General features: G+C 67.5%; 58 protein-coding genes (1 of these 58 running past the window's edge). 27 read left to right on the plus strand and 31 right to left on the minus strand.

Annotated elements, in window-relative coordinates:
• Window positions 1-318 precede the first annotated feature (318 nt).
• Window positions 319-1,518, minus strand: coding sequence for a glycoside hydrolase family 64 protein (locus AB0P21_RS39810; RefSeq protein WP_363704470.1), 1,200 nt, complete (start codon window positions 1,516-1,518; stop codon window positions 319-321).
• 151 nt (window positions 1,519-1,669) lie between these two features.
• Complete coding sequence (locus AB0P21_RS39815; RefSeq protein WP_363704472.1) at window positions 1,670-1,876, minus strand: hypothetical protein; 207 nt, start codon at window positions 1,874-1,876, stop codon at window positions 1,670-1,672.
• A gap of 240 nt (window positions 1,877-2,116) precedes the next feature.
• Here AB0P21_RS39815 and AB0P21_RS39820 point away from each other — a divergent pair, with 240 nt between their 5' ends.
• The 4 genes from AB0P21_RS39820 (at window position 2,117) to AB0P21_RS39835 (ending at window position 6,611) form a co-directional block, all read left to right on the plus strand.
• Window positions 2,117-3,364 carry a 6-phospho-beta-glucosidase gene (locus AB0P21_RS39820; RefSeq protein ID WP_363704474.1) on the plus strand — a complete coding sequence of 416 codons (1,248 nt, stop codon included), beginning with the start codon at window positions 2,117-2,119 and terminating at the stop codon, window positions 3,362-3,364.
• Window positions 3,361-4,356, plus strand: a complete 996-nt coding sequence (locus tag AB0P21_RS39825) for a BadF/BadG/BcrA/BcrD ATPase family protein (protein ID WP_363704476.1) — start codon at window positions 3,361-3,363, stop codon at window positions 4,354-4,356. Before AB0P21_RS39820 ends, AB0P21_RS39825 begins: the two co-directional genes overlap by 4 nt.
• Before the next feature lie 12 nt (window positions 4,357-4,368).
• Window positions 4,369-6,123 carry an alpha/beta fold hydrolase gene (locus AB0P21_RS39830; RefSeq protein ID WP_363704478.1) on the plus strand — a complete coding sequence of 585 codons (1,755 nt, stop codon included), beginning with the start codon at window positions 4,369-4,371 and terminating at the stop codon, window positions 6,121-6,123.
• A 119-nt stretch (window positions 6,124-6,242) separates the two neighbouring features.
• Complete coding sequence (locus AB0P21_RS39835) at window positions 6,243-6,611, plus strand: hypothetical protein (protein ID WP_363704480.1); 369 nt, start codon at window positions 6,243-6,245, stop codon at window positions 6,609-6,611.
• A gap of 9 nt (window positions 6,612-6,620) precedes the next feature.
• Here the strand turns inward: AB0P21_RS39835 and AB0P21_RS39840 are convergent, their stop codons facing one another.
• Window positions 6,621-7,496 (minus strand): chitinase, encoded by an 876-nt coding sequence (locus tag AB0P21_RS39840; protein ID WP_363704482.1) that lies wholly within the window; start codon window positions 7,494-7,496, stop codon window positions 6,621-6,623.
• 217 nt (window positions 7,497-7,713) lie between these two features.
• On the opposite strand from AB0P21_RS39840, the gene AB0P21_RS39845 reads away from it, so the two are divergent.
• The 3 genes from AB0P21_RS39845 to AB0P21_RS39855 all read left to right on the plus strand — a co-directional run bounded on the left by AB0P21_RS39845 (window position 7,714) and on the right by AB0P21_RS39855 (window position 10,752).
• Complete coding sequence (locus tag AB0P21_RS39845; RefSeq protein WP_363704484.1) at window positions 7,714-9,150, plus strand: amino acid permease; 1,437 nt, start codon at window positions 7,714-7,716, stop codon at window positions 9,148-9,150.
• 114 nt (window positions 9,151-9,264) lie between these two features.
• On the plus strand, window positions 9,265-9,621 hold the full coding sequence (locus tag AB0P21_RS39850; protein WP_363704485.1) for an Lsr2 family protein: 357 nt from the start codon (window positions 9,265-9,267) through the stop codon (window positions 9,619-9,621).
• A 321-nt stretch (window positions 9,622-9,942) separates the two neighbouring features.
• Complete coding sequence (locus tag AB0P21_RS39855; RefSeq protein ID WP_363704487.1) at window positions 9,943-10,752, plus strand: transporter substrate-binding domain-containing protein; 810 nt, start codon at window positions 9,943-9,945, stop codon at window positions 10,750-10,752.
• Here AB0P21_RS39855 and AB0P21_RS39860 read toward each other — a convergent pair whose 3' ends face one another.
• Both AB0P21_RS39860 and AB0P21_RS39865 read right to left on the minus strand, forming a co-directional pair.
• Window positions 10,753-11,982 carry a hypothetical protein gene (locus AB0P21_RS39860; RefSeq protein WP_363704489.1) on the minus strand — a complete coding sequence of 410 codons (1,230 nt, stop codon included), beginning with the start codon at window positions 11,980-11,982 and terminating at the stop codon, window positions 10,753-10,755. It lies immediately after the preceding gene.
• Between the two features lie 65 nt (window positions 11,983-12,047).
• Window positions 12,048-52,448 carry a hypothetical protein gene (locus AB0P21_RS39865; protein ID WP_363704491.1) on the minus strand — a complete coding sequence of 13,467 codons (40,401 nt, stop codon included), beginning with the start codon at window positions 52,446-52,448 and terminating at the stop codon, window positions 12,048-12,050.
• A gap of 205 nt (window positions 52,449-52,653) precedes the next feature.
• Between AB0P21_RS39865 and AB0P21_RS39870 the strand changes: the two genes are divergently transcribed.
• The 3 genes from AB0P21_RS39870 to AB0P21_RS39880 are packed head-to-tail and all read left to right on the plus strand — an operon-like array spanning window position 52,654 to window position 58,792.
• Window positions 52,654-53,199, plus strand: coding sequence for a sigma-70 family RNA polymerase sigma factor (locus tag AB0P21_RS39870; RefSeq protein ID WP_363704493.1), 546 nt, complete (start codon window positions 52,654-52,656; stop codon window positions 53,197-53,199).
• Window positions 53,196-54,260, plus strand: coding sequence for a hypothetical protein (locus AB0P21_RS39875; RefSeq protein WP_363704495.1), 1,065 nt, complete (start codon window positions 53,196-53,198; stop codon window positions 54,258-54,260). Before AB0P21_RS39870 ends, AB0P21_RS39875 begins: the two co-directional genes overlap by 4 nt.
• Window positions 54,251-58,792 carry an FtsK/SpoIIIE domain-containing protein gene (locus AB0P21_RS39880; protein WP_363704497.1) on the plus strand — a complete coding sequence of 1,514 codons (4,542 nt, stop codon included), beginning with the start codon at window positions 54,251-54,253 and terminating at the stop codon, window positions 58,790-58,792. Before AB0P21_RS39875 ends, AB0P21_RS39880 begins: the two co-directional genes overlap by 10 nt.
• 70 nt (window positions 58,793-58,862) lie before the next feature.
• Here the strand turns inward: AB0P21_RS39880 and AB0P21_RS39885 are convergent, their stop codons facing one another.
• A complete protein-coding gene (locus tag AB0P21_RS39885; RefSeq protein ID WP_363704499.1) occupies window positions 58,863-59,177 on the minus strand; it encodes a hypothetical protein in 315 nt (104 codons plus the stop codon).
• A gap of 22 nt (window positions 59,178-59,199) precedes the next feature.
• A complete protein-coding gene (locus AB0P21_RS39890) occupies window positions 59,200-60,135 on the minus strand; it encodes a hypothetical protein (protein WP_363704501.1) in 936 nt (311 codons plus the stop codon).
• A gap of 140 nt (window positions 60,136-60,275) precedes the next feature.
• Between AB0P21_RS39890 and AB0P21_RS39895 the strand changes: the two genes are divergently transcribed.
• The gene (locus tag AB0P21_RS39895; protein WP_363704503.1) at window positions 60,276-62,792 is read left to right on the plus strand and encodes a right-handed parallel beta-helix repeat-containing protein; all 2,517 of its coding nucleotides are present in this window, start codon (window positions 60,276-60,278) and stop codon (window positions 62,790-62,792) included.
• An 89-nt stretch (window positions 62,793-62,881) separates the two neighbouring features.
• Window positions 62,882-63,895, plus strand: coding sequence for a ricin-type beta-trefoil lectin domain protein (locus tag AB0P21_RS39900; RefSeq protein WP_363704505.1), 1,014 nt, complete (start codon window positions 62,882-62,884; stop codon window positions 63,893-63,895).
• Window positions 63,896-63,960: 65 nt separating this feature from the next.
• Here AB0P21_RS39900 and AB0P21_RS39905 read toward each other — a convergent pair whose 3' ends face one another.
• Entirely contained in the window at window positions 63,961-64,341 is a 381-nt protein-coding gene (locus AB0P21_RS39905) for a hypothetical protein (protein WP_363704507.1), read from the minus strand.
• Window positions 64,342-64,604: 263 nt separating this feature from the next.
• Here AB0P21_RS39905 and AB0P21_RS39910 point away from each other — a divergent pair, with 263 nt between their 5' ends.
• On the plus strand, window positions 64,605-64,943 hold the full coding sequence (locus AB0P21_RS39910) for a hypothetical protein (RefSeq protein WP_363704509.1): 339 nt from the start codon (window positions 64,605-64,607) through the stop codon (window positions 64,941-64,943).
• A 251-nt stretch (window positions 64,944-65,194) separates the two neighbouring features.
• Here AB0P21_RS39910 and AB0P21_RS39915 read toward each other — a convergent pair whose 3' ends face one another.
• Both AB0P21_RS39915 and AB0P21_RS39920 read right to left on the minus strand, forming a co-directional pair.
• The gene (locus AB0P21_RS39915) at window positions 65,195-65,971 is read right to left on the minus strand and encodes a neutral zinc metallopeptidase (RefSeq protein ID WP_363704511.1); all 777 of its coding nucleotides are present in this window, start codon (window positions 65,969-65,971) and stop codon (window positions 65,195-65,197) included.
• The gene (locus tag AB0P21_RS39920) at window positions 65,968-66,876 is read right to left on the minus strand and encodes a MurR/RpiR family transcriptional regulator (RefSeq protein WP_363704513.1); all 909 of its coding nucleotides are present in this window, start codon (window positions 66,874-66,876) and stop codon (window positions 65,968-65,970) included. The genes AB0P21_RS39915 and AB0P21_RS39920 overlap by 4 nt, the downstream gene beginning before the upstream one ends.
• 173 nt (window positions 66,877-67,049) lie before the next feature.
• Here AB0P21_RS39920 and AB0P21_RS39925 point away from each other — a divergent pair, with 173 nt between their 5' ends.
• Window positions 67,050-68,021: a glycoside hydrolase family 16 protein gene (locus AB0P21_RS39925; RefSeq protein ID WP_363704515.1), complete on the plus strand. Its 972-nt coding sequence runs from the start codon at window positions 67,050-67,052 to the stop codon at window positions 68,019-68,021.
• A 97-nt stretch (window positions 68,022-68,118) separates the two neighbouring features.
• Here the strand turns inward: AB0P21_RS39925 and AB0P21_RS39930 are convergent, their stop codons facing one another.
• Window positions 68,119-69,423 carry a helix-turn-helix transcriptional regulator gene (locus tag AB0P21_RS39930; protein WP_363704517.1) on the minus strand — a complete coding sequence of 435 codons (1,305 nt, stop codon included), beginning with the start codon at window positions 69,421-69,423 and terminating at the stop codon, window positions 68,119-68,121.
• 491 nt (window positions 69,424-69,914) lie between these two features.
• On the opposite strand from AB0P21_RS39930, the gene AB0P21_RS39935 reads away from it, so the two are divergent.
• A complete protein-coding gene (locus tag AB0P21_RS39935; RefSeq protein ID WP_363704519.1) occupies window positions 69,915-71,213 on the plus strand; it encodes an FAD-binding protein in 1,299 nt (432 codons plus the stop codon).
• 82 nt (window positions 71,214-71,295) lie between these two features.
• Here the strand turns inward: AB0P21_RS39935 and AB0P21_RS39940 are convergent, their stop codons facing one another.
• Window positions 71,296-71,880 carry a flavoprotein gene (locus AB0P21_RS39940; protein ID WP_363704521.1) on the minus strand — a complete coding sequence of 195 codons (585 nt, stop codon included), beginning with the start codon at window positions 71,878-71,880 and terminating at the stop codon, window positions 71,296-71,298.
• Window positions 71,881-71,905: 25 nt separating this feature from the next.
• Window positions 71,906-72,829: a glycoside hydrolase family 16 protein gene (locus tag AB0P21_RS39945; RefSeq protein WP_363704523.1), complete on the minus strand. Its 924-nt coding sequence runs from the start codon at window positions 72,827-72,829 to the stop codon at window positions 71,906-71,908.
• 117 nt (window positions 72,830-72,946) lie between these two features.
• Between AB0P21_RS39945 and AB0P21_RS39950 the strand changes: the two genes are divergently transcribed.
• Complete coding sequence (locus tag AB0P21_RS39950; RefSeq protein ID WP_363704525.1) at window positions 72,947-73,654, plus strand: GntR family transcriptional regulator; 708 nt, start codon at window positions 72,947-72,949, stop codon at window positions 73,652-73,654.
• Between the two features lie 14 nt (window positions 73,655-73,668).
• Here the strand turns inward: AB0P21_RS39950 and AB0P21_RS39955 are convergent, their stop codons facing one another.
• Window positions 73,669-74,715 carry a LacI family DNA-binding transcriptional regulator gene (locus AB0P21_RS39955; RefSeq protein WP_363704527.1) on the minus strand — a complete coding sequence of 349 codons (1,047 nt, stop codon included), beginning with the start codon at window positions 74,713-74,715 and terminating at the stop codon, window positions 73,669-73,671.
• A gap of 372 nt (window positions 74,716-75,087) precedes the next feature.
• On the opposite strand from AB0P21_RS39955, the gene AB0P21_RS39960 reads away from it, so the two are divergent.
• The 7 genes from AB0P21_RS39960 to AB0P21_RS39990 are packed head-to-tail and all read left to right on the plus strand — an operon-like array spanning window position 75,088 to window position 84,203.
• Complete coding sequence (locus tag AB0P21_RS39960) at window positions 75,088-76,509, plus strand: family 2B encapsulin nanocompartment shell protein (RefSeq protein WP_363704529.1); 1,422 nt, start codon at window positions 75,088-75,090, stop codon at window positions 76,507-76,509.
• 5 nt (window positions 76,510-76,514) lie between these two features.
• Complete coding sequence (locus tag AB0P21_RS39965) at window positions 76,515-78,725, plus strand: germacradienol/geosmin synthase (protein WP_363704531.1); 2,211 nt, start codon at window positions 76,515-76,517, stop codon at window positions 78,723-78,725.
• On the plus strand, window positions 78,722-80,107 hold the full coding sequence (locus tag AB0P21_RS39970; protein ID WP_363704533.1) for a family 2B encapsulin nanocompartment shell protein: 1,386 nt from the start codon (window positions 78,722-78,724) through the stop codon (window positions 80,105-80,107). The genes AB0P21_RS39965 and AB0P21_RS39970 overlap by 4 nt, the downstream gene beginning before the upstream one ends.
• Window positions 80,108-80,112: 5 nt before the next feature.
• Window positions 80,113-81,153: a polyprenyl synthetase family protein gene (locus AB0P21_RS39975; RefSeq protein ID WP_363704535.1), complete on the plus strand. Its 1,041-nt coding sequence runs from the start codon at window positions 80,113-80,115 to the stop codon at window positions 81,151-81,153.
• A gap of 34 nt (window positions 81,154-81,187) precedes the next feature.
• Entirely contained in the window at window positions 81,188-82,123 is a 936-nt protein-coding gene (gene ispH / locus AB0P21_RS39980) for a 4-hydroxy-3-methylbut-2-enyl diphosphate reductase (protein ID WP_363704537.1), read from the plus strand.
• Between the two features lie 36 nt (window positions 82,124-82,159).
• Window positions 82,160-82,927 carry a hypothetical protein gene (locus AB0P21_RS39985; RefSeq protein WP_363704539.1) on the plus strand — a complete coding sequence of 256 codons (768 nt, stop codon included), beginning with the start codon at window positions 82,160-82,162 and terminating at the stop codon, window positions 82,925-82,927.
• A 7-nt stretch (window positions 82,928-82,934) separates the two neighbouring features.
• A complete protein-coding gene (locus tag AB0P21_RS39990) occupies window positions 82,935-84,203 on the plus strand; it encodes a hypothetical protein (protein WP_363704541.1) in 1,269 nt (422 codons plus the stop codon).
• Between the two features lie 13 nt (window positions 84,204-84,216).
• Here AB0P21_RS39990 and AB0P21_RS39995 read toward each other — a convergent pair whose 3' ends face one another.
• From AB0P21_RS39995 to AB0P21_RS40005, 3 genes are all read right to left on the minus strand, one after another.
• Window positions 84,217-84,468: a hypothetical protein gene (locus tag AB0P21_RS39995; RefSeq protein WP_363704543.1), complete on the minus strand. Its 252-nt coding sequence runs from the start codon at window positions 84,466-84,468 to the stop codon at window positions 84,217-84,219.
• Between the two features lie 115 nt (window positions 84,469-84,583).
• Complete coding sequence (locus AB0P21_RS40000; RefSeq protein WP_363704545.1) at window positions 84,584-85,024, minus strand: RICIN domain-containing protein; 441 nt, start codon at window positions 85,022-85,024, stop codon at window positions 84,584-84,586.
• Window positions 85,025-85,092: 68 nt separating this feature from the next.
• The gene (locus AB0P21_RS40005) at window positions 85,093-86,589 is read right to left on the minus strand and encodes a class I SAM-dependent methyltransferase (RefSeq protein WP_363704547.1); all 1,497 of its coding nucleotides are present in this window, start codon (window positions 86,587-86,589) and stop codon (window positions 85,093-85,095) included.
• Between the two features lie 382 nt (window positions 86,590-86,971).
• Here AB0P21_RS40005 and AB0P21_RS40010 point away from each other — a divergent pair, with 382 nt between their 5' ends.
• A complete protein-coding gene (locus AB0P21_RS40010; RefSeq protein ID WP_363704550.1) occupies window positions 86,972-87,754 on the plus strand; it encodes a GntR family transcriptional regulator in 783 nt (260 codons plus the stop codon).
• Here the strand turns inward: AB0P21_RS40010 and AB0P21_RS40015 are convergent.
• Window positions 87,747-88,139, minus strand: a complete 393-nt coding sequence (locus AB0P21_RS40015) for a hypothetical protein (protein WP_363704552.1) — start codon at window positions 88,137-88,139, stop codon at window positions 87,747-87,749. The genes AB0P21_RS40010 and AB0P21_RS40015 overlap by 8 nt on opposite strands.
• Complete coding sequence (locus tag AB0P21_RS40020) at window positions 88,136-89,320, minus strand: PLP-dependent aminotransferase family protein (RefSeq protein WP_363704554.1); 1,185 nt, start codon at window positions 89,318-89,320, stop codon at window positions 88,136-88,138. The genes AB0P21_RS40015 and AB0P21_RS40020 overlap by 4 nt, the downstream gene beginning before the upstream one ends.
• A 106-nt stretch (window positions 89,321-89,426) precedes the next feature.
• On the opposite strand from AB0P21_RS40020, the gene AB0P21_RS40025 reads away from it, so the two are divergent.
• Window positions 89,427-89,984 carry a cupin domain-containing protein gene (locus AB0P21_RS40025; protein WP_363704557.1) on the plus strand — a complete coding sequence of 186 codons (558 nt, stop codon included), beginning with the start codon at window positions 89,427-89,429 and terminating at the stop codon, window positions 89,982-89,984.
• 5 nt (window positions 89,985-89,989) lie between these two features.
• On the opposite strand, the gene AB0P21_RS40030 is transcribed toward AB0P21_RS40025, so the two are convergent.
• Window positions 89,990-90,955, minus strand: coding sequence for a TAXI family TRAP transporter solute-binding subunit (locus AB0P21_RS40030; RefSeq protein ID WP_363704559.1), 966 nt, complete (start codon window positions 90,953-90,955; stop codon window positions 89,990-89,992).
• An 89-nt stretch (window positions 90,956-91,044) separates the two neighbouring features.
• Between AB0P21_RS40030 and AB0P21_RS40035 the strand changes: the two genes are divergently transcribed.
• Both AB0P21_RS40035 and AB0P21_RS40040 read left to right on the plus strand, forming a co-directional pair.
• Window positions 91,045-91,827, plus strand: a complete 783-nt coding sequence (locus AB0P21_RS40035) for a methyltransferase (protein ID WP_363704562.1) — start codon at window positions 91,045-91,047, stop codon at window positions 91,825-91,827.
• A 33-nt stretch (window positions 91,828-91,860) separates the two neighbouring features.
• Window positions 91,861-93,186, plus strand: coding sequence for an MFS transporter (locus tag AB0P21_RS40040; RefSeq protein WP_363704564.1), 1,326 nt, complete (start codon window positions 91,861-91,863; stop codon window positions 93,184-93,186).
• 7 nt (window positions 93,187-93,193) lie between these two features.
• Here the strand turns inward: AB0P21_RS40040 and AB0P21_RS40045 are convergent, their stop codons facing one another.
• The 11 genes in view from AB0P21_RS40045 to AB0P21_RS40095 are tightly spaced (each overlapping or abutting the next) and all read right to left on the minus strand, a layout consistent with a single transcriptional unit that may run on beyond the window.
• Window positions 93,194-96,646 (minus strand): condensation domain-containing protein, encoded by a 3,453-nt coding sequence (locus AB0P21_RS40045; RefSeq protein ID WP_363704566.1) that lies wholly within the window; start codon window positions 96,644-96,646, stop codon window positions 93,194-93,196.
• The gene (locus AB0P21_RS40050) at window positions 96,643-98,247 is read right to left on the minus strand and encodes an AMP-binding protein (protein WP_363704568.1); all 1,605 of its coding nucleotides are present in this window, start codon (window positions 98,245-98,247) and stop codon (window positions 96,643-96,645) included. The genes AB0P21_RS40045 and AB0P21_RS40050 overlap by 4 nt, the downstream gene beginning before the upstream one ends.
• Complete coding sequence (locus AB0P21_RS40055; protein WP_363704570.1) at window positions 98,244-99,455, minus strand: cytochrome P450; 1,212 nt, start codon at window positions 99,453-99,455, stop codon at window positions 98,244-98,246. Before AB0P21_RS40055 ends, AB0P21_RS40050 begins: the two co-directional genes overlap by 4 nt.
• The gene (gene asnB, locus AB0P21_RS40060; protein ID WP_363704572.1) at window positions 99,455-101,305 is read right to left on the minus strand and encodes an asparagine synthase (glutamine-hydrolyzing); all 1,851 of its coding nucleotides are present in this window, start codon (window positions 101,303-101,305) and stop codon (window positions 99,455-99,457) included. The genes AB0P21_RS40055 and asnB overlap by 1 nt, the downstream gene beginning before the upstream one ends.
• Window positions 101,305-103,779: a class I SAM-dependent methyltransferase gene (locus AB0P21_RS40065; protein WP_363704575.1), complete on the minus strand. Its 2,475-nt coding sequence runs from the start codon at window positions 103,777-103,779 to the stop codon at window positions 101,305-101,307. Before AB0P21_RS40065 ends, asnB begins: the two co-directional genes overlap by 1 nt.
• Window positions 103,776-104,873, minus strand: coding sequence for a saccharopine dehydrogenase NADP-binding domain-containing protein (locus AB0P21_RS40070; protein ID WP_363704577.1), 1,098 nt, complete (start codon window positions 104,871-104,873; stop codon window positions 103,776-103,778). The genes AB0P21_RS40065 and AB0P21_RS40070 overlap by 4 nt, the downstream gene beginning before the upstream one ends.
• Entirely contained in the window at window positions 104,870-106,612 is a 1,743-nt protein-coding gene (locus AB0P21_RS40075) for an ABC transporter ATP-binding protein (RefSeq protein WP_363704579.1), read from the minus strand. The genes AB0P21_RS40070 and AB0P21_RS40075 overlap by 4 nt, the downstream gene beginning before the upstream one ends.
• Window positions 106,609-108,375, minus strand: coding sequence for an ABC transporter ATP-binding protein (locus AB0P21_RS40080; RefSeq protein ID WP_363704581.1), 1,767 nt, complete (start codon window positions 108,373-108,375; stop codon window positions 106,609-106,611). Before AB0P21_RS40080 ends, AB0P21_RS40075 begins: the two co-directional genes overlap by 4 nt.
• On the minus strand, window positions 108,372-113,135 hold the full coding sequence (locus tag AB0P21_RS40085) for an amino acid adenylation domain-containing protein (protein ID WP_363704583.1): 4,764 nt from the start codon (window positions 113,133-113,135) through the stop codon (window positions 108,372-108,374). Before AB0P21_RS40085 ends, AB0P21_RS40080 begins: the two co-directional genes overlap by 4 nt.
• Window positions 113,132-114,682: an ABC transporter ATP-binding protein gene (locus tag AB0P21_RS40090; protein WP_363704586.1), complete on the minus strand. Its 1,551-nt coding sequence runs from the start codon at window positions 114,680-114,682 to the stop codon at window positions 113,132-113,134. The genes AB0P21_RS40085 and AB0P21_RS40090 overlap by 4 nt, the downstream gene beginning before the upstream one ends.
• On the minus strand, window positions 114,670-115,343 hold the 3' portion of the coding sequence (locus AB0P21_RS40095; protein WP_363704588.1) for an ABC transporter permease subunit. It continues 139 nt past the right edge of the window; the window shows 674 of its 813 coding nt (coding positions 140-813); its start codon lies off the right edge, out of view; it ends in the stop codon at window positions 114,670-114,672. The genes AB0P21_RS40090 and AB0P21_RS40095 overlap by 13 nt, the downstream gene beginning before the upstream one ends.

Here is a 115,343-nt window from a genome sequence, read left to right on the forward strand (position 1 = left end):
CGGCGTCGGATCACCATCAAAACCCAGAACATCCCAATCAACAGGGCGAGTCACGCGAATGCATCCTTAAGAGGTCGAGCGGTCCAGTGAGGGCTTGCCATCCCGACCACTGGCGATACCGGGCAGAAGTTCACCGCCGTCGGCCCGAGGTGGTTTGATCGGGCCGACGGCGCCACGTCGTCAGGTGTGGGTGATCCTGTTCCTCCAGGAAGAAGACGAAATGGTCCTCACCATCCGACGCGGACGGCTCCCGGGCAAAGCGAAATCACAGATCTTGCGGTGTGCTCCTGTGGTCGGGCCGCCGAAGCACCGAGCCGGTCAGTTCATCGGGTCGAGGATCATCGACGCCTGCTGCGGACTGCCGTCGTGAGCCAGCGCCTCCTGATTGGTCACGTCGTCGAAGGCAAAGGCATAAGCCTTGCCGTCAACCATCTGCGCGTGGATCTTGCGGGCGTAGTGGTTGGTGACCACGTCGCGGTAGTAGTTGCTCCGATTGCCGTCCGGCTGATTCGGCGAGGTCAGCAACGTGGAACGGTTGAAGCCGGCGCAGAGAGTGCGAGCGATCGGCCCTCGGACCAGGTCGTTCGGGGCGTCCAACCGACCGGCGCAACCGAAGATACTGGCCGAGTCCGGCTTCTCGAACGAGGTCACGACAGCACCCGCCGAGTTTCGGAAATGCATGACGTTGCCGGACACCTGGCCGTAGTACTTCAGGCCAGGCTGGTTCGCGAACGGGGTCACGCCCAGCGGCTGCTTGCTGTACTTCGACCAGACCCGGTTGACGTAGTCGTCCATCGCGTTCCGGGGCAGCAACCCGGTCTCCACCCCGTACGTCGGCGCCAGCGCACGCAGTACGGTGCCGTCGGGTGCTTTCTGAATCAGGTTCGCCCAGCCACCGGGCTGGCCACGAAGCGCCTTGAAGAAGCTGCTGTAACCGGTGGGTTTCAGGTGACCCGTGACCTGCAGGGACCCGCCCACGGGTTGCACGCCGACGGCATACGGCGCGGAGAACATGTCGACCTGGGTGCTGTTCATCCACAGGCCGGAGTCGTTCAGCGTGTACTCCGACCAGTTGAACAGGATGTTGCGGTTCGGGTCGCCCGGGTTCTGGACCGCAGGCTGGACCAGCCCACCGGTGGTCAGCCTGAACACCAGCTTTCGACCGTAGGAGAAGTAGACCCGCCCGGAGAACTTCGGCATTCTGATCGTGGTCGACCGGCCACTGGCCGGGCCGGCGATCGACGCGTCCGGCGCGGCCGAGGGTGGATTCCCCCCGGCCGGCCAGGCGTGGAAGTTGCCGCTGGCATCTGCCCAACCCTGCCTGCCGGTCCGTAGGTCGGTGCCGAGGTTGTAGAAATAAACGACGTCCCGGCCGGAGTTGTTGGTGATCGTGAGCGGGATGGTGGCAGGGACCGCGGCTGCCGGGGACGGACGGGTGGCGATCTGGCCGGCGGTCAGTCCGGCCGCCACGACGACCGCGGCACAGAGCGCGGCGACGGTCTTCCGATGAATCTGCACGGATTCCTCCTCGAGATGTCCCATGAGAAGGTCCGGCCGGCGGGGGACGGTGAAACAACCGGCCGGATGGAATGTGCACATCGTTCGACCGCGCAGGTTGCCGCGTCAATGGCCTGAGGTGGCGGCTTTCCGACGCCGGCCCGGTATTGTTTCAGGAATCCTTGCTGGAGTGGTTGCCGGTCTCGTCGCGAACAACCGTCAGTGGTTCGTTGGTGACCGCGAGTCCGGTGAACCGGCGCTCCATCGCCGCGGCGTAACGGGCTGCCAGCCCCGGCTCGGCCCGGTAGCTGGCGATCACGTTGTGCCCGAACCAGACGCGGACCAAGCGGTCCTGGGCGTCCTCGCGCGCGTACGACATGGTTGTTCCCTTCTTCTTCGTTGCCTTCTACCAGACCACAACTGACGGCCTTCGGACGCCACGGTGCCTCCACAGTCCCATGCCGGGAGATCGGGCAACAATGCTCAGCAGCTGATTGTTCGGGCAATCACGAACAATCAGTTGACAGCTTTCGCGCGACGGCCGTACGGTCGCTGACAATTCAGTGGGTCTGTCAACAACGAAGTCGTCGGCCACCCTCCTCCGTACCGAGGTGACAGCGTGAAACTCACAGTCGTGGGCGGCGGATCCACCTACACTCCCGAACTCGTCGACGGCTTCGCCAGGCTGCGTGGCGCGTTTCCGATCGACGAACTCGTGCTGGTCGATCCGGCCGTCGAGCGGCTGGAGCTGATCGGTGCGTTCGCCCGCCGGATCTTCGCCCGGCAGGGTCACCCCGGCCGGATCACCACCACCCGGAACCTGACCGAGGCTGTCGACGGCGCGGACGCCGTGCTGCTGCAGATCCGGGTCGGCGGTCAGGCCGCTCGGCACGAGGACGAGACCTGGCCGCTCGACTGCGGATGTGTCGGCCAGGAGACGACCGGTGCCGGCGGCCTGGCCAAGGCGCTGCGCACCGTGCCGGTCGTACTGGACATCGCCGAGCAGGTCCGCCGGGCGAATCCACGGGCCTGGATCATCGACTTCACCAACCCGGTCGGCATCGTCACCCGGGCCCTGCTGTCGGAGGGCCACCGAGCCGTCGGCCTGTGCAATGTGGCGATCGGATTCCAGCGCCGCTTCGCCGGGTACGCCGGCGTCTCCCCGGATCGGCTGACGCTGGATCACTTCGGACTCAACCACCTCACCTGGACCCGCGCGGTCCGGCTGGCCGGCCAGGACATCCTGCCGGAACTGCTTATTGCCCACGGCAACGATCTCGCGACCGATCTGCACCTGCCGGTGGAGGTACTGCGCCGGCTCGGGGTGGTCCCGTCGTACTACCTGCGCTACTTCTACGCTCACGACGAGGTCGTCCGGGAACTGCTGGACAGGCCGTCGCGCGCCGAGGAGGTCACAGCGCTGGAGAAACAACTGATCGACCTGTACGCCGACCCGGCACTTGACGAGAAGCCCGAACTGCTCGAGCAACGCGGTGGAGCGTACTACTCCGAAGCAGCCGTCGCTCTGACGTCCTCTCTGCTGAACGACACCGGCGACGTCCAGGTGGTCAACACCCTCAACAACGGCACCCTGCCGTTCCTCGCCGACGACGCGGTCATCGAGGTCCCGGCCACCATTGACGCGACCGGCGCCACCCCGCTCCCGGTCGCTGCCGTCGATCCTCTGTACGCCGGGCTGATCGCCAACGTGTCGGCCTACGAGCACCTCGCGCTGGACGCAGCCCTTCGAGGCGGCGAGGAACGAGCGTTCCGCGCGTTGCTCGCCCATCCGCTGGTCGCCCAGATCGAGAAGGCCGAGATCCTGACCGGCAAGTTGCTCGCGCACAACCGGCAGTACCTCCCGTGACGGGCGCGCCTCCGGCCGCGGTCCTGGCCATCGACGCCGGCAACAGCAAGACCGACATCGTGATCGTCGCAACTGACGGCCGCGTGCTCGGCAGGGCCCAGGGCGGTGGATTCCATCCACACATCGTCGGTCCGGTCGACGCGGTCGGCGGGCTGGTCCCGCTGGTCGAAGCCGCGGCGGCAGAAGCCGGGCTCCGAACGGACCAGGGTCCGTTGGTCGAGGTGGTGTCCGCCTGCCTCGCCAATGCCGACCTGCTGATCGAGGAGCAGCGGCTCGCGGCAGCTATCGACGATCTCGGCTGGGGACGGTTCGTCGCCGTCGCCAACGACACTTTCGCACTGTTGCGAGCCGGCGTGGACGAGCCGTTGGGGGTTGCCGTCGTCTGTGGCGCCGGGATCAACTGCGTCGGTCTGACGCCTGACGGGCGAACGGCGCGCTTCCCGGCCATCGGAAAGATCTCCGGTGACTGGGGAGGTGGGCTGCAGTTGGCCGACGAAGCGTTCTGGGCCGCGGCCCGGGCCGACGACGGTCGCGGCCGGTCGACGATTCTTGCCAAGACACTGCCCCAGCACTACGGCATGCCGACGATGACCGCTCTGATCGAGGCACTGCACCTGCAGGAGATCGCGATCGAGCGGCGCCTCGAGGCGACCCCCGTTCTTTTCCACGCGGCAACCAAAGGCGACCCGGTCGCGGCGGAACTGATCCGGCGGCAAGCGTCCGAGATCGTCTCGATGGCGGTGGTCGCCCTGCGCCGGCTGGAGCTTCTCGACCAACTCGTTCCGGTTGTTCTCGGCGGCGGTGTCCTCGCCGCGGGCCAGACCGTGTTGCTCGAGGACGTCACCTCGATGCTCGCGGCACTGGCCCCCAGGGCCAGACCGGTCGTCTTCACCGGCGCGCCGGTGATCGGTGCCGCTCTGCTCGGCCTCGATCGTCTCGGCACCCGTCCCGAAGCCCGCAGGACCTCACGGTTCAGCCACAACCTTTTGTGAGGAAGGAAACCGATGTTCCGTCCACCCCTGAGAGCCGCCCTGACCCTGGGTGTCTCGACCGCACTGCTCGCCGGGCCCACCCTGGCCCACTCCGCCCTTCCGGCGGCCGGCGCCGACCCGCTGGCGAAGTACACCGCTCAGCAACTGACGTGGGAGCCCTGCTCGTTCAACTACGGCCAACCGTCCTCGACCCAGTGCGCGTTCCTGACCGTGCCGCGTGACTGGGCGAAGCCGGACAGCGGCAAGGACCTGCGGGTCTACGTGAGCAAAGTGCCCGCGACCGGCCCGAAGGCCTCCTACCTCGGCGTGCTGCTGACCAACCCCGGCGGTCCGGGCGGACAGGGAGCGTCGCTCCCGCAGTCGCTCGCGCAACTCCAACCGAAGCTGAACGCGGCGTACGACGTACTGGGGATGGATCCCCGAGGGACCGGTCAGGAGGGCGGTAGTGACGAGGCCGCTCTCGGCTCGACCTGCAAGGTTCCGCTCGATCGGCTGCCGACCGGCCTGCTGGACGCCCGTGACCGGTCACGGGACAGCATCCGTCAGCATCAGCAGATCCCGCTCGTGGTCGCCCAGGCCTGCCAGAGCGTGGCGGAGGCGCCGTACATCACGACCTGGCAGACCGCTCACGACATGGACCTGTACCGTCAGTTGCTCGGGGCACCGAAGCTCAACTACGTCGGCTACTCCTACGGCACCTGGCTCGGCGCCAAGTACGCGTCGCTGTTCCCGGCGACCACCGGGCGCTTCGTACTCGACTCCAGCGTGAACTGGCAGGGGCGTTTGCAGGCCGACTTCGAGGACTTCCCCCGGATGGGACAACGGCAGACCGACAAGGTCTTCCTGCCCTGGCTGAACCGGGTCTCGCCCGAGACCTTCGGCACCACCGTCGCCTCGGCGAGGAAGGCGATCGAGCTCGGCCGGAAGAACGCGGTCGGGCTGGGAATCAGCCCGGATCAGTACGACACCCTTCTGGTGGGTAACGGCAGCCAGGTCGGCTGGTTCATCGCACTGATCAACCTCACCTTCATCATCGAGCTCGAGCCCGCGGCCCAGCAGCGGTTGAGCTCGTTGCCGGCCGGGTTGCGGCAACTGGCCGACGAGGCCGCGAAGCAACGGCTCGGCGTGCCGCTGGCACAGCTGACCACCGCGACGCTGGTGGCGAAGAACCTCGGCGTGGACCCCACCGACTACGGACTGGTCCCACTCACCCGGTACGCCGTGGCCTGCGGCGACCAGACCACGAAGACGACCCAGTGGTACAAGAACCTGAGCGACAGCCAGGGCCCGCAGTACCCGATCTTCGGCTGGCAGTACGGCCTGACCGAGGTCTGCGGTCCGTGGTCGGACGAACCCCGGCAGGAACTGCCGCTGCTGTCCAAGGCCGCCGCCAGGAACGTACTGGTGGTGCAAGGGGAGTTCGATCCCCAGACGGCGTACGAGCAGGCGATGGCGGCGGTCGACAAGGCACCGAATGTCTCCGTACTGCGGGTCGACGATTCTCCCTTCCACGGGCAGTACGCGATCCAGGGCAATCCCTGTGTCGACGGTGTGGTGAACACCTACCTGCTGTTCGGATCCAAGGTCGCCAACGGACTGTGCCCGTCGATCCCGCTGCCGGGCGAGAAGGAGGTCTTCGCCACCAGGGGTCCGGTGGACGCCTATCTCAAGCAGGGCAAGCATGCGGCGAAGGTCGAGCTGACCACCCGGAACGCCTACCTGGGCCGCGAACTGGCTGACACCATCTCCATGGCCAACAATCCCTGACAATTGGCCCGGGATCTGATTCTTGGTTGTTTGAGGCAACCAAGAATCAGATCCCGGTATTCTTGCTTCGTTCACTGACTGATCAACGTCCCGCTATCTGGGCCCGACATCGTCTCAGCATGTTCACCCACTGGAAGAAGAAGTCCGTCGCCGCCGTCGCGGTGCTCGGAGCCACCCTCGCCCTGACCACCGCGACCGAGGCCTACGCAGGTGGTCAGGTGGTCTGCAACACCCCGGGAGCCGTCAAGATCGTTCGGCTCGACGGCAGCGGGATCTGCCTCGTCGGTAACGACAACGGCGCCGTCTGGGCGGCCGACACCAACCACATCGATCAGATCCGGTACGTCGACAGCGGACGCTGGCGTGGCGAGATCAGCTATCAGGGACCCCGCGGCAAACCGGTCATCGGTTTCCTCGACCCTGGTGCGATCATCGCGTTCGACGGGCAGCCGACGGGTTACATCTTCCGGATCAAACTCAAGCGCTGACCGCGGTGCTCAGCAGGGCAGGTTGCGCCCAGGCGACACTCCCAGAATCTGTGTGAAGGCCAGATAGGTGTTGACCCGGTCTTGCACCGCGGCCGGGTTGACACCGTTACACTCCAGGGCGCCGTTGAGGGTGCGAATCGTCTCGCCGAAGCCCGCGCCGAGCACCATCGCGCGGTGCGGGGTGATGATGCCGCCGGCAATCTGGGTGGTCCAGAACCACAGTGCGGTCCTCCAGCTGATCGCCTCGTTCTCCTCGACCAGCCAGGGATTCACCAGCAGGTTGACTCCCAAGGCGTCGCCGGCCTGCTTGTAGTTGTAGTTCCAGGACAACTGGAGCGGCCCACGGCCGTAGTACGAGGCCGCTCCCGCGGGACAGCCGAACACCAGGGCCGGGTTGCAGTAGTCCGGATAGTTGGACTCGTCGAGTTCCTTGACGAAAGCCAGCCCACTGGTCGCATGGCTCGCGTTGGCCAGGAACGCTGCCACCTCCCGTTTCCGGACCACCGGGTCGCCGGTGGTACCGAACTCCGGGAACGTCCCGAGCACCGAGACCAGACCCTGGTAGCTGAAGAACGGATTCGGGTTGGGGAACATCTGGCCGAACTGCGCCTGGGTGACGACGAATTCGGCAGGCTGGTCGGGGGGGCAGGTGAAAGGATCCCAATACCAGGTGCTGACCACCGGGCTGTACCCCGGATTGTCGTGCTCGGCGATGTACAGCGCGCCGTCCGCGGCGTACCGGACGATGCTGCCGGCCGGATAGAAGTCCCCCTGCACCCAGTCGGGATGGTCACACGTCTGTGCCGACCGGGCGACAGCAGAGTTCGGAATACCGACGAGCAAGCTCGCCAGCGTGAGCAGGACCATCGTCAGCGCACGTTTCACCGGAGGCTCCGATCTTGGAGGAGGATTCACAGCCAGCCTGCTGGCGCACCCGACCGGTGACAACAGTTGACCGGTGAACCCTGCGGCCCCGTACTACGGCCCGCTTGCGGGGCCACCGTAGGAATCGACCGGCCCGTCGCGGTGTCGCGGCGGGCCGGCTGGCACTCGGCCATGGTGACGCTGCTGAGCACAACGCCACCGATCGAGGAGAGTGCCGATGACATCGACCCAACGGTTCCTGCGCCGCAAACCCCTGCAGTCGTTCGACGAACTCGGGGAACCGAGCTCCGGCCTGGTCCGTTCGATCGGTCTGACCCAGCTGACGCTGATGGGCGTCGGCAGCACCATCGGGACCGGGATCTTCTTCGTCCTGTCCCAGGCAGTACCGGTCGCCGGTCCGGCCACCATCGTGTCGTTCGTCATCGCGGGCCTGGTGGCCGCGCTCACCGCGATCTGTTACGCCGAACTGGCCGGCGCGGTTCCCGTCTCCGGTTCGTCCTACTCGTACGCCTACGCGACGCTCGGCGAACTACCGGCCGTCGTCGTCGGCGCCTGCCTGCTGCTCGAGTACGGGGTGTCGAGCGCGGCGGTGGCCGTCGGCTGGTCGCAGTACCTGGACAAGCTGCTGAACAACCTGTTCGGATTCGAACTCCCCGAGCTACTGACCAGAACCCCTGCCCAGGGCGGGATCGTCGATCTGCCCGCGGTGACCCTGGTCGCCCTGTGCGGGTTGCTGCTGATCCGCGGCGCGAGTGAGTCGGCGCGGGTGAACGCCGTGATGGTGGCCGTCAAACTGCTGGTACTGGTCATGTTCGTCGCACTCGCTGCCGGGGGATGGCAGGCGGACCACTTCGCGAACTTCGCTCCCGCCGGAGTCACCGGCGTGATGTCGGCGGCCGGGATCATCTTCTTCTCCTACATCGGTCTCGACGCGGTCTCCACCGCCGGTGAGGAGGTCCGGAATCCGCGCCGCAATCTCCCGTTGGCGATCCTGATCGCGCTCGGTGTGGTGACCACCGTCTACATCGCGGTCGCGGTCGTCGCCATCGGCGCCCAGGAACCGGCCGGCTTCGCCGGGCAGGAGGCCGGGCTGGCCGCGATTCTCGAGCACGTGACCGGCGGGACCTGGCCCGGAACCGTGCTGGCGGCCGGTGCGGTGATCTCGATCTTCAGCGTCACCTTGGTGACGCTGTTCGGCCAGACCCGGATCCTGTTCGCGATGTCGCGCGACGGACTGATTCCGCCGCGCTTCCACCGGGTCCACCCACTGCGCCGTACGCCGGTGCAGAACACGGTCGTCGTCTGCGTCGCGGTCGGACTGCTGGCGGGTCTGTTGCCGATCGATTTCCTGGCCGAGATGACCAGCGTGGGCACTCTGGTGGCCTTCACCGTGGTGGCAATCGGCCTGATCATCCTCCGTCGCACCGCTCCGGAACTTCCGCGATCGTTCCGGGTGCCGTTCTACCCGGTCTCGCCGATCCTCTCGATCGCCGGCTGCCTGTGGATCATCGCCGACCTCCGGCCGGCCACCCTGGCCGTCTTTGTGATCTGGGTCACTGTTGCTGTGGTCGGGTACTTCGGCTACGGCGTACGGAACTCCCGGCTGGAATCAGCACCGGACGAGGCCGGCCAGGATTACGGTCGGCGACAATGATCGGCGGCATCAGTGAATTAATGTACTGAAACATCCAGGAACTCACCCGGCAGATTGCTGCCGCCCGCACGGAGGTGGTACAACTTTCTTTCAAGAGCGAAGGGAGCGAGTTTTATGGGAGAGCGCACCGAGGTCGTCAAGTACGACGATCTCGACGGTACCGACATCCCGGCCGGCAAGGTCGAGACGATTGCCTTCGAGTTCGACGGCAAGGCCTACGAGATCGATCTGAACAAGAAGAACGCAGCCGGTTTCCGCCGCGCGGTCACTCCGTACCTCGAGGCCGCCCGGCCGCGCCGGGTCAGCCGCCCCAAGGGGCACGCGCGCCCGAAGGCCTCCCGGCCACAGCACGAACCCGAGGACACCAAGGCGATCAAGGCCTGGGCCCGCGAGCAGGGCTACGAGGTACAGGACCGCGGCCGAATCCCGAACGAGGTCCGCCGGGCCTACGAGCAGCTCCAGCAGCAGTGATTCCACCGGATTCCGCCCACCGGCAGCCCGACGGCCGATCATCTCTTCGAGAGATGATCGGCCGTTCGTCGTCACTGGCGCAGAATCCAAAAAAGAACCATTGGGCAAACCAATCCGGGAATGGTTTGTTTTCGCATTGCCTGACTGCCTGATCGCTCGGCTTCTGCTTTCGGCCGGATGATTCCCACCGCTTCCGACGAATGGGTTTTGTCCGTCGTCGCCGCCCTGTGGTCGGCCCGTAGCCGTCCTCGCCCCGCTCTGCCGGGCCTGCCAGGCTGATCGCTCGTCGACCAATTCAGGCCGCCGGAAGCGAGGAGCCTGATGCGTTTTCTGTCCACGCTGCGTGCCGGCTGCGGCATCCTGGCGCTGCTGTCCACTCTGCCGGGCTGCGCCTCGTGGCCGTCCGAGGATTTCCCCGTGATCGACTGGGTCAAGATGGTGGTTGCTCCGGGCAAGCTCACGGTCTGCACGCATCTGCCGTTCGCCCCGTTCGAGGCGGTGATCGACGGTCGGACCGTGGGCTTCGACGTCGACCTGGTCAGACTGCTCGCCGCCGATGTGGGGCTCGAGCTCGACGTGGTCGACACCGAGTGGACCCAGATCACCTCCGGCGCGGCTCTGCGGACCAGACGCTGTGATCTGGCCATGGGCGCGATCACGATCACCGCGGAACGGCGCGAGAGGATGACCATGACTGCCCCTTACCTGGACGCCACCCAGGTCCTGCTCGTGGGCTCGGCGTCGCCGTACCGGTCGCTGGCAGACCTCAGCGGGCGATCGATCGGTGTCGAGGCCGGCAGCACCGGCGAGGCGTTCGCCGTCGGCGCCAAACGGTTCGGTCTCGAGGTGATCCCGTTCTCGACCCTGACAGAGCAGCTCACTGCCCTGCGCGCCGGGCTGGTGGAAGCGGTGATCAACGACAACACCGTCCTGTACGGCATCGTGCACAGGTCGACGGACATCCGGCTGGCGGGCGAGTTCAACACCGGCGAACGCTACGCCTTCGGTGCGGCGACGGACGGTGCCGGGCCGCAGTTGGCCCACCACCTGGACGTGGTGCTGACGGCCGCCAGGTCCGACGGCCGCTTCGGCGCCATCCACCGCAAGTGGTTCGGGACCAGCCCGAGCTGACTACTTCTTCGGTCGGCCGGCGTCGCGGGGAGACATCGGGGCCTCATCGGCGATCAGCGCACTGACGACGTCGTCGGCCGACTCCTCAGGCTCGTCTTCCTCAGGCTCGTCTTCCTCAGGCTCGTCTTCCTCAGGCTCAACTGCTTCAGGTTCGACAGGCGGGGCCAACGGTACGTCTTCTGCGTCGGTAGGCGGATCCTGAGGCGCAGGCTGGCCGATACCGAAGCGCTCCGAGACAGCCGCCAACACCTCGTACGCCGCACCGAAGGCCACATTGCCTGCCTGCGCGGCGGTGGACTCCACCGCCCCTTCCGGCGCCCCGGACACGTCGAGCATCGCGATCGCCAACAGCGGAGCCCGCAACGCGGCCTGCAGTTCGGCACGCACCTCCGGCAGATCCTCCGCCGGCACCTCGGTGGTCAGCCCGGTCGACGTCAGCAACGGCTCCGCCAGTACCGCGAACTTACTGGCCGGGCCGGTGACCAGGACCTGGCGCAGCAACTCCTCGGCCTCCAGTCCAGCCGCCATCGCAATGCCCTCGATCAGGATCTGTACCACCGGAGCCGCGGCCGGATAACCGACCGGAAGCTGCACCTCCGCGATCCCCGACGCCACCTCGTCCAGCTTCAGTTCGGCGACGAACTCGCCGAGCTTCAGCGCCGTCCAGGTCGCCACCACTCCGGTCGTCACCAGCCGGACGGCGGGATCGGCCCACATCCGGCTGTCGTCATCGGTCCACGCCTCCGTGGTCAACTGCGCCTGTTGGTGGAACAGCTCCGAGGCCGCGAACTTGTACCGCCGCAGCGCCGCCTCGTCCCGCTCGGCGCCGATCTCGTCGTACATCTCCTTCAACGGGCCCGAGACATGTACCTCGTCCAGCATCAGCGACCTGTCGGGTGTCACCAGCCCGAGCACCACTCCTGGTCCGGGCGGATCGGCGGGCATCGAGAGGACCAGCAGCGACTCCTTCATCCGCAGTACCGACAAGCGGCCGATCTCGTCATCGACCTGGTCGGCGATCTCCCCGATGTCCCAGACCGCCTGGTGGATCAGCGGAATCTGCTCGGCCACCGTCTGGTCCCCGAGGTTCATCTCCGCCACCCGGGCCAGCACGGCCGAGGCCGCCACCCGCCCCTCCTCCCCCGTCAGCCGCGCGGTCGTATCGGCCAGGCCGGCCGGCTCGGTCGGGTCGGCCGGGTCGGTCACGATCGTTTCCTCACTGGTGCTCATCTCGGTTCCTTCCTCGATCTGATGGACTTATCGATATCCTTGCTTCAGGCAACTTCTGGATCTCGTCACGGCCGGCCGGCGATCCGTTCGGTCAGCAGCCCGATGACGAGCCCGGCCAGCAGCGCGACCAGCGGATCGGTCGAGGTCTCGATGGCCGCCAGCAACCCCACCGCCAGGCCGACCGGACCACCGATCAGTCCCGGCACGGTGAGCACGGACAACTGCGTGCCGACCAGCAACCGCCGGCGGATCGCGGCCAGTTCCGCGTCGACGAGCCCGACGATTCGTTCTCCGGTCTGCTTCGATGCCTGGACCAGCCCGTCCGCCTCCCGTGGACGGAAAAGCCCTCCGGTTCCGCCCGGCCCTTCCAGTTGGTCAAGCGCCGACCTGAGCCTGGTTTCGATCGCCCGAAGCACCTCGCGCTCCGCCGGATCCGGCGTCACCTTGTCCACCCCGGCCGACCGGTAGAACAGGTCCGTCACCAACTGCAGCTTGCCGGCCGCGTTCTCCTGGTTCAGCTGCCCGAGCAGATCGTCGAACGACCGGCCAGTTCGCGCCGCCAGGGTGTTCACGATCACCTCGACCGCAGGCCAGAACCGACGGTACGCCGGCGGCACGTTCGCCCGGCCGAGTCCCGGCGCCATCTGCTCAGCGCCGATCCGGTCGATGAAGCGACTCACCACCCGGTACGCCCAGAGCTCGGTCACCCCCTCCTCCAGCGGACGCGCCCCAGGTCCCTGCATCCGGACCGCCGCATTCTCCGGAACGGCCAGATGAGCGAACTCGTGCAGGATCAGCCGCAGCGCCTGCTGAAACTCCTGCAACTCGTCCGGCCGGAACGGCACCAGACCGGCGTACTCGCTGTTGGCGTACATCCGCCGCAACGGATCGACGACGACCTCGTCGTTCAGATAGAGGGTGCCGCCCGGACTGACCACGCCACCGGCCTCGAGACCGGACATCTCGAACACGGTCCGGTTCCAGCGATTGGCCTGCGCTCTGGCCAGATGCTCCGCAGCCTCCGCGGCGTCGGGAATCAACGTGTCCAGCGGGCTCGGCGGTCCACTCTTGCGAGGACTTCCCGAGCCCGGCCGGAAGTCCAGTTCGCCGACGATGCGCCCCGGAGACGGTGTGTTCCGCCTCAGTGGCGGCAGCTCGAGCCTGGTCGGCCGACGGCCTCGCAGTCCTTCGAACCGAGGGTCGAGCGAGTCGCTCGCCGTCCCGGCCTGCGGGTACGCGGGCACGGGTCCGTGAGCCGGAACTGGTGCGGCGACCGTGGCTTGGGCGAGCAGGGGGTCGATCCGCAGCCTGCGAACAATCTGCTCCAACTGGCGTACTGCCGCGGTACCAACCGCTCTGCCCAGCCGCAGGTCGTCGAAGTTCGCGGGAATCAACCGCCCGAACGGAATCCGCACTTGCTGGCTGATCAGCTCTCCGGCCATGGCGTGGAGCTGCGAGGGCACGACGACGGCCAGCCCTGATGCCTCGAGGACAAACTGGCCCACGGCCTGCCACTTCACGGCAAAGCCGTATCGGTTGAGCTCCGTCAGAACGGTGCCGACGTCACGACCGGCCATCGTGGCCAGGTGCCGCGCAAGCACCCGGACCGCTTCGACGGCGCCCCTGTAGACCTCGTTGGTCCGGGCAGTGAGGACCTCAGCGAAGCGGCCGTCAGCGCCGAGGGCGTTGATGAATGCATCGAGATGCTCCACCGCCCAGGCCTCGGTGACCCCTTCCTCGAATCCCCTGGTGTCCGGCGACCAGAACGCCACTTCATCGGCCGCCGAGTCTGGGTGAGCCTCCGCGCTCAGCAGATGCGCGTGCTCGTGCAGAAGCGCCCTCAGTACGGCGCGATACGTCGACGCCACGCCCTGCGGAAGCGCACCACCCCCCGGCCGAAGCGCGGACAACTGGTCCAGGACTGTTCGAATGTCATCGATATCGATCTGAAAGGCGCCGTTCCATCGCATCGTGGCGTACTCGCCGCCGCGCGTCTCCTGCACCGTTCGATTCCATCTGGACCGGCTCCGGCCGAGGACCTCCACGATCCGGGGGATCTCCACCATCATTCGGTCGTAGTCCGACACCGCCGGATCGGCTGGACTGGTCAACCGGTAAACGGTGTCGCCGGGCCGCCGCCGAAGGTGAGCCGCCATCTTCTGGAGAACGTCGAACAGATGCTCACCACGGTACGTCGACCGGCGGGTGAGCTGCACCTCGGTCAGGCCGGCAAGATCGTCGAAGATGGTCAGCAGCCAGTTCACCAGCTGCGCCTGGGCTGCGGAGTACAGGTGTGCGGGGATGGTCTGCGTCAACCCGCTCTCGCGCAGGAACAGTTCGGCGACGGCAGTCGCCTTGAGTTCGGGTGCGGCGTTGTTCACGAAGGCGACCACCTCCGGATACGGCATCCCGCGGAGAGTGCTGATCCCCGCCAGGACCTGGCCAAGGGCCGGCGCGAATCTGCCCTCCAAGCTCTCCTGACCGGCGCCGGTCAGGCCCGGCCGCAACCTGGTCAGGCTGGTTTCAGCGATGAAGTCGTCGAGGTGCAGGGCGGCGAAGACCTCGGCCGTACCGTCGACCACGCCGGCGGCAGCATTCGACAGCACCGGCGGGCTAGCCACCTCGACCTCTTCCCAGCCGACCAGTCTCGAGGCCCGCTCGAGCAGTTTGCTGATCGCGGCGCGGTACTCGATGTCGGACAACCGGCCACCGGCAGAGCTGTCAAACAGTTCCCGCAGTGGACGAACCACCTGGCCGGCATCGACCACCAGCGTGCTGCCACCAATGCCGCCCCCTGGGCGCATCTCCACTCGCAGATTCCAGTTCAGCCGCGGCGCGTTGCTCTTCGCCCGGACGAAGTCCATTGCCCGGAGCAACAGCTGGTCCCAGGAAGCGGGCCACGACACACCGCGGCCAAGCTCGGAGGCCGGATACCAGGCCCAGTGGACGCCATCGGTCTCGCCACTCTTTCCCCGCACCGGAACCACACGCGGCTCGGCACCGCTCAGTGCGTCGACTGCCGAAGCAGCCGGCACCGCGGCCGGACTCCTCAGGAAGTCCACCGAGGCTGTGACCGAAGCCCACGCCCGTTCCGTCAGAGCCATCGCCTGGGCCTCGGACAGCCCGTCCAGTTGCCCGAACGCGGTCCGGATTGGAGTAGTGACCAACACCTGTGCATCTGCCCACAGTTGTCGGGGAACGACGCCGGCCAGCCCTGCCTGCTCGAAGATCTCCGCGGCAAGAACCAGCCATTTGCCTCCGGCACCCTGCGTGTTCAGCCTGTTCAGCAGGCCGGTCGGCTCGACGCCGAACGATCGGCTGAAACCGTCCAGGAGGGCTCGCACCGCGCCGATCTCAGCGGCGTACTGATCGGGCCTGACGCCGACATCCAGATCCGGCATGCGGCTCCGGAGCCCCAACTCACTGACCATCGTGGGCAGAAGATTCTGCGCCCACAGCTCGGTAACGCCCTCTTCCAGAACAACCCCCTCTGGAGTTCCCATGGCCAAAAGATCAGCCGGCGCGCCCGGATCACCGGTCGGCAGCGCGAAATGGGCGAACTCGTGCAGCAGCGTCAGCAACGGCTGGCCGTAAACCCAGCCGGCCGTACGGGCCTGGTTCCGAAGCAGTTGACCGGCTCTCGCCGAGAAGAGCGCGCGCAGTCGCTGCATCACAAAGGTGCCATCGAAGACGAGGGTTCCTTCGTATCCCGCGGTGGAGCCGTCGCCGGACGCTTCCCGCACCAGACCGATCCACGGCAGCGCCGACGCGCCGCTTCTCCGCCGGACGAACAGGGCGACGCGGGGAATCAACGTGGCGAAGCTCGTGACCGGCCCGTCTTCAGGCGTCAACCACCAGTTGGGGTACCTGGTCTCGATAGGCGCGGCGTACCGCCCGGTCGCCGTACTGACCTCGTCGACCCCGGGCAGCAGTTCGACTTGCGGCACCCCGGTGATCGGAGCCAGGGGCGGCAGATTCTGGTCAACCGGCGCCGGCGGCCCGAACGCCCCGCGAGCGGGCAGATGGCGCTCCGGCTGGGGGCCTCGAAGCAGCGCGGTGTAAGTCTCAGCGCGGCCTCCCAGCAGGCGACCGGTGAGCAGACCGGACGGTCCCATGCCTCGTAGTGGGCGAAGTACCGGCCGGGAGCGCAATTGATCGATCTCGGCCAAGGCGTCCCGTGCTGCTCGCCTTCCGAGCGCCGATGCCTGGGCGAAAACGTCGGCACCGCTCAGGCCGTCGATCTGCCGGAAACTCGCCCGAAACTTCACGACGATCCGGGCTACCGCCGCGCCCTGCAGCCGGCCGGGCACCACCCCATCCAGGCCGGACGCGACGAAAAGACGCCGCGCGAGGGTGGGGAACTTGGTGGCGATTCCCTGTCTGCTCAGCTCGGTCAGCACAGTGGCCTCATCGGCGCCCAACGGTCCGCGGAGCTCGTCGATCAGTCCCCCGACGGCGGCAACATGGCGCTGGTACGCAGGAGCAGACCAGCCATGTCGTAGATCCGGAACCAGCTCACCAAGCCGGAGCCGGCCGATGAACTCGTCCAGGTGACGGGCCGCCCAGGCCTCGGTCACACCTTCCTCGAACATTCGCAGATCGGTGATCCAGGCTGCCTCACGATCGGCCTTCTCCGACCACCCGACCGGGACGAGCAGGTGCACGAACTCGTGCAGCAGTGTCCGCAGGGCGGTCCGGTAACGATCCACCGCGGACATCCCGTCGGCCTCGCCCGACAACGCCGGTTCAAGGCCGACGATGCTGCGTAGCGGGCCGATCACCCCGCTCCGACTGAGGTCCAGCGTCCCGCTCCAGCGAGCGACCCCTTCGTCGCCACCGTCGGTTGGCTGGATCCGGCCGTTCCAGGTCTGCAACAGGTCGTCACCCAGCATGTGCCCGACGATCCTGCCTGCCTTGATCAGCAGGACATCGAGGTTCGTGTGGTCGCTGTGCACGCTGCCCCGCACCCCCGCGGAGCCGTAGTCGAAGACCCGGACCTCAGCCTGCTGCCCGTGCTCGTGCTGACCGATCGCCGACAGCGCGGCACTCCGGCCGAGATCCGGCGATCCCGACGAGGAGCCGGCGATCGGAGCGTGCGGACCCGGCGATACTCCGCGGAGCACCCTCGAGAGCAGCGGCGTACCGACAGGATGCCGACGCAGGCGATCGAGAACAGCCAGGCCGTCGCGCAGACTCAGGCGCCCGATCTCCTCCGGGGAGGTCGCGAGGTCGTCCCTGAGTCGGCCGAACGGAGTCTCGACGGCTTTCTGGACCATCGCCTGAGCGACTGGACGCAGCCGGCTTGGGATCCGCTGGTCCAGTCCGTCTGCTTCGAGCATCACTCTGGCCAGGGTCGGCCACTTCTGCGCCGGGCCCCGCCGGTTCAGTTTCGACAACAAGTTCGCCCCGGACCGGCCGGTCAGGTCGGACAGGCCCGTTATCAAGACCTCTACCGCGGTGATCAACCGCGGGTAGGCGGCGTCGATCACGGCGTCCAGTACGCCGGGGAGTCTGGTGTGCAGCCCGAGTTCGGTGATCCACTGGTCGAGGTACCTCATTGCCCAGGCATCAGTGATGCCTTCTTCGATTGCCCAGACCTCCGGCCGCCGGTACGCCGCCTGATCGAGAGTGGCCTGGCGTCCGGGAGAGGTGTGCAGGTGGCCCGCCTCGTGTAGAAACGCGCGAAGTGCCCGCCGGTACTGCACTGTTGCCGGTACGCCGTCGCCGGTGGGCATACCGAGAGGAGAATCCTGCCAGATCCGCCGCAGCAGGTAGGTCATCCTCGGATGAAGTTCGAGCACCCCGCTGCTCCAGTGCGCGGCCCCCGTACCGCTGAGCGAGGTCTGGCGCTGGGCCAACGCCCGATCCCAGATCGACAACTTCGCACCACTCAACCGCATCGCCAAGTCCCCACCCTGGTCCAGGAACTCCTCCAAGTTCGCCGGCGGCGCTGCGGATGCGATCATCACGGGCGGCGCCGGCTCCGACAGCGCACCCGAGCTGAGATCGGGCAGCGAGGGCGAGTGGTCCAGAGCGTGGCTGCTGGTGGACCGGCTAGACGATGCGAGGCTGCCCACCGAGATCGACCCGCTGATACGCGGCCTGGGCGAGGTCACCCGAAGGCGCCCGGCGAGGCCTTGCAGCGCATCGCCGATCCGCAGACCGAGCCGAGCGGAGAAGTACCTGAGCTCCAGCCGCCTGATCTCGGCGAGTGCGTCCTTGAACGCGGTCCGCCCCGCCAAGCCCGCATCCCGCTTCGCGAACGGGCCGGTCAGTTGGTCGACTCGCTCCAGCGGCAGGCTCAGCTTCTGCATCAGGTTCACCCGGACACCAGCCAGCAGATGCGCCGGAATGACCCGTGGCAGACCAGCCACGGCGAGCAACTGGTCAGCCAGTACCGGGAGCTTGCCCTGCATCGTCACCCTGGCAACCCGACGCAGCATCTCATCGCCGCTCAGGCCGGAGTACCTGGCCACTCGGTCGACCAGCGCGGTCGCCGCGGCGACGCGGTTCACGTAGCCCTCCCAGACATCGCCGTGCGCGATCTCCGGATAGAGCTGATGAACACCCAGTTCACGAATGAACTCGTCCAGCCAGCGATTGGCGAACGCGTCGGTGACGCCCTCCTCCAGCACTCTGATCGCGACCGCACCGGCCGGGCCGAGGAGTGCGTGATCGTTGTGCCGCTCGACCGTGTGCAGCATCTCGTGGAACACGTTCTTGAGCGCCGTTCGGTATCTGAAAGCTCCCGACACGAAGAAGTCGAGATCCGGCAGCAGGTGAGGATCGGCCACCAGCAACCGGGACAGAACGTCCACGACGTGGGTGGCGTTGAACTCCAGCGTCCCGTTCGCCAGCATCTGACCCAGGTTGTCGCCACCGGCGAACTCCGCCACCAGGCCGCTCCAGTGCGAAACCTCACCTCCGGTCAGCCTCATGGTCACCCGGTGAGCCCGCAGCACCAGGTCACCGACCGGGCTGCGCGTCCCATCCGGATTTCGCCACACCGAGGATTCGCCGTACTCCGCGGTGAGCAGGTGCGGCTCCGACTCGACCACTCTGGTCGGCCTGGATCCGATGGCCCGCAACTGCGCAGGACCGACCTCAGCCACAGCAGCATCCGGCGTCGGCACATCACCATCAGCTCTTGGCTGGCCGGACACCCAGGCCGCCTGATTGGTCGGGTTGGCTTCGATGGACATCACGGTGGATTCGAGGTTCCGTACGACGAGTTCCCCGACCCCGACGGCCCGAGAGATCGCGATCTCCGCAGGTTCCCGGCGGCCCGCCTGCGCGACGAGAGCTCCGCGCACCTGCCAAGTGATCAGGTCCCGCGCAGCGGCCCGCAACTCCGCCGGGACGCTGTGGTGCAGCCCAGCACCCTCGAAAACCGCCTCGGCAAGTGCCGTCCACTTAGCTGCCACCGATCCTGCGGCGAAGGTCCGGACAACCTCTTTCGAGGATCGTCCTTGCAGTCTTGCCACGTATCCGACCACGGCCCTGACCACCGCGACGAACTCGTGGTACGCATGGACCACCGGATCGCGGAGGCTGTCCCGCAGCTCGGGTCGCCGATCCAACAGTCCTGGCAATCGTCCGGCGAAGTCGGCCAGGTGCTCGGCGGCCGCAAGTTCCGTGACACCCTCCTCCCACTGCTTGGTGCCGGCCACCAGCAAGGCCTCCTCCGAGGTCAACGCACCGACCGGCGACAACTCCTCGGTAAAGTGGATGTGCTCGTGCAGCAAGGCCGACAACACTCGGACATACTCCCGCACGTCTTCGGCGGGTAGCGGACCTGGCCGATTATCCAGCCCGAACAATCCTCGAAGCAGACCGGACATCTTGAAGCCGACGCTCAGAGTGCCGTCCCAGCCGGCGGTCCCCCCAAGGGGGGTCATCATCTCCCGAATCACCCCCGACCAGCGTGACCCGTCGGCGCCGAGCATGTCCACGACAACTCGTTCCGTCGCCAGCATCAACCTGGCGAAGTCACTCATCGGGCGCCCACTGGCTGCCAGTGCTTTCAGGTCCAGGTCCCGGAACAGGTCGACCGAGTCCCAGTCGTGGACGCCGCGAAGCGTCGGCGCCATTCCTTGCAGGTGAGTGAGCGTCTTCAGCAGCAGCTCACCCGTACGGCGGGCTCGGTGACCGACAGTTTGATGAGTCGGTGCAGTCTCCAGATGGCGGAACAACGTCAGGATCCAGGACTCCGCCTGTGCCTTGAGTCGAGGCAGCGCGGACGACGGAACAACGAGGTCGAGACCGCTGGCCTTCAGATAGATCTCTGCCAGAACGCCAATCCTTCCCTCCGGACCAGAGAGGTCGGCAAGCTCTCTCATCATGTCCGGCATCGGCCTCTTGAGCACCTGCGAGGGAAGCCGTAGCAACACCATCAGTGCTGTCACGCCCGAAGCGGCTCGACGATCGAGGACGGCTGTGTGCACTGCCGGGCCGAATCCCCTGATACCGGTACGCCGCACGAACTCGCCGACAAGATTCCAGCCGATGGTGTCGTTCACTGCCCTGTCGAACTGCCGCAGTCCCGGCCTCGCCAGTTCCTCTGCCAGGCGTCCAGGCGTCGACGCACCCATCAGGGGAAGCATTCTCTGCACCAGTTCCACCACCGCGGCCCTGTACTCAAGCTCGCTCACCAGACCGCTCGTCGGCCCCGAACCGTCCGCTGGGTACACGGTCCGCAGAGGCCCGGAGACCCGCTCCGGATCCACTACCAGATGACCGACCTGCAGCCACTCCTGACCGCCGATCCCGGGCCACTCCACCAACTCCCGACTCCAGCCTGACGCCGTGGAGCCGGTCAACTGCTGGAGAACCCACATCCCCCGCAGCACCACGTCGTCAAAGGTCCTCGGTAGTGCTGTCGCCGATTCACGCACCGCCTCCACCGAGAACGTCGTCACCCGCGCCTGGTCGGGAATCCCGGACGACATCGGCGAAGCACTGCTCGAAGGTGCCTGCCGGCTGATCTGCCCCTGACCGAGAATGTCTCTGCGGCCCGCCTGCGGGAGCACCATGTGCTGGTCGCGTGTCAACTCACCGGGGACAACGTCAAGTGTCGTCCGCGGCGGCACCACCCCAGTAGCACCGGTCGCTGGATCGGTGGCCCAGACCAGCCCACTCATCGGCGGTGTCCATCCGGCCGGCAGGAACGGGCTCACTCTCAGCTCGGTGACAATCTGCTCGAGTGCCGCGACAGCTCTGGCTCCTGCACTTCTCGAGTGTGCCTCGGCCAGATCTGCTGCGACCTCAGCAGTACTGAGGTCGGCGAACACCCGATGGATTCGCAGCGCGATCATGTTCTTCGCCTGCTCAGCAAGGCCGGCAGAGACGACCCTGTCCAGACCGGCCGCCACGAAGACCATCTCTCCCAACGCCGGCCAGATCCCGAGATTCGAGAACCCGACCAAGTGAGCCAGGGTCATCTCCGAGGATGTCCCGGCGAGATCCCCGAGATAACGCACCACACTCTGCACGGCAGGCACATAGAGCTGGTAAGGCCGCGGTCCGTCCACCTGCAGGAGTTCTGGCGACCTGTTCGCCGTTCCGGACAGCCGCTCGACCATTCGTCCGCTGAAAGCCTGGTTCCAGGACTCGGTCACACCTTCCATCCACACCGCCGTCGCCCGATCGACGCGGGCCAACTCGGCGGAGCCCTCCGCTGTGCCGGGCCGAGTGAGATGATGGCCGAGCTCGTGCAGCAGGACGCTGAAGGCAACCCGGTAATCTCGAGCAGGCCACCGCAGCGCGTTCGTTCCGGGCGCGACCCACTCGCTGAGCAGGTCCACCACGTGCTCGGCGTTCAGCTCCAGACTTCCGTCCCAGCTCGCGAGGCCGAGCGAGGTCTCCGTTCCCATGGTTGCCCGGAGTTTCAGGTTCCATCGAGACCGTGCACCGTTGCCGAACCTCTCGGTCACCCTCGGAGCCTCGATCATCATCCGGTCGAAAGCACTGAGCGAGCCTGCGGCCAGCCGCGCACCGAAGTCGATCTCCTGGTAGAACACGTCGTTCGGGTACTTTTCGAGATGCTCGACCGTCGATCGCAGCAGGGTGACGAACGACCGGCCCCGGTTGCCCGATCTCACGCCGATTCCGGCCCCCCGCATCGCCGCCAGCCCGTCGAACAAAGCGAGTATCCGGGCGACCAACTGTGCCTTGACAGCGGGCCGTCGGTCGAGCCCGATCCGGTCGAGACCGGTCGCCGTCATGATCTCGTCGGCCAGCACCGAAGGCTTCTCCGCAGCGCCCCGAGCAGCCAGCCGGGTCAGGAACTCCTCGAACGGACGACCGGTGGTGTCCTGCAGAAAATCGAGCAAGCGCCCCAAGCCAGAAGCACCATGCGGGCGGACCCAGGAACTGCCGAAACCAGGCTGACCGGAAGCTGCGAGCCTCAGACCGAGCGCCTCGCTCAGCAGATCGAGCCGCGAGAACACGAACTGGTCCACCACGGCGTCGTCGAGCACTCGCGCCCCCGGGGACTCGAACGCCGTCCGGTTGGCCTCGAGCCGCCCCTCCACCCGGCCCGCCAGCGAGGTCATCACCTGCATCATCTCGATCAGGGCCTGGTCGATCCCGTCGGGTGCGGCACCGGCGACGAGGCCCTCCGGGTGTCCGTCAAGCCACGCCCGCAGCGGCCCGGTGACTCGTTCGGTGTCCAGCACCAGGGTTCGGTCCCATCCCGTCGATCCCGGCTCTCCGACGCCGGGTCGCTCCTCGAGGCGACCGTTCCAGCTACCGGCCGGCGTTCCGGTCGCGGCGTCGGCCCGCGCCATCGCCCATGGCACCAACTCGGCGAACGACGCCGGCCGACCGGCGCCGGCAGTACGGATCAACTCGTCCGAGTAGACCGTCCACCGGACCCCGTCGGTGAGCCCCGTTTCGATCGGTGCCCGCGTCGCGGCCGCGACGGACCACAGATGCGGCGCATCGGGGGCGGTTCTGATCGCAGCCACGATGCCGTCGATCGCCTGAACCGCCAGCACCCCCTGGGCTGCCGAACGCACTTCTGCGTCGTGGGCTGAGGCGGGAATGCCATCGACCTGTACGAAGACCCGCCGCACCGCGCCGGCGATCGCCTTCAGAGCTGGTCCCCGCAGTTGCCCACTGACCACGCCTTCCAGGCCGGCCGCGCGGTGGATCTGGTCGGCCAGCGCCGGCCACAGCTGGGCCGTCGAATGCCCGTTCAGCTTGGCCAGCAGGCCTTCCGGCCCGGCACCACGCAGCCCTGACACGTGGGTGAGGACAGCCTGTACAGCGGGGACCAGGTTCGGATGGGCATTCTCCACCTCGAGACCGCGGAATCTGTCTCCCCAACCGGCAAGACCCGGAAGGCCGTTGATGAACTCGTGGACGTTGGCCACCGACCACGCCTCGCGTAGTCCTTCGTCCAGCGCCCGGGTCGCGGGATCCTGGAAAGCAAGCTCGTCCGCGGCCCGCAGCCCGGGCTGCTGAGTCAGTTGGCGGCTGGTGAGGTGAGCCAGCTCGCTGAAGGCCTGGAAAGCCGGGATCGAAGCGTCTAGGTCCAGTTGCTCACGGGACAACGGATCGAGCTCCACCAACCGGCGCAACGCGTCGAGCGTGTCGCTCGTAAGTTCCAGCGCACCGTCCCAGTGGGCGGAGGACTGCATGGCGGCGACCTCCCGAACGACTCGTGACCAATTGGACGTCGCCCCGCCCGACAGCCCGCCAGCCACCTCCGGAGCTTCCAGCAACCACCGCTCGACGCCGGCAAGTGATCGCGACCCCGCCGGATCGGACAGATCCGTACGCTCGAAGATCAGCGTTTCAGGCTTGCCCCTCCACCGATCGGCCATCGCCGTCACCACTTCGGCCGTCTGCGCGGCCCGCAGCCTGGCTCGATCGGCAACCCCGCGAAGTCCCGGCATGGTGGCCAGGCCGCTGAACAGCTCTGACAGCCGAGCTCTGAACTGATCCTTGATCGGTGCCGGAGCCTGCCGCAGATCCTTCGCGTCAAGGAACAGATCGGTGAGAGCGGGCAGTTTCCAGCTCGCGCTCCGCGTACTCAGCTCGGTCAGCAACTGCTGCCAGGGTTCCCCCGACAGCTGTCCCACCTTCTGCAGCAAGGTCACCACCGCCGTGGACGCGGCCAGGCCGGACGAAGCTCCGATCGCGTCCCGGTGGTCCCGCTCGACCGGCGGCAACCCCAGCCGCCGCGTGAACTCGTCCACCCGCAGCCTGGCCAGCGCATCGTTCACGCCGAGTTCCAGTGTCGCCAGCTCAACCTGGTTCAGGGCAACAGCGTCGCGCCCGGCGCTCAGCGCCGATGCGGCCCTGACCGTGCCCAGTTTCCTCACCAGTTCCAGCACGGCCTCGCTGTAGGCGGCTCGCGCCTCCGGCCCGAAGCTCGCCCCGTCGCCGCCGCCGAACCACTCGTTCAACGGTTGCGCAACCCGTACGGAGTCCAGTTCCACCACACCGCGGAGGTCTCCGACCACAGGACCGGCATCGCTAGGCCGTACCAGCAGTCCGCCGTTCCAAGAGTGCTCGAAACCGTTCAGCTCCTGAAGCAGATAGATGCCATGGACAACCAACTCGTCGAGGGAGCCGACCGGTGGTCCGTGAGGGAAAGCTGCCGGTGCCCCGGTCGCCGGATCGTGGATCTGCCTGATCGAGTGCTCCGCCGTCTCCCCCAGAGCCGGAGCCGGCGTCATCAGTACGTCGCCGTCGGCATCCGTCCACGACTGGTGGGAGCTCGATGTACTACTGCTCACCGCACCCTGCCCGCCGGGCGACAGATCCGCGATCACGCGCTGCAACCCGTCCACCGCTTCCTGACCCACCCTCACGGCCTGCGCCCGCAGATCCGCCGCTGGTGTATCCAGTTCACGGAACGGGCGTTTGACCTGCTCCACCAGCAGTTCCGCGGCGTGCTCCAGCTCTGCTGCGGGCAGTGAATCGGCCAAACCTGTCTGCCGAAGTACCAGCTCACCCAGCGTCCGCCACTTGCTCGCCGCGTCCTGGGCGCTGAGCCGCGACAACAGTTGCCCGTACGCCAGGTCGCCCCACTCCGCGAGGTGACGAACGAGCACCTCGACCGCCGGCAGATGCCGGTCGACGTTTCCCTCGATCCGGCCTCCTCGCAGTACCGGATGCTTGGCCAGCAGCCCCAGCCGTTCCATGAACTCATCGAGATTCTCCAGCGTCCAGGCCATCGTCGTCCCACGATCGAACGCCTTCGTCTCCGGCACCCGCACGGCCAACTCCGCGGCCGACAGATCAGCGATGTCCTGGCTGTGCAGGCGCGCTTGCTCGAACAGGACGACAGCCACCGCCCACCGATGACGAGGAGCGTCCACCGCCATCAACGGCCCGATCGGTGAAGTGATCAACCGGTCCAGCGGCTGCATCACCATCGACGGGGAGAACTCCAATGCGCCGCCCCAGTGAGTCAGGGCCGAGTTGACTCCCTCGGTTTGAAGAAGCTCTCTGGTCCAGTGCGAACGGACGGCGTCGCTGAGATCGAGCGCCGTCGCCGAAGCGTTCAGCAGGAACCGGTCGAGGTCATTCTCCGGCGGCACCGTGATCTGCCGGCTCGAGAATCCGGATGCTCCCGGATGCTCCCGCAGGTAGGCAGCCAACGACCGGACGGTCTTCACGAGTTCGCTGCCGCGAACCGCCGACCGTGACTGCAGGCCGTCCCCCTGCATCAGCGACAAATCGGTCAACCCCTTGGCCAGACGACGCCTCGCTCCCGCAGGCGTGGGTCCGTCCAATAGCCGGCCGGTCATGATCGGCACGCGGCTTGCCGACCGAGAGACAACCAGCTCAGCCAGCACCGAGTCGACGTCGCTGCCGGGCCGCTCGGCAATTGCCCCCAACAAGGACTGAACCGCTGGGGTGTACCTCGGATACACCGGCCTGCGTACACGCCCGATCGGCAGCACATCGGACAGCCCCAGCCGCTCCACGATCTTGGCTAGGTGACGAGCGGCAAAGATCTCCGCGATCCCGTACGTCAGTGCCACCTCGGCCGGCTGCCTGCGCGCGCCTTGTTTGGCCGACGGCCCGCCGAGCAGGTAGGCAACCTGGCGGACCAGCACCTCGAGACCATCCAGATAGGCACCGGCCCTCTCCGAAGTGTCCCATCCTGCCCGAAGTGCCCCGGAGGAGTCGAGCCCCAACCGGATCTTGCCGGTGATCTCCGGCATGGTGTCGACCGGGAAGGCCGCTTCCTCCAACTTCCGGTTCCAGTCACTGGGTGAGCCGCCGATCTGCTCGGTCAGTGCGATCACCCGGATCACCAGTTCGTCGAAGGACCGCGGTATCCCGTGCCCGGCGTACCCGACCGCGCTGAGCGGATACTGCGTCAACCGGATGCCGAGAGCCCCAAGTCTCGTGGTTGCCACGTCAGCCAGAATGCCGGTCAAGGCCTCTTGCGCTCGTAGCTCGTCGGTCAAGCCGGCTATAACGCCCTTGAGCCCATCCACCGCTGCCTGCCCGACCCTGATGGACCGTGCTGCCACGTCATCGGCGGGCTGCCCCAGCCCTCCGAACGGGCCCCTGACCTGCTCGACCAGCAGCTCCAGCGCGCGACCTTGCGTCGGTGGCGTCAAACGACCGGACAGCCCGGACTCCTCCAGCACCAGGTGTGCCAGCACCTGCCAGGTCTCAGTGGCATCGGCCGCGATCAGCCGGCCCAGCACCTCGCCGTACGGCATTCCCCGCATCGACCCGATGAATCGCGCCACCACCGCAACCGCTGGTACGTGCCGAGAGAAGTCGCCGGTGGCCGCGGCCTGGAACAACTGCGGATGCCGCTGCAGAAGGCCTAGGTGATCGATAAACGTGTCAAGGTTCTCCAGCGCCCAAGCCGTTGTCAGTCCCTGATGCCAGGACGCCGTGCCTGGCTCCAGGAGCTCGACCTGTCCTCTCCAGGCCTCGCCTCCACCGCGAGTGAAGAGCCGAGCCTGACCGATCAGGAGTTCCAGCAGCGCGTTCTTGTACTCCGGCGCGTCCGCGATCCGCAGGGAACCAGGGGGCAACTCCGCAAGCCGACGCAGTGGGTCACCGACCAACTCCGGAGACCACTCAAGTGAATTGTCTCCATGAACCGTGACCGATCTGACGCCCGGAGTCTCCTGGACCCCGCCCGACCAGCGCGAGCCGGTACCACCGAGTTCCAGCGCGATCGCCTCGGACTCTGTCACCAGCCGCTCGTACCTCGTACCGGACTCCCGCAGTCCGGCCCGGCCATCGGCGTCACCGAAGGCCAGCTTGCGGTACTCCGCCTCAGGATGTCCGCGCAGCCGACTCGCCAGCGCGCGCGCGGTCCGGAACAACTCCTCGCCCAGCGCCTTCGACCGCACCTCGAGCTGGTCTCCGCCCAATCCCGCGACCTGCTCGAACCCGACCCGCAACCGCGCATCCAGCAGGCTTATCGAATGCTCGGCGGCGGCAGGGGTGATTCCCGCGGACCGAACGAAGTACCGGGCCAGCACCAAGAACCTCAAACCGGCCCGCGTGGTGTGGAAAGTTCTGATGACGGTGCCGGGAGATTCCCCGGTCCACTGCACGATCCCGTCCACGATCGCCTGGACAGCCGGGGTGGATCCGGGGTGGATCACCGTGTCGGCCCATCCCGGGGGAAGCTGCCGAACCAGATCGAAGTTCTCGATCACCCGCTGCAGATAGTGCCTGGACGAGACCTCGGCGAAGCCTCGGCCCAGTGCTGAATCGACCGGATCGTTCACGCGACGATCCCGCGGGTTCACCCAGCCGGCCAACTCGATCCGCAACGCGTCGAGACCTGCCACGAAACCGTCGACGGCCTCTTGCCCGGGGAATCCTGACCACAGATCACCCACCGGGTGGCGTCCGTCGGATTCGACGACCCTCAGCCGCCATTGGCTCAGACTTTTGTCGTTCGCCCTCTCAGTGACCAGGCGGAAGGCCTCGGCGTTCGGTGCACGGCCATGGACTTCGACCAAGGATTCCACCCGTGCACTCAGCAGGTCATAGGCCCACGGCACGCCCGAGTGCGGTGCCGCCGAGGAGCCGCTCGCGGCAGCCGGACCACGGCGAGGGCCGGTCGGCCGCTCCAGCTGCCAGATCAGTCCGACGTCGTCCCGCACAACGGGGACGTCCTGCAGCCCGTCGGCCACGGTGGGATTTCGTCGTACTGCCACGATCGCCGAGTCAAGATTCCGGACGGCCTCCCGCGCCACGTCGACGGCCAACGGCGGCACCTGTTCATTGAACTGGCCATAGTCTTTCAGCTCCTCCAGCCTGTCGAACGGCTCCCTGATCTGACGAGCGATCCAGTCCGCGGTGTCCAGATGCAGGTGCCTTGGAACGATCGCCATCAGCCCGGTGCTGCGTAGTACCAGCTCTCCGATCGCCTCCCACTTGCCGATCTGGTTGTGCGGCAGAAGTCCCGCAAGCACGTCTCGTGGTGTGCTGTGCGCCAGCTCTGCCAGCCGTACGACCAGGGCGCGGACCGGCGCTGTGTACTGCGGGTAATAGTCGAAGGCCGGAACGCCGTGAATAGCCGGGAACCGATCCGGCCCGGGAATCCGGCGCAGGAAGTCGTTTTGGAGTTCCATCGTCCACAACTCTGTGACGCCCTCGTCCAGCGCCGTGTCCGACTGGCCCACTCGCCACGAGCGGGCAGGGTTTCCGGTTCCCAGGAGGTGGGTGTGCTCGTGCAGCAAGGTGAGCAGTTTCGACCGAAAGTGGCTGGCCTCGGCCGCACGGTCCTGCGCGCTGAACAGAGTCAGGTCACGCTCGAACAAAGCGCGCAGCGAGGTGACCACGTCGTTCGGGAGATACAGAACGCCATTACTCCGAACAAAGGCGATGCCTGGTTCGCTGAGCAACTGGTGAATCGTTCCGTTCCACCAGGTACGGTGCGCGCGGGCCAGGTCCTGAGCGACCTGCGCCGACCTGATCATCAGCTCGTCGAAACCCCTGACCGAAGGCAGCAACTCGATGCGCGCGGCCGCGTCGCCATAACTGATCAGCTGGAAGACATCAGCTTCCGGCTCCCTGATGAGCAGTTCGAGGCTCTCCAGAACATCGCCCACGTAGGAGTTTGCGATGCCCACCGCCTTCTCCCCCAAGCCATCACCCTGCTGGACGGCCAGATCGTCGAGAACCAGTCGCAGGTGCTGCTCGAACTGAGTTCGCACCACCGGCAGCCGACCAGGCGGCACCAGCCGCTGCACCCCGCCGACTTCAAGGAAGAGGTCGACCAGAGCCGTGCTCCTTCCCACCGTCGGGGCCGTCACCAGCCCCGACCAGATCTCTCCTACCGGCCGGCCGAGCCGCGGGGCAAGATCCTCCACCAGGTGGACAACAGCCGGTGCGAATCGCGTATGGACGACGGACGGGACCCATGAACTTGCCTGCGGCAACAAGACGTCGAGCTGAAGACGCCGGACGAACTCCGCGCTGTTCGCGCGGACGAACCCCTCGATGACACCGTCCTCCAGGTGAACCATCGAAGGCTCATGAACCACCGCCAGATCCCGCGCGGGCGGACCGACCTCGGCACGCGACAGCCGCGCGATCTGGTGCAGCAAGCCCGCGATCGCATCGAAGTAGACGGAATCAGCCCGCCCCGCGACCAACCACGCCTCAGGATCAAGCATCTCCCGGACCAGCGCGGCCTGCCCCGCATCCACCACCAGCACCCCAGGAACACCACCAGCCCCACCCGGCCGCTCCTCCAACCGGAAGCCCCACTGCAGGTGCATGCCCCCAGCAACCTCATGAACCGCGTTCACCGCCCGAAGCACAAACTGGTCGAAGGTGACCGCCGCCCCCTCCCCAACCTCACGCAGGGACGTTTCCGGATACTCGATCCACCGCACCTCCCCGGTCGTCCCGCGCCGTATCTGCACCGACCACCACCCAGGCAGCGACGGAGCAGACCTGACCGCGGCCACCACGCCGTCAAGAGCCTGAACCGCCAGCAACCCCAAGGTCGACGACAACACCGCAGCATCAGGAACACCCACCGGAATCGCACTCACATCAGCGAACACCCGCCGCACCCCGTCAGCCAGCGCAGCCACCGCATCCGTATGCAACTCCTCTGGCACCACACCCGCCAAACCGGCCCGCCTGAACACCTCCGCCCCCAGCACGTTCCACACCCGAGACGCCGACTGACCATTCAGCAACGACATCACCCGCGCCATCTCCACCGGATCCCCACCACCAAGGTGAGACATCACGGCGCGGACCGCAGGAACAACATTCGGATAGCCGGCCTCCACCCTGACCCCACCGACCGTCGTGGCCCAACCCTCCAGCCCCGGCAACCCCGCCACCAACTTATGCACGAACTCGACCGCCCACGCCTCACGCAAACCCAGCAAGAACGCCGCCGTCGCCGGATCACCACCCGCGATCTCGTCCGCACCGTCCGTCACCGGCCGATCGGACAAGAACCTCGCCTGCCGATGCGCCAACTCCTTGAACCCACCCAGTACCGCAGAAGCAGTAGCCAGAGGCAATGAATTCCGCTGCTCGACAGCGAGTCCGGCAAAGTCCCGCAGACTCCGGCTCAACCTCTCGTCGACCTCCAGCGCGGTGTCCCAATGCGCTGGTGCTCCGTCGGTCACCGCGACCTCACGCAGTACCCGCGACCACTGCGAGGAACCCGCCCCCATCAACTCACGCATCACCTGGTCGACCGCAAGCAGCATCCGGTCGAACTCGATCGCCACCCCGTCCGCCACCCGGCGGTCCAGGTTTGTGACTCTGTACAGCGTGGCATCCGGCCTGGCGGACAGAACACGGCCCATCGCCACCAGTTGGTCCGCCATCTGCCCCGCCCGAACCGACGCCCGAGCCGCGACCGCCTCAGTCCCCGGCATCGACAACAGACCACCGAACAACGTCAAAAGCCACCCACCAAGCCTGGCCTGCGCCACGCTCCGCGCTTCCACCGGCATCGCCCGCAGCGCATCCGTCTCCAGGAACATCCCCGCCAGCGCCCGCACCTTCCCCGCCGGATCGACCAGGCCCAACTCGGCCAACAGCTGATCCCAACTCCTCCCGGACTGGGCTCCGGCCACCTCCAGCAACCTCACCACCGCCCGAGCACCAGCCGTGTTCTCGACCTCCCGAAGAACCTGCCGATCCACCATCGGCAAACCCATCCGGGTCACAAAGCTCCTGATACCTCCGACCGTCAGCGCATCAACCACACCGGACTGCAGCACCATCAAATCCGGCCGAGCCACTCCCGCCGATCCATGCACGAGCGGCAGCAACTCCCGGAAGAATCCGAGCACCGCTCGGCTGTACTCCACATCGTCCAGCACCACACCCAACTCGATCATCCGGCGCAGCGGCCCCGACACCACCAACGAATCCACTGTCACCGTCCTGGGCCCCGCGGCACCTGCCCAGCCACCTCCAGGGCGTTCCACCAGCCGATAGCCCTCACGCGCAACGGAAACGCCCAAGAACTCCTCGACAAACCCAACCCCCCTAGCCGTCAACTCCTCGAACGACCCCGGCCGCCCCACTCCAGCAACAGGAACCACCCCACCTGAGGCCGCCGCGTCTCGCACCTCCGGAACCAGAACCGGAGCCGGCGTCATCACGACATCGACATCAACCGACCCCGCACGCGACACGGGTGACCCCGGACCCCCTACCTCGTCCCACAACTCGCCGACAACCCGCCTGAGACCATCAACCGCAACCTGACCAACCGCCGGCATCTGCCCCTGCGGATCCCGCCCCACCCCAGCCAACCCACCAAACGCATCCGACACCACCGCCACGATCCGCTCCATCGCAGCACCCCTGGCCGGCTTCGGCAGAACCGCCCTCAACCCGGCCCCATCCAGCACCAACCCACCCAGCACCTCCCACTTACCCGCCGGACCACGCGCGTTCAACCGCGCCAACACCTCACCACCCGGCAACCCACCCAACGACTCCACGTACCGAACTACCTCCACCGCCGCCCGGCCATGCCACTCGAACAACCCGCTGACCGCACCTCCCGTCAACTCCGGATGTCCGTCGAGAACCCCCAACTGCGCCATGAACACATCGACGTTCTCCATCGCCCACGCCGCCGACACTCCACGATCGAACGCATCCGTACCCGGCGCCAGCACCGCCACCTCCGCGGCGTCCAGACCGTCCGCCGCGGAACCCAGCAACCGCGCATGCTCGAACAACAAAACCGCCACCGCGCTCCGGCCCGCAGCACTCTGATCGGTCGTGAACTGGCTCGTGCCCGGCCTGCCCAACCAACGAAGGCGACTCATCACCTTGTTCGAGGCCAACTCCAACGAACCCGACCAACGAGTCGACGAAGCGGACACGTCGGGTCCTGGCACGAGTTCCAGGTTCCACCATGACCTGGACGCGCCGCTGAGGTTCAGCGCGATCTCCGGCGCAGCAAGCATCAGCCGGTGGAAGCGCGTGATCTCCCCGTCGGCGTTCCGCGCTTCGGATCCGAAACGCTCGACATGGTTGGTCGGCAGGCCGGCTGTCGTCTCCGACTGAGCAGCAAGCGTCCGGACGAACAGGCCGAGCTGGGTTCCTCGAACTCGCGACCGTGCTTCCAGTTGGTGACCCCGCATCGCGCGCAGATCGAAGAAGTCTCGCAGGAGCGAGGTCGACAGGCTCCGGTGGTGGGCGGCTGAGGCATTGGTCGTGTCAGCGATCTTCTGGGCAAGGAGAAAATGCCTGCGCCCCGGGTCTGCCAGCATCAGATCGATCAGAATCTGGTCCACCCGCTGAGCTGACCATCTTGACAGACTTTCCACCATCCCCTGCACCGCCGGCGTCGCGGCAGGGTACGCGAGCGGGACTGTGATTCCCTCGAAGTGCCGGGCAAGGCCAAGACGCTCCAGAACCCCGTCCAGCTGTTGGACGGCGAACGCTTCGGTCACCGGCCACTCCAGGCCCCGCGTCTTGGACCCAAGGCTGCTGGACGAGACGATCCACCCGTTGCGCATGCTTGCCTCAAGCCCCAGTTGCCCGATGACGACCACCATGCTGGTCAGGAAATTCTTGGCCGTCTTCGGGGTTCGCAGGCTGAACGCCCCGTCGCCGAACCGATTTCGCATCGTCATGAACTGGCGATCGGTGATCGAGATCTGTCCAGCCACCGGCCACCGGACATCTGCGGTCGTGTGCCCGACCACCAGCCGGCGTCCCTGCCAGAGCGACCCGACCCCGGTCATCTCCTTTACCAGATCAACGAGCCGCACCAAAAAGGCATCGAACGACCTCGGCACGCCCGCGCCCGCCTGCGCCAGCGCATCCGCCGGATACACGAACCATTTCGTCCGCGGCCCCGGGCCCACTCCGCTCGACATGCCCTGCAAAGGCGGCACCGGAGCCGGTGAACTCACGGCGCTGTCATCGGACGACACAACGGCAGGCCGCTGCACCTCGTCCAGCAAATCACCCGGATGATCTCTCAGCCGCTCGGCCATACCCCACAGCGTCCCGGCCAGCTCCACCCCCAACGCTTCTGACCGGGCAGCCAGACCAGCACCCGACAAACCCGCGATCTCGTCCAGCCCAGCCGACAACCGGCGTTCGACCTGCGGGAGGGTCCGAGCCACCACCGCCGCCTCGTCCGACCCCACAAACAACCGCGCCAGCGCCTGCACCCTCTCGGTGACAGCAGCCCCGTAGACGGAGCCAAGCACCGCGCCCCGCACCCTCACCGACCTGATGATGGCCTCGACAGCAGGACTGATAGCCGGATGAACAAGCGGAACCGTCCACCCGGTTCCGATCATCCGGTCCAGATCAAGGACCTGCCTGGCCTCGGCCAGGAAAGTCCTCGCCGCTCTCTCCAATATGCCCTGCGTCAGCGCGACAACACCCGGTGACAAGCCGGCCCACCGTTCACTGGCACGATCCTCACCGGCATACCTGCGCACCAGCGATTCCAGACCCGCCCGGAAAGCTTCCGCCGCCTCCGCGGTCCGGAAATCCAGTTCACTCAAGTCGACGGCTTGACCACCGTTGAGCCCGACCCACCCGACCTCTGGTGCGTTGTTGCCCGGACTGATCTCAATCCGAGCGATCTCGCCGCCGGCCCCTCGGCCGAACCGCTCCAGCAGGTCGGCCGCATCCATGACGAACTGCTCGTGGGGCGCGGCCGCGCCGGCCCGCGCTGCTCCGTGTCCCGAGCCGAACGCGGCGATCGCCGTATTGGGCATCGGTGGCGCAAACAGCCTTGGAACAACGCTCGTCGGATTCACCGCCAGCCGCCGGATCAGCCCGGAGCCGGCCCGGATCGCGTTCGATCCGATCTCGGCGGACCACCCGGCTTCGCCGGCCGGGAAACGCACCTTCATCTCCGTCTGCACCAGCACCTTGGCAGCATCGACCAAGTGGCCGGGGTACCGGCTGCCCAGACCGCTGCCGTCGAACAGCAACTCAACCACCGTGGACCACTTCGTGGCGGCGGATTCGCGGTTCAGCAGCATCACGATCTGCGACTCCGAGTACTTCGTCGCCGACTCGATCCCGCGGATCAGTTCCCCGACCGCCGCCCGGTACCGCGGGTAGGCCGCCTCGATCTGAACGGTGTCCAGTCCCCTGATTCTGTGGGCCAGCCCCAAGTCCTTCACGAAGTCGCGAACCAGAGCCTGCGCGCCGATCTCGGTCAGCCCCTCCTCCAGCCCACGCACCGCGGAGTCGGCGGCGGCCGGTCGCACCTCGTTCTCCCAGTCCGTGGCTCGTGGAGTCACCCCATGCAGGAACTCGTGCAACAGGTACGCCGCGCTCTGTAGCAACTCGCCGGGGGTATAACGACCGTCGAAGCCCGGCTCAACCAGGGCGCGCAACGGGTTGGCCGTCCGTTGCCGATCCAGCCACAGCTCGCGCTCCCAGCTGAGGCTGCCGGTTGTACCCTGCGAGGTCTCGGCCAGCCATCCATTCCACTGAACAGTCTCCCCGTCGACCTTCCGACGCGCCACCTCGGCCGCTGTGACCAGCAGACCATCGAAATCCGTCGGCACCGACAACTCGACCGGGTACTGCTCAGGAAGCGCGATCTGTCTCCGCTCGACGATCTGGGGCCCTTGTTTTGCCAACCCCTCTCCCGCCGCGAAGGGCGCCACCACCATCGGCTCGGACTGCCATCCCCGCGGCAACTCGGGATTCACGCGCAGCTCAGCAACGATCTGCTGCAGAGCGGCGGCCGCGCGTTCGCCCTCACTGACGGAATGTGCCCGCACATCCACCCCAGCCGCCTCGAAGCCGGCCAGATCGCCGAACACCGCCCGGACCTCTTGAGCGATCATCTCCTTCGCGGCCGTGGCCAACTCCACCCTGACGACCGAGTGCAGGCCGGCCGCGGTGAAGACCAGATCCCCGAGTGCATGCCATGTGGCGGAGTCGGAGAAGCCGTTCAGGTACGCCAGAATCGAAGCGGCCGACTGCCCCGTCAATCCCTCCAGATGACTCAGCACGGTGGTCACCGCGGGGACGAAAAGCATCTGATCGCCCTGCCAGGGCAGAACGAATGATCCCGGGAAGCGAGACTCCACTCCGGGTAGCAACCTCATGAACTGGGCATTGAAGCTGTGACTCCAGACCTCGTTGAGCCCCTCCGCCCACCCGCGGGTGGCCGGATCGAGGAAGGCGATCTCATCCGCGCCCGTCAGCGCGGTACCGCGGGTCAGCGTGCGTCCTAGCCCCTGCAGCAGCGACTTGAAGGCGGTCAGGTGGAAACCAAGAGCAGTGCCCAAGGCGGCCGGGTCGAGAACGAACCACTGGCGGAGCATTCCCGAGCTGAACTCCGCGTCCAGCTCCAGGCTGCCGTCCCAGTGCGCAGTACTGAGCCGGCCGGTCCCGCGCGTCTCGCCGAGCACCAGGTTCCACCGCGACCAGGCTCCGCCGCTGAGCTGTTCGACGGCCCGCGGCGCCACCAGCATCATCCGATCGAAGTCGGTCAGCGAACCGCTCACGAACCGGGCGGCGAAGTCGGTGTACAGGTAGGCGAACTCGTCCGGCTGTCGAACCAGGAGGTCGGCCGTCGAAAGGAGCATTTCGGCGCTGGCGCGGGCCCGGCCGACCGATCGGGCGGTGAGTCCCGCTCCCTGCATCGCCGCCAGCCCGTCGAACAGGACCACCAGCCGGGATTCCAGTTGCGCGCTGACCATCAGGTGGTGTGCGGCCGGGACAGTCCCGCCCAGGTCGGCGGCCGCCAGGAACTGACCGGCCAGGTAGGCAAGCTTCTCCGCCGGACCTCGTGACACCAGTCCCGCCAGCAGTTCGGCGTACGGACGACCGGCGCGTTCGGCGAGCGTGCTGATCACAACGTCCACGGCCGGCGCGCTTACCCGGTTGAAGAACGCCCACGCGTCATTGCCGAGGCCGTCGATGAGCTCCGGGAGATCCAGCGAAACAGCCAACTGATCGAACTTCGCCATCACCAACAGGTCCGTCGACCCGGTGTCGAGGACCTGCAGCCCCGGCTGCTGGAACGCCGCCCGATCCAGGTCAAGGCGACGCTCAGTCCGGTTCGCCAGTGAAACCATCACCTGCACCAGCTCGATGAATGCCGCGCGGTACTCCTCCGATACGTCGCCTGTCCGGCCGAGGTCCGACGCGAACCGTGCCCGCAGCGGACCGGTGACCCGAGTCGCGTCCAGCACCATGGTCCGGTCCCAGCCACTGGTCCCCGGAACGTCGGCAGTGGCCACTTCTTCGAGGCGGCCGTTCCAGAATCCCTCGGATGCGCCGACGACGTCACGTACGCGAGCCATCAACCGGACGATCAGCTGGTCGAAGGACAACGGTCGCCCGGAACCAGGAGCATTGATCAACTGCTCCGGGTAGACCCGCCAGGGCACCCCGCCGGTCGATCCGGACACGATCGCCGGCCGAACCTGCGCGAGCCGGCTGAGACGCAGGTCGGCGATGACCTCGCTCAGCCCGGCGACCGCCTCCTGCCCGATCCGCTCGGCCCTCGCTCCTGGATCTGGTGTTCTCGTTTCCAACTGCTGGAAAGCATGTTGAACCGGCGCGACCAGGCGTTCCACCACGGACCCCAGCTCGGTCCGGGGCAAGCCGTCCAGACCGAGCTGCCGCAGTACCAGTTCGCCCAGTGTCCGCCATTTACTCGCGGCATCCTGAGCGCTCAGTCGCGCCAGGAGCTCGCCGTACGGCAGGTCGCCCAGCGTTGCGACGTACTTCAGTAGCGCAGCCACGGCCGGCACGTGCGGATCGGGCTCCAGCCCGAGGTCGCTCCCTCGCAGAGCCGGATACTTGTCGAGCAGACCCAGCCGGGCCATGAACTCGTCGATGTTGTCAAGGGTCCAGGCCAGACTGACACCGCGGTCGAACGCCGTTGTCCAAGGCGTTTGAACCGCGAGCTCCGCGGCCTGAAGATCGACAACGTTCGCGCCGCTGTGCAGGCGAGCGTGCTCGAAGAGCAGGACCACCAACGCCAGCCGACGGCGAACTGCGTCTGCTGCCGTCCAGTCCGTGGGTGACGCCTTCAGCAGTGCTTCGAGCGGGTCCAGAACCAGGGTGGGCGACAGCTCCATCGAGCCGTTCCACTGCGTCACTGACGGTCTCATGGCCTCGGTCGAGAGAACCTCTCCGGTCCACTGCGAACGCGCTGCCGGATTGAGCTGTCCGGCGATCCGCGCGGCCTCGGACAGGAAATGCCGGAACTCTACGGTCGGAACGCTCCTCCCACCAGCGAATCCGGAGACTCTTCGATTCCGCTCCGCCCGAGCGAACTCAGCCATCGACCGTACCGTGTCCGCCAATTGGCCGCCACGTGCCGCCGACCGCACCTCGACTCCCTCGCCGGTCAAGCCCGAGAGGTCGGCAAACCCTCGTCTCAGCCGATCGGCCATCTGCAGGGTCGGTGCCTTCGGAAGGTGGCCGGCAAGCAAGCGAGCCAGCGCGGCCAGCAGCTCGTCGGGGCGCTTCCGCGACAAGTCGGTCACGATCATGTCGATTTCCTGTCCGGGCTGCAGCGCAATCCGGTCGAGGACCGCGTCGACGGCTGGCGAGTACTTCGGATGAGCAGCCGCGTGAATCCGCTGTACCGGCAGCTCCGCCGACAAGCCGAGTTGCTCAACGATCGCGGGCAGCCTGCGGGCGGCAAACACCTCCACCAGGCCATGCGTCACTTCAGTCACGCCCGGGGCGCCGAACATCCTGGAAAGATTGCGGTTGTCTCCCGGCGCCGTAATCGGTGGCCATCCCAGCAGGTAGGCGACTTGTCGGACGAGGACCCCGAGGCCGTCCACGAAGGCACGAGCCCCCTCGGGTGTGCGCCAACCGGCCCGCAACGCTCCAGCTGTATTTACCGCGAGCCTGAGTCGCCTGGTCCAGTACGGCAGGACGTTCGCCTCGTGGCCGATTTCCTGCAATTCCAGATTCCACCCGCTACCGGCACCGGCGCTCTGCTCGACCAGCGAAACCACCCGGATCACCAGTTCTTCGAACGACTGCGGCACCCCGGACCCGATGAACCCGACGGCACTGGCCGGGAATTCTGTCACCAGCGCCCCCGATGCCAGCCTGGTGATCGTGACGCCGGACAAGATCGCGTCTAATGACTGCTGGTCGGCCGCCGTTGAACCCCTGCCGATCTGACCGGCGTCGGCGTCAGGGCGTAGCAGTTCCGCGGAAACCTCTCCCCCGCTCAAGACCGGAAACTCGATCTGGCGCCCGGCGAGCAGATCAGGATTCCGGCGTAGCGTTGCAATCGCGGCGTCGAGGTTCCGCACCGCCTGCTCGATCGCTTGGTCTGGTTGCGCGGCGATCAGCCGCTCGAACGGCTCCACCATCTGGAGCGTGATCCATCTCGCGGCAACCGCCTGCAGGTGACCGGGAACCACGTGCGCCAGCCCGCTGCTACGCAGTGCCAGCTCGCCGATCGCCATCCACTTGTACTGGCGCCGGTACTGGAGCAGCTCGGAAAAGACGTCCCGGATCGACCGCCCGTCGAGGGCGGCCAGCCGGCCCACCAGGGTCGTCACCAGCTGGGTGTAGCGCGGATAAGCATCTCTCGTCGGTGCGAAGCGGATCTCCGGGAACCGCGAAGGGCCCGGAATCCGGCGAAGGAACTCGTGCTGGACCTGCCACATCCAGCCTTCGGCGATTCCCTCTTCAAGAGCCTTCATCGCCAGTCCGTTGACCGCCGTGAGCCGATCCAACGCGGCAGTCCCGAGCAGATGTGCGTGCTCGTGCAGCAACGTCAGCAGATCGTCGCGATAACGGTAAGCCGGGTGGTCTTCGTTCGGGAGGCGGCCCGGATCGTTGTCGAGCAGCAGCCGGCGCAGCCTCCCGACTCTTCCGCTGGAAAGGAAGATCGCGCCGGTTGGCCTGGTCGAGGCGAAGTCTCCGAGCAGTCCATGGTGAACCGAGCCCGACCATCGAGTCAGGGTGGCCCCGGCCAGCTGCTGCGCGACGATCGCTGCCTCGATCATCAACCTGTCGAAACCGGTGGCCGACCGCAGCAACTGGTTCCTCGACTCCGGCCCTCCGTAGCTGATCACCTGGAAGACGTCCGCGGTCGGCTCTTCCCGCAGTCGCTCCATCATCGTTCGGATGCGCTCGCCATGCACCCGTCCATTGCTGATCCAGGTTTCTCGATCGACGATCTGCATGACGGCGGCATCGTCGAAAACCGACCGGACGTAGAGCTCGAGTTGCGCCGTGACCACAGGCAAGCGGTCCACCGGCACGAACTGCCGCAGAGCGGAGGTTTCGAGGAAGAGCCGCACCAGCGCCGCGCTCTGGCCCGACGTCGAGGCGGTCACCAGCTCCGCCCAGACTGCCGGTGCGGGCCGGCCGAGGTAGGGGATGACGCTGTCCAGCAGTCCGGTGACGGTCGACGAGAATCGCGGGTGGGCTCCCTCGGGAACCCATGACCTTGCCTCTGGGGCCAGAGAATCGAGGTGCAGACGCTGCACGAAGGCCGGGAAGTTCGCGTGCACGAACCCTTCGAGGATGCCGCTCTCCAGTCCGGCGGCGCCAGGATCGCGCACGGCTGACCATTCCGGTGTCGCACGGAGTCCGGTGTTACGCGACAACCGGGACACCTCGTGCAGCAGGCCTGCGATCGCCCTCAGATAGGCCGACTCGGTGCGCGCGGACAACGACCATGCCTCTTGATCCAGCAGTTCCCGGATTGATGCTGCCTGCTCCGGAGTCACGACCAGCGTCCCGGTGGGGTCGCCTACGGTGGTCGGCCGCTCTTCCAGCCGGAAGTTCCACCGTAGTTCCGTACCGCCGGCAATCTCGTGGGCGGCGTTGATCGCGCGCAGTACGAACTGGTCGAAGTCCGCCGGTACCCCTTCTCCGGCCTCACGCAGCGACGCCGCCGGGTACTCCGTCCACGGCACCCCGTCGATCATGCCGGTGCGGATCCGGGGCAACCACTCGTCCGGCGAGTTCGGGGCGGACCTGATCGCGGCCGCGATGTCATCCAGGGTTCTTACCGCCAGCACTCCTTCGGCCGTCGACCGCGCTCCCGCATTCGGCGCGGTAGCCGGAATCGTACTGACGGCGGCGTAGGTGCCTCGCACTCCATCGGCAAGCGCCGTGATCGCGATCTCGTGCCGGTCCGCTCGCACGACGCCGGACAGACCAGCCTGCCGGAAGGCCAGCGTTCCCATCTCGTGCCACAGCCTGGATGCCCCCTGCCCGTTCAGTCGCGACATCACCGACCGCATGCCGGCCACCGTTCCGCCTCCAAGGTGCGAAACCACTGCACGGACAGCTGGAACGAGGTGCGGGAAGTCAGCCGGTACGTCCAGACGACTGACCACCTCTGCCCAGACTTGCAACCCCGGCAACCTCGACACCAGGTCGTGCACGAAGGCCACGGCCCACGCCTCGCGAAGCCCCGTGAGGAAAGCCCCGGTTGCCGGGTCGCTCATCGCGATCTCATCGGCGCTGTCCAGCGAGAGCCGGTCGGACAAGAGCCGTCCATGATGATGAGCCAGATCCTTGAACCGCTCCAGCACGGCCTCGTCAGTTGCAGTAGGCAACAACAATCGCTGGTCCGCGGCCAGCCCGGCAAAGTCACGCAACGACCGGCCGAGGTCGGCCTCGAACTCCAGCGAGGTATCCCAGTGAGGAGACGACCCGCTGGGGCCGGCCACCTCGCGCAGATTCTTCGACCACTGCGAGAACCCCGCACCGGTCAACTCCTGCATCGCCTCGCCGGCCGCCAGCATCATCCGGTCGAACTCGATCGCCCGACCATGACTCGCTCGCCCCGCAAGATCCGTGATCTTGTACAACTCGGTATCAGGCCGCGCTCCGAGCGCCTCCCGCATCGCCACCAACTGCCTCGCCGCATGACCCGCACGCACCGAGGCCCGGGCCCCAACGGCCTCCAACCCCGGCATCGACAACAACCCACGGAACAACAACACCAGCCAGCCACCGAACGCACCCTGCGCCCGAACCAGCGCTTGCGGCGGCAACGCCCGCAAACCTTCCACCTTCAGGAACATTCCTGCCAGCGCCCGCACCTTCCCCGCCGGATCAGCCAGGCCCAGCTCCAGCAGCAGCCGATCCCAGCTCTTCCCCGATCCCTCCTGAGCCACCGACAGCAACCTCACCACAGCACGTGTGCCCGCGGTCTCCTCGATCTCGCGTAGCAGCGACCGATCCACCATCGGCAGTCCGACACTGTCCGCGAAACTCCTGAGCGACCCGACCGTCAGTGCACCCACCACACCGGACTCCAACAGCAGCAGGTCACTCCGCGACGTCAAGGATCTGCCATGCGCGAACGGCAACAATCCCTGGAAGAACTCGACCAGCGCCCGGTCGTACTCCGCACCTCCGAGCACGGCCGGCGACTCGATCAGCCGACGCAACGGCCCCGCTACCGTCATCGAGTCCACCACTAAGGTCCGCACATCCAGCGCGGCCCCAGCAGCAGCACCCCCCACCCGCTCCTCCAACACGTGATTCCAGAACATCGCCGAAGCGCCCATCAGCTCCTGCACGAAATTCATCCCCCGCACCACCAAATCGCCGAACGAGCTGACGCGACCGGCCGCCGGAACCACCAGCATCTCGCCCGAGAACACCGTCCGCCCCTCAGCACCCGCCACCGGAACCGCCGCAGGCGCCATCACCACATCGACGTCGGCCACAACCAACTGCGGTGAGCTCGGCACGGCACCGGCGAAGTCCATCTCCGGACTCGGCATCGGTGATTCGGCCCACAACTCGGCAACCACGGCCCGCACCCCGCCCACAGCGGACTCGCCGACCTGCGCCGCCTCCCGCAACCGCGCATCCGGCGCCATGAGATGCAGCTCACGGAACGGACCCTTGATCTGCTCGATGATCCGCCCGATGGCGCCCTGATGCCCAGCCTGTGGCAGGCTGTCGGCCAGTCCGCCTTCGCGCAGGATCAACTCGCCCAGTGTTGGCCACTTACTCGCGGCATCCTGAGCGTTCAAACGCGTCAACACCTCATGAACCGGCATCCCACCCAACGACCTCACATACCCGGCCACCACCTCAACAGCCGGCGCATACTCACCGAAGAACGCCGGAATCTCGCGGGTTCGGAGGGCGATGGCCTCGTTTCTCAGGTCGAGCCGAAGGATGAACTCGTCCAGATGAGCCGCGGTCCAGGCCATTGACGTCCCCAGATCGAAAGCCGCGGTCTCCGGCACCAGGACAGCCGCCTCGGCCACCTGCAGATCATTCGCCCCGGAACTGAGCAACCGAGCATGCTCGAGCAGGAGCACCGCGAGCGCGTACCGGGCCTCTCCAGTTCCCAGTGGCCGCGACTGAGCCAGCACCCGCAGCGGCTGCATCACCCGATTCATCGAAAACTCCAGCGCGCCGCTCCAGTGCGTCAGCGAGGAAGCAAGACCACCCGTCCAGTGAACCTCCCGGTTCCAGTGCGAACGCCCAGCTCTGCTGAGCACCCGCGCGACCTCCGGTGCTTTCCTCAGGACGTCGGCGATGTCGGTCGCTTGAATCACCACCCGAACCGCAGCAGAAGAGAGGTCGTCGACCCGATAAGGGTTTTGGTATACGGACTGTCCGCCGTTCATGCGGGAGAAATCTGCCAGTGACTGGGCGGCCGTGGCCAACTGCGACCCTCGCGCTCTCGATCGGGCCGCGAGATCGGTTCCTTCCATTGCCGCAAGCTCTTCGAGCCCCCAGATCAGACGCCTCTCAAGTGGAATCAGCTGCGCCGAGGTCAAAGGCTCGTTCCCGGTGGCGTCAGCGAACAACCGCGCCAGCACCGCCTTGTGCTGGGTGGGTCGAACCGCGTTGAGCTGAGCCAGTATCTCCCCTCGACTTTGCCCGGACAGCTCACCGAGCCGCTCGACCAGCGCGGCGACCGCCGTGGTGAAAACAGGAGTGGTTTCCGGCAGACGCGGCTCAAGCCGCAGAAACGGCGTCAACGCGAGCCGCTCGACGACGTCGCCCAGATAATGACGAGCGAACAACTCGGCTACCGCTCGGTTCAGGCCGGCGTCGACCGGCCGCACGCCACCCGCCCATCCCATCCGAGGGTCCCAGTTGACCAGGTGAGCTGCCTGCCGGACCAGAATCTCCAAACTGCTCACGAACTCAGCCGATGCCTGATCGGTGGCGAACCCGAACTGTCCACTGCCTGATTCCGATCCGGCCAGGATCGGCGTCTGTAGTCGGTTCACCACGGTGAGCGGCAGTCGGATCACGCCGGCGCCGCCCGGCAACTCATCGCCCCGAAACACCTCGTTCATCTCGATCCGGCGAGTCCACACGATGCGTGCACCGCCACTGAACTCTTGGACCAGATCCACCACCCGAACCAGCAGTTCGTCGAGCGACCCCGGAACCCCGGTGCGTGGCACCTCCCCGGGTGCAATCTCCAAGACGCGCTTCACCACAGGTGGCGTCACTCGCCCCACCACTGGTGGAACTACTTGTGGCGTCGGCTGACCTGTGAACAGGGCCGTCACTTCGCCTTGCACTGCGCCCACCGCGGCCTGCCCTGCCCGACGCGCGGTCGATGCCAGATCGGCATCCTGCGGATCGAGGCCGGTGAACGGTATCTTGGCCCGTTCTACGATCTGCTCGACTGCCCGATCATGCAGATGCGGTGGCAGGTGGTCAGCCAGCCCTGAATCCCGCAGGACCAGGTCACCGAGCATCTGCCACTTCGCCGCGGCGTCGGCCCCCGCCAGGCGTGTCAGAACCTCGCTGACCGGACGCTGTCGCAACGACGCGACGTACCGGACGACTTCCTCGACGGCCGGCTGATAGCCATCGAAGTGGCCGGACGCGGAGACCTGTCCCAGCTGAGGATGTGCCCGAAGCAACCCGAGCCCTTCGACGAACGCGTCGAGATTGTCCGACGCCCAAGCCGTCGTCAGGCCGTGCTGCCAGGCCGCAGTCGCCGGATCCAGGGCAGCGACCTCGACTCGGCCAAGCTCGGCTCCACCACGAGTGAACAGTCCCGCATGCCCTGCGAGAAGGACCAACAGTGCCTGTCGGTGAAGACCGGCGTCCTCGATTCGCAGCGCCCCCGGTTCCAGTTCGGCCAGCAGACGGAGCGGACCGGTGACCTGATCGGACGACAGATCCAGGGAGCCATCCCCGGGAACCCTGCTGGTACCAATCCCCGGCGTCTCGTGAATTGTGCCGACCCACAGCGATTGCGTCTCCCCGAGTCGCTGGGCGAGACCGGCGGCATCGGTCATCAGCCGGGCGTAGTCGCTGTCGGCATCCAGCAAGGCCCCGCCGGCCGCACGATCACCCACCTCGAGCCGCCGGTACACGGCGTCCGGGTTCGACTGCAGATGCAGCGCCATTGCCCGAACTGTCCGGAACAGCTCTTCGCCCCGCGATCTCGAACGTATCGCGAGGTCATCTCCCTGCAAAGTCGAGATCTGCTCGAACCCAACCGTCAGTCGCGTTTCCAGAGCAGTGACCGCCTGCTCCGGATAGCGGGGGGCCAAACCGTCTGCCACGAAGAGCCGCGCCAGCTTTGACGCCACTCTGCCGAAGGTCGTCGTTCTCAGTGCCCTCAGAACGTCGCTCGGGCGTCGGCCAGGCATACTGCCGAGCCCTTGCGCGATCGCGTCAACCGCCGGTGTGAAGGCCGGGTAGACCAGATCAACCACCGCTGCGGGAAAATGCGCCTCCAGACGGAACATCTGCGTCGCCTGGGCCACCTGACCACTGGCGAGCAGTTCGGTGAGCCCATGCATCATCGCCGAGTCGGCGGATGACATGAACGGCCGTAGGCCCCGCTGGTCCGTCCGGCCGACCATCTCGCGAACGAGAGAGCTGAGACCGCCTCGCACCCCGGCCCGTGCCGCGGCAGAGTCGAATGTGAGCCTTATCGGTTCGATCTTGTAGCCCCCGACGACGTCGATACGGCTCAGCCTGTAGTGCGTCCTATCCGACTTGAGCGTGATTTGGATGGCCTCGCCACCCGGCCCTCTGCCGAACCGCTCGACCAGCGCTGTCACCCGGTCCACAACCTCGGCGGCCTGCCATGAGACCACGGTCGCGGATCCGCCGGCCATGGCCTGTCCACGACCGGAGCCGAACGGCACAGCAGTCGCCGGTACTGCGACGAGTGGCCTGCCGACCGGTCGCGAAAACACAGCGGACGGATCCGCGGCCATTCGCCTGACGAGGTCGAGGCCACTCCTGAAGGCCGTCCGCCCGATCTCCTCGGGCAGGACGGTCTGGCCGGCCTCGGACGTCAGCCGCCGGAACTGGGCCATCATGTCCACTTGGACTCTTGCCTTGGCCGCGTCGACCAACTGCCCCGCGAACCGCCCACCCACACCACTGCCGTCGAACAGAAGGTCGACCAGCGCCGCCCATTTCGTCGCGGCCGACTCACGATTGAGCAGGGCAATGATCTGCCCGGCCGAACGGCCGCCCACCCTCTCGATTCCAGCGATCAGCTGCCAGGTCGCCGCGCGGTACCGCGGATACGTGGCATCGATCTGGACGGTGTCTAGCCCCCGGATCCTGTGGGCCAGCCCCAGGTCCCTGACGAAGTCCCGGACCAGGGCCTGAGCCCCGATCTCGGTCAGCCCCTCCTCCAGGCTACGCACCGCAGCATCGTCCGCGGCCGCCCATACGTCGTTCATCCAGTCGGTTCCCCGCGGAGCGACCACATGCAGGAACTCGTGCAGCAGTGTCTTCGCACTCTGCAGCAGCTTGCCCGGGGTGTAGTAGCCGCCAACGCCCGGCCCGACCAGAGCCCGCAGCGGGCCGGCCATCCGCCATCGATCAAGCTCCAGCGCACGATCCCAGCCGACTGTGCCCACTTGGCCACCCGTGGTCTCGACCAGCCAGTGGCTCCACAGATTCGCCTCACCGTTCACCAGCCGGCGAGCGACCTCGGCGCCGTTCGCCAGCAATCCACTGAGGTCGGTCGGCGGCACCAGACGGGCCGGATACTGCGCTGGAACAACGATCTTGGTCCGGCCCACGACTCGCCGCTCCGGCCACCGCAGCCCCGCCGGAACCTCCCCGCCCGCGAACGGCACCACCTCTGCCAGTTCCGTCGTCCGAGTCTCCGCACCGCCGACAGGTAAGAACGAGTGAACCCTGGTCCAGCCCGCTTCGACCGTGCGTTGCGCGATCGCCACCGCCTCGGCCGTCTGGTCCGGAGTCAGACCGGTCAGCCGGCTGAACTCGTGGTTCATCACCTGGTGGACGTCGGCCTTGAGCTGCGTCAGCGCGGCCACCGGTAGGCGACCAGGCGGGAACGCACGGTCGACCAGCAGGTCGACGACCGCGGGCCATTTTCCACTCGCGCCCCGGCCGTTCAGAACTGACAGGATCCGGGGTATCGGCAGGGTGGTCAGTTCGGCTAGGTTGTGGGCCAGAGCGTAAGCGGCAACGCTCAGTGCAGGGTTTCCCGGCGCTGGGCGATCGGCTGGGAGGTCACCCAGCCGCTCGCTGAGACCGAGTTCCCGGAGGAAGGCCGGCAGCATCCGATCGCTCCAGACGGCCGTCACCCCGTGCTCGAGAGCCCAGGCCCCGGGGTCAGAGCCGACCAGGATCGCGTCGTTGCCGAGCTGGCTGAAACGCTGACCCAGTAGCCGGGCATGCCCACGCAACAACGCCTCGGCGGCGAGCCGGAGTTCCCCGTTCCCACCCGGGATCGGCGGGCGGTACGGATCGTACGCCGCCGCCAGCGCCTGAATCAGCCGCGGGTGGATCCACACGGATCGATCCGAGCGGACGGTCTGCACTCCTCCCGGGGACACAGGCACGACCTGCTGGTTCCAGTGCGACCACTGCGCGTCGCTCAACCGGCGAACGATCTCGGGAGCGGACTCCATCAGGGCCACGAAAGTTTGTGGTGAATCCAGTCGGGCCGGGAAATGGTCCAGGTGCCTGAAGGTCAGCGGGTGCTGATGGCCGAAGACCGTCCCACTCGGCTCTGCCAGCAGGGTAGGGCGGGCCGGCTTGAGCCAGTTCACCATCTCCCAGCCCGCCTTGAGAGTGGCGAGACCGACATTCGCCGACCAGGTGGAGTCCATCGTCGGGTCAGGGGTGACCTGCGGCTTCACCTGCCTGAAGACGTTCCACATCTCCTGAACGACAAAGGCTCGAGCAGGCACCACGAGATGGGTGGGCAGACTCTGGGCCAGTCCCGAGTACTCGAAGAGCAGCGAGACCAGCCTCGGCCATTTCCCGGCGGGTCCTTCCCGGTTCAGGACGGCCACCACATCGGCCTTCGGCACGCGTCCCAGCAGGGCTACTCCACGGACCATGCTGTCGGCCGCGGGGACGAAATTCTGGTATACCGCATTCGTCGCCCGTGGCGGCAGGATCGAGCCCCAGCGTTGGAGACCCAGCCCGCTGATCACCTGACCGGAGAACTCCAGGGCGAAGAGTTCCGTCACGCCCTCTTCCAGCGCATTGACCGGAGGCTGGACCATCACTTCCGGCACCCGGCCCCAGGCAACGGATTCCGGGACGGCGAAGTGGGCCAGCTCATGGCTCAGGAGCCGTACGGAATTGCGCAGGACGTGTTCGGTGCTGCCCGGCACAGCTGGACCGACAGGACCGAGCATTATGCGCAGTCCAAGCCCCAGTGTTCTGTCGATCAGCAGGCTTCCGTCCAGGTGCGCGACGCCTCCGAGTCCGTCGGCGACCTCATGGACAGTTCCGTTCCACTTGGAGACCTCCGCGCCGGTCAGCCGTCGTACCAGTTCGGCGGCGTTGCGAACCATCGTCACCAGATCTGTTGCTCGCGGCAACGTGTCGCCGGGCTGGAGCGGCGCTGCATAACTGGTCTCGATGATGGGATGCCCGAAAATGCTCTCCAGCCCTGGGTTCGGCATCGGGTGGACGTCCACCGACGATCGATCCTGCAGCCCCAGACCACTGGGAGACGCCATCAGATTTCGAGGCACCTCCACCACTTCGCCGACGATCCGTCCCGGTAGCCCGGGCAGGCGGTCGACCGCTGCGACCGCGTCGCCGATCGCGCGCAGGCCGAGGTCGAAAGCCTGCTGGTTGGCGTGCGGGCCGGTCAGCGACCCAAGTCCGGCGTACGCCGAGTCGAAGACCTCCCGAACCACCACTCTGGCAGCTGCCACGACCCCAGGCTTGGCCCCCGATCCCAGCCCGATCGCAGCCAGGACCAACCTGGTCGGCACAGCCATCCCGCGGTCGGCGTTCCGCGTCAGCGACGAGAAGATGTCGCCGACCGGTTGGCCCGTGAGCTGCCCGATCCCGTGGGCCAGTCCGAGCGCGGCAGCCAGTCTCGGCCGAGCGGCCGGCGGTGCCTGGACGGTTGCGATGGCGCCGGTCTTTGCCGCCTTGACGGTCAGGGGAAGAACGTCGAACCGCTCGAGGGCCGCGACCGCGTCGGTGACAGCTCGGGTGCCCAGATCGTAGGCCTGCTGAGGAATGTCCGGCCCGGACAGTGCCGGCAACTGTCTGAAGGTGGTGCGGAAGTTCTCCGCAATGACCGACCGTGCTGCCACCACCAGGCCAGGACGGCCGACCTCACCGACTCCGAGCGCATCCAGCATCAAGGCAACCGGTACCGGCATCCTGGGATCGGTACTCCGTACGATCGGCACCAGGATCTCGCCGATCGGCTTGCCACCCAGCCGGCTGATCCCTTGTGCCAGACCGAACGCGGCCGCCAACGGCACCGGATTCACCGGCTGCCCCGCCCCCCACGATCCACCGTCCCGAACCCGTACCCCCCGAGCCTCGACGCCCGCCGCGGGTACCACGGGGGCGGGCAGGCCGACCGGTCCGTCCACTCCGGCCGCCAGCTCACTGCGCCAGGCCCGTCCCCAGATTCCGGTCGACTCACCGGCCCGCACGAACAGGTCCTTGGCTCGACGAGTCCATCCCTGCGGGGCAGCAGCCGGCAAGGCAACGTGCTCCCGCACAGGCGGTATATGTGGCGAACCGGCGTTGACAGCGGCGTCGTAGTAAAAGACCACCTGCCTGGAGTAGGTTGCCATCGGCGGCAAAGGCACCCGGGCGACCGGTGCCGGCGGCGGCGGTACGAATGGCACATCGGCCACGTGCGCCTGAGCGAGCGCCTCCCCGACCGGCGTCTTGCTCATCTTGCCGACCGTGGACGGATAGCCGAGCCGATCAACGGCCGCCAACGCGTCGGCCACCGACTTCTGACCGAGTTCGAAGGCCTGCTGGCCGGCGTGTTCGCCCGCTAGCGACTCCAGCCGGCCGAAGGACTCCAGCATCGCCTGCCGTACTTCGAACCTCGCTGTCGAGAGGAATCGCCCCGCGGAGTCTTCGCCCAAGCCGACCGCGTCCAGCACCATCCGGACCGGCACCGACAACTTGTTGTCGCCGCTCCGCAGGACGGCACCCATGATGTCGCTGACCGGCACGCCACTCGACTCGCTGATGCCGCGCGACATTCCGAACACAGCCGCCAGGAACTTCCGGTTCGCAGGCGTCCCGGGCGGGCCCCCGCCCCACCGGAAGTCGCTCCGTGCGGGCAGCACCGCGGCAGCACCTGCCATCTCCGTCGGTACGGCGGCGATCTCCGGTGCCGCCTTGCCCGCTACTCCTGGAGAGCCGATGTGTGGGTCGATCACTCGCGGCGCCGTCTCGACCTCAGCGCCGAAGGGCAACTCGAACGACCCGTCGTCCTCGGAAACGTAGGCACGCGGGCGCTCCCCGACGGGCGGTGCCGCCGGCGTGTCCACCCGCACCGGCGGCACTTCGGGAGTGGCTACGGGAACCGCTGGCACCTCGACGTGGACCGGCGGCGCGCCGGGCGTGCCGGATCGGCCTCGTCCGGCCAGACCCGGAACCGAGCCTGCCTCGGCGGCCGGCGAGTGAATCAGCCGGAGAGCCGCGTCGATGTGCTCGACCGATGGCGGCGGCCCCTGCAACCCCTTGCCGTTGGCAACAAAAGCGGGTTGCCCGGCAGTCGCCGGACCGGCGTCCGGCCGAACCGGTACGATGGTCGGCACCTCGACCACCGGAGCTCCGGTCTCCGGTGGCTTGCGAAGTGGTGCAGCCACATCTGCCGTCGACACCGGAGTTCCCGACGGTACAGCGACCGTGCCGACGTCCGTCCGAGGAGCCAGTATTTCGGCCACGTTCGCGATCGAGGCCGGTCCGGCGGTGCCGGCCAGAGCAGGAATATGGGTTGCGTTGGCCGCAACGGAAGGTACACCGACCGTCGACGGCACCAGCAGACCCGACGTGTGGGAGGTGAACGCACCGGCGCTGATTCCGTGCACAGCGCCTGCCTGAACAGCAGGAATCGCCGCCGGGTTCGGGAGCGCGGCAGTGCCGAGCAGGGACGGCAACTCGTCGATCTGGTGAGTCGCCTGATGGCCCGCGACTGCTGAGAGGTTCAGTTCGCCGGGCGCGAACGTGATCGGCGGCACCTCGACCCGCACCTGGTCGGTCAGTGTGCCGCCGAGCCTGTTCGGCAGGTTCAGATGGGGCGGAGTTACGCCGAGATGGGGTAGCGCCGAGCCTCCGACCACCGGTGGGGTGACTGCCGGCACCGGAAGAGGCGGTGTCTCGATCGCTCCGCCGAGATGGACGCCGGGCACCGTCAGCGTGGGCGGCGGCAAAGCGCCGTGCCGGAGGTCGAAGTGCACCGAGTCGGCGAACGAGTCCGCGTGCCGGCCTGCCAGGTGGCCGAAGACACTGGGTTCGATGTCGATGGCGCCGCCGAGCTGCGTCGGGGGTATCACCACCGCGAAGTCGTCGAAGTCGACGCCGCCGACGTCGCCGACGTCGAGGTGCGGTTGGAACTGCCCGTCCACCCCCACCGGAAGGCGCCCGAACACCGGCTTCAGATTGAATCCCAGCGGAGCCGGCTGGAACCGGAAACGGCCGAAGACCCCACGGTCCCAGACCCCGATTCGCAGCGCGGTCCAGAAGCCGTGGATCCGCATCTCGGGGGCGTTGACCGGCAAGATGAGCCGGGTCCAGAGCACTCCGCCGAACGATCTGGCCAGGAAGCGGGGCGTGTTCCGCGCCACCCAGGCCACACCACGGCCGAACTTGCCGGCCAGATCGACGGCCTTCCAAGCCAGCCCGATCCCGAGCGCGGCGCCGCCCCCGGCAAGCCCGGGGATCCGCGCGATTCCAGGAAGCAGCCGCGGCAGGTCCCCCACACTGCCGACGACGCTGACCAGCCCGGACGGCCGGAACGTCAGCTTGCCGATGAAACGGGTGCCGAACAACCCCGGCATGAACACGTGGACTCGACCGACGGCGCTCCCCAGACTCTCCAGTCCGGTCTTGATTCCAGCGATGCCACCGCCGAGTTTGCCGCCGATCAGTTTGCCCAGTTCCTTGACCGGCAACGCCTTGGTGGTCGGGACGATCAGCCCGAGACCGGCCAGGAAGAGGTGCAGGATGCTGCCGTGCCCGCTGGCGAAGTCAGCCACCGCCTTTCCGAACAAGGCGATGTTCGCGGCCCAGAACGCCAGCGCGATCGGTCCACCGAACACGATCGCGGGCAGGATCAGCGCGATGGCCAGCCAGAAGAACGCCTCCCAGAACAGACTGCACTGCGAGACCGGCAACGAGATGTCCGCGACGGAGTTGATCCGGTCCGACACGAGCCGGCCGTGTTCCCCCAGCTCCTTGCCCGCCAGTTTCGCGTCAGCGACGTACTGCTTCCAGGCCGCGTCCTTCTTGTCGAGCCCACGGGCGGCAGCCAGCGCGGCATCGGCACGGGCCTGGTGATCGACCAGCGACCCCTGCCACTCCTGCAGTGCGGCCGCCGAGGTCTCGTACGCCGTCACGATGTCCGCGACATGCCCCCGCAACCGTGAGTCGACCTTGCCCCGCAGCGCGTCCGCGGCATCGCCGGCGAACGCGTCGTCGCCGACCGTCGCCATCACCCGGTCGATCGCGTTCATGATCTCGCGGGCCTTGCCGCCCAGTTTGGCGAACTCGGCCGACATCGCGGCGATCACGTCGGGATCACCCGGCGTCGGATCGTCCACCAGGCCGAGAACGGACCAGTCGACGGGGCGTACTCCCACGTTCCGTCCTCTCCTGGTCACCGAGGGTGGCGGTCGATCACGAAAAAGGTCAACCATTCCACGCTGTGGTCAGCTGAATGGTTCATTTCAGGAGTGAGTGGTCAAGAGCGGTAGACGCGGCCCCGGGGAATGGGTAACTTGAAAATTGACCAATTCCGACCACCCTCTTCGGCCCTGACCTGCCGCCGCCCCGGCTCGCTCCCCAGTGAGGTGCATCATCGAAGATGCCGCGTCCCGTCGTACCGATCTTTTCGCCCGATGTCTGGCCGAGCGCGAGGACCTGCTCCGGTACGCCGCCAGCCTGCTCAATCACGATCTCCATGCGGCCGAGGACATCGTGCAGGAGACTCTGTTGCGTGCGTGGCAAGCGGCGGACACCCTGGACGGGGAGTACCGCCCGGTCCGGATGTGGTTGTTCCGGGTGGCCCGGAACCTGATCGTTGATCACTACCGCCGCTCGCAACGGATCGTCCCGGCCGGAATCGATCCCGCGCTGTTCCACGATCAGTCGCCGACTCCGGATCCGGCCGACCGTACCGTCGACCGGTGCGTTCTGACCGCCGCGATGTCCACCCTGACCCGCGAGCACCGCGAGGTGGTGACCCGGATGTACGCGCTCGGTGAGCGAGGCCCGCGGATCGCGGAGGCGCTCGGCATTCCGCCGGGGACGGTCAAATCGCGGTCGCACCATGGCATCCGCGCCCTGCGCGACGAGTTGGGCCGGCAAGGCTACGAGGGGGAAGCGGCGTGAACACGCAGTTCAGCGGCACGATCGGCTGGCTGGGGGTGGCCGGCCTGGTTCTGCTCGGGGCGATGCTGCTCCATCTGGTGGTCCGCAAACTCGGTGGCTGGCGGCGGAACTACCGGCGGGCCCGGAGCGAACTCTCGCTGATCTGGCATGCCTGGTCCGATCCCGTGATCGTGCAGATCCGCTACCGCCGTCGACTCCGTTTTCTGACCACGACGCTGAAGGACAGCAACTGCTGGTTCGAAGCCGGGCTCGCACTCGAGCATGCGGCGGCCACAGGCCACGGCATCACGCCGTACGCGGTCGCACTGAGCCCGCGACGAGTCGGCGTACTGGTGGCGGGACCGGTTGCCGACCACTCGCCGCCGGGCGATCCCTGGCAGGCCGACAGCGATGATCCCCGGCTGTGGTGGATCGAGCGTGACGAACTGCTGTCGCTCACTGCACCCGCAGCACAGGCAGTTGAGGCCGAGGCACCCTTGCTGGTCTGCCTGGGTGTCGACAGCAGTGGCGGGTACGCCGTTCTGCTGGATCTGCTGGCAGGTCCGGCGTCGTTGTCGGTCTTCGGCGACGAGTCGACCGCCAGGTCCACCGTTCAGGCGCTGGCGGCCCAACTGGACGCCAGGTTGCCGGTCGCGTCCGTGGAAGTTGCCTCAGGCATCCATCAGCGCCACGCCGGGACGTCGCTGGCCGAGGCGGTCAGGCGTCCTGGCGTCTGGTTCGCCGTCGGAGCCGAACAGCTGCAGTTCGACCCGCCGGCCGGCGTACGGCTGATCAGTCTCGGCCCCGCGCACGGGACGACGACCTTGCTCGAGGCCCGCGAAGGCTTTGCCCTCCGGCTGCACACCGGACCCGACTGGTTGCGGATCGACCAGCAGCCGCTGGCAAGAGCCGTGGCACGGGCCGTCCGCTGGTTGCCCGAGCACGACTTCCAGCGGGCTGCTCATGCCGTCGAGGTCGACGAAGCTGACGACTTCGCCGACGATCTCCCCACCATCACCGGCATCTCCGCGGTGGTTCCCGCCGACGCGGGGGCCGAACGGAAGGTCGACGCATGGAACTGACCATCACTGCCGTCGATCCGGACAGTGGGACCCGAACCGACCAACGCCTCCGCGTCACGGCGGACCTACCGGTGGCGACGCTGGCCGAGACCCTGGCCGGCCGGCCGGCCGTCCCGCTGTACGCCGGTGACCGGCTGCTCGATCCGGCCTCGTTGCTGCCCGAAACCGGTATCCACGACGGCACCGTTCTCGGGATCGGTGCGCCCGCCCACGATCCGGACGCGATCGAGATCACCGAGCAGACCGACGTCGTCCAGGTCGAGGTGCACGCCGTCTCGGGGCCGGACGCCGGACGGATCTGGCGGCTCGGGGTCGGCAGTCACGAGATCGGATCCGGGCCCTTGTGCACCCTTCGGCTGACCGGGGACGACGTACCGGTCGGCGGGCTCTGGCTCACCCTGCGTCCCGACGGCTCCGCCCGCTGGCAGCGCACCGGCGAGCTCGACGGCTCGGTCCGGGCCCGATGGATCGGCCCGCCGGCCGATGACCTCGCCACCTCCGCGATCAGGCTCGCGCCCGAGGACGAGGCCCACGACCCCAAGGATCCACCGAAACCGAAGAGAACGACCCGTGACCCGGGGACCGACGAGCAGCCCGTTGGCGGCACCGATGATCCCGGCTGCTTCACGTGGCCCGCCAACAGCGATCTGCGGGTGGGCCCGGTGCTGTTGCGGTTGGGTGGAGACCTGGAACCAGCAGCGGCCGTCCGCCAGTCACCCGACGGCTTCGGGCTGGACTACAACCGGCCGCCACGACTTTCCCCCCATCTGGACGACAAGCAGATCAGACTCCCGTCGCAGCCGACCAAGGCAGAGAAGCGGCCGTTCCCGTGGATGATGGTGCTGTCCCCGGTCGTGATGGGGCTGCTGATGGTCTGGCTGCTGCACTCTCTCTACTTCCTCGCCCTGATGGTCATGATGCCGATGATGATGCTGGCGAACTGGACCTCCGGCCGGAAGTCCGGGCGCCGGGAGAAGCGGGAGGCGATCCGGCTCTACCACGCCCGGCTGGAGGCACTGGAGACCGAGGTGCACGCCGCTGTCGAGCGGGAACGCCTGATCCGCAACGAGATGGCGCCCGACCCGGCCAGAGTTGCCGTCCTCGCGACCATGCCAGGCGTCAGGCTGTGGGAACGACGCCGTACCGATCCCGACCATCTGCTGCTGCGGCTCGGTACGGCCGATCAGCCGTCGGTCAAGGAACTGCACGATCACAACCGCGAGGAGAACCACCAGAGCATCCACTGGCAGATTCCCGACGCGCCGATCACGCTGCACCTGCCCAGTCACGGCGTCGTCGGGCTGGCCGGGGCGCCCACACCGACTCTGGCAGTGGCCCGTTGGCTGGTCGTTCAGGCCGCTGCTCTGCACTCACCCAACTGGCTGCGCATGGTCGTCCTGACCGAGCCGGACCGGGCGGAGGACTGGTCCTGGGTTCGCTGGTTGCCGCATCTGCGTCCGCTCAGCCCGCAGGACACGGCAGCGGTCGCGATCGGTAACGACCCCGCCTCGACGGTCGCCCGGGTCTCGGAACTGGTCACCCTGATCAAGGCGCGGCAGCGCGCCGCCGCGGCGACCGAAACCAGGAACTACGTGCCCGAGAGCACCGTGTTGCTGATTGCCGACGGGTCACTGCGGCTGCGCGATGTCCCGGGTCTGGTACAGATCCTGACCGAGGGCCCGCAGGTCGGTGTGCTGGCCATCTGTATCGACCGCGAGCAACGTTTGCTGCCGGAGGAGTGCCTGGGCGTGGTCAACGTCGAAGGTACCGAACTGACGCTGCGGCAGCACGACCTGCCGGACCTACGCCAGGTGCGGGCCGACCAGGTGGAACCGCAGTGGTGCGAGCAGGTGGCCCGGGCGCTGGCCGGGATCCGTGATGTGAGCCCGGACTACGACACCGGACTTCCCCGTCAGCTCCGGATGCTCGAGTTGCTGGACCTCGAACCACCGGACAGTGCCGAGTTGCTCGCCCGGTGGAGCGTACGGCCGGCCTCGACCACCTTTCTGCTGGGACGTGACTTCGAAGGACCGCTCGCGATCGACCTGTCCGTGGACGGTCCCCACGGCCTGGTTGCCGGTACGACGGGCTCGGGCAAGTCCGAGCTCCTGCAGACCATGGTGGCCTCGCTGGCCTCGGTCAACCGGCCGGACGAACTCACCTTCGTCCTGGTCGACTACAAGGGAGGCAGCGCGTTCAAGGACTGCGTCGGCCTGCCACACACTCTGGGCATGGTCACCGACCTCGACTCGCACCTGGTCGAGAGAGCCCTCACCTCGCTGGAGGCCGAACTGCGCCGGCGGGAGCGAATCCTCGCCGGAGCCGACGCCCGAGATCTGCTGGACTACCAGGTCAAGCGCTCAGCCGATCCCGAACTGCCCAGGCTGGCGCGACTGGTACTGGTGATCGACGAGTTCGCCGCGATGGTCAAGGAGATCCCCGATTTCGTCCCGGGCCTGATCGGTATCTCGCAGCGGGGCCGGTCGCTCGGCATCCACCTGATCCTGGCCACCCAGCGGCCCGGCGGGGTGGTGACCGCTGATCTGCGCGCCAACACCAACCTGCGGATCGCTCTGCGGGTCACTGGCCAGATGGAGAGCCAGGACATCCTGGAGACCAACGAAGCGGCCGCCATCCCCGCCTCGATTCCGGGCCGCGCCCTGATCCAGCGCGGGCCGAAAACGGCAGACCTCTTTCAGGTGGCCTGGTCCGGGGCCGAGCGACCCGACGCTCAACTGGCCGACCTGCTGACCCAGGCCGCGGGGCCGAGCATCGAAACCATGGAGCTGTCGTGGACGGACCTCGGCCGGCCCACAGCGCCTCCCGGACCACCGGCTGGTCCAGCCGGCCAGGCGGCGCCGGTGATCGTTCCCACCGATCTCACCGCTCTGGTGTCGGCGATCCGCGAGGCCGTCGAGCAGCTGACCGACTACACGCCTCAGCCCAGCCCGTGGCAGCCCGCCCTGGCCGAGACGCTCCTGCTCGACGACCTGCCCGCCATCGACGTGGGTGACCTGGTCATTCCGTACGCCCTGGAGGACCTTCCGGCGTTGCAGTCGGCCAGGGTCGCGGCCGTCGACCTGAGGTCCTTCGGCCATCTCTACGTCATCGGCGCGCCCCGCAGCGGCCGGACCCAGTTCCTGCGCACACTCGCGGGCTCGGCGGCGAAAACCGCCAGTTGTGCGGATGTCCACATCTACGGGATCGACGCCGCGGGGGGTGGACTGGCCGCGCTCACCCGGCTGCCGCACTGCGGTGCGGTGGTCTCCCGGGACCTCGAGCGGATCGGCCGGCTGATCGATCGGCTGTTGACCGAGTTGTCTCATCGCCAAGATCTCGCGGCCCTGCACAACGTGACCGGCCTGACCGAGCTGCGCGAACTCCTGCCGCGTGACGAGCGGCCGGCCCATCTGCTGGTACTGGTCGACGGATGGGACGCACTGACCGCGCTGCTCGACGAACACGACGGTGGACGGCAGATCCAGTCCCTGACCAGTCTGATCCGGGAGGGTGGTGCGGTCGGAATCCATGTGATCGCCACCTCCGAGCGCGCCCTGCTGTCGGGGCGGCTGAGCGCGCACAACGACCACAAACTGCTGTTGCGGCAGGCCGACCGGTCGGACTTCCTGGCCGGCGGCCCCCGGCTGCTCAAGAAAATCCCTGCTGTGGTGCCGGCCGGCCGCGGCTGGCACACGCTGACCGAGACCGAGACCCAGATCGCGATGCTGGCCACGGGGGGCGGCAGCGACCAGGTCAACGCGCTGCGGGCGATCGCCGAACTGGCCGTCGCCCGGGACGCCAAGGTCAGCCGCGATCGGCGGCCGTTCAGCGTGGCCGCATTACCGACCTCGGTGGGCTTCGAGCAAGCCTTCGAAAAGGTGCCCCCGGCCGCCCGCCGCCCGATGTGGGCGCTCGTCGGCCTCGGAGGAGATGATGCCGGGGCGGTGGGTGCCGACCTGGCCGCCGCGGCCTCGACCTTCGCGGTCCTCGGCCCACCCGGAGGCGGACGGAGTAACGCACTCGCCGCGATGGCTGTTTCGTTACTGGCCGGTGGAACAGCACTGGTCGTCCTGACACCGCGCGATTCGCCGTTGCGCGCCCTGGCCCAGCATGCCCGCGTCACCTTGTTCGCCGATGTGGACCCGACCGAGGACGAGGTACGAAACGCCCTGACAGCTCATTCGGGACCAGCAGTGGTTCTGCTCGACGACGCCGATCTGCTGGTGAAGGCCGAGTGCGACGGCCTGCTCCGGGAACTGGTCGTGTCCGGACGCGACCAGCATCGTGGCCTGATCTTCGCCGGCACGCCGGACTGTCTCCAGGTCGGCGTCAGCGGATGGATCAGCCTGGCCCGCCGGGCCCGGTCCGGGATCATCATTCAGCCGCAGCAGGCCCTCGACGGTGACGCGATCGGGGTCCGGCTGAGCAGTTCCGTGGTCCGCACCGCGGCACATCCGGGCCGGGCCTTCATGGCTGGACCGGGCGGGAAGATCATCACCCTGCAGATTCCACTCACCACACTCCGGTCCTGACCGACATGCCGACGGTCCGGCGGTCACCATCGTCGGGAACCGATGGTGACCGCCGGACCGGAACCGCTGGTCAATTGGTGGGCGATCCAACTTTGTTGAAGTTGTGCTGGATGCTGGTGTCCATCTCCTGCCCTGCCTTGCCGATTCCGGCGATGCTCTTGGCGAAGGTCTCGATCCCCGCCACCGCGGCCTGCAAGTTCGTGTTGAAGTCGGTATAGGCGCCGAGCAGGGCCGGACCACCCTTCTCCAGCCGCATGCCGTTGTTCGTCAACTCGACGATCTGAAGTCGCAGGTGCTCGATCTCCGGCGCCATCTGCTCGGACGCTCTGGTCATCAGCAGGCTGACTCGTTCGATCTCGGGAAAGTCCAAATGCAGAACTGCCATCACACACTCCTAGGGTCACTGGTCATTTGCCATCACCGCCGCTGAATCCGGTCCAGCCCTTCCAGGTCGTCGCGCTGCCGTTCTCCCCCTCCTTCGGCGCGTTCGGGTCGTCGGTACCGGAGACCCAGACCCATTCGCGCGGGGCGTTGTCGGAGTCGTTCGGTCCACGGACGAAGTTGTTGTGGTCCCCCGTGCTGTCGACCGCCAGCATCGTTCCGGAGCCGTCGCCGGCCAGTACCACGTCACTGTGGTAGATGCTCTTGTCGGGGTAAAAGGTGTCGGTGATGATCCGGTCCCCGCCGTTGAAGTACATGGTCACCGTGTCGTACCGCTGACCGTCGTACTCGGCCGTGGTGTGCTCCCGGATCACCGTCTGGCCGTCCTCGGCCAAGGTCAGGTGGGTGTGCACCGTGCCGTGGTCGCTGACGAACTCCCGATCCAGCGGAGGCGGCCCGGGATCGGTCGCCGCACAGAACTCCGGCGGGTTGCCTTCCGGGTTCGCTCCGGTGACGCACTCGGCGAGGTTCGCCTGCTTGTAGTCCCAGTCGGCCTTCTCGGACAGGTAGTTCTGCAGGCCGTAGTTCGCCGCGGTCACGGTCATCTTCATCGCGGTCTCGATGTCGAACTTCCGGAACGCCTCGCCGACGCTACCGAAGGTGTGGCCCAGTTCGGTCAACCCGTCGTGGGCCCGGCCCAGGGTGCTCTTGGTGTTGTTGTACAGCTTGCGGATCGAGCCCTCGACGAAGAGATTGCCCAGACCACCGGTCGAATCAGGCTGCACCTGACCGCGGAAGTGGAAGTCGTTGCCGCCCTTGTCGCCGCCACCCCCTTGGTCGTTCTTGACCACATGGGCGAAAACCGACTCGTTCAGCAGCGGTTTGATGCCGTCGGCCAAACTGACCAACTGGTTCTTCGCGTCGTTGAGCAGGTCGTAGTCGATTTGCACGCGGGTAGCCATCGGACCTCCGGAAATCGCAGGACGTTCGCTGAAACCACGCTGTGGAAGGGTGAACGGTTCACCGAGCACTCCGGTCACGAGCGATTGCCGCCATCTGCAGCAGTAGTTACCATTGGTCAACTACTGAGCAGGAGACGCCGATGACGACGCGACTGGTGTCGGCCAGAGGCCGACGGAACTTCCGCCGGGTCGAGGAGGCCGTTCGCGCGGCAGCACCCGGTGACGAGATCCTGATCGCCCCGGGCCGGTACGTCGGCGACATCGTGGTGGACCGCTCGGTCAGTCTGCGTGCGGCACCCGGCCAGGGCGTTGTCGTACTGGCCGGCAGCCCCGGAAGCACTGCACCCACCCTGGTGATCCAGGGACTGGACTGCACGGTCGACGGGCTGACCATCAGCCGGAGCGAGGCTGACGACACGGCGGCGGTGGCTGTGGCGCCGGGCGCCGGTCTGCTAATGAGCGACTGCGTGGTCACCGGTGGCCGCGTACAGGCCCGCGGAGAGGACCGCTCCCGCAAGGGGTCGGACCTCACCGGGTACGGCGTCACCAAGCTGGTCCTTCGACGCACGACGATCACCGAAGCGCGGCTGGCCGCCGTTCACCTGGCCGGCTGGGTCGCGGCCGAAGTACAGGACGTGGTGCTGGAGTCCATCGACGGCATCGGTGTGGTGCTGTCGGGCTCGGCGAGCCTGACTGCCTCGCAGTTGCGGATGTCCGGGACCGCGGCGTACGGGATCCGTCTTCGCGGTGACAGCAGACTGCGACTGGCAGACTCGGTCGTCCATCGATCGGGCGCGACCGCCCTGCTGATCGAGGACTCGGCTCAGGCCGTCCTCGCGGACTGCAGGCTGGACGCGGCGAAGGTCGCCGCCGTTCAGCTGTCCGGATCGGCCAGGGCCGAGCTCAAGGACTGCCGGCTGGCGAACGCCGAGGCCAGCGGGCTGGTCGTCGAGGACAACGCGACCCTGGTCGCGGACGGCTGCACGGTGTCGGATGCCGGCGCGAACGGCCTGCTGGTCTCCGGATCGGCCACCGCGACCCTGATCGCGGGCCGGATCGACCGGACAGCCTTCAGCGCGGTGCATCTGAGTGGCCGAGGGGTGGTCAGACTGACCGACTGCTTGATCAGGGAGAGCGGCCAGCACGGTATCCGGCTCAGCGACGAGGCTGTTGCCGAGCTGCACGTCTGCGGCGTTCAGCAGTCCGTCCTGACCGCGCTGTCCGTGATCGGTCTGTCGTCAGCGACGGTCAACGGCTGCTGGTTCGACGGGGGCCGGATCGGGGTCGCCGTCGCGACCGGTGCCGATGGCACCGTGCTGGACGGATGCACGATCACCGACTCCGAAAGCAGTGGAATCGAACTGACCGGCACCGGCGCTGTTCGCCTGACCGCTGTCCGGGTGGCTCGTACGCGCGCCGCGGGCGTCGTGATCGAGGCCGGCGTGGCACGGATCGAGGACTCCTCCATCCGTGTGACCGGCGGCTCCGGCCTGGTCGTGTGGTCCGACGCCAAGCCGGAGGTCAGCGGTCTGCGAATTACCGCAGCCGGCAAGAACGCCCTTTATCTGGCGGAGAACGGCAAGGGGAGCTTCGTCGACTGCGATCTCGTCGGCAGCGCCTACCCCGCGATCCACGTCAGCAGCAGTAGCACGCCGGTTTTCAGAGGCTTGCGGATCCGGGAATGCGGCGGTGAGGTGAGCCAGGACGACGGAGCACAGCCACGCTTCGAGGACTGCACCGCGGACGGGGTGCCGTTGGCGGGGAGTCTGCCGATCGGCGCGGTCAGCGGTCCCGCCCGGACGGCGTACGAACTCGACGTGGCGGAGCCACCCGAGGTGGAGAGCCTGGAGGACGTGCTGGCCGAGCTCGACGAGCAGGTCGGACTCGGCCGGGTGAAGCACGAGGTTTCCTCGATGGTGAAGCTGATGCAGACCGTCCGGCTGCGCCAGGCAGCCGGGCTGCCGGCGCCGCCGCTGAGTCGTCACCTCGTCTTCGCCGGAAACCCGGGGACCGGCAAGACAACGGTCGCCCGCCTGTACGGCCGGATCCTCAAAGCCCTTGGCCTGCTGGAACGAGGGCACCTGGTCGAGGTCGACCGGACGGCCCTGGTCGGCGAATACGTCGGGCACACCGGGCCGAAGACGACGGCTGCATTCAACCGCGCTCTGGGTGGAGTGCTGTTCATCGACGAGGCCTACTCCCTGGCACCTCTGGGGGGTGGCAACGACTTCGGCCAGGAAGCTGTCGCCAGCCTGGTCAAGCTGATGGAGGATCACCGCGACAACGTGGTGGTCATCGTGGCCGGCTATCCGGTCGACATGTCCCGGTTCATCGGCTCCAACCCCGGTTTGTCCTCGCGATTCACCCGGACGCTGACGTTCGACGACTACTCGGCGACAGAACTGGTCGGCATCGTGGAACACCAGGCCGGCCGCCATCGCTACGAGCTGACGGACTCCGCGCGAGTGGCGCTGGAGCAGCTATTCGACCAGGTCCCCCGGGACCGGGGATTCGGCAACGGCCGGCTGGCCAGGCAGGTCTTCCAGCAACTGACCGAGCGGCAAGCGCGCCGGCTGTCCGAAGTGTCCGCGCCGTCCTCCGACCAACTGGTCAGCCTGGAGATCGAGGATCTGGCCGACGACCTCCTCGCATCCTGAGAATTCGCCATGATTTTGTTGACCAATTGACGACCATTGGTCAATCTGCGATCGTGAACCGACTGACACCCTGAGGTTGGGAGACCACCGTGCCATCCGATCGTCCCGATCCGCTGCGGAAACCCGACGCCGGGTTCTCCTCCACCTTCGCCCGGCGGCCTGCCGCCACCCGAGTCAGCGAGCTGCCGAGCCTGCGGGCGATTCGGTCGACCGCTGCCCTTGCGGGGCTGCTTGCCGTCGCGGTGTTCGGGGTGTCCATCGTGGTCAAGGCCGTCGGGGCCGAGGGCTCCACCGTCGTCGACTCCGCTGCGAACCTGCCGGGCAGTTCGACGCGGCCGACCACCCCGGCCGCCACCACCCCCAGGCCAACCACGGCGCCGTCAGCTCCGAAGGGGACTCAACCCGTCCAGCCGCGGCAGCCCACCGTGACCGCGACCGTGATTCGGCCTGGAGTGGTGGTCACCGCTCCTGCTCCCGTTCTGCCGCAGCCGAGGTCCGCGCAGGCTGTCCCTCAACCTGCTCCGCGGGCCACGGCTCAGCCGAGGACACCGGTTCGCAGAACACCGGTGACGACGACCGTCAAGAAGCCGGGTTCCGGCTCGAAGAAAACGACGACCAGCACCAAGGCTCCGCTGAAGAAGACGGTCAGTACGCCCAGGACGACACCGCTGAAGCCGACCGTGATCCGCCCCAAGCCGGCACCGACGCGCGGTACCGGTATCAGGATCCGCAACGTCGGCAGCAACCGCTGTGTCGACGTCGCCCACGGGTCCAGCGGTTCGGCCGTGGACGGGGCCCGCCTGCAGGTGTGGAACTGCAACGGCGCGTCGAACCAGACCTGGCGGTTCTACTCCGACGGCACCATCCGCTCGCTCGGCAAGTGCATGGACCTGGCCCAGGCACTGACCCTGGACGGCACCACGATCGGGCTGTTCACCTGCAACGGCACCTGGGCCCAGCAGTGGCGGCTGGGCGCCAACGGCGGCAATCTCTACAATCCGACCGCCAAGAAGTGCGCCTACCCGTTGCTCACCAGTAACGGCGGACGAATCGTTCTGCGCCCTTGCAGCAGCTCGAAAGCGATGCTCTACAAGACCCCCTGAGCGGACCGCCGGGTGATCGGACCCACCCGGCGGTCAACAACACCTTCCAGGCCGAGAAGTTCAGCTCACCGCGGGTAGATGGTGATGGCTCGGACGTCACCGTGCCTGGCAGGCCCGGTCACCGGTTCCGCCCAGGTGCCAGGGTTGTAGGGCCAGACGATCGCATCCTGCCCCCACCCCTTGGTGATCCGCAGACCACCGCCCCACCGGCCGCCTGCCACACCGGTGACGCGGATGATGTCCGCTTCACCGAGGTAGATCACCGTCGCCGCGCCCGGTTTTCCCTCGAAACAGAAGTATCCGTCGTTCTGGGTGTAGATCCGGACGACGTCGGTGCGGTTACCACAGGCCAGACCGATCCGCAGAGCGGCAGCGTTGGCCGTCGGCGCAGTGCCGACGACGACCAGCATCGTCACGGCGAAGGCGAGCCTCTTGATCCGTCGCATTCTTCGTGCTCCTGTCAGGTGCCCGGTACGAGTCCGGTGTCATCGTGACAGGTGCGATCTGCTTCTCCTCAGCTCAGCTCGAAACCCTGGTGCCCGACCGCAGGTCACCTGCACGTCATCCGTTGGGATGATCGGCCGTTCACCGGTACGACTCAGGCATGATCTCCGGCGGATATCGTTGACGAAGGCAACTAGCCGGGCGCATCGTGGTCGTGGCCGGCCGAGATCCGGACGGCCGTACATCGTGATGACAGTGGAGAACCATGCGTTTCACACAGCCGAGAACCGTCGCCGTTCTGGCCACCACAGCGGCCGTGCTGGCCGTGCCGATCACCGCTGCAGCTTCGGCGCAGAAGGCCGAATCCTGCCGGGAGGCCGGATTCGTCCACGTTCACACGGCCGGCCTGGTCCGGGAGAAGTGCTTCTCGGGGCCGGCCGAGGAGAATGTCTTCCTCCCCGAGGTACGGCGGATCACGAACGGGAACAACCTGCTGGATGTCACCTTGCAGTCCGGGCAGAAGATCGTCTTCGACCGGAAGTACCAGGAATTCACCAGCTTCGGCCCGGGCCAGACCGTGGTGCATCTGTCCATCCACGCCTGACCGCCGACGATGACGGGACGGGCACCTCACCCGTCCCGCCATTCCCAACGACGAGCAACGGTGAGGACTCCCTGCTCGCCGCCGCCGAGACCTCACCGGAGGCCATGCCACGGACCACCACCCGTGGCAGCGGTAAGGTCTGCCCCAGGCCCTTGACGGAGCCGACTGGGGATGCACCACTATCTCTGCCCCAGCAGAGACGACACCATCGCGGCGCCTCCACAGTCTTCGCGATTGTCTTCCGCAACAGATCACTCCACCATCGCCCTGGTGGCCGTGAAGGTCCGGCAGCTTCCAGGTCTCGCATCGGCGAAGCCGAGTTGCGCCCAGTACCTGTTGCTGGCAACGGATCCGTGCAAGCGCGGGGTCCCCGGCAGATCTCCTGTCCGGGACAGCAAACTCCTCCACCGCGACGCGAATCCAGGTCCGAGCGCCACCCGATCCGCACCGAGAAAGGCCGCGGCCCAGCAACTGGCCTGCAACTCGCGGCGCCTGCTCTCCTCCTCGGCGGCGGCCCCACTCAGCCGCGACTGGCGTGTTGTCGACACCTTCATGATCCCCAACTGGTTCTGCAGATGGTGACCGTACTCGTGCGCCAGAACAAGCGTGGCATAACTGCGAGAATCAGCCGGCCAGGCCGAGAACAGCCGCCTGAACGCCGGTCCGGACAGATAGATCACCTCCGCGCCCGCTCCGCAGTAGTAGGCGGTGGTGTCTCGTACGACTCCACATCGCGTGGGTATCTCGGCTGTCCAGTACACGACGACATCCGGACGCCGCATGACCAGACCGTCGGTCTGCTGCACAACGGGCCCCCACACCGAGGCGAGGCAATCGAGCATGCGCTCCCCGAAGGCCTTCATGTCCTTGGTCACCGGCTCGCCACAGTGAGCGGGAAGCAGCTGAACACTGGCCGGAAACACCGGATCGGCCAGGACCGTCCACTCGGGTCCACCGTTGGCCGGCAACCGGTAGAGCACGCTGATCGCCGCGACCAGGAGCGCTACCGCTGCCCAGGGACGTTTCATTCGTCGGACCGCGACTGCTGGGCCGCGACGGGCAGCCGATGTCCCTCCACCGCTGCGGCGGTGGCCGCAAGCACGAGTCCCGTTCGCTCACGAGCACGTTGCGCGATCCGCGCGTAGATCAGATCGAGTACCAGGAACTGGGCATGCCGGTCAGCCAGCACATCCGACGGATCATCGCCTCTCGGGGGTGCAGTGGTAAGAACCAGTCCGGCTCGTCGCGCGATCGGTGACGCCGGGTTCCGGGTGATCACCGCGGTCTGCGCTCCACGGTCCGCCGCGGCCTCGATCACCTCGAGGGTCTCGACCACCTGTCCCGACGACGAGACGCCGACCACGAGGTCGCGCTCGTCCGCCAGGGTCACCGCGATCAGAGCGCTGTGGACGTCCGTCCAGGTCCAGCAGGCCACTTCGAGCCGACGGAGCCGAACCGCCATTTCCAGCGCTGTCACCGCACTGGTGCCGACCCCGAAGAAATGGCAGTGCCGGGCAGTCGCCAAATGATCCGACAATAGGTCGGCGGCGACCAGGTCAAGCTGGTCGGCGGTATTTACCAGTGCTTGCGCACCGGCCGCCGCGACCGTGTCCAGCACCTGCCGCGCCGAGTCCTCGGCGCCGATCCCCCTGCCGATGTCACTGCTCCAGCGACGGGCCGCGCTGCGCCCCATCTCCACCGCCAGCGCTACCCGTAGATCAGCGAACCTCTCCAATCCACAAGCCCTGCTGAAGCGCGTCACTGTTCCCGGCGACGTCCCGGTCGCCTCGGCGAGCTGCACGATGGTGAGCTTGGCGACGCCCGCAGGATCGGCCAGTACGAAACCCGCGATGTCTGCCAGCGCACCGCGAAGCCCGGGCAGCAGGGCCCGCAACCTGCCCAGAATCGAGTCACTGAAGTCGGGACCGGACACCACAGGCCTCCGTTGGTGATTGTCTGGAAATAATTGTTCGCTCACGGTAACGCATCCCGGCAATCATGAAAAAAATACTCACCGAACTCTTGCGGCGCACCCTCAGGGGCATTCATGATCGGTCCTCAGGCGGGCTCCCCGCCGACTCTTCGCCGCGAAGGAGACCGAAGAACATGTCCCGAAAGAAGACGACGACCGTCCTCGTCGCAACCGTTTCGATCGCCCTGCTGGCAACCGGCGCGACCGCCGCCTCGGGCGCGACCGATGCCACCAGCAGTCCGCGAAACTGCGGTGTGCTCTTCGACGACTTCAACTACCAAGGGGCTACCGACCCCAACCTGGCCGCGCACGGCTGGAACGCCCGCAGCGAGAAGGGCGGCCCCGGCGTACCGGATGCGGCCTGGCCGGCCACCAACGTCACCTTCACCACGCAGAACGGCCAGAAGGTCGCCCAGTTGCGAGCCACGACCGACGGCACCGCTGCCGGTACGACGCACGCCGAACTGCGCCGTACCACGATGAACCTGCGCAACGGCACCTACGCGACCCGGGTGCGCTACACCGACACGCCCGTCTCCGGTCCGGACGGCGACCACATCAACGAGACCGCGTTCGCGATCAGCCCGACCAAGTTCGACTACGACCCGATCTACAGCGAACTCGACTTCACCGAGTACCTGCCCAACGGCGGCTGGGGCGAGACCGGTCCGATCAACTTCCAGACCAGCTGGCACACCTTCCGCAACGACCCGTGGGACGCCCGGACCGCGTCGAGCAACCAGGCGAAGTCCTTCAACGGCTGGCACACCTACGTCACCCAGGTCGGCAACGGCCACGTGAAGTACTACATCGACGGCAAGCTCACCGCCGACCACACCGTCGACATGGACGGCAACACGATCCTGCCCAGGCAGGACATGAGCTTCAACTGGAACCTGTGGTTCATCGACCTGGGAGCGCATCAGGGCACCGCGACCAGCGAGTACCACCAGCAGATCGACTGGGCGTACTACGCCAAGAACGAGACCGTCTCGCCGACCCAGGCGCAGGCGCGGGTCACGAAGTACCGCAACCACGAGACCACGTACGCCGACACCATCACCAACACCGGCTCCTGCCAGAACCACCAACCCCCGCAGCACTGACCGAGCACCACGCGGTACGCGGCTCAGGAATCCAGGGACTCGCCCCGGGGTTCCTGAGCACGCTGCCGGCCGGATTCGTCCCGTGACCTGGTGATGCTCAACCAACCATCCGGCACAGCTCACCCCGGCCGGAGATCCCCAGCCTGCGGTACGCCGCCGATAGGTGGAACTCGACCGCCCGCACCGACAGGCCGAGCTGACCAGCAATGCTGGCGTTGGTGGCTCCGGTCCGGGCCAGACTCGTCACCCTCCACTGCTGCCTGGTCAGCTGTGAACTGGTCCGCTCCTTGCTCAGCTTGGTCAGAGCCGCTTCGATCGCGGTGAGCCATCGGCCGGCGCCGCCCGTTCTGGCGATGTCGGCGGCAACTGTCAGCCGTTGCTGTGCCGCGAGCCAGTCGCCCGTGGAAATCTGCCGTCCGGCCAGCCGGTACGACGCCTGCAACATCTCGTCCCGCGCGCCGGCGAGATCGAGCAGGTCCACCGACTCCGACAGTGCCGGGATCGCCCGCTCGTCCTCCTGGGTGAGCGCGTAGACCTGAAGAGACTGCCCGATCGTTCGCGCCGCCCCCCACTGCCGGGCCAGACTCAGCTCGTCGCGAGCCAACCGGGTCGCCATCTCCCTCCGGTCGGGCCCGAGGATCGTGGCGACCCGAGAGCGCCACGGCAGGATCGCCGGATTCATGATCCCTCTGGCCGTCAGGGCGCGGCCACAGTCCAGATAGTCGACCACGGCCTTGGCCGGGGCATCGGTTGCGGCGTGCACCGCCGCGCGGGCTGCCAGCAACAGCGGATAGTACGGCGTGGACGTCGGCAACCCGCTCACGAACCGGTCGGCGAGGAGCGCCTGCGCCGCGTCCAGCTCGCCCGCGTCGACCAGCGCCTCGACACCCCAGGCGGTCAGCACCTGACCGAGCGGACCGCCGATGTCACGCAGACACAACTCGGCCAGTGCGTCGGTGAGCGGCCCGTTGTCGCCTTGCAACTGGCTGATCCGGGCCTTGACCAAGGTCACCACGTCCCGGCCGGCTGGACTCTGCCGGCCGGCCGGTAGCAAGGACAACCGGTGACAGTGCTCATCCGCCCGGATCAGGTCGCCCGCACAGACCAACGTGAGCAGCGCACGCCACGCCATCCCGGGGAACTCCGGCGTTCTCTCGTCGACCAGGATGCAGACCGAGTGACAGACTGCCGCCTCCCGGTTGTCACCCGCGCAGAGCAGCTGCCAGGCCCGGGCATCCAGGCGCTGGACCCGGTCCTGCACCGGCTCGTTGCCTGTCCGCGTGTGCCGGTCGACCGGCACCGGCCGCGAGGTCCGGACGTTGACCAAAGCTGTTGATCCCGTCGTCCCTGCGGCCGGGCCACCGACCCTGCGGTGCACCACACCTCTGCCTCGATCGATCACGCGGATCGCTCCTCACTCGTGGCTCGTCCGAGCGCCCTCGCCGATCCGCCTGTTGCACCGGAGATGATCTGGCGTCGACCACCAACCACGACGAACAGCGATGTACGCGCTCTCATCACCGAGAGTGCCCGTTCAAGCGTATTCCCGTCAAGGAGCGGCGGCCAACCCGGGCCTGTGATCCCGGCCGCACCGTGAACAATTCGGCGCGAATGTTGTGGAGGCTCCGCAGGGGATGCTGGGATATTTGCGGCTCATTGTGCCGGTAGCAGAAAATCACTCGCGGGCGGCGCACCGAGCTGCGAACCACCTGCTACCACTGACGGCGACGGCCGGAATCATGCAGGCTCGAAGGATTTCGTCAAAGCCGGCCGCGCGCCGTTCCGATGACTCCACAGGTTATTTCGTCACCTATCACGATGATTCTCGGACACCCACAAACCTACGGCGACGCACGGTGTTCCTCGAACTTCCTGAGTGCTTCTCTCGTTACTGTGAGCAAGCTCGAGGCCATTGTCCCTGGCGACACCGGGTACGACACTGCCCGCAGGGTCCGCAACCACCAGATCGACCGGAGACCGGCCGCCATCGTGCGTTGTGAATCGGCCACCGACGTCGCCCGCGCCGTCCGCCTGGCCAGGAGCGAAGGTCTCGGCGTGGCTGTCCGGGGTACCGGTAGCCATGTGGCCGGCTGGGCCACCTGCGACGACGGGCTGCTGATCGACCTCGGGGCGATGAAGCGTTCGCGCATCGACCAGACCATGACCGTCCGGGTCGGTCCAGGACTCTGCTGGGGCGAGCTCGACGCCATGACGACGGCTCACGGCCTGGTGGTCCCCGGCGCTCCCGATCCTGCCGGCGGAATCGGCGGCCACACCCTGGGCGGCGGGATCAGCGATCTGTCCCGCCCGTACGGCCTGAGCTGTGACAACCTGCTGTCTGTCGACGTGGTCACTGCCGACGGCGACCTGATCCAGGCCGGACCGGAACAGAACGACGACTTGTTCTGGGCGTTGCGCGGCGGCGGTGGCGGACTGGGTGTCGTCACCGACTTCCGGTTCAGGCTCCGACCGGTCCGTCAACTGGTCGCCGGCCCCCTGGTCTTCCCTGAACACCTTGTCTCGACGGTCCTGCGAAAAGCCCGGGACTGGCTGGAGTCCGCTCCCCCGGCGGCTTCCTTGATCGCGATCGTATGGAATGCTCCCGCGCTGCCGTTCATCGCGAAGAACCTCCAGCGCCGGCCCGGCCTGCTCCTGCTTCCCAGTTGGTCCGGGCTGCCGGACAACGCCGAGGTAGCGCTCGCTCCACTGCTGGGGCGTCCCGCACCGGTCTTCAACGGAATCCACCCGATGTCGTATCCCGCCTACCGGCAGATGCTGCAGGCAACGATCGGGCAGGCCGGACCTGCGTCTGGCGGCAGAGCAGAGCTGCTGTCCCACTTGTCCGACGACGTACTGGACGAGGTCGTCACGCCCTGGCTGGACACCAACCCCGGATGTTCCGTCATCCTGCGATCCCTGGGCGCAGCCATCAGCGAGATCCCCTCGGCCGCGACTGCATTCGCTCATCGCAACGCCCGCTGGCTGCTGGAACTGTCCCCGCGGGCCGGCGCGGCGTTCGACGACCGTGCACTCAGCGGCGTTTCACTGGGCCCTTATCTCAACTCCCTCAGCGACCCCAGCCAGGCCGACCTGCAGGCGGCCTACGGCGCGAACCTCGAGCGGTTGGGTGAGGTCAAGAAACGCTGGGACCCTGACAACACCTTCTGTTTCGGTCCCGCGCTGACCAGCTGACCTCATCACGTCGTACACCCCGCCTTCTGACAGTGCGCCGTCGATTCGATCGACCACGGGTCCAGTGCAGGGGCGGCTGTCGTCAGTGTGGCGTCGGGGTGCCCTGAAGTGGTCCGAACCCTGTGTCCGGCCACAGCAGCAGCCGCAGAATCAGCGCGATCGCCGGTGGGCCGGGCATCGAACGGACCTCGGTAGATCCACTCCCGCCGTCGGTGGTCGTCGTCCGTTCGGGTTCGACGACAATGAGCCCTCCGGCTCGCAGCCGCTCGATGTTCATTCTGGTCGACCGGGCGTTCCACTGACCGGGGTTCATCGACGGCACGAAGACCACCGGCGCCGTCGTCGACCGTAGGCCGGCGGTGATCCATGACGCCTGCGCCGCACCGGCGACCTCGGCCAGGACGGCCGCGGTGGCCGGCAGCACGATCACGCCGTCGAGGCCCGCGAAGACGGAGGCCGGAGGTGGAGGCTCGGACTGCTCGTCGAAGACCTCGTCGGCCTCGGAGTCGAGCGCCTCCGGCGGCAGGAAGCGCACGGCGACAGAGCTCATCACCACCGTCAGCCGGCAATTGCGCTCGGCCCGGATCACTCGCAGGTACGCCGGCAGGGTGAGCACGCCGGCCGACGGACCTGCGACGACCAGCACCTGTCTGGGTGATTCGTCCATCGCTCGCGCTTCCGGGTCCGGCCGGTCAGCAGCTCAGATCGTCGACATGGGTGACCTTGCCCGAGCGGTAGTTGCGCACCCGGTTGCCGACCTCGGCCGGGGTGACCACCTCGTTCTTGGCGTAGTACACCCAGTCGGCCGCCTGGGTGTACGTGCTCCGCCCACCGGAGTGCCCGGTCAGATCGATGAACCACTGGTTGAAGCTGAGTCCCATCGCCTGGCGCGGATACACGACGTGCCCCTTGCCGTCGTCGGAGTGGTCTGCGACCAGTTTGCCGTCGATGAAGTACTTCACGTGCCCGCCGGAGACCTGGGCCAGCAGGTCGTGCCAGCCGTTGTGACTACCCGGCAGAGCGGTCGACCTGCGATACCCGTCGAACGGCTCCGCCTGGTAGGTGTTCCAGCTGGTGATGTAGTTGACCTGACCGCTGGTGCCCCATCCTCCGTTGGGCAGGTACTCGGAGAAGTCGAGTTCGCTGTACTTCGGATCCCAGTCGCGCGCCAGCGGCGAGATGGCGAAGAACGTCTGGTTGACGTGGTCGCCGTCGTTGCCCGAGACGGGCCGATCGCTGAACCTGAACCGGGTGGCATAGGTCCCCTCGAAAAACCGCCGCGCGGACAGGCTGACCTCCGCTTGCGTGGTACCGCGGCTGGTGCCGTCGGTGGTTGCCGAGAGCTGCAGCGCGCGCTGCCCGTCGATGGTCTGGATGCTCACGTTGCCGGCCGACCAGCCGCCTGCACCAGGCCCACCTGGGTTGGTGCGCACCGACCAGCCGTTGCCCGCAAAAGCACGGTCTGTGGTCGAGCCGTAGCTGAAGTCGTCGAACACCGTGCCGCAACGCCCCGCCTGGGCCGCGTCAGCGGACTTGCTGACGCCGACCAGCAGGGCAGCCGTCAGTGCTACCGGCAGCAGGATTCCGAGCGCGGCCAGTCTGGTCCTACGTGTCATCGGGTACTTCCTCGGTGATGGGCGGCTCCGGTCAGCCATTTTGACCAGTGACCGATCGTTCGCGAATAATAGACCATTGGGGAATATAAGCCTGACCATTAGGATAAGAGGTCAACAATGAGGCGGAGCGAGGCCCGGGCACTGCTCCTCGGCCTGCTGCAGCACCGCAGGTCGGGCGAAGCTCTGCCGTCGGAGCGGGTGCTCAGCCAGACGCTGGGCGTGTCCAGGCCCACCCTGCGCGCCGCGCTCGATGATCTCGAGCACGACGGTCTCGTCACCCGCGAGCACGGCAGAGGCACGTTCGCCGGCACCTCCGGCGGCCTGCGGACGACCGGGCCGGGCAATGGCGGCGAGCTGCAGATCCAGGCCCCGGACTCCGCGGTCTGGACCAACCAGGTCATCTCGTTCGAACGCGGTCTGGCCGGCCCGAGGCTCGGGCGGCGGATGGAGATCTCACCGGCCGACGACGTGCTCACTGTCCTCCTGGTCCGGCTGGCCGACTACGTCCCCCTGTCGCTCGAACGTATCCGGCTGCCCTCCCAGATCGCGATCGGCGGCCGGTCGCGAGACTTTCAGACCCACTCGGTCCACGAACTGCTCACCCTGCGGTACGGCGTCGCGCCGGCGTCCGCGGTGCAGACGATCGAAGCCACCGTCACCGACCTGACCGAGTCGAACCTGCTCAGAATCGCGCTGCACTCACCCGCGCTGCTGGTCGACCGGCTGACCCGCGATGTCGACGGTGCGGTGATCGCTTACACCAGCACGGTCTACCGCGGTGACCAGCACAAGATCACCACTACGTTGTCGGTCGGCGCGGACTGACGACCGACGTGGCCTCAGGTGGAGTCGCGCACGACCAGTTCGAAGGCGGCCCGGTCCGGTACCGCGGACTGCGTGGCTGACGAATCCGTGAGGATCTCGTCCTCGTCCCCCAGCAGCATCTCGGCCAGGCACGCACCCAGCGCCTCGCTGGGGCGGCCGACCGCAGTCAGTGCGGGAACTGTGCCCGTGGCACCGAACCTGTCGTCGAAGACGACCACGGCGACGTCATCGGGTACTCGGCGGCCGTGCGCGGCCAGCATCCGTAGTACTGCTCGTGCCATCACGTCAGAGGCAACGAACAGCCCGTCCAGATCCGGATGTTCCGCCAGCAGCGTCGCCACCGCGCGCTCGGCCTCCTCGTCACAGGCCCCCCCGAACTCCTGGACGACCGGCAGCCCGGCCGCCGCGACCGCTTCGCGGTAGCCAGTCAGCCGATCCTGACCGGACGGGAGACCAGGCCGGCCGGCCACCGTGCCGATCCGGCGACAGCCGATCGACAGGAGATGGCCGACCGCCGCACGGGCGGCGGCGACATCATCGACCTCCACCTGCCCTACCGGTACGTCGCATCCCGGCACTGGTGCGCTGAAGACGACCGGCAGAACCTGTCTGGCCAGCTGGCGAAGCAGGGCTGGATCGCCGTACTGGCTGACCACGATCGCTCCGTCCACGTGTCCGCCACCCAGGTATCTGACCAGCCGGCGGGGATCGTCCTCGAACAGCACCACCAGTTGCGAGGACGTGGCGGCCAGCGTGCGGCCCACCCCGCGCAGCAGGCCGGCGAAGAGCGGATCCGAAAGCACCTGGAGATCCAGTCCGGGCAGTAACAGCGCGATCGAGTCGGCGCGCTGGGTGACGAGCGCCCGGGCCGCCCGGTTCGGCACGTACCCCAGCCGGGCGATCGCGTTCTTCACCCGGTCGATCTTGTCGTCGCGGACCTGGGCCGCTCCGTTGACCACCCGGGACACGGTCGCCCGGGACACTCCGGCCGCGACGGCAACCTGCTCCAGGGTCGGAGCACGCACCCTGGCGCCGACGGCGAGGCCTCTGTGTTTCGTCATCCCCGGTATCCTCGCAACCGGCCGTCAGGGATTGTCAAACAATCCTGTGGTGCGGCACCAGAAAAGAATCGTCCGACGGTGATTCCTCGCGGCCGGCCATCGATTGTTTCGGGGGGCGGAATCATTTCTCGCTGCCGGACCACGGATCGACTTGACGGACTGTCACCACATTCGGCTACGGTTAGCGACGCACCGAATCGGATTGTGACCAGGACAGGCCGAGGCACCCGCCACCTTTGTCTGACCACTCTTCCCGGTTCGGCCGGCCGTATTCCTTTGGACCAGCAGACCTCGCCGCCGCATCCGCGGCCGGGAGGTCTCGTCGGCATGCGCCGACACCGATGGTCCACCAACCGAATGGTGGGTACTTCAGTGACTTTGACCGAACCGGCCTCCTCCGACGTCCAGGCCACCGGGGCCCAGGCCCAGCTCAGCCTCGGGACCGCAGCCGCCCGTAACCTGGCGACGACCACCAAGTCCCAGCCGCAGATGCAGGGCATCACCTCCCGCTGGCTGCTCAGGATGTTGCCCTGGGTGCAGGCCGAAGGTGGCGTGTTCCGCGTCAACCGCCGGCTCAGCTACGCCGTCGGCGACGGCCGGGTCACCTTCACCACGACCGGCGCCGAGGTCCGGGTCATCCCGCAGGAGCTCTGTGAGCTGGGAATGCTCCGCACCTTCGACGACGTCGAGGTGCTGTCGGCGCTCGCGGATCGCTTTGTCCAGCAGGAGTTCCAGCCCGGCGACGTGATCGTCGAACGCGGTACGCCGGCCGACCAGATCTGCCTGATCGCGCACGGCAAGGTGACCAAGATCGGTGTCGGCAAGTACGGCGACGAGTCGGTGCTGGAGACGCTGGTCGACGGCGACCACTTCACCTACCGGGCGATCCTCGAGTCCGACGATCTGTGGGAGTACACCGTCAAGGCGGTCACGCCCTGCACCCTGCTCTCGCTGTCGCAGGACTCCTTCGAGGAACTGGTCGAGCGATCGGACAGCCTGCGCGCGCACCTGGCCGCGTTCCAGGCGTCGGGCCACGACGACGAGGACGAGTACGGCGAGAAGGCCATCGCGCTGGCCGCCGGCCACACCGGCGAGGCCGAGCTGCCCGGTACCTACGTGGACTACGAGACCAGCCCCCGCGAGTACGAGCTGAGCGTCGCCCAGACCGTACTGCGGGTGCACAGCCGCGTCGCCGATCTCTACAACAACCCGATGAACCAGACCGAGCAGCAGCTCCGCCTGACCATCGAGGCGCTCCGCGAGCGGCAGGAACACGAGCTGATCAACAACCGCGACTTCGGCCTGTTGCACAACGCGGACCTGAGTATGCGGATCCCGACCCGCAGCGGCCCGCCCACCCCCAACGACCTGGACGAGCTGCTTAGCCTGGTCTGGAAGGAGCCGACCTTCTTCCTGGCCCACCCGCGGGCGATCGCGGCCTTCGGACGCGAGTGCACCAAGGCCGGCATCTACCCGGACAGCGTCGATCTGGGCGGCCACAAGGTCCCGGCGTGGCGCGGCGTCCCGATCTTCCCGTCGAACAAGCTCGGCATCAGCGACACCCGGACCAGCTCCATCCTGCTGATGCGGGCCGGCCACGAGAACCAGGGCGTCATCGGCCTGCACCAGACCGGCATCCCGGACGAGTACGAGCCGGGCCTGTCGGTGCGGTTCATGAACATCAGCGAGAAGGCGATCATCAACTACCTGGTGAGTGCCTACTACTCCACCGCGGTGCTGGTGCCGGACGCGCTCGGCATCCTCGAGGGCGTCGAAATCGGCCGCGAAGGCTGACCCTGATGGCCCAGCCCTACGAACTCCCCGAGTTCTACGTGCCGTATCCGGCGCGGCTCAACCCGCACCTGGAAGGCGCCCGGGCGCACACCAAGGCGTGGGCGTACGAGTTCGACATGATCGACGTGCCGCAGGAGGGCAAGGCGATCTGGGACGAACACGATTTTGACTCCCACGACTACGGCCTGCTGTGCGCCTACACGCATCCCGACGCGACCGGGCCGCAACTCGACCTGGTCACCGACTGGTACGTCTGGGTGTTCTACTTCGACGACCATTTCCTCGAGCTCTACAAGAAGACCAGGGACATGCCCGGTGCCAAGGCGTACCTCGGCCGGCTGCCGGCGTTCATGCCGATCGAGGGCGAGATCACCGAGACACCACGGAACCCGGTCGAGGCCGGTCTCGCCGACCTGTGGAACCGGACCGTCCCGGCGATGTCCGCGGACTGGCGCCGCCGTTTCGTCGCGACCACCGAGGCGTTGCTGAACGAGTCCTTGTGGGAGCTGACCAACATCTCCGCCGGCCGGATCGCCAATCCGATCGAGTACCTCGAGATGCGCCGCAAGGTCGGCGGCGCGCCCTGGTCGGCGAACCTGGTCGAGTACGTGACCTCGGAGGTTCCCGCGCCGGTCGCCGACCTGCGCGCGTTCCGGGTGCTGAGCGACACGTTCTCGGATGCGATCCACCTGCGCAACGACCTCTTCTCCTACCAGCGCGAGGTGGAGAAGGAAGGAGAGGTCAACAACGCCGTCCTGGTGATGGAGACCTTCTTCGGTTGCCCGACCCAGCAGGCGGCCGAGATCGTCAACGACGTCCTGACGTCGCGACTGCACCAGTTCGAGAACACCGCGGTGGTCGAGGTACCGGTGCTGCTCCAGGAGCACGGCATCGATCCGCTCGGCCGGCTCGCGGTACTGAACTACGTGAGAGGTCTCCAGGACTGGCAGTCCGGTGGGCACGAGTGGCACCTGCGCTCGAGCCGCTATATGAACAAGGGCGGTTCGATCGCTCAGGCCGGCGGGCTCGGTGGACCTGTCGGTCTGGGGACGTCGGCGGCCCGGATCGTGCCTTCCTTGCTGGCCACGCTTCCCTATCGGTCCCGCAGCCACGCGTTCGTTCCGTTCCAGGTGATCGGCGAACTCCCTGAGCCCGACCTCTACATGCCGTACCAGCTCAGGCTCAGCCCGCATCTGGATGCCGCGCGCAAGCACAACGTCGAGTGGGGTGAGAGCGTCGGCCTGACCGATCAGGTGATCTGGGACCGGCACAAACTGGAGTCGTTCGACTTCGCGCTGTGCACCGCCGGGATCAATCCCGACGGCACTCGGGAGGCCGTTGAGCTCGGCACCGACTGGCTTGCCTGGGGCACCTATGCCGACGACTACTACCCAATGGTGTTCGGCCGGACCGGTGACCTGGCCGCGGCGAAGGTGACCACGCGGCGGCTGTACGAGTTCATGCCGGTGGACACCCTGCGGTTGCCGATCCCGTTGTCCCCGCTCGAGCGGGGACTGGCGGATCTGTGGCTGCGGACCGCCGGCCCGATGGCGCCCGGCGACCGGCAGAGGTTCCGGGACGCGGTCGGAGTCATGCTGGACAGCTGGATCTGGGAACTGGCGAATCTTCACCAGCACCGGATTCCCGATCCGGTCGACTACATCGAGATGCGCAGGGCAACCTTCGGTTCCGATCTGACAATGAGCTTGTGCCGGATCGGGCACAGTACAGCGGTATCGGCCGAAATCTTCCGGAGCCGGCCGATCAAAGCGCTGGAGGCCGCCGCGGCCGACTACTCCTGTTTCCTGAACGACTTGTTCTCGCTGCAGAAGGAGGTCCAGTTCGAGGGCGAGTTCCACAACATCGTGGTGGTCACGCAGAACTTCTTCGACTGCGGGCTGGACCAGGCCCTGAATGTGGTGAAAGATTTGATGACGGCCCGGATGCGCGAGTTCGAGCGCATTGTGGCCGATGAGCTCCCGGTGCTGTTCGACGATTTCGGACTCGACACCGCCGCCCGCGAGGCATTGACGGCGTACGCCGTCGAACTGCAGCACTGGATGGCCGGCATTCTGCGCTGGCATCAGGGCACCCACCGCTATGAGGAAGCGGAGCTTCTCACACCGTTCCGGCCGGCCGGCGTGCCGTTCGGGACAATCACCGGCTTCGGCATGTCTGCCGCCAGACTCCGGCCCCGATTGGAAGGCGCACTGTGACCGTCACCGACGACGTCCGGCCTCAACTGAGTCTGGGCACGCAAGCAGCCCGGCAACTCTCGACGACGACCAAGTCCGTCCCGCAGATGCAGGGAATCACTCCGCGCTACCTGCTGAAGGTGCTGCCCTGGGTCGAGACCCAGGGTGGGGCTTTCCGGGTGAACCGCCGGACGACGTACGCCGTCGGCGACGGCCGGGTGGAGTTCACCACGATCGGTGCCGACGTCCGGGTGATCCCGGCAGAACTCACCGAGTTGCCCTCGCTGCGCGGGTACGACAACGACGAGGTACTGGTCGCGTTGGCCGGCACCTTCGTCCAGCGCGAGTACGAGCCCGGCCAGGTGATCGCCGAGTTCGGCAGCCGGGTGGACGAACTCGTCCTGGTGGCCCACGGCAAGATCGCGAAGACCGGACTCGGCGAGTACGGCGGCGACACCGATCTGGGCAGCTGTGCCGACGGCGACTATCTCGGCGACCAACTACTGCTCAGCCCGCGTGAACTCTGGGAGTTCACCGCCCGGGCCATCACCCGCTGTACGGTTCTGGTGCTTCCGGTCCAGCGGCTCTACACACTGATCGAGCACACGCCGTCGCTGGCGGCTCACCTGGACGAGGTCAAGGCGCGGCCGGCCAAGGCACAGAACAAGTCGGGCGAGGCGGACATCGACCTGGCCGCGGGTCACGACGGCGAGTCGGAGCTTCCTGGCACCTTCGTCGACTACGACCCGGCTCCCCGGGAGTACGAGCTCAGCGTCGCGCAGACGATGCTGCGCATCCACACCCGGGTGGCCGACCTCTACAACAAACCGATGAACCAGACCGAGCAGCAGCTCCGGCTGACCATCGAGGCGTTGCGCGAGCGGCAGGAACACGAGCTGATCAACAACCGCGACTTCGGCCTGCTCCACAACGCCGACTTCAAGCAGTGCATCAGCACCCGCACCGGGCCGCCGACCCCCGACGACCTGGACGAGCTCATCTCCCGGCGCCGCAAGCCCCGAGCGTTGCTGGCACATCCGAAGGCAATCGCCTCTTTCGGCCGCGAGTGCAACCGCAGCAGCATCTACCCCGGCACCGTCGAGTACGACGGCCGCCAGGTGCACAGCTGGCGCGGCGTACCACTGCTGCCCTGCAACAAGATCCCGATCTCGAAGACGAATACCACCTCCATCCTGGTGCTGCGGACCGGCCTGGAGGACGAGGGCGTCGTCGGCCTGCACCAGACCGGCCTGCCGGATGAGGTCGAACCGGGCCTCAACGTGAAGTTCATGGGCATCAGCGACAAGGCAGTGATGTCCTACCTGGTCAGTACCTACTACTCCGCTGCCGTGCTCGTCCCGGACGCGCTCGGCATCCTTGAGAACGTCGAGTTGGGCGGGTGAGGCAGATGTCCCTGGTCAGGGCGAAGTCCGAGGTGGAGGTGCGGACCGCGCGCCAGATCCTGGCCTGGAGCCGGGATCTGGTCGAACCGGCACTCAGGTCGGCGGTCGGCGGTCTACCGGCCGCCACCCGGCGGATTGCCGACTACCACTTCGGCTGGGCCGATGAGGACGGCGAACCGATCGAGGCGTACGGCGGCAAGGCTCTCCGGCCCGCGATCACCCTGCTGGCGGCAGAGGCAGTCGGTGGGCAGGCCGAGTCCGCGGTACCGGCCGCGGTGGCGATCGAACTGGTCCACAACTTCTCGCTGCTGCACGACGACGTGATGGACGCCGACCTGAGTCGCCGCGGCCGGGCCACCGCCTGGACGGTCTACGGCCTCGGTCCGGCGATCCTGGCCGGCGACGCGTTGCTGAGCCTGGCTCTCGACGTTCTGATCGACAGTGAGCACGAGCACTGCACCGAGGCCGCGCGCTCGCTGAGCGCGACCGTCCAGGAGCTGGTCGACGGGCAGCTCGCCGATGCGCACTTCGAGACCGTTGACAGCGTCGCGCCGGAGGAGTGCGAGTGGATGGCGCGACAGAAGACCGGGGCGTTGATCGGCTGCTCGGCAGCCCTCGGCGGTCTGCTGGGCGACGGGACGCCCGACCAGGTGGCCAGACTGCAGACGTTCGGTGAGGACCTCGGCCTGGCCTTCCAGTACGTCGACGACCTGCTCGGCATCTGGGGCGACCCCAAGGTGACCGGCAAGCCGGTGCACTCCGACCTCCGGCGGCGGAAGAAGTCGCTGCCGGTCACCACTGCCCTCACCTCCGCGACGGCCCCTGGCGACGAGCTCCAGCAGCTGTTCGCGACGGAGATCGCCGAAGCGGACCTGGCGCACGCGGCGTATCTGGTCGACCGCGCGGGTGGGAAGGCGGACGCGCAGACGAAGGCCGACCACTGGCTGTCCTCGGCGCTGAGCTCGCTGACGGCAGCCGATCCGGTGGCAGGGGCCCACACCGACCTGGAAACCCTGGCCCGGCTGGCCGCTCATCGCGATCACTGACCGATCCGACCGATCCGACCCGATCGAGGAAACCATGACCAAGCGCACCATCTTGCTGGCCTCGCCGCGATCGTTCTGCGCCGGGGTCGAGCGGGCCATCGACGCCGTCGACCTCCTGCTGACCGACCGGCCGGAGCCGATCTACGTCCGCAAGCAGATCGTCCACAACACCCATGTGGTCGCCGACCTGGAGAGCAAGGGCGCGGTCTTCGTGGACGAGCTCGACCAGGTTCCCGACGGCGCCACCGTGGTCTTCTCCGCACACGGGGTGTCGCCGGCGGTCCGGGACGAAGCGGTACGCCGTGGGCTGGACGCGATCGACGCCACCTGTCCACTCGTCACCAAGGTCCACTCGGAGGCGAAACGCTACGCCGGCCGTGGTGACACCATCGTGCTGATCGGCCATGCCGGTCACGAAGAGGTCGAGGGCACGATGGGCGAGGCACCGGAGCAGACGGTGCTGGTGGAGAACGTCGCGGACGTCGCGGCACTCGAGCTGCCTGATCCCGACCGGGTCTCGTATCTGACCCAGACCACGCTGGCGGTGGACGAGACAGCCGAGGTGCTGGGTGCGTTGCGCGCGAAGTACCCCGCTCTGCGTGGTCCGGACTCGGCCGACATCTGCTACGCCACCACGAATCGCCAGGATGCTCTCGCCGCCATCGCGACCGAAGCCGACCTGGTGCTGGTGGTCGGCTCGGCCAACTCGTCGAACTCCGTCCGGCTGGCCGAACTGGCCCGTCGGCACGGCACCACCGCGTATCTGATCGACGGCCCCGACGACATCGAGGCGGAATGGCTGGACCAGGCAGCGGTGATCGGACTGACCGCCGGCGCCTCGGCTCCACCCGTACTGGTGCAGAGCGTGATCGACACGATCGCGCTGCTCGGTCCGGTCGAGGTGGTCGAGCGCGAGGTCGCCCGGGAGACCGTGCGCTTCCATTTGCCCGCCGCGGTGAAACAGGCCTGACCGTCGCGTCAGCCATCGACAAGGAGAAACTCAGGAATGAACTTGTACGTCAGCGGGATCCTCTGCGTCGCCGGCACCATGATCGCCACCGGCGTCCTGGCTGTCGTCCTGCGCCGGGCCCGTCAGGTGGAAGGGCGGGAGGCCAACAACGAACTGGCCGGCCAGGTCTTCACTGTCGTGGGCGGGGTCAACGTGGTGATCGCCGCCTTCGTGCTGATCTCGCTCTTCGACGCCACCGACCAGGCGCAGGACAACTCGTACGCCGAGGCCAACGCCCTGGTCGCCACCCAGTGGTCCGTTGATTCATTGCCCTCGGCAACTTCGCGTCGAGTGCACGAGCTGACCAAGTCGTACGCCCAGATCGTCGCCGGCAAGGAGTGGGCCACGATGGCCGATGGTGGCGAGGTCGGCCAGCAGGGCTGGGACGTCCTGGCCGAGCTGCAGACCACCATTCAGCAGGCCAAGACCACGACTGAGCGACAGGAACAGAGCCGGGCCGAGGCCGCCAACCAGGTCTGGAAGGTCTACGAGGCACGGCAGACGCGGCTCAACTCCAGCGGCAGCAACGTCAGTTCCGTCGTCTGGTTCGCGATCCTGATCGGCAGCATCATGTCGGTCGCGTTGATGTTCATGTTCGGCGGACCGGGCCTGATCTCCTACTCCTTCATCGTCTCGCTGCTGGCCGGTGCGATCGGCCTGATGCTGTTCGCGATCTACCAGTTGCAGAACCCGTTCAGCGGTGGCGCGAGTATCGGCCCGGACGCGTTCGTCGCGGCGCTCGCGCGCCTGACCACGGGCGGCTGACCGGCTGATGGTCCGCCCCACCACCCACCGCGTCTCGGCGGTGGTCGCAGCCATGGGCCTGGTCGTGATCACCGCCGGGGCTGCCGTGCCGAGTTCCTCGGCCGGTTCTTCCGCCTCGGCCCCTCGCCTTGCTTCCGCCGGGACGTGTGCGTTCCTGCAGGTCGGCTCGACCTTGCGGCACGGACGATCGACGCTGTTCCGGGTCGAGATGCCGTCAGGGCGCCGTACGAAGCTCGCTTCGCTCGACTACGAGATCGAAGCGCTGGGCTACTCCCCCGAGCAGCGCGTCGCCTACGGTATTGCCGATACGGCCCATCGCGGCCATCAGCACTGGCGCCGTCATCTCGTGACGATCACTCCGTCCGGCACCGTCACCGATCGTGGACCGATACCGCGCGGCGGTCACTTCGGCGACGTCGCCGCCGGCGCGGTCTCGGGCGAAAAACTCTACCTCCGGGATCTGCTGCGATTGCACAGCGTCGACGTGAGCCCGGTCTCGGCGACCTATGGCCAGGTGACCACGACGGTGCGCCTTTCTCCCGCGGTGCTGGCCTACAGCGTGGACGACTTCGCCGCCGATCCCAGCGATGGGATGCTCTACGGCATCTCGACCCTCGGCACCACGGCCCGAGTCGTCCGGATCGATCCGGCCACCGGGCGGATCTCGATCGTCACCGATGTGCCCGCCCTCCCGTGGATGCCGTCCTATGGTTCGGTGGTGCTGGAGTCACCCGGAACTCTCGCCGTCGTACACAATCGCTTCGGTGAAGCGGCTGAGCTGTACCGGGTCCGGTTCGACGGAAGCGCGGAACTCCTCTCATCGTCCGAACAGGTGTGGCACAGCGACGCGGCCGGCTGCCTCGACCTTGCCGAGCCACCACCACCACCGCCGTCGCCGTCGCCGTCTACGACTCCCACTCCGACTCCACCCGCCCCGGCACAGACCCCAACACCCACGCCCGCGCCTACCTCGCCGCCGGTGTCCGCACCAGTTGCTCCCCCCACCGATTCACCTGCGGCGCCGACCCCGTCCGACCAGGTTCCTGTGCCAAGTCGCCCACCCCGGCCCACTCCACCTCGCCCACTTCTCCCGCCACCGCCACCGCCGTCGGAGCTGCCGCTGGTGCACAGCTCGCCAATCCCTCGAGCAGCCTCGAGCACCGAGCCGGGCGAGACCGTCAAAGTCCTTCGCCGGTGGTCCTTGGCGACCCTGTTGATGGTCCTCATCGGTGGAGCTGCCGCGGCTGCGCAGGCGAGAAGCCGGGGCCGTCGCTGACGATCCGGCAGACTCAGTGCTTGCCGCTGTCGCGATGAGCGGCCCGATGCTGGCCACGGTTCTTCGTGTCGTCGACCGGATGGTCCCCGTTCGCTGTCCGGCAGGCCTGGACCGCCCCGAAGATCAGCACTCCGGCACCAACGAACAGCAGTCCGCTGGAGAAGCGAACCGACTGTGGCAGGCCGATCAGCAGGGTCATGGCCAGGCCGATCGCCACCACCCCGGCCAGCAGGCACATCACACCTGATTGTCCTGGATCACCCATTGTCATCTCCCCGTGAAACTATTTCGATCGCTGTACCGACGGTAACCAGTGAAAGAGGCCGGAGGAAGGGGCCGTGACCAGATCGGTGGGCAATCTTGGTCATTGTGGAGGCATTTCATCCCGGCCCCCACCGCTGTCGCGGATGACCGGAGCAATCGGCAACCATCACTGACTGCCGCCCATCAGCTGTCAGGCACCAACCACTACCGGCCCAGACCAGCGTCCCGTCGGCATTCCAGCTCCAGTTCTGCTCGGCCCGGTCGACACAATCGATCATCACCACCGCGCTGTCTCCGGCCACATTCAGGCAGGCACCGGTCACGGCATTACGCACCGACCCATCCGCATTCCTGATCCATTGAGCGAACTGTCCGCCGTGGCAAGGGACGGTGTACGCCGGTCCTTCCCGGTCTCCCGCCAGACATCGCCCGGTCGCCCGATTCCGCAGTCGCCCGTCGAGCGCTTCCCCGGGCATGGTTCCCCTGGCCAGGTGGGCCGGCTCGGTCAGCAGCAGAACGATCAGCACCAGCGTGCTGACCAGCAGGGCGATGGTCACTCGGGCGACAACCCGTGGATCGAGGCGAGATCCCTGGCCCGGCCATTCCGTGGATGTCCACCAGTCACTCACGGCCGCACCACCGGGCCGGATCGGTATCGTCCCGCCGCGACCCGGTCGGGTGGCGGCAGCGCCTGAACATCCAGTTCGCAGTCCGGTGGCAGTCGGTCGACGATCGTGATCGCTCCGGTCACCGCCGGCCCCAGAGCGTCGATCCGGCCGGTCAGCTCGGCGAGCAGAGCGGCGGTAGCGTGGCCGAGCGCGGGATCGTTGGCCCGCGGAACACTGTCCTTGGCCGGCCGGTAGGTGCCTACCGGCCAGTCAGGTCCGAACGATGGATCGCTGCACTCTGCAGCACCGAAGAAACTGGCATCCAGACTGCCGTCGGCGGCGGGAGCGGGTGAGACCGAGACACGATGACCAGTGGTCCGGCCCAGGGCATTCAGAGCGCTGATCGTAGGCGCCTGACATCGTCCACGATCAGGCGCCAGTTCGGCCATTCGGCGGCCGTCCGGTCCGGACACCTCACGAAAGGAATCGGCGCTCAACCGCACGTCGGGTATCCCGGTCACCCGTACCCCTCCGCCGGCGGACCGGGCGAGGTCGGCGGCCAGTCTCGCTTTCCCTGCCCATCCGACACGCCGTAGACCAGCTACGTCGACTGTCCGGGCGGCCACGTCGTACAGACGGACCTGGTAGCGGTATCTGCTCGGCGCCAGATCACGCCGCACGGCGATGTCCACGCCGCCGATCCGGCGCGAGTTCTCGGCCCAGTGACAGAAGAAATCCGGTGCCAGCAACAACTCCTGCTCCAACGCCTCGTCCTGCCCCACCCGGGTCGCGAGCTCGGCGAGCCGGCGGGGGCCGTTGCCGCGAAAGAGATGAACCGCGGTCCGCAGACTGCGGTAGAGCGCCAGATTCCGGACGTCGCTCAGCACGATCACTCCGCCTGGCGCCAGCAGTTCGGTGGCGGCATCGAGGGTGGCCGCGAGGTGATCAGCGCTCGGGAAGTCCTGAGCGACGGAATTCAGCAGGACGACGTCGAAGTACAACCGCGGCAGCCTCCCGACCTCTCCGGCGGGTTGGTGGTAAAGGTGGAGGTTGCCGACACTGCCCACTGAGGCTCGCCAGCGGCGCAGCAGCCCGACGGCCTCCGCCGAGTGGTCGGTTGCCCACAGCTCAGCACAGTGCCGGGACAGACGAGGCAACAGGATCCCGCTGCCCGCTCCGATCTCGAGCACGCGATCGGGCCGATGCCGCAGTACCGCATCGATCGAGGCCGAGCGCCACTTCTCCCTGACCGGACGAGACAGCGGGCAGCCTCGATCATCGGCGACCAGCCCGTCGAAGTCCGTACCGACCGATTCCGGGTCGGTCCCCGAGTACCGCCGGCCGCGCTCGGCCGATCGATCTGCCGTCAACAGCTCAGGAGGTGACGGAACGCGGGGACGTAACACCACGTACACCATCACCATCAAGCGGCCCTCGGCCGTTACGCCGTGCTGAACCACCACCGCGCGCTCCACCACGGGGTCGAGGGCAAGCAGTCGCTCGATGTCCGCCATCCGACGCGGCGCCGTCGGAGCCGGTACCGGTTCCGGTGGCGCCGGGGGAAGGATCCAGTCTGGACCACCGAACGATTCGGTGTGTGATGCGGACACGGACATCCCTTACGAGCCTGCGGGCGGCCGGATCTCAGACCCTGACCTTTCAACTTGACCATAGGTAAGGTGGTCTAAATTTTCTGCTTCGTCAAGTCGTTCACCCGCCTTTGACGACGCGCGCCGTCCGCTGTGCGAGACTGTCAGCGGGTGGTTGGTTCCGGGAAACTGGTCAGAAGTGGTCACCGGACCGTCACACTATTACCAGTTAGCTGGTAACTTTCTTTTGTCCGCGGTGGTCGGGTGCGCCACGGATTACCGCAATCGGAAGTCGCTGGAGGACGCGATGAAGAGGGCTGAGGCGCGGGACCGGATCGTGCAGTTGATCGAGGCACGCGGGCCGGGGCAACCGCTACCGGCGGAGCGTGCCCTGAGTGAGGCACTCGGAGTGTCCCGGCCGACACTTCGCGCGGCGCTGGAGGATCTCGCCCAGGAAGGCCTGGTGATCCGGCAGCAGGGCCGGGGCACCTTCACCGGGTCGACCAAGGTGGACCAGGTACTTGCTCCCACTCAAGGCGGCAGGTTCCGGGCTCCGCAGGTGACCGGTTCACCCTGGCGCCGTAGGCTGATCTCGTTCGACATCGAGCCGGCCGGGGCCCGTCTGGGCCAGCGGATGGAGATCTCTCCCGGCGAGAACGTGATCTCGGTGATCAGGCTCCGGCTGGTCGAGGACGCTCCGATGTGTATCGAGCGAATCCGGATCCCGGCTTCGCTGGTCCCCGGCATCAGCGGCGAGGAGTTCGAGGGCGGCTCCCTGTACGAGTTGCTGCGGTCGCAGTTCGGGGTCAATCCGTCGACAGCGGTCCAGACCACCGAGGCAACGGTTACCGACGTCCGCGAGGCTGAGCTGCTCGGCGTACCGACGCTGTCGCCGGCGCTGCTGTTCGAGCGGTTCACCCGTGATCAGGACGGACGGCTGGTCGAGTACACCACCGCCATCTACCGGGGTGACCGGTACCGGATCACCAACAACCTGAGCTTCGAGGATGCCGGACCAGCCGGAAGGCTGCTGAGCGAGGTCCAGCCCGACGTCATGCACGCGGACAACTCGGGCTCTCTGGTCAGCTGACCGGACCGCTGTCCTCGTACGTGAGCCTGGAGCCCACCAGCCGGGCCGGCGAAGGGTCTCCCACCGGCCGGCCCGCGGCGTCGTACCGAATCGCCTCGGCTGTTCCGGTCAGGTGATCGCCGTCGACGGTCAACTCGAAGCTGATCACGCTCTTGCCCACCAGACGACCGGTGGTCCGGTCGGCGTGCGCCTCCATGAACCTTCCGCGAACCGACCGGGCCCCGACCTTCCAGACGCCCATCCCCGCACTGTCACTGGTCACCCGGTTGCCGCTGTCCGGGTTGGACTGCAGCATCGTCCCGGCCGGGTGGAACGTCATCATGTGCAGGCCGAACGGCGCTCCCTGGGCGGAGACCTCCCAGACCCCGACCACCGGATGCGTCACAGCGCACCTCCGAAGACCGCTGCCAGCGCCGTGACCCCTCGGTGTATCTGGCCGATCGACGGACTCGCGATGCTGAGGCGCAGCGTGTTGCGGTGCCCGCCATCGGCATGGAAGGACTCCCCCGGTACGTACATCGCACCGGCGTCCATGGCCTGGGGCAACAATCTTGCCGCGTCGAAACCCGCCGGGCCCTCCCCCCAGGCGAAGATTCCACCCTCAGGCCTGGTCCACCGGAATCCGGACGGGAACGCGTTCAGCGACGACCGTAGAGCTGCCAGCTTGGCCCCGTAGACCGCCCGCAGCCGGCCGAGTTGCGCCTCGTACCAGTGATCCTCGAGCATCTCCACCGCGATCGCCTGGGCGAGAGTGGAGGTCTGCATGTCGATCCCCTGTTTGAGCGAGAGTACGACCTCCAGCAGCGCGGGTGGCATCGACGTGATCCCGATCCGCAGCGCGGGGGCCAGCGTCTTCGACAACGAGGTCACATAGGCGACGTTGTCCGGGGCGAACGAAGCCAGCGCAGGGACGGCCGGACCGCGGTAGCGCAGGTCGTAGTACACGTCGTCCTCGACGGCCAGCACTTCGTGCCGCACCAGAACCTCCGCGAGTTCGGCTCGCCGGTCGAGAGAGATCGTGCGGCCGGACGGGTTCTGGAAGGTGGGCAGGAGATACACCATCGAGACCCGGCCGCGAGTGATCTCCCGTGCCAGGGCAACCGGCAGCATCCCGTCGTCGTCGGTTTCGACCGCCGCGACCTCGACGCCGTACGCCGCGAAGACGGCCAGCGCTCCGGCGTACGTCGGAGTCTCGACGAGAACCCGGTCGCCCGGCCGCAGGACGGCCATGGCGATGGCGTTCAACGCGCCGGATCCCCCAGTGGCGATGTGGATCCGCCCCGCACCCCCGACCAGTCCTCGCACCCGCAGTAGCCGATCGGTTGCTAAAAGCAACGGTTTGAATCCGGCGGTGGCGCCGTACTGCAGCAGGGCCGGGCCATGGCGCTCCCTGGCTGCCGCGACGAACCCTGCCAGGTCGTCGATCGGCAGCAGGGCCGCATCCGGCGCGCCGGCCGCGAAGGAGACCATGCCCGGCCGGCGCAGGGACGCGGCGAACAGGCCGACCATCGGATCATGGCGAAGATCTGCCGCCCGTCGCTTCAAATGGTCTGTCCGGATGACCACGGTGTCCCCCTCAAGAACTCCGCCCTTGCCTGACCGGTCAAGTTGTCCTAATTTGACCACTGAACCGATCCAGGTGGAATACCCAACTCCGGAGCAGGAGAAAAAGATGCTCCCTCGCGGCAACGACGACGGCGTCCGCGTCGTCGGCCCCACCGACGCGCCGCCGATGCTCGGCCCGCAGGGGCAGATTCTGATTCCGTGCGTGACCAATGGCTCGACCGGATCGGCCCAGTTGTCCACCGGTCTGATCGTGATGCCGCCGGCAACGACCTCGCAGCTTCACCTGCACGCGTACACCGACATCGTGGTGATGTGCCTGCGCGGCTGGGCGGCAACACTCACCGGACCGGAGTTCACTCCCCATCTCCACGGGCCAGGAGAGTTCATCTACATCCCGGCCGGCCTTCCGCACATCGCGGTGAACCTCAGCGAGACCGACAACCTGATCGCGGCCGAGGTCAGAACGGACCCGTACTTCAACTCCGACGTGGTCCTGCTTCCGGAGCAACAGTCCTCGGCGGTGGCGGCCTCGATCGCGTTCCGGGAGACAGCGGACACCGACAGCGCCGAGATCGAGCGGATCCAGCGCCTCGAGAGCCTCGACCTGCGAGCGATGATCGAACTCCGCCGCAGTCTGATGGCCGGCCCGGCGGCAACCGCCTGACCTGCTCAGACGTGCTGGTCGCGGTACCACCGTTCGGCGGCGGGATGCAAGGGGATCGGCGTCGTCGCGATGGCCGTGCGAATGTCCAGTGACCCGGCCTCGACGCTGGCGGCGGCGAAGTCGTCCTGCCGGCGGAACATGGTGTTCAGCGTCCACCACACCCAGGCGTCCGAGAGGTCACGGCGAGCCAGCAGGTAGTTCGGCACGACGATCGTCGTCACCGGCCTGTCGGTCTGGTAGGTCGAGAGGGGAATCGACGACAGCGCATACCCACTGCGCGGGGTGGAGGCCAACCGCTGGCCCACGCCACTCAGATCGATCAGCTGGACGCCGACCGTCGACTGGAGGTCGGAGATCGGCTTCGTCGGCAGACCACCGCTCCAGATCAGCGCATCGACATGCTCCTTGCCGCCATCGGCCTCGAGACCGTGGACTGCCTCCCGCAGGTCGAGGTACCGGCGCTGCACGGTGATTCCAGCTGCCTTCAGCAATCGGTCGGCGATCACCGCGGTGCCGGAGTTCTTCGGCCCCACACTGACGACCTTGCCCTGGAGATCCTCGAAGCTGGTCAGGCCTGCGGACGGCTTCACCACGACCTGGACGAAGTTGTCGTAGATCCGGGCCAGCGCGGTGAAACGTAGCGCGCCGGACGAGAAACTCCCCACCCCCTGCCAGGCGTCGTGGGCCGAATCGGCCAGGCTGAGCCCGAGGTCGGCCGTCCGGGCCGTGAGCATCCGAAGGTTCTCGACCGAGCCGGCAGTTTCGACCGTGGTCAACTTCGCCCCGGTCACCTCCCCCAGCAGCCCGGACAGGGTGCTCCCGTACGTCGCATAGCCCCCGCCACTGTTACCGGTGGCGAATCTGGCGGTCCCGGTCGGCATCGGTTCCTTGCGCGCGGCGCAGGACGACAGGACCAGCGAGCCGCCGGCTGCCAGGCACACGCCGACGAATGTTCTCCGTGTCACCCTCACCGGGCAAACTTTGCCCACTCAACTAACCTTTGGTCAAATATTGGCCAGCTCCGTCCGGAATACGGCCACCGATCGAGGAGAACCACGTCGTGCCTCAGTACCCGTTCGACAATGCCGCCGATGCCGCCGTGGTGCGGATGAGGGCGTTGGAGTCGACGTACGATCGCAACACGGTCAGTCTGCTCGACGCACTCGGCGTCCGTCCCGGCGTACGGTGTCTGGAGGTCGGAGCCGGTGGCGGATCGATCGCCCGCTGGCTGGCCGACGCGACCGGACCGACCGGCTCGGTGCTGGCCACCGACCTCGACACCAGGTTTCTCGAGTCGTCCGGCCCGGCCTGGCTCGAGGTACGACGCCACGACATCGTCACCGACGAACTGCCCGCGGAAAGTTTCGACCTGATTCATGTCCGGCTGGTCCTGGTTCATCTGCCGGAGCGTGACCTGGCGATCCGCCGATTGGTCCAGGCGCTGGCGCCGGGTGGCGTGCTGATCGTCGAGGACATCGCCGCCCTGGGGCAGCAGGTCTCCGCGGACGCGCGTTCCGAGGAGGTGTACTGGGCCGTTCAGCATCGGGTGCTGGCCGTGCTGGAGGCGGGTGGCTGCAATCTGGAGTGGCCGTCGCGTCTCCCCAAACTGTTCGAGCGGGCCGGTCTGACCGGCGTCGGCCACCGCCGGGTGATCCCGGCCTGGTGGAACGGCGGCGGCAACGGAATCAAGTTGCTGGCAGCAAACATCACCGAGTTGCGTCCCAAACTGCGCCGGGCCGGCTGCAGCCAGGACGAGCTCGCCGCGTACCTGAACCTGTTGCAGAGCACCAGATTCGTCGTCTCCGCCTATCCGATGGTCTCCGCCTGGGGCTACAAGGAGTAATCCCCTGAGAACCACGGAGAGCGGAAGGCCCTGATGAGCACATCCGAGATCGCCGGCCGGATCGAGCGGCTACCATCCTCGCGCTGGCACCTGCTCGTGCGTCTGCTGATCGGTGCGGCCACGCTGTTCGACGGTTTCGACCAACTCCTCGTCTCCTACGCCATGCCGCTGCTCCGCAGGGAGTGGCAGCTCGATCAGCAACAGGTGACGCTGCTGATCACGGTCGGGGGCCTCGGCATGCTGATCGGCGCAGTGGTGGCGGGTCTGCTGGCGGACCGGATCGGACGCGTGCGGGTGCTGATGCTCTGCATCTTCGTGTACTCCGCCACCAGCCTGCTGATGGCAGCGACCCGTGACCTGACCACCTTCCTGGTGCTGCGCTATGTCCAGGGGCTCGGTATCGGAGGCGAGGTTCTGGTCGCCGCCGTGTACGTCAACGAGATCATCGGGGCCCGCCGGCGGGGCCGGTTCGTGCTTCGCTACGAACTGGTCTTCGCCGCCGGTCTGCTCTGTGCCGCCGCGGCATCGGCGTGGGTGATCCCGCACTGGGGTTGGCGTCCGTTGTTCGTGGTCGGCGGATTGCCGATCGCGCTGGTCGGCGCCCTGTGGCGCTACGTTCCCGAGTCGCCACGCTGGCTTGCCTCGCGCGGGCATCCCGCTGCCGACGAGACGATGGCGCGGATCGAAGCCGCGGTGCGCAGCTCCGCCACCGGCCCGGTCCCCGAACCGGTCGTTGTCTCAGCTGATCAGTTCACCCCACGGCGGAGCTATCCGCAGCGTTTCGCCGTCCTGGCAGTCTTCTGTTTCTGTGCCTTCCTGGTGAACTACGCCTTGTCGTCCTGGATGCCCACCATCTACACCGGGCTGTTCGACGTCCCACTGGCCGAGGCCTTGCGTTACAGCCTCTACGCGATGATCGGAGGCTTCGCCGGTGCTGCTGTTCTCGCGCTGTTCGCCGACCGGGTCGACCGCCGGACGGCCCTGGTGGTCGGTGCGATCGGCGCGAGCGTCGTGTTGTTCCGGGTGGCCTTCGCCGGCGGCGCGGACACGGTCGGAGGGCTGGTCTTGTCCGTGTGCGTCACGTCGTTCTTCATCTCCGCCACCAACCTCGGCGTTTACCTCTATGTCCCCGAACTGTTCCCCACCCGGATGCGGGCCCTCGGCAGCGGCCTCGCCGGGATCTTCATCCGGCTCGGTGTCATCGTCGGGCCGCTGCTGGTCGGTCTGCTCGCCACCGACGCCCCTGCCTTCCGCGCCGCCGTCGGCATCCTGTCCTGCGCCGCCTTCGTCGCCGCTGCCGTGCTGTTCCTCTTCGGCGACGAAACCCGCTGTCGCCAACTCGAGGAGGTCTCCCCTTGATCTCCTGTCAGATCTCTCCCTCCTCCAGTGACCAGGCCTCGGCGATCAGCTCCGCCACCTGACGCACGGTCGGTCCGGCGAAGAAGCCGGCCAGGGAAATGCCGGCTCCCAGTTCCCTGGCCGCCGTCTCGATGAACCTGATGGCCGCGACACTGTCTCCCCCCAGGGCGAAGAAGTTGCCGTCCGCCCCGACCGGCGGCGTGTCGAGAAGTTCGGTCCAGAGCTCGATCACCGCGGCTTCGGCAGCGTGCGTGACCGATGAAACCTCCCGGACGGGAAGAACCGGACGAGCGGAAGCGGCAGGTTTCGTAGGCCGCGCTGGAGCCGGTGGAAGCTCCGCGTCCCACTCGGTGACCGAAAGGTGTTCGAGCAGCCGCTGGTAGGCGGCGAACATGGTGTCGAGCAGACCGTCGGGAAAGAGTTCGTCAACAGCGTCCCAGACCAGTTCGACCGCGATACCGTCCGGGCCGGACCTTTCGATCACCTGATGGTCCAGCCAGACTTGCGGTGTCTGTGACAGTCCCCAGCCAGGATTCGCGAGCATTTCGCTGTCAGCGCCCGGCCCGGTCTCCAACGCCGAGAGACCGAGGGCACTGGTGAACACGACCGGCATCCCGCCGTCCGCGCGTCCTGATCTTCGGCTGAGATCCCGCAGCAGGCCGAGCGTCGACACCTCGCGGTGGTCGAGTGCGCCGGCCAGCTCGGCCTGCAACCGGCGTGCCCTGCCCAGGAAGGACTCGCCGGTGTCAGGCCGGAAGCCGACCAGTACCAGGGATGTGAAGTCACCGACGGTTCTGTTCACCTCCGGATGGACATCGCGGCGATCGAAGAGCGTGACGTTGACGGTCAGATCCGGTCTGCAGCTGAACCGGCTGAGCACCTCGGCGTACGCCGTGAGAAGCATCCCCGACTGGGTGACCCCGTACCGCTGGGCGGCGGAGGCCAGCAACTGCCAGCGATTGCCTGGCACCAGCATCGAGCGTCGGCGGAACCGGGGCGCTGCGACGCTTGCCGGATTCGTTGCCAACGGCAACTCCGGGGCCGGCGGCAACGTCTCGAGCTGCCGATCCCAGTACGCTGTGGCGGCCGCGGACGGCTCGCTGGGCAGGGCCAGGACGTAGTCGCGGAAGGCCAGTCCGGTCGTGGGCAACTCGACCGCGGGGTCTTCGTAGAGCGCGGCCAGTTCGCGATGGCAGATCATCACGCTGAGCGCGTCGGCCACCAGGTTGTCCATCCCGATCCCGATCCGGACCCGGCTGCCGTCGCGCCCGACACCGATCCGGAACAAGGGCCATGCCGTCGGCTCGAAGGTCGTTTCGGCCAGCGCGTCCCGCAGACCCGCGAACGAACCGAACTCCTCGACGGCAAAGCCCGGCACCTCGGGGAGTACCCGTTGATCACCGTTGGCGTCGAACACCGCACGAAGCATCTCGTGCCGCCCGACCAGCAGATCCGCTGCCTCCGCCAGCCTGCCGGTGTCGATCTCGGGAACGTTGTACTCACGGTAGAAGTGACACCCGACGCCCCCCAGGGTGAAGTCCGCGGACCGGCCGAGAAAGTAGGCCCGCTGGACCTCCGTCGGACCGAAGGACTCGTGACGACGAGCGGGATCCGTGGCGATCCGGGCTGCGACGTACTCCGACGCGTCACTGCCGGAGTCGGCATCCAGCGCCGCGGCGAGATCCGCGAGGACCGGATGAACGAAGATGTGGGTGAGGGTGACCTCGGTCCGGCCCAGCTCCCGCAACCGGCGCAGTACCTCGGTCGCGATCAGTGAGTCCCCGCCGAGCCGGAAGAAATCGTGTTCGCGTCCGACCACGACCTCGAAGAACTCGGCCCACACCGACGCCACCAGAGCCTCGGTCCCCTCTCCCGGCGCGGTGACGCAGTCAGGCCCGGCCATTGGTCGCGGGGCACGTACCTCGCCACTGGTTTCGGCCCGGCACGGCAGGTGAAGTGCCTCGGTCCAGATCGTCGGGTCGGCGATCAGCCGGTCCAGCAGAGCCGAGTAGTGAGCGAACATGGCTTCGGGGATGCCGGGCATCAGTACGTCGGCGCGCAGGTCCCAGTTGACCATCAGCCCGTCGTCCAGCTCGGTGACCTGGGCGTCGAGCCAGACCTGGGGTCCTTGCGAGACGACCCAGGCCGGCTCGCCGAGAACCGCTCGCACCCGCGACTCGTACAGGTCTCCCAGGCCGAGTGCGCTCGTGTAGACGACCGGCGCGAGCACCTGTTCGCCGGCGAAACGCGAGAGGTCGCGCAGTACCTCCACACCGCTGTAGGAGGAATGTGCCGCGTCCGCGTGGAACTGTTGCTGCAACCGCCGTGCGCGGTCCCGGAAAGAGCCGGACCGATCCCCTCGCCATTCCAGTAGCAGCGACGAGGTGAAATCGCCGACGACCGAGTCGATCTGTGGATCCACTGGTTGCCGGGCGAAGAACGGCAGGTTGAGCAGAAATCGCGGCTCGGCGCTCCACGCCGTCAGCGTCTCGGCAAAGACCGCGGCCAAGGCCATCGCCAAAGTCAGACCATGACTGCGCGCTCCCCAGTCCAACCGTTGACGTTGCTTGGACGACAGCAGACGATGGGCTCGAACGACCCGTGGGATCGAGGGCTCCCTGACCGGTAGCCGGGGCGCGCTCGGCAGCGACGCCAGCCGATTCCGCCAGTAGCTGACGTCTTCGGCCACGGTCTGCGGCAACAGCTCCGCGCGGTATCGCGGGTAGCTGTAGGTCAGCGTGGACAGCTCCTCGCCGGCGTAGAGCCGGGCAAGGTCACCGAGGATGATCCGCAGGCTGAGCGCGTCGGCGGCGATCATGTCGAGGCTCAGATGCAGCCTGGAGCGACCGTCAGGCAGAACGGACAGTTGAATGTCGAAAACCTGGCCGGCTGCGATGTCCATCGCCTGATGGGACAGCCGCTGTCTCAGCTCCTCGGGGTCGTGATCACTGTGAACAGTCAGCCCGCGCCAGCCGCTCGGGCCGATCCGCTGAGTTCCGTCGTCGCCGATCCGGACCCGCAGCATCTCGTGCCGCTCGATCAGCCGGACAACAGCCCGCTCCAACCGGGCCGGATCCAGCGCCAAACCGTCGAACTCGTTGTAGAAGTGGGCAGCCACTCCGCCCAGCCGCTGGTTGTCCGCCCGGCCTACCCAGTAGGCGTGCTGCATCAAGGCCAGCGGAAAGGACGCCTGCTCGTCGACTTCATCGGCCGGCCGGCCCTCGACCTTCAACCGCCCGGCCTTCGCGAGCAGTGCTTGCCAGTCCTTGACCGTCGGCGCCGCGATCAGTTCGGCGAAGCTGACGTCGATCCCCGCCGCGCGCCACTGCCCGGCCAGCCGCATCGCCGTCAACGAGTCGAGCCCGAGCTCGATCAGGTCGTCGCAGGCGGTCAGCTCGTCCGCCGGCAGATCGAGCAGCTCCGCCATCAACGTCGGCAACTGTTCGGGCGTGACGGTCATCGGGTCTCCTCTCCGACGGCCAGACTCGAGGCGAGCGCCGACCGATCCACCTTGCCCACCGCGGTGCGCGGGAGCTCCGCGACCACCCGGACGCGATCCGGTGTCTTGTAGGCCGCGACGCCGAGTCCGGACAGCAACCCGACCACGTCCCTGCGCCCCAGCCTCGAGCCCTTGGTCACGACGAACGCACAGGTGCGCTCGCCCATCAGTTCGTCGGGATAGCCGATGACGGCGACATCGTGAATGCCGGGATGGCCGAGCAGCAACTCCTCGATCTCCTCCACCGGCACCTTGTCGCCGCCGCGGTTGACGACATCCTTGAGCCGCCCCTCGACCACCAGGTGTCCGGACGGCAGCCGCCGTACCAGATCACCTGTCTTGTAGAAGCCGTCCACCGTGTACGCCGTCCGGTTGTGCGCCTCGGCCCGGAAGTAGCCACGCGGGGTGTACGGACCGCGGACCCACAGCTCCCCCGCGACCCCGTCAGCGGTCGGCTCCCCGTCCGGTCCGACGATGACGATCTCGTCGTGCTCCGACAGCGGCCGGCCCTGGGTCCCGGTGACCAGCTCGACCGGATCGTCCGCCCTGGTGAAGTTCAGCAATCCTTCGGCCATTCCGTAAACCTGTTGCAGTCGGCAACCAAGTACTGGCTCCACCCGCGTGGCGACACCGTTCTTGAGCCTGGCACCACCGACCTGGAGCAAGCGCAGACTCCGCAAGGACTCTGCTCCGGTGGAAGCCACCTCCTCCAACCAGACATGGACGAGCGGCGGCACCAGCGCAGTCACGGTGACCTGCTCACGAGCGATCAGAGGGAACACCGTGTCAGGCGCGCCGTCCGGCGCCAGCACCACTGTCCCCCCGCACCACAGCGTTCCCAGGATTCCCGGGCAGGCCAGCGCGAAGTTGTGGGCGGCAGGCAGCGCTGCCAGGTACACGGTGTCCTCGCCGAGTCCGCACACCTCCGCGCTCGCACGAAGGTTGTAGCCGTAGTCGGCGTGCGTCCGCGCGATCAGTTTCGGCTTGCCCGTCGTCCCGCCGGACAGCAGCAGAACTGCCAGATCGGCCGCGCCCGCCAGGTCCGCGAAGCTGCCGCTCGGGGAACCACACAGGTCGACGTAAGAGGTGGTCCGATCGTCGCTGAACCCGGTATCGCCCACCAGGAACAACCGATCGGTGGCCGGTTGTGCGGCTGACAGACTCGCGGCAAGGCCGGCGTAGGCCTTCGCCCCGGACAGCTCGACCAGGTGGTCGATCTCGTACGAGCGATGCGGCGGCAGCGCGAGCACCGGTACGACGCCCGCCCGGAAACACCCGTACAGCAACGTCACGAACTCCGCGCAGTTGGGCAGGTGGACGACGATTCGGTCGCCGGGGACCAACCCTCGGCACAGCAGACCGGCCGCGATCCGATCAGCGTCCTGGTCCAGTCGGTCGTAGCTGATCCGGCGATCACCGTCGACCAGGGCGACTCGGTCAGGGTGCTGAACAGCGCGTCCGCGCAACAGCGAGCCCAGCGTCTCGTCTCGCCAGTACCCAAGGCGGCGATAGCGGTCGGCGTCCGCGGCCGGCCACTGCGGCGTACCGTCGACCGTGATCATCGTCGTGGCTCCCCGGTCCGTACGACCAGCGACTCCAGGCCGTGCATCGCAGTGCTGTGGAGCCAGCGTGCAGGCTTGTCTCCGGACACCAGCTCGAGCTGTGGGAACCGGTCGAGCAGAGCACCGAAGGCGATCTCTCCCTCGAGCCTGGCCAGCGCGGCGCCGACGCAGTGATGCATGCCGTGACCGAAGGCGAGGTGACCGCCGGCCGGCCGGGTGACATCGAGCCGATCGGGGTCGGTGAACTGACCGGAGCGGTTGACCGCCAGCCACGACACCATCACGAAGTGCCCGGCCGGAATCAGCGCACCACCGAGTTCGACGTCCTCGGTGGTGAAACGAGGGGACGACAGGTTGTTCGGCGTCTCGTAGCGCAGGAACTCCTCGATCGCGTTCGGCAGCAGCGACCTGTCGGTTCGCAGCAACGCGAGCTGATCCGGATTCCGGAGCAGTGCGTCCATCCCGCTGCCGATCAGGTTGACCGTCGTCTCGAAGCCGCCGGTGAGCAGCAGTGAAGCGGTCGCGATCAGCTCACGACGTGACAGCCGGTCGCCGTCGTCGACGGCCTGGACCAGCTCCGACAGCAGGTCGTCCGACGGACTCTGCCGCTTGGCGTCCACCAGCACCCCCAGGTACGCCGCCAGCTCGGTCGACGCGGCACCGATCTCCTCCTGGTTGGTGGCAGCGACCATCCTCCGGGTCCAGCCGGTGAAGTCGTCGCGGTCCTCGAACGGAACTCCGAGCAACTCGCAGATGACCCTGATCGGCAACGGCGCCGCGTACTCGCTGACCAGGTCGACCACATCGCGTCCCTGCATCGCAGTCAGCAGGTCCGCCGCGATCGCCGCGATCCGCGGCCGCAGCGGCTCGACCGCGCGACGGGTGAAGGTCTTCGTCACCAGTCTGCGCAGCCTGGTGTGGTCGGGTGGATCGAGGTTGAGCAGGTTCATCACCAGATCGTCGGAGAACGACACCTCCTCGTCCGGACCGACGCGGAGCCGGGCCAGCCGGTCGTACACCCGATCGCTGCTGAACCGTGCATCGGTCATCACCAGGCGGGCTTCGGAGTAGCCGCTGACCAGCCAGACCGGAAAGCCACCGGGAAGCAGGACGAAACGCACCGGCGACGTGGTCCGCAGGGATGCGGCGACGGCGTGGGCGTCCTGGATGAAATCGTCGCCGAGGATCACTGGGGCGGGGTGGGACATCACGAATCCTTGTGGTCGAGAACGAGGTCGGGCTGGTACAGGTCGATCCACTGCTCGAAGTCCAGCGCTCGCTCGAGACCGGTCCGGACAGCACCGGTGACGGCGACGGCCGGCCCGGTGGCAGCGACTCTCAGCCAGCCGGGATCGAAGACCTCGAGGACGGCGCTGCCCGGATCGGACAGCAACTGACGGGTCTGCTGCTGCAGCGCGATGACGTAGTGCTCGTCCTGGCTGGACGGATAGGGGCTCTTCACCCGCTCCACCACCGACCGTGGCAGGCGATGGGCGACAGCCGCGCACAGCAGTCCCTTCGGCCGGCCATCGATCGTCTTCAGCGCCCACGGAACGTTGTGGACGTACTCGACCAGCCGGTGGTCGGCGAACGGAACCCTGACCTCCAGGCCGGCCGCCATGGACAGCCTGTCCTTGCGGTCGAGCAGTGCACGAGCCAGGCGGGTGACGTGCAGGTGGCTCGCGGTCCGCATCTGATGCGCCCCGGCATCCTCGCCGTCGAGTGGATCGACCTGTGCCACCGCCTCGTCGTACTGGTCCGCGACATAGCTGTCCAGCTGCAGCGCGCGCCGAAGCCCAGGCCGTAGCGGAAGGCCACGGTCCGCGGTGTACGAGTTCTGAAAGGCCAGCCAGGGAAAGGTTTCGGCGGCCAGCGCCGCGGGGTGGTGGAACCACGGGTAGCCACCGAAGACCTCGTCGGCGAACTCACCGGACAAGGCGACCGTCGCCTCGGCCCGGATCGCCCGGAACAGCAGCAGCATCGACATGTCGATGTCCCCGAGACCGATCGGGAGGTCGCGGGCCGCCACCACCGCCCGACGCAGTGCCGGGTCGGCCAGTTGACGTGGATCGAGAAGAATGTCGCTGTGCAGTGTGCCGACGTGCGCGACGACCTCTCGTACGAACGGCGAGTCCGGGGTGGAGCGGAGTTCGTCGGGCCGGAAGGTCTCCTCGTAGCCGGTGAAGTCGACCGCGTAGGAGCGGACCTTCTCGCCATCCGCTGCTTCGTCGGCGGCGAGTGCGGTGACGGCGCTGGAGTCCAGGCCGCCTGACAGCAGGGTGCACCAGGGAACATCCGAGACGACCTGGCGTCTGATGATGTCGGCCAGCAGTCCGCCCACCGTTTCCACTGTGGTCCGGGCGTCGTCGGTGTGCGGGTGTGCCCGCAACCGCCAGTAGGACCTCTCTCGGACACCCCCGCGATCAACGGTGACGATCGTGCCCGGCTCGACTTCGGCCAGGTCCTCCCACAGGGCCCAGCCGGAGGCTTTGGTGAAGCCCGCCAGTTCGCGCAGACCCTCGGTGGTGACACGCCGACGGAAGAGCGGATTGGCGAGTACCGCCTTGGGTTCGGATCCGAACAACACCCCGTCCTTGGTGCGGTGCAGGTACAGCGGCTTGACGCCCATCCGGTCCCGGACCAGCACCAGCCGGTCGACCCGGCCGTCCCAGATGGCGAACGCGTACATCCCGTTCAGGCGTTCCGCGACCGCGTCACCCCAGGCCCGGTAACCGGTCAGGACCACCTCGGTATCGCTGGCGGTCCTGAACCGGTAGCCGAGGGCAACGAGTTCGCGGCGCAGCTCGGCGTGGTTGTACGTCTCCCCGGAGTACGCCAGGACCACCGGACCGTCGGCGGTCTCGCACACCATCGGCTGCGCACCACCGACCGGATCGATGACGGCCAGCCGTCGATGACCGAGGCCCGCGTGCCGGCTGACCCACAGGTCGCCCGCATCCGGCCCACGTGCTGTCATCGTGGCGGTCATCGCTGCCAGTACCTCGCGCCGTCCGGTCAGGTCGGTGTCGAAGCCGACCCACCCCGTGATCCCACACATCAGTGGTTCTCCTTGTCATGTCGTGGAACCTGGCCGGTCAGCACGTGATGTCCGAGCCGTTCGAGCGGATGCCCGGCCGGTGGGACGACGGGGCCACGATCGAGTCCGGCACGATCGAGAACCTGGTGCCACTGCCCGAGGTCGAGGAAGGTCGATCCGGCGGACTTCCGATCATCCCGCGGGGGATTCATCAACAGTGCCTGCGTGACCAGGACCCACGGCTCCTCCACGGTCGGCTCGGTCAACAGCAGACCACCACCGGGAACCAGGCACTCGACCAGGCCACGGACCGCGGCATCCGTGTCCTCGACGGCATTCAGCGCACCACCGGCGATCACCAGATCGAAGGACGCCGGCTCGATCCCTTGCGAGAGCGCCGGCCGATCAAGGTCGTACACCGCGTACCGCGCCACCTCCGCGCCGAAGGTCGCCCGCGCCTGGTCGAGGAACGGCCTCGAGATGTCGGTGAACCAGTAGTCGATCCGCCGGCCGCCGGCGCCGGCGAGCACTGCCTCGGTGGTCGCGCCGGTACCTGCTCCGACCTCGAGAACCCGCAGCTGCCCGGGTCGCTCGACCAGCAAGCTGATCAGTGCGATCACGACCTCTCGCTGGAACCGCTGCACCACTCCCTCGCGGTAGATGCCATTGGCAACATCCATCCGGCCGTCCGGGAACAGCAGAGCGATCGGGTCCGCCGTACCCCTGACCAACGCGGGCAACAACCGGATGCTGCGTTCCGCATAGTCGATCGCGTGGGCCGATCCGAACAGCTCGTTCCATTCCACCCGGCACGCTTCGAAGCCACCAACCGCCTTCGAGGCGATCCCTGCCAGGCGGTAGTTCGCCCCATCGGACGCCACGAGCTCTTCTCCCACCAGGCAGTCGATCCATCGCCGGATCAAAGGCTCGTAGCGCGCTACCGGGTCGAGGGCAGCGATCAGTTCCTCCACATCGTGCCGGGTCTGTGAGTGAGCCAGGCAGCCGGCCTGCTGAAACGTCGTCAGCATCGCCCGCAGACACAGCGATCGGAGCCGGCCGGAGAGGTCGGCACCCCGCTCGAAGAATTCTCCGGACAGTCGGCCGGCCGCGATCCGCTGCGCGGCCGGCAACAACCCGGCCAGCTCCGCGCCACGGCGCAGTTCATTGTCGACAGCAACTATTTGTGGACTTGCGCCGGGAATCGTCGGACCACCGGACGCAGCCGTTGGACCGACGACGATCATGGACGCAAGAGAAGACAGGTTGGTCAGCGCCGCTGTGGGTGCCGTGGCCAGGGCACCTGCCTGATCGGCAGTCAGGACCAGGGTTCTGGCTCCGGTCCGCTCCAGGTGGGCCAGTACCGTCGCAGGCCGCTCTCCTACCGGTACCGGCAGCAGCACCTCGCCTGCGGATCGAAGCTCCCGCTCGACCGACGCGTCGGCGGCGAGCACCAGGTACGGGCCCTGCGTTCCCACGAGAGCAGCGGTGATCGCCTCTGAAGGACCGGTTGGGCGAACTGCACGGAACAGGCTCTGGCCCAGTCCTGCCTGCGCCACCACCGTGTCCGGGCCAACGGCGAACCCCGCGGCGCGCAACTCGGTCATCCACGACTCGACGTCCGGGAACATCCGTCCGCTGACCGCCCGGGCGTCTGCGCTGCCTGCCGCCGGACGTCCGCGCTCGGGCGACAACAGGAACTCCATCGAGGTCAGCACCGAGGCGCGCTCCTGCACCGCCTCGGTGAAGAGCAACTCTCCGCCCTCGACCAGCACCGCACGGAGTCCCCGCAGGGTTCGGCCCAGATCGATCGCGTTGTGCAGGACGTGTCCGGCGATGATCACGTCCGCGCTCCCTGCCGCGGGAAGGTCTCCGTCGATGTCCAGCAGCGCGGTCCGGACCCCGAGTTCACGCTCCGCCGCGGCCGTGAAGAACCGCGACAGATCGGTGAAGAGATAGTCGAACTCGGCGCTGCCGAGCTCGGCGAGAACCCTCCTCGACGTCCCACCACTACCGCCACCGATCTCGAGGATCCGCAGTCGTCCGCCCTGTCGCCTGCTCAGTTCAGCGACCCGCTGGGCACAAGCAGCGTTCAGCTGTCGAGTCGCACGGTTGCTCTGGTAGGCGGCGAGTGCAGCACGCACGTCACCGTCCGCGAACAGGATCTGCCGTATGTCCAGCTCGTCACGGAGAAGTTCGGGCAGCCGTTCGAGCATCGCGCGATGCACTCGCGCCATCCGGGCCGGGAACCCCAGCTCGGCGTAGCAGCCGTCGAGCAAGGTGAGATCGGGCCGGCCCCCGGCGATGACCGGCCGCGCTGTGGCATCTCCAGTAAGTTTTGTGACCCAGCGGCGGAACAAGCGTTGGTGCCGGGGTGCCACTCGCAGAGCCCGGATCAGCTCCTCCACATCCAGCGATTCGCCGCCGAGGGCGACCGTGTTCGCTATCGCGGCGAGACTGATCTCGTCGAGCAGCCGCTCGGCGGCCGGTGTGCTCACAGCGCGCCCTCTTCCGCGAACTCGAAAGCCGTCAGCTCGCTCAGAACCGCGGGTCCTTCAGCCTTCGTGAGTGCGTCGACCACAGCGACCGGGTCCAGTGTCTCGGCTGCGTAGTGCCGGCCAGGCTCGACCTCACCCCGTAGTACGGCCAGAGTGGCGTACGTCAGTACGGCGCCGCTGAGCTCGGCAGTGCTCGCTCCCCGCAATACGACGGTTTCTCCAGTGGTCACACCAGATCGCGGCCCTTCAGCGGTGACCGCGATGACGATTCTCGTCGGGCGATGTCCGAGGTCCAGCCGGCTCGCCCGGCACAGTGCCTCGACGGCTTCCGTGCGATCCAGCATCGGCACCCGGTCGAAGACGTCCAAAGTCCGTGTTCCTGCCAGCAGCACGTACCACTCCCCGTTCCGCAGGCCGATGGCCCGGGCCAGCCGCTCCGACTCGGTGCTGAGCTGGGGCAGAGCGGTGACCTGGCCGACGTAGGGCAACCGCAGTCCAATACGCCGGACGAGTGCGCCCTCCGCCCGCTGTCCCGACCGCCACGCGGCACGAGGCGTGCTGACTCCGTCGGCCGCCGCTTGCAGGTAGTCGTCGGCCGCGACGGAGGTGAACCGATCGATCAGCCCTACCTGGACGGTGAGCTCGTCGACCTGATCGAAGCGAGTGGCGACTGCCTGCGGGAACAAGCTGGTCAGACCAGGCTGCAGACCAGCCGAAAGTACTGCGACCCGAGACGCCCGCTGGTATCGGGCGGGATCGAGCAACGCGTGCAGACGGTCGTCGCCTGCCGCATCCACGTAGTCCGCGCCCGCGCGCCAGGCGGCGTCGGCCAGGCGGTTACCGATGGCATGCGACGGACCTGCCGAGTTCACCACGACGGCGCATCCCGCCACGAAGGTGGCCGACGACGTGTCGTCGGTGAAGTCCACCGCGGTACAGTCCACCTCCGGGCCGAGATGCTCGTGGGCGAACGTCTCGGCAGCCTGGAGACTCCGGCCACCGATGCGCAGTCTCACGCCGGCTGCCCACAGGGCCCGGGTGGCCTCGGCTCCCACCTCACCGTAAGCGCCGACCACGCCGACGAGCCCCGTCATGCCGGCACCGTGCTGCCTGCCAGGCGCCAGCCACGACTCCGGTTCCGCTCGTTCCAGAATCGGGCGTACCGGCCGTTCGCCACCAGCAGCTCGTCGTGGGTCCCGAGTTCCGTGATCGCCCCATCGGCGAGGACCACGATCTGGTCGGCCTCGACGATCGTGGACAGTTGATGGGCGATCACCAACAGGGTCGAGTTACCCCGCAGGCTGTGCAGCGCTTGCCGGACGTGCCGCTCGGTGGTCGCGTCGAGCGCGGCGGTGGCCTCGTCGAGGATCACGATCGGCGCGTTCTTCAGCACTGCCCGCGCGATGGACACTCGCTGCCGTTCACCACCGGACAGCGATGAGCCTCCTTCACCGACCGGCGTGTCCCAGCCCTGGGGCAGCCGGGCGACGACCTCGTCCAGGCCGGCGATCCGCGCGGCTTCGTGCACCTCGGCCATGGTCGCCTCCGGGCGGCCGATCCGGATGTTCGCCTCCAGGGTGTCGTCGAACAGATAGACGTCCTGCGCCACCAGCGACACCTGCGCCATCAGGTCCCTGGTGGTCAGCTCGCGGACATCGGCTCCGCCCACCCTGACCGCGCCGGAACTGACATCGAAGAACCGCATCACCAGCCGGGCCAAGGTGGTCTTGCCCGCGCCGGACGCGCCGACGACAGCCGTCATCGTGCCGGCCGGCACCACCAGATCCAGACCAGCCAGGACCGAGCGGTCGCCATAGCCGAAGGTGACCTGATCGAACTGGATCTGCCCTGGTGTCCGGGTCCCGACCGATACCTCGGGCTCTGGCAACGACGGTTCGTCCAGTACCTCCACGACCCTGGCCAGATCGTTGCCCGCCATCCGGAGCCCGCCGCTGCGTGCGGCGGCCTCCGTGAGCGGCCCGACGAACCTGGCCGCCAGTGCGAGCAGCGCCACCAGAGTCACCGCATCGGCCGAATCGGAGAGCAGCAGGACCAAGCCCACGCCGACCAGAACAGCGAAGGCCAACTGCACTGCCAGTCCTCCCGCCATCAGCCGCGGCATGGTGACCGCCAGCACCCGGCGCGCGGCGAGCCGACGGCTCTCGATCGCCGCCTCCAGCGGTGGGTAGGCACCTTGTGCCCGGCCGAAAGCTCGGAGGGTCTGCTGGGTCCGGGCGAACTCGACCACGCGATTGGCCGCCAGCGTGTCCGCCGCCTCGCGTTCCCGGTCGGTGCGGCCGATCGCGGCCGAGGACCAGCGATGGGCCAGAACCAGCACCGGTACGACGACAGCGATGGCCAGACCCAACCGCCAGTCGAACAGGAACATCCCCGCGGCCACCGTGGCCGGGGTGACGATCCCGCCGACGACCGGGCCGAGCTGATGCGCGAACACGTTGGTCACCGTCATCGTGCCGCTGGTCGCGCTGCGGGCCAGCCGGCCGACCTTCTCGGTGCCGAACCAGCCGAGCGGCAACGTCGCGATGCGGTCTCCGAGACGTTGGTGAAGTGTCTCCAAGGTGATCAGAGCCAGGCGGAACCCCCGAAGAGCGTGCTGGTACCGGGCGACGCAGGTGACGATCGTCGCGACGGCGAGTGCCGCGGTCCAGCGCAGAGCCTGGGTGAGGTCATCGGTCAGCAGCGAGCGCAGGGTCGGCACCAGCAGCACCATCGCCGCGCCTTCGAGAACCGCGGCGGAGACCAGCCAGCACAGATACGTCCGGAGCAAGGCTCGCTGACCGTCGTCCAGCACCTTGCGGAGTTGGCGAATCACAGGACCGCCCCTTCCTGGTCCTCGGTCCGGCTGTGCGCCGCCCACAGCCGCGAGTACGGGCCGGCGGCGGCGAGCAGCTCGCGGTGGCGTCCGCGTTCGGTGATCCGGCCGTTCTCCAGCACCACGATCTGGTCGACCGCCGTGATCGAGGTGAGCCGGTGCGCGATCACGAGGACCGTCCGGCCGCGGGCGAGTTCGGACAGCGCGTCCTGGATCTCGGCCTCCGACTCGGGGTCGGCGTGCGCGGTGGCTTCGTCCAGCACCAGCACCGGGGCGTCGGCGAGCAACGCCCGCGCGATCGCCAGCCGCTGGGCCTCACCACCGGAGAAGACGACGTCCGCTCCGAGGAGCGAGTCGTAGCCCTGAGGCAGTGCGTTGATCCGATCGTGGATCCGCGCCGCCCTCGCCGCGGTCACGAGCTCGTCGTCCGAGGCACCGGGTCGGCCCAGCCGCAGGTTCTCGGCCACCGTGCCGTGCAGCAACCGCACGTCCTGCAAGACGAAACCGACCAGCCGGTACAGGTCCGCGGCGGCCAGTTCCCGCACGTCGACGCCACCGATCCGGACGCTGCCGGACGTAGCGTCGTAAAAGCGTGGTACCAGAGTGGCCAGGGTCGACTTCCCGGCTCCCGACGGTCCGACCAGCGCTGTCACGGTTCCCGGCCTGCAGGTCAGACGGATGCCTGACAGCACCTCGATGCCTTCTTGATAGCCGAAACCGACGTCGTCGAACACCACCTCGTGCCCCTGCGGCTGCCTCGGCTCCCTTGGTGGGGGCAGCGGCGGAACAGCCAACAGATCAACGATGCGCCCCGCTGCGGCCATCGCCTTGCGCTGGGCGGTGATGCCCTGGTTGAGGCTCTGCAGGGTCGACGGGAGCATGACCGCCACCAGCACCTCGGCCAGTACGTCGACCGGCCGCACCCAGCCGGACGTCACGAACCAGATACCACCCGTCAGACCGGTCAGCGTGATCACCGGCACGCACAGAGCCATCGAGGTCAGTGCCTCCAGCCGAACCAGGGGGCGGACCCAGCCGGAGTACCGTTCCGCGAACTCGCCGACAGCCCGCCGGTAACCGGCATGGGCACGGTCGGTACGGCCGAAGGTCTTCACCACGGCGATGCCATGGACGAAGTCCACGATCGCTGCCGACACCTTCGCGAATCCGGCATCGAGTTGCACCATCTTCTCGCCGAATCCGCGCATCATCCAGGCATAGGCGAGAACGTAGATCGGCAACGTCGCCACGGCGAGAACCGCCAGCCGCCAGTCGATCCACAGCAGGTAGCCGACTCCGGCGGCCGGCAGAGCGATCGCGCCGGCCAACTCGACATCGTGGTGCGCCACCAGATGGTGCAGATCGTCGATGTCGTCCTGCGCCACCTTGCGCACCGCGCCGGACGTCGTTCGTCCGTACCACCCGAGCGGAACCTCGCCGAGCTTGGCCACCAGCCGGCGTCGCAACCGGGCCTGGAGCCTCGCATCTGCCAGGTGGGTGATCCACAGCGCCGAACCGGTACAGGTCCAGCCGATCACGATGCCGGCGACGACGATCGCGGCGACCGGTACCACCGTCGCGACCTCGGCGTCCGGCTGCGAGATCAGCACCCTGGCGAGCTCGGCCAGGCCGGCGAACGGAACCAGCGTCGTCACCGCGCCGACCGCGCCCAGGGCCACGCCCACGCGAGTCATCCCCGCGATCGGCCGGCGCAGCTCCGTCAGCGCTGCCTTGGTACCGGCAGTTTTCGAGGTCTTGGTCATGCCTTCTCCTCCATGACCCTCAGGTGGTCCGCGACCTCCGCGACGAAGGGTGGTTCCATCACGGTGAAGTGATCGCTACCGGTGATGTCGATGACCCGGAACCGCCCCAGACACACGGCTTCCCAGTACGGCGCGGCCAAGTGCCCGACCCCCGCGGTGACCCCGAACGAGCGTGGTTCCGGCGCCCGCAGGAAGGTCACGTCACCGGCGTAGAGCGGCGGATCGAACCGGGCCGCGATCACGCTGTGCCGGGTCACCGTGAACAGCGCGGGCACCAGGGCAGGATCGATCGGAACCCCGGCATTCGCGGCACAGGCACGTGCGTACCCGGCCAGCCGTTCCGCCTGCGGTACGGCGGACCGGCGGCGGACCGCGGCCGCGACCTCAGCGAGGCCAGGGTCATCGGTCAGCTCTCCCAGAACCCCAGCGGGAACCCGCCCGTCGTTTCGGGCCATCACCAGCTCGACCGCCCGGCCGACATCACCCCGCTCCACCTCGGGCCCGAAGACCGCCGTGACCGGATCCAGCTCCAGATTCGGGACGAAGATCGCCTCGAAGGCGAGTTCCTCGTCGGTGTCCAGCTGCATCGGCAGGCTGTCGACCAGGGTCAGGTCAACCTCGAGGCCGCGCTCGAGGAGTCGGCGGCCGACCTCGATCGCGAACAGGCCGCCAAGACAGTAGCCGATCAGCTGGAAGCGGCGATGCCCTGCCTCGACCAGCCGCTCGGTGTAGTCGTCCGCGAGCTGTTCGATCAGACCCGCCGGGTCGGCGGCGCAGTACACCGCGGGATCCGCGACGGCGATCCCGATCACCGGCCCGGCCTGCTGGTCGGCGAGTTCACGACCGAGCGACTGGAAGTAGTCCATCGTGCCCAGTGCGGCGTGGAACATCACCCGGGCCGGGCCGACGTGCCCACCACCGAACGGGATCAGCAATGCGTTGCTCTTGGCAACTTCTTCGCCGGTGACGCCGGGGACCTCGCCCGGCGATCGCAGGAAGTTCGCCAGCGCGGCGACCGTGGGCCTGTTCAGCATCTGACGAAGCAGTACGTCGAAGTCGAGTCCGGCCGCCTCGGGCAGTTCCTCCCGGAGCTTCCCGGCCACCTGGGCAAGAATCAGGGAGTCGGCACCATGGTCGTAGAAGCTGTCTTCGACGCCCAGCCGCTCGACCCGCAGGGTGCCGGCCCACAGCTCGGCGAGCCGGAGCTCCAGCTCATCGGCGTACTTCGCCTCGGTGTCCTCGGCGCCGCCGCTCACCAGCCAGGTGGCCAGGGTCGCCCGGTCGATCTTGCCGTTCCCGGTCACCGGCAACGCGTCCACCACCTGGAGCCGGGAGGGAATCATGGTGGCGGGCAACCTGGCCGCCAGGTGCGCGACCAGCTCGGCCCGGTCCAGCGACCGGCGGTCGGTCTTGATCCGCGTGGCCAGCAACTCGTCTCCAGGACCTTGGATCGAGATGACGTCCCGGGCCGCGAGCAGGGTCAGATCAAGACCGCGCCCGGTGTGGACCAGCCAGCCTCCGGGGACCACCAGTTCGGCAAGCAGCTCCGGACGGAGCCGGTCATCGGTCAGCACGATGTCGAAGGAGTTCGGCTCGAGGCCGTCCTTGCGGTACTCCGAGCCAGGGGTGGCCGTCCGGAACCTCACCGCGAAGCCTTCCAGCAAGGTCGGCAGCGAAGCGTCCTCGCCACCGGACCGCGCGTCGAGGATCCGCGCCTCGACGTCGCCCGGCAGACTCGCGACGAGGCGATGCACCACCGCGTTCGCCGCGTTCAGCAGGAACCTGGCCGGGTCGTCAGCCTCGGCGTACCGGACGGCCGCCTTCCTGATCGACTCCGACATCGGTGCGGCTTCGGGGCCGGCCGCCGGGTGCCGCGCGGTCTCGGCGAAGGCGACCAGCGAACAGTCCGCACCAGGACTCCCCACCACCACGGCGGCGGCACTGCCGACGGCCGGATGGGCGAGCAGCGCCACCTCGACCTCACCGAGCTCGATCCGATGGCCCCGGACCTTGACCTGGCCGTCAGCGCGACCCAGGAACTCGATCTCGCCGCCAGGCAGGAACCGGCCCAGATCGCCGGTACGGTACAGCCGCTGCCCGTCAAGCGGATGTGGGAAGAATTTCGCCGCGGTCAGTTCGGCGTCGCCGACATAGCCGAGGGCCAGCCCCACTCCGGTGATGTACAGCTCGCCGGGGACCCAGACCGGCCGGTCCCGGTACTGCGCGTCGAGGACGCGGAAACCCTGGTTCCGCAGCGGCACGCCGTACGGGATACTCGTCCAGGCCGGATCGACCTTGTCGATGTCGTGATGGATCGACCAGATCGCGGCCTCGGTGGCACCTCCCAGCGACACGCAGCGGAGCGCCGGCGCGACTCCTTCCAGCTCACCGGGCAGGGTGACCGGAATCCAGTCGCCGGACAGCAGGGCCAACCGGAGCGACGGCAGCACCTCGGACGCGGACCGCAGGTAGTCGACCAGCATCCGCAACTGCGCCGGGACGGAGTTCCACACCGTCACCTGATGATTCCGGACGAGCTCTGCCCAGTGCGACGGGTCCGACCTGCGATCCGGATCAGGAAAGACCAGACTCGCGCCGGCCGCCAACGGGCCGAACAGGTCGTAGACCGACAGGTCGAAACCGAGCTGCGCGAGGGCGAGCACCCGATCAGCGGCCGACATCCCGTACCGCTCGTCAATGTCCCGGATCGTGTTCAGAGCGGCCCGATGCGTCGTCATCACCCCTTTGGGCACCCCGGTCGAGCCCGAGGTGTAGATCACGTACGCCAGCGCGTCCGGGTCACCATTCGTCGCCTCTGGCAATTGATCCGCGGGCTTCAGCAGATCGATGTCGACCCTGGTCACGCCGGCCGGCAACGCCGCGGCCTCGTCGATCCAGGACTGCGACAGCAGCACCGTGACCTCGGCATCCACCAGCATCCGATCGCGGCGCAGGACCGGCTGGGTCGTGTCGATCGGGACGTAGGCGGCCCCTGCCTGCAGTGTCCCCAGCACACCGACAACCTGGTCGGGAGATTTGTCCATCAGCACCGCCACCCGAGTCGCCCCGGCCGCGGCCACCACGTCGGCGACCGCGGCCGCCCGGCGCGCCAGCTCGCCGTACGTGATCGTCGTGACCGGCGAGCGAAGCGCGATCGCATCAGGGGTGGCCCGCGCCTGCGCGAAGACGCCGACGTGCAACTGCTCGTCCGGCAGCCGGCCGGCGGTCGCGCCGACGTCCAGGCGTTCGTCCAACTGCCAGGACGGCAACGGGAGCAGCCCGGTTGCCGTCCAGGCCCGGTCGTCGGTGGCGAGATCGGTCAGCAGTGCCGAGAAGGCACCGAACATGTCCTCGATCAGACCGGCCGGGAACACACCGTCGCGAACGTCCCAGTCGACCACCAGGCTGCCGTCGAAGTCGTTGACCTGACAGTCCAGCGCGACCTGCGGGGTCTGGGTGATGCCCTCCCCGAAGGTCCGGCCGGATCGCGGCGCGTGCCGCGGCCCGACGCCGACACCGCTGGTGAACACCACCGGAAACGACGCCGCCGCCTGGCCGCGCCGCCGGCTCAGCTCACGAACCACCTCGACCCCGGTGAACAGCCGATGGTCGAGATCCTCGAACAGTCTGGCTCCGATCGCCTCCGCACGCTCAGCCAGGCTGCCACCGTCCGCGAGGTTCACCGCCAGCAGGCTCACAGTGGTGAAGTCACCCACCAGCCGCTCCACCTGCGGATGGAGCGGCTGTCTGCCCATCAACGTCAGTGCCAGGCTGAACTCGGCCCGCTCACTCCACCGCTCGATCACCGTCGCGTAGGCGGCCAGGACAGCGTTCGCCGCGGTCACGCGATGCTGCCGGGCAGAGTCACGCAAGCAGGTCCACCGGTCGTCCGGCAAGCGGAACCGATGCCGCCGGAACCGGCCGGGACCGGCCGAGCCGGTCAGCGCCGGCAACTCCGGAGCGCCGGGCAGATCATCGATCCGAGCGTGCCAGTACTCCCTCGCCCGCAGGTAGCCGGCGCCTTCCGCGAGCCGCTGCTGTGCCAGCACGTAGTCGCGGAAGGTGATCTCCAACTGCGCCAACGACTCTCCCGCCAGCAGGGAGTCCAGCTCCTCCAGCAGGATCGAGGCACTGGTCCAGTCCGCGATCAGCGCATCCAGCGAGAGGTGTACGACGTCGCCCGTGGCCAGCCGGCTGATCTGTACCTCGAACATCGGCCACCGCGTCGTGTCGTACACACGGTGACCCAGCTCGGCACGGATCGACGCAAGATGGTTGTCGGCAGCAACCGCCGGCAGGGGCCGAAGATCGGTCACGACCACCCGGTAGTTCGCTACCCGGTCGAGGACCCGCTGGTACCCCTCGGGCGAGATCACCGATCGGAGCGCCCCGTGACGCGCGATCAGTTCGTTCCAGGCGACCTCGAAGGCTTCCGGGTCGAGTCGCGGGTAATGTACTTCCAGGTAGCCGTGGCAGGCGACATCGCCGTACTGGAACGAGTTCTGCCGCCCCAACAGGTACGCCGACTGGACGTCGGTCAGCGGAAACGGCTCCGCCGCCGCTGCCGGATCGGCGATCACCCTGATGTCCGGGCCGGCTGTCCCGAGCAGCGTCAGCACCTCGTCGCGGTGATCGGCGAGCAGCTCGCGATGTCTCGCGGTGATGACGCCGGGAGCGGACCGGAACCGGATCTTTCCTTCCGCGGCCCACAGTTCCACCCCCAGACCATCGAGCTCGGCAACGATCTCAGCAGCGGTCATGGGCGGATGACTCCTTGGTAGTCGGCGGACGAGCCGGTGACGGCGAGCAGCCGGCGGACGTGTTCGTGCGGCTGCTGGGTCGATGGCAGGAGCTGGGCGCTGGCACCGGTGTGAACGATCCGGCCACCGGACAGGACCATCACCCGGTCGGATGCCGCCGCGACCACCTCCGGGTCATGGCTGATCAGGACCACCGCGACACCCAACTCGGCCTGGAGCGCGGCGATTGTTCGAAGAACCCCGGCTTGGGTGTCCGCGTCGAGCGCCGAGGTGACCTCATCGCAGATCAGCACCGAGGGCTGTGCGGCCAGCGCTCGGGCGATTGCCACCCGCTGGCGCTGTCCGCCGGACAGCTCGCCGGGAAACCTCTGGGCCAGTTCCGGGAGCAAGCCGACCAGGGTCAGCAGCCGGGTCAGCTCGCGGTGCCGTGCTTGTCTGCCGAGAGCACGCAAGGTGATGAGCGGCCGGATCAGTGCGGTCCCGACAGTCTGACGCGGATGCAGCGCACCCGCGGGATCCTGGCCGACCAGTTGGACAGCGACGAGTTGAGAACGGGTTCTTCGTCGTACCGGAGCAGGGAGCGGGTGGCCCGACAGGAACAGACGGCCCTGATCGGGACGGTGGTGACCTGCCAGGACTCTGGCAAGTGTGCTCTTGCCTGCTCCTGAAATGCCCAAGATCGCCAAGCACTCGCCGGGCCGGATCTGGAGGTCCACCTCGCGCAGTACGGGAGTGTCGCGGGCGTACCCGGCGGTGATCGCCTCGGCACGGAGTACGGGCTCGGCATCCAGGCGGTAAGCACCCACACGTTCCACCAGAGGAGCGGTGGGCCTGCTGTCGCGGTCAGCGAAGAACGACGCGGTTTCCCGGTCATGGACGATCCGTCCGTCGGCGAGCTCCACCACCCGATCCGCAATGCCCCGGACGGAGTCGAGGTCGTGGGTGATCCAGAGCATCGCCACGCCTTCCGCGGCCAGCTTGCGTAGTTCGGCGACGACCTCGGCCTTCGCCTGCAGGTCGAGGGCGGTGGTCGGCTCGTCGAGGACGAGCAACCTCGGGTCCCGGGCCAGTGCCGCGGCCAGCACCACCCGCTGCAGTTGACCGCCGGACAGTTCGTGGGGATAGCGCCGGCCGAGGTCACGCAACCCGACCCGACGCAGTAGCGCCCGCACCAGGGCCGGCCGGTCAGCGCGTTCCCACCGCTCACCCGTTGCTTGCAGCAAGGAATCGCCGATCCGCAGGTACGGACTGAGCGACTGCGCCGGGTCCTGGCCGACGTAACCGGTAACCCGGCCCCGAAGCCCGGGCGACCGCTCCGGAAGGACCTCCTGACCTTCGACAGTCAGCCGTCCTGCCGTGCACCGCACACCGTCGCGCAGATGCCCGAGCGCGGCGAGAACCAGCGTGGTCTTGCCCGAGCCTGAGGGGCCGGTGACGACGACCACCTCCCCGGCGCTGATCCGGAGGTCGGTGCCCCGCAGGATCAGGCCGTCCGGCCCGGTGAGTTCGAGACCGGTCACCTCCAGCAACGGCTTCACTGGAACCACCGGCGAGATCGATGAGCGGTCCGGTCAGCAAGGAGGTTGGCAGTCAGAGCCAGCGCACCGACGCCCAGGACCGGCAGCAGCAACGCCAACGGCTGGAGCGGTGCCCCGGGCAAGGCCTGCACGATCAGCGATCCCCAGTCCGTTCCGCCCGCGCCGATTCCCAGGAAACCTGCCGCGGCGACCAGATGCACCGCGGCGACGAACCGAATGCCCAGATCGGCCAGCAGAACGCCCGTCACCAACGGCAGGACCTCCCGCCCGAGTAACCACCCGATCCCTTCTCCACGGGCGGTTGCGGCCTCCACATGCGGTCTTCTCATTACCTGCAAGGCGGCGGCGCGAGCAATCCGTGCAGTCAACGGCACCCCGACAAGCGCGATGGACACAACGACACCGACCCGATCTCGCATCGCCGTCAGGCACAACAGGAAGAGCAGGACCGGAGGCACTGCGGCCACCGCGTCGACCGGCCGCATGATGAACGCGTCGACAGCCCGCCGCCCACCGCCGAGGGCGGCCAGCAGACCGAGTCCCGCGCCGGCCACCGAGCCGAGGACGGCCGCCAGCAGACTGGTGACGAGTAGCCCTCGTCCCCCGGCCAGCATTCTCGAGGCGACGTCACGTCCGAGGTCGTCGGTACCGAACCAGGCCGTCGACGAGG

It is taken from the genome of Kribbella sp. NPDC056861, assembly GCF_040687575.1.
Lineage (GTDB): Bacteria > Actinomycetota > Actinomycetes > Propionibacteriales > Kribbellaceae > Kribbella.

Bases quoted from the DNA above. Each gene is read 5' to 3' on its own strand.
- AB0P21_RS39830 (WP_363704478.1), top strand. From the start codon at position 4,369: ATGTTCCGTCCACCCCTGAGAGCCGCCCTGACCCTGGGTGTCTCGACC.
- AB0P21_RS39965 (WP_363704531.1), top strand. From the start codon at position 76,515: ATGGCCCAGCCCTACGAACTCCCCGAGTTCTACGTGCCGTATCCGGCG.
- AB0P21_RS40080 (WP_363704581.1), bottom strand. From the start codon at position 108,375: ATGACCAAGACCTCGAAAACTGCCGGTACCAAGGCAGCGCTGACGGAG.
- AB0P21_RS39940 (WP_363704521.1), bottom strand. From the start codon at position 71,880: ATGGACGAATCACCCAGACAGGTGCTGGTCGTCGCAGGTCCGTCGGCC.
- AB0P21_RS40085 (WP_363704583.1), bottom strand. From the start codon at position 113,135: ATGACCGCTGCTGAGATCGTTGCCGAGCTCGATGGTCTGGGGGTGGAA.
- AB0P21_RS39835 (WP_363704480.1), top strand. From the start codon at position 6,243: ATGTTCACCCACTGGAAGAAGAAGTCCGTCGCCGCCGTCGCGGTGCTC.
- AB0P21_RS39910 (WP_363704509.1), top strand. From the start codon at position 64,605: ATGCGTTTCACACAGCCGAGAACCGTCGCCGTTCTGGCCACCACAGCG.
- AB0P21_RS39815 (WP_363704472.1), bottom strand. From the start codon at position 1,876: ATGTCGTACGCGCGCGAGGACGCCCAGGACCGCTTGGTCCGCGTCTGG.
- AB0P21_RS40045 (WP_363704566.1), bottom strand. From the start codon at position 96,646: ATGACCGTCACGCCCGAACAGTTGCCGACGTTGATGGCGGAGCTGCTC.
- AB0P21_RS40050 (WP_363704568.1), bottom strand. From the start codon at position 98,247: ATGATCACGGTCGACGGTACGCCGCAGTGGCCGGCCGCGGACGCCGAC.
- AB0P21_RS39955 (WP_363704527.1), bottom strand. From the start codon at position 74,715: ATGACGAAACACAGAGGCCTCGCCGTCGGCGCCAGGGTGCGTGCTCCG.
- AB0P21_RS40055 (WP_363704570.1), bottom strand. From the start codon at position 99,455: ATGTCCCACCCCGCCCCAGTGATCCTCGGCGACGATTTCATCCAGGAC.
- AB0P21_RS39880 (WP_363704497.1), top strand. From the start codon at position 54,251: ATGGAACTGACCATCACTGCCGTCGATCCGGACAGTGGGACCCGAACC.
- AB0P21_RS39950 (WP_363704525.1), top strand. From the start codon at position 72,947: ATGAGGCGGAGCGAGGCCCGGGCACTGCTCCTCGGCCTGCTGCAGCAC.
- AB0P21_RS39915 (WP_363704511.1), bottom strand. From the start codon at position 65,971: ATGAAACGTCCCTGGGCAGCGGTAGCGCTCCTGGTCGCGGCGATCAGC.
- asnB (WP_363704572.1), bottom strand. From the start codon at position 101,305: ATGTGTGGGATCACGGGGTGGGTCGGCTTCGACACCGACCTGACCGGA.
- AB0P21_RS40025 (WP_363704557.1), top strand. From the start codon at position 89,427: ATGCTCCCTCGCGGCAACGACGACGGCGTCCGCGTCGTCGGCCCCACC.
- AB0P21_RS39990 (WP_363704541.1), top strand. From the start codon at position 82,935: ATGGTCCGCCCCACCACCCACCGCGTCTCGGCGGTGGTCGCAGCCATG.
- AB0P21_RS39845 (WP_363704484.1), top strand. From the start codon at position 7,714: ATGACATCGACCCAACGGTTCCTGCGCCGCAAACCCCTGCAGTCGTTC.
- AB0P21_RS40070 (WP_363704577.1), bottom strand. From the start codon at position 104,873: ATGACGGGGCTCGTCGGCGTGGTCGGCGCTTACGGTGAGGTGGGAGCC.
- AB0P21_RS39860 (WP_363704489.1), bottom strand. From the start codon at position 11,982: ATGAGCACCAGTGAGGAAACGATCGTGACCGACCCGGCCGACCCGACC.
- AB0P21_RS39925 (WP_363704515.1), top strand. From the start codon at position 67,050: ATGTCCCGAAAGAAGACGACGACCGTCCTCGTCGCAACCGTTTCGATC.
- AB0P21_RS39945 (WP_363704523.1), bottom strand. From the start codon at position 72,829: ATGACACGTAGGACCAGACTGGCCGCGCTCGGAATCCTGCTGCCGGTA.
- AB0P21_RS39985 (WP_363704539.1), top strand. From the start codon at position 82,160: ATGAACTTGTACGTCAGCGGGATCCTCTGCGTCGCCGGCACCATGATC.
- AB0P21_RS39975 (WP_363704535.1), top strand. From the start codon at position 80,113: ATGTCCCTGGTCAGGGCGAAGTCCGAGGTGGAGGTGCGGACCGCGCGC.
- AB0P21_RS39995 (WP_363704543.1), bottom strand. From the start codon at position 84,468: ATGGGTGATCCAGGACAATCAGGTGTGATGTGCCTGCTGGCCGGGGTG.
- AB0P21_RS39885 (WP_363704499.1), bottom strand. From the start codon at position 59,177: ATGGCAGTTCTGCATTTGGACTTTCCCGAGATCGAACGAGTCAGCCTG.
- AB0P21_RS40005 (WP_363704547.1), bottom strand. From the start codon at position 86,589: ATGGCGGACATCGAGCGACTGCTTGCCCTCGACCCCGTGGTGGAGCGC.
- AB0P21_RS39905 (WP_363704507.1), bottom strand. From the start codon at position 64,341: ATGCGACGGATCAAGAGGCTCGCCTTCGCCGTGACGATGCTGGTCGTC.
- AB0P21_RS40010 (WP_363704550.1), top strand. From the start codon at position 86,972: ATGAAGAGGGCTGAGGCGCGGGACCGGATCGTGCAGTTGATCGAGGCA.
- AB0P21_RS39850 (WP_363704485.1), top strand. From the start codon at position 9,265: ATGGGAGAGCGCACCGAGGTCGTCAAGTACGACGATCTCGACGGTACC.
- AB0P21_RS39855 (WP_363704487.1), top strand. From the start codon at position 9,943: ATGCGTTTTCTGTCCACGCTGCGTGCCGGCTGCGGCATCCTGGCGCTG.
- ispH (WP_363704537.1), top strand. From the start codon at position 81,188: ATGACCAAGCGCACCATCTTGCTGGCCTCGCCGCGATCGTTCTGCGCC.
- AB0P21_RS39890 (WP_363704501.1), bottom strand. From the start codon at position 60,135: ATGGCTACCCGCGTGCAAATCGACTACGACCTGCTCAACGACGCGAAG.
- AB0P21_RS39895 (WP_363704503.1), top strand. From the start codon at position 60,276: ATGACGACGCGACTGGTGTCGGCCAGAGGCCGACGGAACTTCCGCCGG.
- AB0P21_RS40040 (WP_363704564.1), top strand. From the start codon at position 91,861: ATGAGCACATCCGAGATCGCCGGCCGGATCGAGCGGCTACCATCCTCG.